The sequence below is a fragment of the Homoserinimonas flava genome (assembly GCF_054969005.1).
On record NZ_JBUEQS010000001.1, the window covers coordinates 680,817 to 796,159 of the forward strand.

97 protein-coding genes, 3 tRNA genes and 1 other RNA gene (2 of these 101 cut by a window edge) are annotated in these 115,343 nt (G+C 64.6%); 69 read left to right on the top strand and 32 right to left on the bottom strand.

Annotated elements, in window-relative coordinates:
- Positions 1-1,667: the 3' portion of a 2-isopropylmalate synthase gene (gene leuA / locus ACY48M_RS03255; RefSeq protein ID WP_462818801.1), read on the top strand. It extends 103 nt beyond the left edge of the window; only the last 1,667 of its 1,770 coding nucleotides appear in the window; its start codon lies off the left edge, out of view; it ends in the stop codon at positions 1,665-1,667.
- A 9-nt stretch (positions 1,668-1,676) separates the two neighbouring features.
- Here leuA and ACY48M_RS03260 read toward each other — a convergent pair whose 3' ends face one another.
- Complete coding sequence (locus ACY48M_RS03260) at positions 1,677-2,390, bottom strand: trimeric intracellular cation channel family protein (protein ID WP_462818802.1); 714 nt, start codon at positions 2,388-2,390, stop codon at positions 1,677-1,679.
- A gap of 62 nt (positions 2,391-2,452) precedes the next feature.
- Between ACY48M_RS03260 and recO the strand changes: the two genes are divergently transcribed.
- The 15 genes from recO to ACY48M_RS03335 all read left to right on the top strand — a co-directional run bounded on the left by recO (position 2,453) and on the right by ACY48M_RS03335 (position 20,393).
- Positions 2,453-3,211 carry a DNA repair protein RecO gene (gene recO, locus ACY48M_RS03265; protein WP_462818803.1) on the top strand — a complete coding sequence of 253 codons (759 nt, stop codon included), beginning with the start codon at positions 2,453-2,455 and terminating at the stop codon, positions 3,209-3,211.
- Complete coding sequence (locus ACY48M_RS03270) at positions 3,208-4,011, top strand: isoprenyl transferase (RefSeq protein WP_462818804.1); 804 nt, start codon at positions 3,208-3,210, stop codon at positions 4,009-4,011. Before recO ends, ACY48M_RS03270 begins: the two co-directional genes overlap by 4 nt.
- 81 nt (positions 4,012-4,092) lie before the next feature.
- Positions 4,093-4,797, top strand: coding sequence for an NUDIX hydrolase (locus ACY48M_RS03275; protein WP_462818805.1), 705 nt, complete (start codon positions 4,093-4,095; stop codon positions 4,795-4,797).
- A gap of 63 nt (positions 4,798-4,860) precedes the next feature.
- Positions 4,861-6,156 carry a quinolinate synthase NadA gene (gene nadA / locus ACY48M_RS03280; protein ID WP_462818806.1) on the top strand — a complete coding sequence of 432 codons (1,296 nt, stop codon included), beginning with the start codon at positions 4,861-4,863 and terminating at the stop codon, positions 6,154-6,156.
- Between the two features lie 2 nt (positions 6,157-6,158).
- Complete coding sequence (gene nadB, locus ACY48M_RS03285; RefSeq protein WP_462818807.1) at positions 6,159-7,733, top strand: L-aspartate oxidase; 1,575 nt, start codon at positions 6,159-6,161, stop codon at positions 7,731-7,733.
- The gene (nadC, locus tag ACY48M_RS03290; protein WP_462818808.1) at positions 7,727-8,578 is read left to right on the top strand and encodes a carboxylating nicotinate-nucleotide diphosphorylase; all 852 of its coding nucleotides are present in this window, start codon (positions 7,727-7,729) and stop codon (positions 8,576-8,578) included. The genes nadB and nadC overlap by 7 nt, the downstream gene beginning before the upstream one ends.
- 2 nt (positions 8,579-8,580) lie before the next feature.
- The gene (locus ACY48M_RS03295) at positions 8,581-9,777 is read left to right on the top strand and encodes a cysteine desulfurase family protein (protein ID WP_462818809.1); all 1,197 of its coding nucleotides are present in this window, start codon (positions 8,581-8,583) and stop codon (positions 9,775-9,777) included.
- A 47-nt stretch (positions 9,778-9,824) separates the two neighbouring features.
- On the top strand, positions 9,825-10,910 hold the full coding sequence (locus ACY48M_RS03300) for an aminotransferase class V-fold PLP-dependent enzyme (RefSeq protein ID WP_462818810.1): 1,086 nt from the start codon (positions 9,825-9,827) through the stop codon (positions 10,908-10,910).
- 74 nt (positions 10,911-10,984) lie between these two features.
- A complete protein-coding gene (locus ACY48M_RS03305; RefSeq protein ID WP_462818811.1) occupies positions 10,985-12,370 on the top strand; it encodes a glycine--tRNA ligase in 1,386 nt (461 codons plus the stop codon).
- Positions 12,371-12,834: 464 nt separating this feature from the next.
- The gene (locus ACY48M_RS03310; RefSeq protein WP_462818812.1) at positions 12,835-13,626 is read left to right on the top strand and encodes a hypothetical protein; all 792 of its coding nucleotides are present in this window, start codon (positions 12,835-12,837) and stop codon (positions 13,624-13,626) included.
- 199 nt (positions 13,627-13,825) lie between these two features.
- Positions 13,826-15,133: a glycosyltransferase gene (locus tag ACY48M_RS03315; RefSeq protein WP_462818813.1), complete on the top strand. Its 1,308-nt coding sequence runs from the start codon at positions 13,826-13,828 to the stop codon at positions 15,131-15,133.
- Positions 15,134-15,147: 14 nt separating this feature from the next.
- Complete coding sequence (locus ACY48M_RS03320; protein ID WP_462818814.1) at positions 15,148-16,962, top strand: right-handed parallel beta-helix repeat-containing protein; 1,815 nt, start codon at positions 15,148-15,150, stop codon at positions 16,960-16,962.
- A complete protein-coding gene (locus ACY48M_RS03325) occupies positions 16,959-18,083 on the top strand; it encodes a right-handed parallel beta-helix repeat-containing protein (protein ID WP_462818815.1) in 1,125 nt (374 codons plus the stop codon). Before ACY48M_RS03320 ends, ACY48M_RS03325 begins: the two co-directional genes overlap by 4 nt.
- A gap of 144 nt (positions 18,084-18,227) precedes the next feature.
- Positions 18,228-19,649 (top strand): UDP-glucose dehydrogenase family protein, encoded by a 1,422-nt coding sequence (locus ACY48M_RS03330; protein WP_462818816.1) that lies wholly within the window; start codon positions 18,228-18,230, stop codon positions 19,647-19,649.
- 93 nt (positions 19,650-19,742) lie between these two features.
- Positions 19,743-20,393 (top strand): DsbA family oxidoreductase, encoded by a 651-nt coding sequence (locus tag ACY48M_RS03335; protein ID WP_462818817.1) that lies wholly within the window; start codon positions 19,743-19,745, stop codon positions 20,391-20,393.
- A gap of 172 nt (positions 20,394-20,565) precedes the next feature.
- Here ACY48M_RS03335 and ACY48M_RS03340 read toward each other — a convergent pair whose 3' ends face one another.
- Positions 20,566-22,122 (bottom strand): amino acid permease, encoded by a 1,557-nt coding sequence (locus ACY48M_RS03340; protein WP_462818818.1) that lies wholly within the window; start codon positions 22,120-22,122, stop codon positions 20,566-20,568.
- A gap of 245 nt (positions 22,123-22,367) precedes the next feature.
- Between ACY48M_RS03340 and ACY48M_RS03345 the strand changes: the two genes are divergently transcribed.
- From ACY48M_RS03345 to ACY48M_RS03365, 5 genes are read left to right on the top strand one after another with little or no spacing between them, the layout of a single operon-like run.
- Positions 22,368-23,735, top strand: a complete 1,368-nt coding sequence (locus tag ACY48M_RS03345) for a glutamine synthetase family protein (protein ID WP_462818819.1) — start codon at positions 22,368-22,370, stop codon at positions 23,733-23,735.
- Positions 23,716-24,507 (top strand): gamma-glutamyl-gamma-aminobutyrate hydrolase family protein, encoded by a 792-nt coding sequence (locus ACY48M_RS03350; protein ID WP_462818820.1) that lies wholly within the window; start codon positions 23,716-23,718, stop codon positions 24,505-24,507. Before ACY48M_RS03345 ends, ACY48M_RS03350 begins: the two co-directional genes overlap by 20 nt.
- Entirely contained in the window at positions 24,507-25,862 is a 1,356-nt protein-coding gene (locus ACY48M_RS03355; protein ID WP_462818821.1) for an aldehyde dehydrogenase family protein, read from the top strand. The genes ACY48M_RS03350 and ACY48M_RS03355 overlap by 1 nt, the downstream gene beginning before the upstream one ends.
- A 10-nt stretch (positions 25,863-25,872) precedes the next feature.
- A complete protein-coding gene (locus ACY48M_RS03360; RefSeq protein ID WP_462818822.1) occupies positions 25,873-26,664 on the top strand; it encodes a 3-oxoacyl-ACP reductase in 792 nt (263 codons plus the stop codon).
- Between the two features lie 14 nt (positions 26,665-26,678).
- Complete coding sequence (locus ACY48M_RS03365; protein WP_462818823.1) at positions 26,679-27,449, top strand: FadR/GntR family transcriptional regulator; 771 nt, start codon at positions 26,679-26,681, stop codon at positions 27,447-27,449.
- A gap of 57 nt (positions 27,450-27,506) precedes the next feature.
- On the opposite strand, the gene ACY48M_RS03370 is transcribed toward ACY48M_RS03365, so the two are convergent.
- A complete protein-coding gene (locus ACY48M_RS03370) occupies positions 27,507-27,986 on the bottom strand; it encodes an aminoacyl-tRNA deacylase (RefSeq protein ID WP_462818824.1) in 480 nt (159 codons plus the stop codon).
- Positions 27,987-28,024: 38 nt separating this feature from the next.
- Here ACY48M_RS03370 and dusB point away from each other — a divergent pair, with 38 nt between their 5' ends.
- The 9 genes from dusB (at position 28,025) to ACY48M_RS03415 (ending at position 36,534) form a co-directional block, all read left to right on the top strand.
- Positions 28,025-29,206 (top strand): tRNA dihydrouridine synthase DusB, encoded by a 1,182-nt coding sequence (gene dusB, locus ACY48M_RS03375; protein ID WP_462819249.1) that lies wholly within the window; start codon positions 28,025-28,027, stop codon positions 29,204-29,206.
- Positions 29,196-30,467 carry a deoxyguanosinetriphosphate triphosphohydrolase gene (locus ACY48M_RS03380; protein WP_462818825.1) on the top strand — a complete coding sequence of 424 codons (1,272 nt, stop codon included), beginning with the start codon at positions 29,196-29,198 and terminating at the stop codon, positions 30,465-30,467. The genes dusB and ACY48M_RS03380 overlap by 11 nt, the downstream gene beginning before the upstream one ends.
- 26 nt (positions 30,468-30,493) lie before the next feature.
- On the top strand, positions 30,494-32,416 hold the full coding sequence (gene dnaG / locus ACY48M_RS03385; protein WP_462818826.1) for a DNA primase: 1,923 nt from the start codon (positions 30,494-30,496) through the stop codon (positions 32,414-32,416).
- Between the two features lie 36 nt (positions 32,417-32,452).
- Complete coding sequence (locus ACY48M_RS03390; RefSeq protein WP_462818827.1) at positions 32,453-33,292, top strand: ATP-binding cassette domain-containing protein; 840 nt, start codon at positions 32,453-32,455, stop codon at positions 33,290-33,292.
- Positions 33,276-34,403, top strand: coding sequence for a lactonase family protein (locus tag ACY48M_RS03395; protein WP_462818828.1), 1,128 nt, complete (start codon positions 33,276-33,278; stop codon positions 34,401-34,403). The genes ACY48M_RS03390 and ACY48M_RS03395 overlap by 17 nt, the downstream gene beginning before the upstream one ends.
- A 17-nt stretch (positions 34,404-34,420) precedes the next feature.
- Positions 34,421-34,496, top strand: a tRNA-Asn gene (locus tag ACY48M_RS03400).
- A gap of 124 nt (positions 34,497-34,620) precedes the next feature.
- Positions 34,621-35,538: a sensor histidine kinase gene (locus ACY48M_RS03405; protein WP_462818829.1), complete on the top strand. Its 918-nt coding sequence runs from the start codon at positions 34,621-34,623 to the stop codon at positions 35,536-35,538.
- 1 nt (position 35,539) lies between these two features.
- Complete coding sequence (locus ACY48M_RS03410; RefSeq protein ID WP_462818830.1) at positions 35,540-36,226, top strand: AzlC family ABC transporter permease; 687 nt, start codon at positions 35,540-35,542, stop codon at positions 36,224-36,226.
- The gene (locus ACY48M_RS03415; protein WP_462818831.1) at positions 36,223-36,534 is read left to right on the top strand and encodes an AzlD domain-containing protein; all 312 of its coding nucleotides are present in this window, start codon (positions 36,223-36,225) and stop codon (positions 36,532-36,534) included. The genes ACY48M_RS03410 and ACY48M_RS03415 overlap by 4 nt, the downstream gene beginning before the upstream one ends.
- A gap of 22 nt (positions 36,535-36,556) precedes the next feature.
- Here the strand turns inward: ACY48M_RS03415 and def are convergent, their stop codons facing one another.
- Positions 36,557-37,123: a peptide deformylase gene (gene def, locus ACY48M_RS03420; RefSeq protein ID WP_462818832.1), complete on the bottom strand. Its 567-nt coding sequence runs from the start codon at positions 37,121-37,123 to the stop codon at positions 36,557-36,559.
- Positions 37,124-37,163: 40 nt separating this feature from the next.
- On the opposite strand from def, the gene ACY48M_RS03425 reads away from it, so the two are divergent.
- The 3 genes from ACY48M_RS03425 to ACY48M_RS03435 all read left to right on the top strand — a co-directional run bounded on the left by ACY48M_RS03425 (position 37,164) and on the right by ACY48M_RS03435 (position 39,553).
- Positions 37,164-38,114, top strand: a complete 951-nt coding sequence (locus ACY48M_RS03425; protein ID WP_462818833.1) for a DMT family transporter — start codon at positions 37,164-37,166, stop codon at positions 38,112-38,114.
- A 101-nt stretch (positions 38,115-38,215) separates the two neighbouring features.
- Entirely contained in the window at positions 38,216-39,463 is a 1,248-nt protein-coding gene (locus ACY48M_RS03430; RefSeq protein WP_462818834.1) for a glycosyltransferase, read from the top strand.
- 16 nt (positions 39,464-39,479) lie between these two features.
- A tRNA-Ile gene (locus tag ACY48M_RS03435) sits at positions 39,480-39,553 on the top strand.
- A gap of 70 nt (positions 39,554-39,623) precedes the next feature.
- On the opposite strand, the gene ACY48M_RS03440 is transcribed toward ACY48M_RS03435, so the two are convergent.
- Complete coding sequence (locus ACY48M_RS03440) at positions 39,624-40,277, bottom strand: class I SAM-dependent methyltransferase (RefSeq protein WP_462818835.1); 654 nt, start codon at positions 40,275-40,277, stop codon at positions 39,624-39,626.
- A gap of 240 nt (positions 40,278-40,517) precedes the next feature.
- On the opposite strand from ACY48M_RS03440, the gene ACY48M_RS03445 reads away from it, so the two are divergent.
- The 7 genes from ACY48M_RS03445 (at position 40,518) to ACY48M_RS03475 (ending at position 47,882) form a co-directional block, all read left to right on the top strand.
- Positions 40,518-41,336, top strand: a complete 819-nt coding sequence (locus tag ACY48M_RS03445) for an SGNH/GDSL hydrolase family protein (RefSeq protein ID WP_462818836.1) — start codon at positions 40,518-40,520, stop codon at positions 41,334-41,336.
- A 43-nt stretch (positions 41,337-41,379) separates the two neighbouring features.
- Positions 41,380-42,714 carry an NAD(P)/FAD-dependent oxidoreductase gene (locus ACY48M_RS03450; protein WP_462818837.1) on the top strand — a complete coding sequence of 445 codons (1,335 nt, stop codon included), beginning with the start codon at positions 41,380-41,382 and terminating at the stop codon, positions 42,712-42,714.
- 197 nt (positions 42,715-42,911) lie between these two features.
- Positions 42,912-44,123 (top strand): MFS transporter, encoded by a 1,212-nt coding sequence (locus ACY48M_RS03455; RefSeq protein WP_462818838.1) that lies wholly within the window; start codon positions 42,912-42,914, stop codon positions 44,121-44,123.
- Positions 44,124-44,323: 200 nt separating this feature from the next.
- Positions 44,324-44,527, top strand: coding sequence for a cold-shock protein (locus ACY48M_RS03460; RefSeq protein ID WP_462818839.1), 204 nt, complete (start codon positions 44,324-44,326; stop codon positions 44,525-44,527).
- Positions 44,528-44,629: 102 nt separating this feature from the next.
- Complete coding sequence (locus tag ACY48M_RS03465; protein ID WP_462818840.1) at positions 44,630-45,448, top strand: DUF1684 domain-containing protein; 819 nt, start codon at positions 44,630-44,632, stop codon at positions 45,446-45,448.
- A 100-nt stretch (positions 45,449-45,548) separates the two neighbouring features.
- On the top strand, positions 45,549-47,210 hold the full coding sequence (locus tag ACY48M_RS03470; RefSeq protein WP_462818841.1) for a bifunctional 3'-5' exonuclease/DNA polymerase: 1,662 nt from the start codon (positions 45,549-45,551) through the stop codon (positions 47,208-47,210).
- Positions 47,211-47,378: 168 nt separating this feature from the next.
- Entirely contained in the window at positions 47,379-47,882 is a 504-nt protein-coding gene (locus ACY48M_RS03475; RefSeq protein WP_462818842.1) for a DUF3145 domain-containing protein, read from the top strand.
- A 30-nt stretch (positions 47,883-47,912) separates the two neighbouring features.
- Here the strand turns inward: ACY48M_RS03475 and ACY48M_RS03480 are convergent, their stop codons facing one another.
- From ACY48M_RS03480 to aceE, 7 genes are all read right to left on the bottom strand, one after another.
- Entirely contained in the window at positions 47,913-49,097 is a 1,185-nt protein-coding gene (locus tag ACY48M_RS03480; protein WP_462818843.1) for a glycosyltransferase family 4 protein, read from the bottom strand.
- Between the two features lie 10 nt (positions 49,098-49,107).
- Positions 49,108-50,343 carry a beta-ketoacyl-[acyl-carrier-protein] synthase family protein gene (locus ACY48M_RS03485; RefSeq protein WP_462818844.1) on the bottom strand — a complete coding sequence of 412 codons (1,236 nt, stop codon included), beginning with the start codon at positions 50,341-50,343 and terminating at the stop codon, positions 49,108-49,110.
- Between the two features lie 87 nt (positions 50,344-50,430).
- Positions 50,431-50,679 (bottom strand): acyl carrier protein, encoded by a 249-nt coding sequence (locus ACY48M_RS03490; protein ID WP_147721361.1) that lies wholly within the window; start codon positions 50,677-50,679, stop codon positions 50,431-50,433.
- Positions 50,680-50,720: 41 nt separating this feature from the next.
- Positions 50,721-51,725: a beta-ketoacyl-ACP synthase III gene (locus tag ACY48M_RS03495; protein ID WP_462818845.1), complete on the bottom strand. Its 1,005-nt coding sequence runs from the start codon at positions 51,723-51,725 to the stop codon at positions 50,721-50,723.
- Positions 51,722-52,642: an ACP S-malonyltransferase gene (locus ACY48M_RS03500; RefSeq protein ID WP_462818846.1), complete on the bottom strand. Its 921-nt coding sequence runs from the start codon at positions 52,640-52,642 to the stop codon at positions 51,722-51,724. Before ACY48M_RS03500 ends, ACY48M_RS03495 begins: the two co-directional genes overlap by 4 nt.
- Before the next feature lie 96 nt (positions 52,643-52,738).
- On the bottom strand, positions 52,739-53,947 hold the full coding sequence (locus ACY48M_RS03505) for a PucR family transcriptional regulator (RefSeq protein WP_462818847.1): 1,209 nt from the start codon (positions 53,945-53,947) through the stop codon (positions 52,739-52,741).
- A 15-nt stretch (positions 53,948-53,962) separates the two neighbouring features.
- Positions 53,963-56,689, bottom strand: coding sequence for a pyruvate dehydrogenase (acetyl-transferring), homodimeric type (gene aceE, locus ACY48M_RS03510; RefSeq protein WP_462818848.1), 2,727 nt, complete (start codon positions 56,687-56,689; stop codon positions 53,963-53,965).
- 195 nt (positions 56,690-56,884) lie between these two features.
- On the opposite strand from aceE, the gene ACY48M_RS03515 reads away from it, so the two are divergent.
- From ACY48M_RS03515 to rnpB, 6 genes are all read left to right on the top strand, one after another.
- Positions 56,885-57,346 carry a peroxiredoxin gene (locus ACY48M_RS03515; protein WP_462818849.1) on the top strand — a complete coding sequence of 154 codons (462 nt, stop codon included), beginning with the start codon at positions 56,885-56,887 and terminating at the stop codon, positions 57,344-57,346.
- Between the two features lie 52 nt (positions 57,347-57,398).
- Positions 57,399-57,471 (top strand) — tRNA-Val (locus tag ACY48M_RS03520).
- Between the two features lie 106 nt (positions 57,472-57,577).
- Positions 57,578-60,526: a purine-cytosine permease family protein gene (locus ACY48M_RS03525; protein ID WP_462818850.1), complete on the top strand. Its 2,949-nt coding sequence runs from the start codon at positions 57,578-57,580 to the stop codon at positions 60,524-60,526.
- Between the two features lie 51 nt (positions 60,527-60,577).
- On the top strand, positions 60,578-61,396 hold the full coding sequence (locus ACY48M_RS03530; protein ID WP_462818851.1) for a Nif3-like dinuclear metal center hexameric protein: 819 nt from the start codon (positions 60,578-60,580) through the stop codon (positions 61,394-61,396).
- A gap of 45 nt (positions 61,397-61,441) precedes the next feature.
- Positions 61,442-62,182, top strand: a complete 741-nt coding sequence (locus ACY48M_RS03535) for a zinc ribbon domain-containing protein (protein WP_462818852.1) — start codon at positions 61,442-61,444, stop codon at positions 62,180-62,182.
- A gap of 67 nt (positions 62,183-62,249) precedes the next feature.
- Positions 62,250-62,627: RNase P RNA component class A (rnpB, locus tag ACY48M_RS03540), an RNA gene on the top strand.
- A gap of 26 nt (positions 62,628-62,653) precedes the next feature.
- Here the strand turns inward: rnpB and ppgK are convergent.
- Complete coding sequence (ppgK, locus tag ACY48M_RS03545) at positions 62,654-63,415, bottom strand: polyphosphate--glucose phosphotransferase (RefSeq protein WP_462818853.1); 762 nt, start codon at positions 63,413-63,415, stop codon at positions 62,654-62,656.
- 14 nt (positions 63,416-63,429) lie between these two features.
- Entirely contained in the window at positions 63,430-64,296 is an 867-nt protein-coding gene (gene map / locus ACY48M_RS03550; protein ID WP_462818854.1) for a type I methionyl aminopeptidase, read from the bottom strand.
- Positions 64,297-64,329: 33 nt separating this feature from the next.
- Between map and ACY48M_RS03555 the strand changes: the two genes are divergently transcribed.
- Positions 64,330-64,503, top strand: coding sequence for an SPOR domain-containing protein (locus tag ACY48M_RS03555; RefSeq protein ID WP_462818855.1), 174 nt, complete (start codon positions 64,330-64,332; stop codon positions 64,501-64,503).
- A gap of 41 nt (positions 64,504-64,544) precedes the next feature.
- Here the strand turns inward: ACY48M_RS03555 and gdhA are convergent, their stop codons facing one another.
- Genes gdhA through ACY48M_RS03570 form a run of 3 tightly spaced genes read right to left on the bottom strand, consistent with a single transcriptional unit; the run spans position 64,545 to position 68,535 of the window.
- Positions 64,545-65,894, bottom strand: coding sequence for an NADP-specific glutamate dehydrogenase (gene gdhA, locus ACY48M_RS03560; RefSeq protein WP_462818856.1), 1,350 nt, complete (start codon positions 65,892-65,894; stop codon positions 64,545-64,547).
- Between the two features lie 45 nt (positions 65,895-65,939).
- Positions 65,940-66,773 (bottom strand): 3-methyl-2-oxobutanoate hydroxymethyltransferase, encoded by an 834-nt coding sequence (panB, locus tag ACY48M_RS03565; RefSeq protein ID WP_462818857.1) that lies wholly within the window; start codon positions 66,771-66,773, stop codon positions 65,940-65,942.
- A gap of 25 nt (positions 66,774-66,798) precedes the next feature.
- A complete protein-coding gene (locus tag ACY48M_RS03570) occupies positions 66,799-68,535 on the bottom strand; it encodes an NAD+ synthase (protein ID WP_462818858.1) in 1,737 nt (578 codons plus the stop codon).
- Positions 68,536-68,605: 70 nt separating this feature from the next.
- Here ACY48M_RS03570 and glnA (ACY48M_RS03575) point away from each other — a divergent pair, with 70 nt between their 5' ends.
- Positions 68,606-69,943: a type I glutamate--ammonia ligase gene (gene glnA / locus ACY48M_RS03575; RefSeq protein WP_462818859.1), complete on the top strand. Its 1,338-nt coding sequence runs from the start codon at positions 68,606-68,608 to the stop codon at positions 69,941-69,943.
- An 8-nt stretch (positions 69,944-69,951) separates the two neighbouring features.
- Positions 69,952-72,900 carry a bifunctional [glutamine synthetase] adenylyltransferase/[glutamine synthetase]-adenylyl-L-tyrosine phosphorylase gene (locus ACY48M_RS03580; RefSeq protein WP_462818860.1) on the top strand — a complete coding sequence of 983 codons (2,949 nt, stop codon included), beginning with the start codon at positions 69,952-69,954 and terminating at the stop codon, positions 72,898-72,900.
- Positions 72,901-73,008: 108 nt separating this feature from the next.
- Here the strand turns inward: ACY48M_RS03580 and glnA (ACY48M_RS03585) are convergent, their stop codons facing one another.
- Positions 73,009-74,433 carry a type I glutamate--ammonia ligase gene (glnA, locus tag ACY48M_RS03585; protein WP_462818861.1) on the bottom strand — a complete coding sequence of 475 codons (1,425 nt, stop codon included), beginning with the start codon at positions 74,431-74,433 and terminating at the stop codon, positions 73,009-73,011.
- A 140-nt stretch (positions 74,434-74,573) separates the two neighbouring features.
- On the opposite strand from glnA (ACY48M_RS03585), the gene ACY48M_RS03590 reads away from it, so the two are divergent.
- Positions 74,574-74,987, top strand: coding sequence for an RDD family protein (locus ACY48M_RS03590; RefSeq protein ID WP_462818862.1), 414 nt, complete (start codon positions 74,574-74,576; stop codon positions 74,985-74,987).
- An 18-nt stretch (positions 74,988-75,005) separates the two neighbouring features.
- Here ACY48M_RS03590 and ACY48M_RS03595 read toward each other — a convergent pair whose 3' ends face one another.
- Positions 75,006-75,731: a DUF4191 domain-containing protein gene (locus ACY48M_RS03595; RefSeq protein WP_462818863.1), complete on the bottom strand. Its 726-nt coding sequence runs from the start codon at positions 75,729-75,731 to the stop codon at positions 75,006-75,008.
- A gap of 126 nt (positions 75,732-75,857) precedes the next feature.
- Here ACY48M_RS03595 and ACY48M_RS03600 point away from each other — a divergent pair, with 126 nt between their 5' ends.
- A complete protein-coding gene (locus tag ACY48M_RS03600; protein ID WP_462819250.1) occupies positions 75,858-77,381 on the top strand; it encodes a protein kinase domain-containing protein in 1,524 nt (507 codons plus the stop codon).
- Here the strand turns inward: ACY48M_RS03600 and sucB are convergent.
- The 3 genes from sucB to ACY48M_RS03615 form a co-directional block, all read right to left on the bottom strand.
- Entirely contained in the window at positions 77,378-79,252 is a 1,875-nt protein-coding gene (gene sucB / locus ACY48M_RS03605; protein ID WP_462818864.1) for a 2-oxoglutarate dehydrogenase, E2 component, dihydrolipoamide succinyltransferase, read from the bottom strand. The genes ACY48M_RS03600 and sucB overlap by 4 nt on opposite strands.
- 52 nt (positions 79,253-79,304) lie before the next feature.
- A complete protein-coding gene (lpdA, locus tag ACY48M_RS03610) occupies positions 79,305-80,678 on the bottom strand; it encodes a dihydrolipoyl dehydrogenase (RefSeq protein WP_462818865.1) in 1,374 nt (457 codons plus the stop codon).
- 90 nt (positions 80,679-80,768) lie between these two features.
- Positions 80,769-82,256 (bottom strand): leucyl aminopeptidase, encoded by a 1,488-nt coding sequence (locus ACY48M_RS03615; protein ID WP_462818866.1) that lies wholly within the window; start codon positions 82,254-82,256, stop codon positions 80,769-80,771.
- 89 nt (positions 82,257-82,345) lie between these two features.
- Between ACY48M_RS03615 and ACY48M_RS03620 the strand changes: the two genes are divergently transcribed.
- From ACY48M_RS03620 to alr, 7 genes are all read left to right on the top strand, one after another.
- A complete protein-coding gene (locus tag ACY48M_RS03620; RefSeq protein ID WP_462818867.1) occupies positions 82,346-83,269 on the top strand; it encodes a proteasome assembly chaperone family protein in 924 nt (307 codons plus the stop codon).
- A 39-nt stretch (positions 83,270-83,308) separates the two neighbouring features.
- Entirely contained in the window at positions 83,309-84,622 is a 1,314-nt protein-coding gene (locus ACY48M_RS03625; protein WP_462818868.1) for an MFS transporter, read from the top strand.
- A gap of 185 nt (positions 84,623-84,807) precedes the next feature.
- Entirely contained in the window at positions 84,808-86,130 is a 1,323-nt protein-coding gene (locus tag ACY48M_RS03630) for an RNA polymerase sigma factor (RefSeq protein ID WP_462818869.1), read from the top strand.
- Between the two features lie 157 nt (positions 86,131-86,287).
- Complete coding sequence (locus ACY48M_RS03635; RefSeq protein ID WP_462818870.1) at positions 86,288-87,448, top strand: MurT ligase domain-containing protein; 1,161 nt, start codon at positions 86,288-86,290, stop codon at positions 87,446-87,448.
- Complete coding sequence (locus tag ACY48M_RS03640; protein ID WP_462818871.1) at positions 87,445-88,194, top strand: type 1 glutamine amidotransferase; 750 nt, start codon at positions 87,445-87,447, stop codon at positions 88,192-88,194. The genes ACY48M_RS03635 and ACY48M_RS03640 overlap by 4 nt, the downstream gene beginning before the upstream one ends.
- A gap of 9 nt (positions 88,195-88,203) precedes the next feature.
- Positions 88,204-89,283, top strand: coding sequence for an alanine racemase (locus ACY48M_RS03645; RefSeq protein ID WP_462818872.1), 1,080 nt, complete (start codon positions 88,204-88,206; stop codon positions 89,281-89,283).
- On the top strand, positions 89,280-90,356 hold the full coding sequence (gene alr, locus ACY48M_RS03650) for an alanine racemase (RefSeq protein ID WP_462818873.1): 1,077 nt from the start codon (positions 89,280-89,282) through the stop codon (positions 90,354-90,356). Before ACY48M_RS03645 ends, alr begins: the two co-directional genes overlap by 4 nt.
- Before the next feature lie 39 nt (positions 90,357-90,395).
- Here alr and ACY48M_RS03655 read toward each other — a convergent pair whose 3' ends face one another.
- The gene (locus tag ACY48M_RS03655; protein ID WP_462818874.1) at positions 90,396-90,620 is read right to left on the bottom strand and encodes a DUF7455 domain-containing protein; all 225 of its coding nucleotides are present in this window, start codon (positions 90,618-90,620) and stop codon (positions 90,396-90,398) included.
- A gap of 223 nt (positions 90,621-90,843) precedes the next feature.
- Between ACY48M_RS03655 and ACY48M_RS03660 the strand changes: the two genes are divergently transcribed.
- On the top strand, positions 90,844-92,931 hold the full coding sequence (locus ACY48M_RS03660) for a DNA gyrase/topoisomerase IV subunit B (protein WP_462818875.1): 2,088 nt from the start codon (positions 90,844-90,846) through the stop codon (positions 92,929-92,931).
- Positions 92,932-92,965: 34 nt separating this feature from the next.
- Here ACY48M_RS03660 and ACY48M_RS03665 read toward each other — a convergent pair whose 3' ends face one another.
- Positions 92,966-95,425 (bottom strand): DNA gyrase/topoisomerase IV subunit A, encoded by a 2,460-nt coding sequence (locus ACY48M_RS03665; RefSeq protein WP_462818876.1) that lies wholly within the window; start codon positions 95,423-95,425, stop codon positions 92,966-92,968.
- 57 nt (positions 95,426-95,482) lie between these two features.
- On the opposite strand from ACY48M_RS03665, the gene ACY48M_RS03670 reads away from it, so the two are divergent.
- The gene (locus ACY48M_RS03670) at positions 95,483-96,574 is read left to right on the top strand and encodes an alkaline phosphatase family protein (RefSeq protein WP_462818877.1); all 1,092 of its coding nucleotides are present in this window, start codon (positions 95,483-95,485) and stop codon (positions 96,572-96,574) included.
- On the opposite strand, the gene sepH is transcribed toward ACY48M_RS03670, so the two are convergent.
- Positions 96,571-97,626 carry a septation protein SepH gene (sepH, locus tag ACY48M_RS03675; RefSeq protein WP_462818878.1) on the bottom strand — a complete coding sequence of 352 codons (1,056 nt, stop codon included), beginning with the start codon at positions 97,624-97,626 and terminating at the stop codon, positions 96,571-96,573. The two genes, ACY48M_RS03670 and sepH, sit on opposite strands and share 4 nt — an antisense overlap.
- Before the next feature lie 199 nt (positions 97,627-97,825).
- On the opposite strand from sepH, the gene ACY48M_RS03680 reads away from it, so the two are divergent.
- Positions 97,826-98,119 (top strand): DUF4193 domain-containing protein, encoded by a 294-nt coding sequence (locus ACY48M_RS03680; RefSeq protein WP_462819251.1) that lies wholly within the window; start codon positions 97,826-97,828, stop codon positions 98,117-98,119.
- Here ACY48M_RS03680 and ACY48M_RS03685 read toward each other — a convergent pair.
- Complete coding sequence (locus ACY48M_RS03685; RefSeq protein WP_462818879.1) at positions 98,094-98,549, bottom strand: DUF3093 domain-containing protein; 456 nt, start codon at positions 98,547-98,549, stop codon at positions 98,094-98,096. The two genes, ACY48M_RS03680 and ACY48M_RS03685, sit on opposite strands and share 26 nt — an antisense overlap.
- 56 nt (positions 98,550-98,605) lie before the next feature.
- On the opposite strand from ACY48M_RS03685, the gene dut reads away from it, so the two are divergent.
- The 5 genes from dut (at position 98,606) to dxs (ending at position 105,412) form a co-directional block, all read left to right on the top strand.
- Positions 98,606-99,064 (top strand): dUTP diphosphatase, encoded by a 459-nt coding sequence (gene dut / locus ACY48M_RS03690; RefSeq protein WP_462818880.1) that lies wholly within the window; start codon positions 98,606-98,608, stop codon positions 99,062-99,064.
- On the top strand, positions 99,061-99,699 hold the full coding sequence (locus tag ACY48M_RS03695; RefSeq protein ID WP_462818881.1) for a DUF3710 domain-containing protein: 639 nt from the start codon (positions 99,061-99,063) through the stop codon (positions 99,697-99,699). Before dut ends, ACY48M_RS03695 begins: the two co-directional genes overlap by 4 nt.
- Complete coding sequence (locus ACY48M_RS03700) at positions 99,696-100,490, top strand: DUF3159 domain-containing protein (protein ID WP_462818882.1); 795 nt, start codon at positions 99,696-99,698, stop codon at positions 100,488-100,490. The genes ACY48M_RS03695 and ACY48M_RS03700 overlap by 4 nt, the downstream gene beginning before the upstream one ends.
- Before the next feature lie 164 nt (positions 100,491-100,654).
- Positions 100,655-103,471, top strand: coding sequence for an aconitate hydratase AcnA (acnA, locus tag ACY48M_RS03705; protein WP_462819252.1), 2,817 nt, complete (start codon positions 100,655-100,657; stop codon positions 103,469-103,471).
- 9 nt (positions 103,472-103,480) lie between these two features.
- Positions 103,481-105,412 (top strand): 1-deoxy-D-xylulose-5-phosphate synthase, encoded by a 1,932-nt coding sequence (gene dxs / locus ACY48M_RS03710; protein WP_462818883.1) that lies wholly within the window; start codon positions 103,481-103,483, stop codon positions 105,410-105,412.
- A gap of 83 nt (positions 105,413-105,495) precedes the next feature.
- Here dxs and ACY48M_RS03715 read toward each other — a convergent pair whose 3' ends face one another.
- From ACY48M_RS03715 to ACY48M_RS03730, 4 genes are all read right to left on the bottom strand, one after another.
- Positions 105,496-107,625: a 3-hydroxyacyl-CoA dehydrogenase NAD-binding domain-containing protein gene (locus ACY48M_RS03715; protein ID WP_462819253.1), complete on the bottom strand. Its 2,130-nt coding sequence runs from the start codon at positions 107,623-107,625 to the stop codon at positions 105,496-105,498.
- Positions 107,625-108,821 (bottom strand): thiolase family protein, encoded by a 1,197-nt coding sequence (locus ACY48M_RS03720; protein WP_462819254.1) that lies wholly within the window; start codon positions 108,819-108,821, stop codon positions 107,625-107,627. Before ACY48M_RS03720 ends, ACY48M_RS03715 begins: the two co-directional genes overlap by 1 nt.
- 84 nt (positions 108,822-108,905) lie before the next feature.
- The gene (locus tag ACY48M_RS03725; protein WP_462818884.1) at positions 108,906-110,138 is read right to left on the bottom strand and encodes a ribonuclease D; all 1,233 of its coding nucleotides are present in this window, start codon (positions 110,136-110,138) and stop codon (positions 108,906-108,908) included.
- A 15-nt stretch (positions 110,139-110,153) separates the two neighbouring features.
- Positions 110,154-110,747 (bottom strand): DUF3000 domain-containing protein, encoded by a 594-nt coding sequence (locus ACY48M_RS03730; RefSeq protein WP_462818885.1) that lies wholly within the window; start codon positions 110,745-110,747, stop codon positions 110,154-110,156.
- Between the two features lie 22 nt (positions 110,748-110,769).
- Here ACY48M_RS03730 and ACY48M_RS03735 point away from each other — a divergent pair, with 22 nt between their 5' ends.
- On the top strand, positions 110,770-111,945 hold the full coding sequence (locus ACY48M_RS03735; protein ID WP_462818886.1) for an alpha/beta hydrolase family protein: 1,176 nt from the start codon (positions 110,770-110,772) through the stop codon (positions 111,943-111,945).
- A gap of 9 nt (positions 111,946-111,954) precedes the next feature.
- Here ACY48M_RS03735 and ACY48M_RS03740 read toward each other — a convergent pair whose 3' ends face one another.
- Both ACY48M_RS03740 and ACY48M_RS03745 read right to left on the bottom strand, forming a co-directional pair.
- The gene (locus tag ACY48M_RS03740) at positions 111,955-112,395 is read right to left on the bottom strand and encodes a SufE family protein (protein WP_462818887.1); all 441 of its coding nucleotides are present in this window, start codon (positions 112,393-112,395) and stop codon (positions 111,955-111,957) included.
- 31 nt (positions 112,396-112,426) lie between these two features.
- The gene (locus ACY48M_RS03745) at positions 112,427-113,326 is read right to left on the bottom strand and encodes a sulfurtransferase (protein WP_462818888.1); all 900 of its coding nucleotides are present in this window, start codon (positions 113,324-113,326) and stop codon (positions 112,427-112,429) included.
- Between the two features lie 202 nt (positions 113,327-113,528).
- On the opposite strand from ACY48M_RS03745, the gene zapE reads away from it, so the two are divergent.
- On the top strand, positions 113,529-114,530 hold the full coding sequence (zapE, locus tag ACY48M_RS03750) for a cell division protein ZapE (RefSeq protein WP_462819255.1): 1,002 nt from the start codon (positions 113,529-113,531) through the stop codon (positions 114,528-114,530).
- Positions 114,531-114,742: 212 nt separating this feature from the next.
- Positions 114,743-115,343 carry the 5' portion of an ammonium transporter gene (locus tag ACY48M_RS03755; RefSeq protein WP_462818889.1) on the top strand. 605 nt of this gene lie beyond the right edge of the window, so 601 of the gene's 1,206 nt are visible here — the first part of the coding sequence; its start codon is at positions 114,743-114,745; its stop codon lies off the right edge, out of view.

Below are 115,343 nucleotides of genomic sequence, written 5' to 3' on the forward strand. Positions count from 1 at the left end.
GAATCACTGAGGCTCCGCGCTGGTGCGCTGTCGACCTTCGCGATGGCAACCAGGCGCTTATCGACCCGATGAGCCCCGAGCGCAAGCGCATCATGTTCGAACTGCTCGTGCGCATGGGCTACAAAGAGATCGAGGTTGGCTTTCCTTCTGCGAGCCAGACCGATTTCGATTTTGTGCGCACACTCGTCGATGAAAATCTCATCCCCGATGACGTCACCATCCAGGTGCTCACGCAGGCCCGTGAGTCGCTCATCAACCGCACGTACGAGTCGATCAAGGGCGCGAAGCGCGCGATCGTGCACCTTTACAACTCGACGAGCATCCTGCAGCGGGATGTCGTCTTCCGCACCGACCGACAGGGCATCATCGACATCGCGCTCGAGGGTGCACGGCTCTGCCGCGCCGCCGAGTCGATCGCGGCCGGCACCGAGGTGTTCTACGAGTACTCGCCCGAAAGCTTCACGGGCACCGAGCTCGAGTTCGCGGTTGACGTCTGCAATCAGGTGCTCGAAGTGCTCGAGCCGACCCCTGATCGCAAGGTCATCATCAATCTCCCGGCGACGGTCGAGATGGCGAGCCCAAACGTCTATGCCGATTCGATCGAATGGATGTCGCGGCATCTCGCCCATCGCGAGAACGTGATCCTCAGCCTGCACCCGCACAACGATCGCGGCACTGCGGTCGCGGCGGCCGAGCTCGGGTATATGGCCGGTGCCGACCGCATCGAGGGGTGCCTCTTTGGAAATGGCGAGCGCACCGGCAATGTGGATCTTGTCGCGCTCGGCATCAACCTCTTCACGCAGGGGATCGACCCGCAGATTGACTTCAGCAATCTCGATGAGATCAAGCGCACGGCCGAATACTGCAATCAACTGCCGGTGCCTGAGCGCAGCCCCTGGGCCGGCGACCTCGTCTACACGGCGTTCAGCGGTTCGCATCAGGACGCCATCAAGAAGGGCTTCGAAGCCATGGCGGCCGAGGCTGAGACGAAGGGTGTCTCGGTCGATGAGCTCCAGTGGGCTGTGCCATACCTGCCGGTCGATCCCAAAGATCTCGGGCGCACGTATGAGGCCGTGATTCGCGTGAATTCGCAGTCTGGCAAGGGTGGCGTTGCCTACCTGCTCAAGGCCGACCACGCCCTCGATTTGCCGCGCAAACTGCAGATCGAGTTCTCGGGGGTGGTTCAGGCGAAGACCGACGCCGAGGGTGGCGAGGTGACGAGTGACGCCATCTGGGCGATTTTCCACGACGAGTACCTGCCCGCGTCTGAGCGCGAGCACAAGTGGGGCCGGTTCGAGATAACACAGACCCGCACGTCGAGCGATCTTGATGGTGAGGTGTCACTCCAGGTCAAGCTGCGCGTCGGCGACACTGTCGCGGATGTTCAGTCGACGGGCAACGGACCCATCGCAGCGTTCCTCAACGTGCTGCGCGACCGCGGCGGGCTCGATGTCGCGCTCTTCGACTATCAGGAGCATGCGATGAGCGCCGGTGGCGACGCCCTCGCGGCGTCGTATGTCGAGCTCAGCGTCAACGGTCGCACCCTCTGGGGCGTCGGCATCGACGCCGACATTTCGACGGCGTCGCTCAAGGCGATTGTCTCAGCGGTGAACCGAGCCGTTCGCGCCGATCCCGTGCACCAGGATGCGGCGCTCGCGAACGCATAGACCGGGCAGTTAGCTTTCGCTTCGACCTCCTGGCCGTCGTGTCACGCGTCTCCACGCGGGGCGCGACGGTCGGGGGAGTCGCGGCAGCTGGGTGAGCCTCCGCTGCTCTGGCAAGCTCCATTTGAAGAGCACGGCGAGAATGCGCATGCCGAACGTCACGGCGACTCCGGCGACCGACGCGGCTGCGGGGGCCACGCCGAGCGCTTCGAGGGCGACGATCAATCCGGCACCCGAGAATGCGGCGATCGCATAGAACGAGCCGACCTGCATAATCGCGATGGGGGTCGCGAGCAGCATGTCGCGGAGCACGCCGCCGCCCACCGCGGCGAGCACGCCGACGAAGATTGCGGGGATCTCGGGCAGGCCGGAGGCGAGCGCCTTTGTTGTGCCGATCGCCCCGAAGAGTCCGAGCGTGAGGGCGTCGAGCCCCGTGAGGATGTGCCGCACGCGGTGGAGGACACGCTCGAGCAGCATCCCGAGCAGCGCTGCGCCAGTGGCGACCGGCAGGTACCAGTTGCTGTGGAGCGGTGCGAGCGGCACATTGAGCAGCAGGTCACGCAGCAGACCGCCACCCATGCCGGTCGCGACGCCGATGATGGCGACCCCGAGCAGGTCGAGCCGCCGGTCTCTGAAGCCGGCCGCATACATGGCGCCCATCACCGAGCCGATACCGACGGCGAGAAGGTCCGCCCACAGCGGGATGGTGAAGAGAACTGGCTCCATGGAGCCAGTTCTAGCATGCGGCGGTCACCGGTTCGGGAGGCTCGGCGGGGGATACTTGGGGGATGCCGCTCTACCGTGACGAGGTCGTCGTCCTCCGCACCCACAAGCTGGGCGAGGCCGACCGTATCGTGACGATGTTGAGCCGCCAGCACGGCAAGATCCGTGCCGTCGCGAAGGGTGTGCGTCGCACGGCATCGAAGTTCGGCGCCCGTCTCGAACCGTTCATGGTGGCCGACGCGCAGTTCTTCGAGGGCCGCACGCTCGATGTCATCACGCAGGCCGTTTCGATCGGGTCATACGGTTCGGCGATCACGGCTGACTATGGCGCGTACACGGCCGCGAGCGTCATGGTCGAGACGGCGGACAAGCTCACAGAAGATGATGGAAGCCTGCAGCAGTACCTGCTCCTTGTCGGCGCGCTCCGCTCGCTCGCCCGTGGCGAACACGGTGCGAGCCTCACGCTCGACTCCTACCTGCTTCGCGCGCTCTCGATCGCAGGCTGGTCGCCGAGCTTCAACGACTGCGCCATGACCGGTGCTCCAGGCCCACACTCCGCCTTCGTCGTGCAGCTCGGTGGCGTTGTGAGTGACGCGGTCGCCCCTCCCGGCGCCCCGCGGCTCGATGCCGCGACGCTGGGCCTGCTCGGCGCGCTCCTCTCCGGCGATTGGGATGCGGCGGAGCTCGCCGACGAGCGCACGCGGTCGCAGGCGAGCGGCGTCGTCGCGGCGTACGCCCAGTTCCACATCGAGCGGCGGTTGCGTTCACTCGAACATGTCGATCGCACTGTGAGGCGACCATCCGCCGAGGAGGCGACGATATGACCCCCGTCAAGAAGACCCACCGCGACGCAGTCGAGTTCAAGCCCATCGACTGGACGGGGCAGCATCCGCCGGTCTTCGCGCGAGGGTCGGTGCCCGAGCATGTGGCGATCGTGATGGACGGCAACGGGCGATGGGCGAACGCCCGTGGGCTCACGCGGGTCGAGGGGCACCGCGCGGGGGAGGCCGCTTTGCTCGATGTCGTGGCTGGCGCCATCCAGGCGGGGGTCAAGCACCTCAGCGTGTATGCGTTCTCGACCGAGAACTGGAAGCGGTCGCCAGACGAGGTGCGCTTTCTCATGGGCTTCAACCGGGAGGTGCTGCACCGCCGCAGAGACCAGCTCAATGAGTGGGGGGTGCGGGTGCGGTGGGCTGGCCGTCGCCCGCGGCTGTGGGCATCCGTCATCAAGGAGTTGCAGTTCGCCGAGCGTCTGACGGCACAGAACACCACCCTCACCCTCACAATGTGCGTCAACTATGGCGGGCGGAACGAGATCACGGATGCCGTGCGCGCGATCGCCGCGGAGGTCTCCGCTGGCAGGCTCAGCCCTGGCGGGATCAGCGAGAAGACGATCGCGAAGCACCTCTACACCCCCGAGATGCCGGATGTTGACCTCTTCGTGCGCTCATCGGGGGAGCAGCGCACGAGCAACTTTCTTCTGTGGCAGAGCGCCTATGCCGAGATGGTGTTTCTCGACACGCTCTGGCCGGACTTCTCCCGCACCGACCTCTGGGGTGCGATCGAGCAGTATGCCTCGCGCAATCGCCGCTTCGGTGGCGCCGTCGACGCACCGACCGCCTGAACCCTCCGAGTTTGGGTAGTAACGACCCTAAGTGCTAGACTCTGTTCAGGTCACAACGACCTTTACAGGTGGGATGCCGCGATGACCGAGCCAGGGGTGCACGACGAGTCGATCGACCTCGCCGTGTCGACCGTCATCTTCGCCCTCCGCCCAGCACCGGACGGGGGAGCACCGACACTGTGGATTCCGCTCGTGCGCCGCATCCGTCAGCCGTTTGAACGCCGGTGGGCGCTGCCTGGCGGGCCGCTGCTCAGCGTCGAATCGCTTGCCGAGGCTGCCGCCCGGAACCTCAAGGCGACGATCGACCTTGAACCGAAATATCTCGAACAGCTCTACGCCTTTGGAGCGCCCGACCGATCCCCAGGGGAGCGGGTCGTGTCGATCGTCTACTGGGCACTCGTGCACGCCGAACAGGCCGACCGCGTCGCCGAGGGCGCCAACGTGCGCTGGTTCGTCGCCGATGACCTGCCGGAGCTTGCGTTCGACCACAACGCCATCGTCGACTACGCACTCTGGCGACTCAGGAACAAGGTCGAGTACAGCCGCATCGCGCATGCCCTGCTCGGCGACACCTTCACCATCAGCCAACTGCGGAGCGTGCACGAGGCGGTGCTGCGCAAACCGCTCGATCCGGCGAACTTCCGGCGCCAGATGGAGGCGAGCGGTGGCCTCGAACCCACCGCCGCCGTCGTCACCGGCGGACGACACCGGCCACCGCGGCTCTACCGCTACAACGATGCCGTCGACATGGCCGACCACGGTCCGCTCGGCCCACGGGGCAGCTAAGCACCCGCCACCGCACCCACCCCAGACCTTCAGCACTGCACTTCACCGCACCAGGAGCATCCCGTGACCTCAGTCGACACGACCATTCAACGCATCCGCCTCACGAGCCGTGACGCCGCAGGCGCCGCTCAGGCTGGCACCGTTTGCAGCCCCGACCTCGCCTCCGCCCCGTGGAACTTCGACCAGGTGCCGGGCTACGGCCCCGGCTCCTCGATGGGCGACGTGATCCCCGCCGGCGCACCACGCCAGGGAAGCCTGCCCGAGGAGTACCGCACGGCGAGCGCCCTCGAACTCGACGCCCGCATCCGCGCGGCGAAGCAGACGCTCGGCGACCGCCTCGTCATCCTCGGCCACCACTATCAGCGCGACGAGATCATCGAATACGCCGACTTCGTTGGTGACTCGTTCCAGCTCGCGAACGCCGCGCAGTCGAAACCCAACGCCGAGCACATCGTGTTCTGCGGCGTGCACTTCATGGCCGAAACCGCCGACATCCTCGCCCAGCCGGGGCAATCGGTCATCCTGCCTAACCTCGCCGCCGGATGCTCCATGGCCGACATGGCCGACATCGACTCGGTCACTGAATGCTGGGAACAGCTCGAAGCCCTCTACGGCACCGAGCCGGATGCCGACGGCCGCGTGCCCGTCATCCCCGTCACCTACATGAACTCCTCGGCAGCGCTCAAGGGGTTCTGCGGCGAACGCGGCGGCATCGTCTGCACCTCGTCGAACGCCGAGACGGTGCTCGAGTGGGCCTTTGAGCGGGGCCAGCGGGTGCTCTTCTTTCCAGACCAGCACCTTGGCCGCAACACCGCGAAGGCCATGGGCGTGCCGCTTGAGCGGATGCCCATGTGGAACCCCCGCAAGCCCCTCGGCGGCAACACCGCCGCCGAACTCACCGACGCGCAGGTGCTGCTGTGGCACGGCTTCTGCTCGGTGCACAAGCGCTTCACGGTCGACCAGATCAACGCCGCTCGCGTGAGCCACCCCGGGGTGCGGGTCATCGTGCACCCCGAATGCCCCATGCCCGTCGTCGACGCAGCCGATGAGGCAGGGTCGACCGACTACATCCAGAAAGCCGTCGCGGCGACGAGCGAACCGAGCACCTTCGCGATCGGCACCGAAATCAACATGGTGTCGCGGCTTGCGGCGGAGCATCCGCAGCACGAAATCTTCTGCCTCGACCCCGTGATCTGCCCGTGCTCGACCATGTACCGCATCCACCCCGGCTACCTGGCGTGGGTGCTTGATGCCCTCGTGCGCGGTGAGGTGCTCAACCAGATCAGCGTCGAGCCTGGGGTCGCTGCCCCGGCTCGGATCGCCCTCGAGCGGATGCTCGCCGCCAGGCCAAAAGGCTGATCATGCCAAATCGGGTCATCGTTATCGGATCAGGCGCCGCGGGGCTCACGGCCGCCCTCGTCGCCGCGCGCGACAGCCGCAACGAGGTCACCCTGCTCACGAAGGCATCGCTCGGCGAGAGTGCGAGCCTCAAGGCGCAGGGTGGTGTCGCCGTCGCGCTCTTCGACGACGACAGCGTCGAAGCGCACATCGCCGACACCCTCGCCGCGGGTGCCGGTCTCAGTGACGCGGCAGCCGCGACCATCCTGTGCTCTGAGGGACCCGACCGCATCCGCGACCTCATCGATCTCGGCATCGATTTTGACCGGGCTGCCGACGGAGTCACGCTCGCCCGTGGGCTCGAGGCAGCCCATTCGAGCGCTCGGGTGCTCCATGCTGGCGGCGACGCGACAGGGCGGGCGATCATCGCCACCCTCACGGGCGCAATGCGGCGGGCTCCTGTGACGGTCATCGAGCACGCCTTTGTGCGCGACCTCGTCGTTCGGGAGGGGGCCGTCACCGGCGTCGTCGTGCTCCGCGACGGGGTGACAGACGGGATCGCGACAGACACGATCGCGACAGACACGATCGCGACAGACACGATCGCGACAGACACGATCGCTGCAGACGCGGTCATCATCGCGACGGGCGGCATCGGCCAGCTCTACCGCCACACGACCAATCCCGACGGGGCGACCGGTGACGGTGTGGCGGCGGCGATGCGCGCTGGTGCACGCGTCGTTGACGCGGAGTTTGTGCAGTTCCACCCGACGGCTCTCGCGGTCGAAGGCACCCCTCTCGTCACCGAAGCCATCAGGGGAGAGGGAGCGACACTGCTCTCGAGCCACGGCGAGCGATTCATGGTCGGCGTGCATCCGGATGCCGAACTCGCCCCGCGTGACGTTGTCGCCAGGGCCATCGCCCGCCAGATGGAGCTCCAGGGTGGTGCCCCGGTCCGCCTCGATGCGACCGGGATATCCCGAGACGTGCTGCAGCGGCGATTCCCAGGGTTCTTGGCCCTCTGCGAGCGACACGGCCTCGATCCGGCGATGACGTCGGTGCCCGTCACACCGGCGGCTCACTACTGGATGGGTGGCATCGAGGTCGACCTGCACGCGCGCACGAGCATCCGCGGGCTGTTCGCGGTCGGTGAGGCCGCCTGCACCGGGGCGCACGGCGCGAACCGGCTCGCCTCGAACTCACTGCTCGAAACCCTCGTGACCGCCCATCGCGCAGCCGAGGCGTTGTTCGCGCCGTGGACGGATGCCGCTCGCCAGCCCCGCCGCGTGCACACGGTCACGTCGACGGTTGCGCCGACGGTGGAGCTGTCGCGCACAGAACTCCAGAACTTCATGTGGAATCACGCGGGCCTGCACCGCGACACGGCCGGCCTCGGCGAGCTCGGTGCGGTGCTCGCCGCTGCGACCGTCACCGGCGACACCGTCGCCGACCACGAAACACGCAATCTGCTCACGATCGCGCGAGCGGTCGTCTCCGCGGCCGCAGCACGGACGGCATCGGTCGGAGCACACCATCGCGGCGACTCGGCGCCCGACGTCGCGATACCACGCACACGAGAGGTACAGACCACATGCTGACCAACACGGCAATCGACTCCATCGTGGCGTTGGCTCTGGCCGAGGATGCCCCGTGGGGTGACATCACGAGTGAGAGCCTGCTTCCGCAGGGTGCACGCGCCAGGGCGGTGCTTGCCGCGCGCGAGCCCGGCGTTCTTGCCGGAATTGAGGTATTCTCGGCCGCGATGATCGCGTGCGACTCCGAGGCGGAGATTGTCACCGAGCTCGACGACGGCAAACGATTCGCGGCGGGTGACGTTCTCGCGACCGTCGTCGCCGACGCGCGTGCCGTCCTGCGAGCCGAACGGGTCGCGCTCAACCTCATTCAACGACTCAGCGGCATCGCCACCGAAACCGCACGCTACGTCGAGGCCGTCAGCACCACACAGGCGCGCATTGTCGACACGCGCAAGACGACGCCCGGCCTACGCGCGCTCGAGCGTCACGCGGTGCGCTGCGGTGGCGGTCACAACCACCGGTTCTCGCTCTCCGACGCCGTGCTCGCAAAAGACAACCACCTCGCGGTGCTCACCGCCGACGGGCGCGACCTCACCGAGGCCCTGCTCGATGCCCGCGCACGCATCGGACACACCGTGCATTTCGAAGTCGAGGTCGACCGCATCGACCAAATCGAGGCCGTCATCGCGGCAGGAGTCGACACAATCCTGCTCGACAACTTCTCTCCCGACGAACTCCGCGAAGGAGTGCGCATGGTTGCCGGGCGCGCGATGGTCGACGCCAGCGGCGGCGTGACACTCGCGAGCGTCGCCGAGATCGCAGACACCGGCGTCGATCTCATCTCCGTCGGTGCCCTCACCCACAGCGTGCGATCGCTCGACCTCGGGCTCGACGTCGTCGTCGGCTGACCATGGAGATCTACCTCGACCACGCGGCCACGGCACCCGTGCGCCGCGAAGTGCTCGAGGCAATGACGCCCTACCTCACCAACGAATACGGCAACCCCTCGAGCCATCATCGGGTGGGGGAGCGTGCGGCTGCCGCCCTGCAGTGGGCCAGGGAGTCGATTGCAGGCGAGCTCGCGTGTCGAGCATCCGAGATCATCTTCACGAGCGGCGGCACCGAGTCCAACAATCTCGCGATCAAGGGCATCGCCCTCGCGACCCCGCGCGGCCGGCACATCGTGACGACGCCGGTCGAGCATCCGTCGGTGCTCGAGTCGTGCGCCTATCTCGAACGCTTTCACGGCTTCACGGTCGATCGACTCCCCGTCGACAGCACCGGCCGGGTTGCGGCGAGCGACCTCGAGCGGATGGTTCGGCCAGACACGACACTCGTGAGCGTCATGTTCGCGAACAACGAGATCGGCACGGTGCAGCCCCTGCACGCGCTCGGGGCAGTGACGGCGGCGCGCGGCATCCCGCTGCACACCGACGCCGTGCAGGCGGCTGGCTGGCTCGAGCTCGCGGTTGGCCCCGCTGCCACCGGGCTCCCCGTCGACGCCCTCACGCTGGCCGGGCACAAGATCGGCGCGCCAAAAGGGGTCGGAGCGCTCTTCGTCCGCGGTCGGGTGCCGCTCGAACCCCTGCTTCACGGCGGCGGTCAGGAGCGCGGACGCCGCTCCGGCACCGAGAACGTCGCGGGGGCCGTCGGTCTCGCCGTCGCCCTCGCTCTCGCGGAGCGGGACCGGGTCGCCAACGCCGCCGCGATTGCCGCGGCGAGGGACGAGTTCATCGCGGCCATTCTCGCGACCGTGCAGGGGGCCTCGCTCACGGGGCATCCGAGCGAACGCCTCGCGGGCAGCGCATCGTTCTGTTTCGAGGGAACGAGTGGCGAATCGGTGCTGCTCGAGCTTGAGCGCCGCGGCATTGTCAGCTCGAGCGGCTCGGCCTGCGCCGCCGGGAGCGACGAGCCCTCCGAGGTGCTCACCGCGATCGGCATCGGCCCGGAGCTGGCCCAGACCGCGGTGCGATTCACCTTCCCCTCAACCGTGACGGCGACGGGGACGGGGGAGACGCTGCGCCTCGTCGCGCACTCCGTCGCAGAAGCGGTCACGGCAGTGCAGGCACTCGGACGCCGCGAATTCGGCGAAACCGTGCGGGAATAGCGCCCATACGCACCCTTTGTGCGCCACATGCGCGGCAGGATGATGTCATGGCAGCCATCCCCGAGCCCAGTGCGGCCCTTGCTGCGGCGATCGCCCGCTTCGATTCCGATGGCGCACGGGGGTACCTCGCGGCCGCATCAATGGGGCTCCCGAGCGACGAGACCGTTGCGGCCGTTCGGGCGGATCTCGACCTATGGCGTTCCGCCCATCGAGACCCCATGGGATACGAACTCAACGTCGAATCAACGCGCGAGCACTACGCCCGCCTCGTTGGCACGACCGCCGACAGGGTCGCGATCGGGTCGCAGACCTCGGTGATGGCGAGCGTGCTCGCCGCGGCGGTGCCGGCCGGTGCTGAGGTGCTCTGTGTCGAGGGGGACTTCACGTCCATCGTGTACCCGTTCCTTCAGCGACACGACATCGTCGTGCGCTCCGTGCCGCTCGCCGACCTCGCCAACACAATCTCAGACGCCACGTGGCTCGTCGCATTCTCGCTCGTACAGTCGGCGACAGGAGCAGTCGCCGACACGACCGCGATCATCAGAGCAGCACGCACCAGCGGCACCCGCACACTGTGCGACCTCACGCAGGCGGCGGGCGTGCATCCGGTCGACGCCACCGACTACGACGCGACCGTGTGTCACGCCTACAAGTGGCTCTGCTCCCCGCGAGGCGTCGCGTTCCTCACCGTGTCAGAGACGTTCGCCCGAGAGCTCACCCCGATCCAGGCTGGCTGGTACGCGGGCGAGCGCATCTGGGAGTCCATCTACGGGCCGACCATGGCGTTGGCATCCGATGCCCGACGCTTCGACGTGTCACCCGCCTGGCAAGCGTGGGTCGGCGCCGAACCGGTCATCCGCATGTTCTCCGAGCTCGACATCGCCGAGGTGTGGCAGCGGGCATCCGCACTCGGTGACCTTCTCTGCGATGCCGTGGGCATCCCGCAACAGCACCAGGCCATCGTCACCTGGCCGGATGTCGAGGGCGACGCCATCGCCCGACTCACGGATGCCGGCATCAGGGCTTCGGCGCGCGCAGGGCGACTCAGGGCCGCATTCCACCTGTGGAACGATGAGCGCGACGTCGAAGCGGTTGCCAGAGCACTGGGCCGGTCACCGCGACAGGGCAAGTAGGCTTGATCCGCGCTTCGCGCACCGCACCACACCCTCGACCGTGCCGCCAGCACGGCTGACCTTTGGAGTTCTTCGTGGCCAACGCCTCAGCCCTCGACCCCGTCATCAACCTTGCCAAGCGGCGCGGTTTCGTCTTTCAGGCGGGTGACATCTACGGCGGCTCACGGTCGGCGTGGGATTACGGGCCACTCGGGGTCGCGCTCAAAGAGAACATCAAGAGGCAGTGGTGGCAGACCATGGTGAACGGGCGCGACGATGTCGTCGGCCTCGATTCATCCGTCATCCTGCCCAAGAAGGTGTGGGAGGCATCCGGCCATGTCGAGGTCTTCAGTGATCCGCTCGTCGAGTGCCTGAGCTGCCACAAGCGGTTCCGAGCCGACCATCTCGAAGAAGAGTTCGAAGAGAAGAAGGGTCGCGCGCCCGAGAATGGTCTCGCCGATATCGCCTGTGGCAATTGCGGCACGAGGGGGCAGTGGACCGAGCCGCGAGCGTTCTCGGGGCTGCTCAAGACCTACCTCGGCCCCGTCGATGACGAGGCCGGCATGCACTACCTGCGCCCTGAGACGGCGCAGGGCATTTTCGTGAACTTCGCCAACGTGCTCAACGTCTCGCGCCAGAAGCCGCCGTTCGGCATTGGCCAGATCGGCAAGAGCTTTCGCAACGAGATTACGCCGGGCAACTTCATCTTCCGCACCCGCGAGTTCGAGCAGATGGAGATGGAGTTCTTCGTCGAGCCAGGTACCGACGAAGAGTGGCACCAGTACTGGATCGACGCGCGACTGCAGTGGTACATCGACCTCGGCATCAAGCCCGAGAACCTCCGGCTCTTCGAACACCCGAAGGAGAAGCTGTCGCACTACTCGAAGCGCACGGTCGACATCGAATACCGCTTCGGGTTTCAGGGCAGCGAGTTCGGCGAGCTTGAGGGCGTCGCGAACCGCACCGACTTCGACCTCTCGACGCACTCCAAGCATTCGGGCACAGACCTTTCCTACTTCGATCAGGCCAAGAACGAGCGTTGGACTCCGTATGTGATCGAACCAGCGGCTGGGCTTACCCGTTCGCTCATGGCCTTCCTCGTCGACGCCTATTTTGAAGACGAGGCCCCGAACACCAAGGGGGGCGTTGACAAGCGCACCGTCTTGCGACTCGACCGTCGACTCGCCCCCGTCAAGGCGGCCGTTCTGCCGCTCTCGCGCAACGAGCAGCTCTCACCCGTCGCACGCGAACTCGCCGCGGACCTCCGCAAGTACTGGAACATCGACTTCGATGATGCCGGCGCAATCGGTCGTCGCTACCGTCGCCAGGATGAGATCGGCACGCCGTTCTGCATCACGGTCGACTTCGACACGCTTGACGACAAGGCCGTGACGGTGCGCGAGCGCGACAGCATGCAGCAGGAGCGCGTCTCGCTCGACCGGCTTCACGCGTACCTCGCGGAGCGCCTCCTCGGCGCCTGACGCCGCGCCTCGCCGCCCACCCACCGCGCCGCCCTTCGGTTCGGAAATTCAGGAGATCTGCACCAACACGCTGGTGGAAACGCTGGCCCAGCCGCTCTGGGGCCGTCATCTCCTGAATTTCCGAAACTGTGTGCAGCACGCCGCTACTCCACAGACCGGGGGTGCGGGAGAACTACACCGGTCCGCCGAGCGGGGCGACATCGTGCGCGCCTGGCCCGCAGGATCGCAGCATGTCGATCATCGCGCAGTGGGTGGAGTCTCTCGGTGGGTTCGCGCAGAAGCAGCAACTCGTGCGTCTTGGCGCGACCGACCATTCGCTGACAGACGCGGTTCGTGGAGGGGCGGTTCTCCGGGCGCGACAGGGCTGGTATGCGACAATTCCGGCCAATGATCCCCGGTTCCGCGCCGTTCGATGCGGTGGTCGGCTCACCGGTCTGTCGGCGATCCGGGCCCTCGGGGGTTGGGTGCTCGAGCGCGAAGGGGTGCTGCATGTCTCGCTGCCTCCGAACGCGTCTCGCCTTCGCTCTCCTGGCAACCGGCGCGCCCGTCTCGTTCCGGCACGGCATGCTGTTCAGCCGCACTGGGACGACGCGGAACTTCTTTCCAGAGGCGATTCATGTCTCGTCGGCCTTCTCGACGCGCTCATGCGCACTGTGCTCGACGAGGACCTCGAGACCGCCGTTGCGGCGCTCGACTGGGCTCTGCATACAGCTCGCATCGACACGTTCGACTTCCAGAGGCTGACTCGAGCACTGCCGGAACGTCTCCGCTCCATTGAACATTGGGTGGATCCCACGTGCGAGAGCCTGCCGGAGAGTCTGACCCGCACGCGGCTGCAGATGCTGGGGCACAGTGTCGTCTCGCAGGTTCCGATTGCGGGCCGCCAGCGCATTGACCTGGTTGTCGACGGGATTGTGGGGCTCGAGACCGATGGTGAGGAATTTCACGCACTTCGGTTCCTTAAGGATCGGCAGAAGGACATCGACATCACCCTGGCTGGCTTCGTTCCTCTTCGGCTCCCGGCGCAGGTGGTGTTCGCGGACTGGCGGCGGGCGGTGGCGGCGGTTCGCGCCGCGATCGAATCTCGTCGCCACGGCAATTCAGGAGATTCTCGTGCAGGACCCCGGCGCGCTCGGGACGAAGCCGCGATGACGTCGTCGCGGGCGGCTCGTGGCCACGAATTCCTGAATCTCCGACAGAGCGGCAGCGTTGCGGCGCTCGGACACAGCGGACTTGGGAGTGTTTCCAACGGGTGAACAGCACGCGACGGTACATCCCCGAGCATTGACCCTCGTATTGGGGGCCGCCTAGCGTGTGAGCATCCGCCAGGGGCAGCACGAGTCGACCCGAACTCACTCGCGAACCCACTGTTCCAGATCGACGGGGATCCGTGTCGCCGGGAGGCGTTGCGAACGGCGCGCCTACCCACCCGCGAGCAAAAGGAACCCGATCCCGATGCATCAGATCACCATGCCGTCGCGCCCAGAAGTTGCCGGGGCCGTCGATTCCAACTCTCCCGAGCTTCAGTTCAGCTGGGAGTATCTCGCGGACCTCTTCACGACTCTGCAGCCGTACTTCCCGCTCGCCGTCGCCGGCACGATCGTGTGGTCGCTCTGGCTCTACCGGGTGATCCTCTCGCGCCGTGCCCGGCCAATTGAGAGCGACTTCCGAGCTACCACCTCGGTGATCGTGCCGTCGTATCACGAGGACCCGGACATTCTGATGCAGTGCCTCGAGTCGTGGCGATCGCAGAACCCGAGCGAGATCATCATCGTGCTCGATGTCGCAGACCTCGAAGCCTTCGACCGGATCACCGAGCTCGGCGACGCGAGGGTGAAGCCGCTCCTCTTCCACCACGCGGGAAAACGGTCGGCACTCGGAGAGGGAATCAGGCACGCACGCTTCGAACTGCTCGTGCTCACGGATTCGGACACATCGTGGCGCCCCGGCCTGCTCGAGAACGTGCAGAAGCCGTTCGTCGATGCGCTCGTTGGCGGGGTCAGTACCCGCCAGAACGTGTACCAGCGCACGACGAGCGTGTGGCGGCGCATCGCTGACTGGCTCGTGAATCTGCGCTACAACGACTACGTGCCCGCCATGGGAATGGCCGGTGCGGTGCCGTGCATCTCGGGGCGCACGGGTGTCTACCGCCGGAGCGCGGTCTTGCCGGTGCTCGAGCACCTCGAGAATGAGTTCTTTCTCGGCAAGCGCTGTGTCGCCGGTGATGACGGTCGCCTCACCTGGCTCGTGCTCGCATCCGGCTACAAGACGGTGCACCAGTCCTCGGCGAAGGCACTCTCGATGTTCCCGTCGAGCTTCTCGGCGTTTGTGAAGCAGCGGGTGCGCTGGAGCCGCAATTCGTACCGCTGCTACCTCACGGCAATCGCGAAGGGGTGGCTCTGGCGTGTGCCGTTCGTGACGAAGATCACCGTGCTTCAGATCCTGCTCACACCGGTGACTATGGGCCTGACAATCGGGTACGTCATCTTCAGCAGACTCGAGCTCACCACAATCGGGATCGCCGCTGTCGCGGGGTGGCTGCTCCTCGGCCGTGGCATCCGCGGGTACTCGCACCTAAAGCGGCATCCGCAAGAGATCTTGTTGCTGCCGCTTGTCGCCCTCACGGTGATCTTCATCGCCCTGCCGATCAAGGTCTACGCCTTCATCACCATGAATAAGCAGGGGTGGCTGACTCGACACGCCGACTCGATTGGTGGCGACGGCCAGACGGCCCGCACCCTCACGGCAGAGGCCGCAGCATGAGGATCTTGGTCGCCATGGTCTTGGCCGTGGTCTGCACTCTCGGCGCTGTGCTGCTGTTTCCCGATCTCATCCCTGGCCGCAGCGATACGAGCGACAGCGCGACGCAGCAAGCGAATGCTGTCACTTCGACATATGTCGGCGATGCGGATGCCGAGGCCGCCCTCGTGGAGATTGAGGAGCGGCGGGTGATCGATGTGCGTTCGATCGCCAATGCGACAGATTGGACCGGGGCCGCGAACGGGCTTCCGTATCGCCTTGTCACGGGGTCGACGTTCACGCTCGTGTTGGTCGAGCGGGCGGCGCCGTACACGCTCACGGATGTGGTGGATCTCGGTGCGCTCGTGCTGCAGCCCGACGGCGCATACCTGCTGCGGGAGCACATCGTCGTGGAGGAGGGGGCGACGCTCGACCTTTCGGGAGAAGGAATTGAGATCAGGCTCGCCTCGTCGAGTGAATCGTTCGTGTCGATTGTCACGCTCGGCGGCGGGTTGACGATCAAGGGCACCGCGTCGCGCCCGGTCGATGTCGTCGCGTGGGACACCGATCTCGCTCAGCCAGACCTCTCAACGGAGGATGGCCGGTCGTATGTGCGTGTCGTCGGCGGGCATGCCGACCTCTCCGACGTGAGGTTCGAGAATCTCGGATTCTGGAGCGGACGCACCGGTGGGGTTTCGTTGACCGGCACGGAGATTCCGGATGCTGAAGCCGAAACCGACGTGTCGAATCCGATTATCAACGGCCAAGAGATCATCCCCGAGGGTCAGGAGTTGGACACACTCGCGCTTGACGGTGACATCAGCGGCTACGGCACGGTGTCGGCGCTCGTGCGCAACGTCTCGTTCACCGGCAACGCCTTCGGGCTGTTCGTGTCGAGCGCTGACGGCGTCATGGTGCAGAACTCGACCGTGCTCGGCAGCCTCGTCGACGGCATCGTCTTTCATCGCGACGTGCGCAACAGTGAGATCCAGTCGACCGAGTCGAGTGCGAACGCGGGCGATGGCGTTGTGGTCACGCGGGCGACCACGGGGAATGTGCTCACCCGTGTAACCGCGACGGGAAATGGCAAGAGCGGCATCATCCTCGAGGGTGGTGCGTTGGCTGATGGCCCGAGCGCAACCGGCACGCCGATCGACGTCTACGGCGACAATCAGGTGAACGACAGCGTCGCGAGCGACAACGCGCGCTACGGCATCCAGATTGACGGCGGCACGAGCATCCGTGTCGATGGCAACATCGTTGCCGGCAATGAGATGGGCATCGTCGTGTCAGGGGATGCCGCGGCGGTCACGGTCTCAAACAACGAGGTGCTTTCGTCGTCGCGTCAGGGCATCGCGTTGCGAGAGGCCGCCACCGATCTGGTGGTGACAGACAATGTCGTGCGCGGTGGTGAAATCGGCATCTATGCGCGCAACGCGGGTGGTGTCTTTGAACGAAATGATGTGAGCGAGGTGACGAACCACGCGATCACGCTGGTGGGCGAGACCGGCAACTCAACGATCGCCGCGAACACGGTGGCGGGAATTGGTTCGAGTGCGATCGACACCGCGCGCACGGACCAGGTCGTGGTGTCCGACAACGATGCGGAGTTGTGGACCAGCACGAAGCCGCTCGACGTGGTGATCCGCAACTTCTTGCAGCCTCTCACGGTGCTGTGGTTGTGCCTCGGCCTCCTTGTGGTGGTGTCCGCTGTGTCGGGAGTGAAGCGTCGGGAGACGGGCATCCGCCATCCGTACGCGAACCTCGCCCCCATGGAGACGTTCACGCGCGGGGTGGTCTCGCGTGATGAGGTCGTGGCGGCCCGCGAGAGCGCGTTGGAGCGGGTCACATGATGGAGCTCATCCGCCAGCATCCGGTCATGGCCACCGTGAGCGGTTTCGTGCTCGGCGCTGTCGTCGTGTTGACGACGTGGGGCATCGTGTCGGCCGCAACCGCACCACGGGATGTGTCAGCGCAGCCAGAGGAGGTGGTGCCGAGCTCGAGCGCCGAGCCGTCGGCGTCTCCGTCACCGTCACCGTCTCCGACGGAAGCGCCGGCAGCGTCGAGCGGGTCGTCGTCGCTTGATTCGGTGTGCGCCGACCCGACCATCACGGTTGCCGACGCGGATGGGCTCGCGGACGCTCTTGCGTCGGCCGCTCCCGGCGACACGATCGAACTCTCGCCGGGCCGCTACGAGGGCGGCATCGTCGCGACCACTTCGGGGACCGCGGAGGAGCTCATCACTCTCTGCGGCCCGGAGTCTGCCGTGATCGATGGCGGCGGCACCAGCAAGGGCTATGTCGTGCATCTCGATGGCGCGAGCTACTGGCGCCTGGTGGGGTTCACCGTGACGAACGGTCAGAAGGGCGTGATGGCCGACTCGACCGTCGGTTCGGTGATCGGAAACCTTCGGGTGCATACGATCGGCGACGAAGCCATCCACCTTCGCGCCTTCAGCACCGACAACCTCGTCATCGGCAACACCATCAGCAACACGGGCAACCGCAAACCCAAGTTCGGTGAGGGCGTCTACATCGGCACCGCAGAGAGCAACTGGTGCGACATCAGCAACTGCCAGCCGGATGCTTCAGACCGCAACACGATCGAGGGCAATACGATCTCGGGCACGACGGCGGAGTCGATCGATCTCAAGGAGGGTTCGAGCGGTGGAGTCGTGCGCGGCAACACGTTTGACGGTTCCGCCATTACGGGTGCCGATTCGTGGGTGGACGCGAAGGGCAACGGCTATCTCATCGAGTCGAACTCGGGCGTGAACTCGCCGATGGATGGGTTCCAAACCCACGAGATTCTCGATGGCTGGGGCACCGGCAATATCTTCCGCGGCAACACGGCGGCCGTGAATGGGCCCGGTTTCGGCTACTCCCTCACGCCCGTGCGCGGCAATGTCGTGGAGTGCGACAACACCGCGAGCGGTGCCGGCGAGGGCTTCAGCAACGTCGAATGCTCCGCCTGAAGGCAACACGAGCCTACATCCCAGCCGAACTGAACCTGCGTTGCCGAACTGAACCTGCGTTGCCGAACTGAACCTGCGTTGCCGAACTGAACTGCATATCCGAACCCCCGCACATCCAACTCAACTGCACGCCAAGGAGGAACCATGTCACACCCGAAGCACCTGGCGCCTGGCGCCGCTCGCCCCCGCATCACCGTCATCGGCACCGGATACCTCGGGGCCACCCATGCGATCTGCATGACCTCGCTTGGTTTCGACGTGCTCGGCGTCGATGTCGATGAGTCGAAGGTGCAGGCACTCTCGGCCGGCATCGTGCCGTTCTTCGAGCCGGGACTGCCTGAGCTGCTCGCGGAGTCTCTTGCGACGGGCCGGCTCGAGTTCACGACGAGTTTTGATCGTGCGGCGGAGTTCGGTGACATCCACTTCGTGTGTGTCGGCACCCCGCAGGCGCCAGGGTCGTATGCGGCGGATCTCCGATTTGTCGACAGCGCGTTCACGGAGCTCGCCAAGCGCATTACCCGCAAGGCGCTGCTGGTGGGCAAATCGACTGTGCCGATCGGCACGGCCAGCCGGCTCACAGAGCTCGTGCAGTCGATTTCCCCGCTCGGGTCTGAGCTCGAGCTTGCTTGGAACCCCGAATTTCTCCGCGAGGGGTTTGCGGTCGAGGACACGCTACATCCGGATCGCTTGGTTTTTGGAGTGGGCTCCGCATGGGCGGAGGAGCAGTTGCGGCTCGCGTTCGAGCCCGTGATCGACGAGGGCACGCCGGTCGTCGTGAGCGACCTTCCGACGGCAGAGTTGGTCAAAGTGGCGGCGAACTCGTTCCTCGCGACGAAGATCTCGTACATCAATGCGATGGCAGAGGTGTGTGAGGCGACGGGGGCCGACGTCAACGTGCTCGCACGTGCGTTGAGCTATGACAGCCGTATCGGCGGCCGGTTCCTCAAGCCGGGGCTCGGTTTCGGAGGCGGCTGTCTGCCCAAGGACATCCGCGCGTTCAAGTTCCGCGCGGAGGAGCTCGGCGTCGGGCAGGCCGTGAGCTTTCTCGGCGAAGTCGACGCAATCAACATCCGGCGTCGCATTCGCACGGTCGATCTCATCCGCGAGCTCGCTGGAGGCTCGCTGAGGGGCGTGAGGATTGCTGCACTCGGCGCGGCATTCAAGCCGAACTCCGATGATGTGCGGGATGCTCCGGCGCTCGATGTCGCCAGAATGCTCTACCTTGAGGGCGCCAGGGTCACGGTCTACGATCCTGAGGCGAACGCGAACGCTCACCGGGCCTACCCGGATCTCGAGTTTGCTGCGTCGTTCGCGGAGGCGATTTCGGGCGCCGAGGTGGTCGCGCTTCTCACGGAATGGGAAGAGTTCTGTTCCGCTGACCCGATGGTCATGCGTTCGCTCGTTGCGGTTCCTCGCATCGTCGATGGCAGGCATGCGCTCGACCCCGCAGCATTCAGGGCCGCTGGCTGGGAGTATCGTGCTCTCGGCACGCCGGCGGCACCCACGATGTCTCTGGCAGAGGAAGCAGGGCGGGCACAGTCCTGGAGCCTCACCTCCGCGAGTTGACAGAGGAGTCTGTCGGGTCTGCGCGGTTCGGGCGGGCAGACCCGGCAGGCGCTGCGTGGGAATGCAGCACGCGGTGCACGAGTTGACCTCAGCATGAGCAACCCGATCAAGGTCGACATTTGGTCCGACATTCAGTGCCCGTGGTGTTACATCGGCAAGCGCAAGTTTGAGGCCGGGGTTGAGAGTTTCGGCGGCGAGGTGGAAATCGAATACCACTCGTTTGAGTTGGCGCCAGACACTCCCGTCGATTTTGCGGGGACCCCGGCGGAGTACTTGAGCGATCGCAAGGGTCTTCCGCTGCCCGAGGTGGAGAAGATGCTCGCGCGGATGACGGGAATTGCGGCCTCGGTCGGGCTCGACTACGACTTCGATTCAATGCAGCAAACGAACACCATCAAGGCGCACGAGCTGCTTCACTATGCGAAGGCGCATGGCCGGCAGCTGGAGATGAAGGAGCGCCTGCTGAAGGCGTTTTTCGTCGAGGGGAGCCACGTCGGCAAGATTGCGGAGCTTGCCGCACTCGCCTCGGAGGTTGGGCTTGACCGCGATGACGTGGCACGGGCACTCGAGTCTGGCGAGTACACGGCTGCGGTGAAGGCAGATCAGGCCCAGGCGGCCGCCTACGGCATCCAGGGTGTTCCGTTTTTTGTGATCGACGGCAAGTACGGCATCTCGGGCGCGCAGGAGGCATCGGCGTTCGCGCAGGCGCTCCAGCAGGTTCGCGCCGACCGCGAGTCCGAGTGAGCATGGATGCTGCGCGACCCGCGCTCACCCTGTTGGGCGACCCGAACGCGGTCGCCTGCGAGGGCGACACGTGTGCTTTCGTGATGACCGAGTCTTCAGGGCCGGCTGCTGATCCGATTTCTGCCACAAATCCGATCACTGCCGTGCCCGAGAGCGACTGAGGCCACCGGCTCTACGCGGTGTTGTCTCTCCCGTCTCGGGCGAGCAACTCGTCTTCGACGGCGCCACCGTAGCCTTCTTTTTGCGGGTCTCCGTGGAGTCCACCCGAGACTGCGTACTCCTCTTCTGGTGAGAGCACGAGGTGGTGTCGACCCCAGACCGCGAACGCGATGAGCATAACGATGTAGACGATGGCGATGGCGATCACGGCCGGCTGGAAGTCGGGGTTGAGCAAGAACCCGATGAAGATCGCCCCCGAGAGGACCGCCGCGATGACGGCACCCGGCACACCCCAGGCACTGCGGTAGGGACGCTTGATGTCTGGGTAGCGTCGGCGCAAGATCACGAACGCGATCATCTGCAGGAGGTAGGCGAGCACGGCGCCCCATACGGCGATGTTGAGCACGATGGCTCCTGCGACCGCTCCAGCGCCCTCTTCGTCGACCCGGCCGAGCAGATCGACGACCACGAGCGCAATGAACCCGATGATGGCTCCCGCGAGCAGCGCGACCCACGGGGTCTGGCGCTTGCCGGTGAGGGAGAGGAAGCGCGGGTAATAGCCTGCGCGCGAGAGCGAGTACATGTTGCGCCCGTAGGCGAACATGATGCCCTGCAGCGAGGCGAACAACCCGATGAGGGCAAAGAGGGCGAGCACGGCGGCGAGCTGGTCGCCGACGATGACGCGGAAGCCGTCGAGGAGGGGCTCGCCCGCGGCCCCCGTGGCCTCGGCACCAAGCACGCCCGTGTTGAGGAACAGCACGAGCAAGCCGGTGACGATGAGCGTGCCGCGGGCCCAGAACCCGGCCTTCGGGATGTCGCGGACCGGGTTGTGCGATTCTTCGGCAGCAAGCGGCAACTCTTCGATTCCGAGGAAGAACCACATGGCGAAGGGGAGGGCAAAGAGGATGGGGAGCACACCGTGGGGGAGGAACGCGGTCTGGCCGGCATCCGGCGTGATGTCGAAAAGGTTGTCCCACGAGAAGTGACCCGAGAAGGCGGCCATGAGCGAGAAGACGACGAGGATGCCGATTGAGATGATCGACACGATGATCGCAAATCGGAACGAGATCGCAGCGCCGGCGGTGTTGAGCGCGATGAAGAGGGCGTAGAGGATGATCCACCACACCCACGGTTGCAGAGAGAATCCGAGCAGTTCTTGCGTGATGCTGTCCGCGTACGACGCCGAGAAGAAGACGATGACGGCGGTCGTGGCGACGTATTCGATGGTCTCCGCGAGCCCAGTGACGAAGCCGCCCCATGGGCCCATCGCCGCTCGGGAGAAGGAGTAGGCGCCACCCGTGTGCGGCATTGCGGCGGCCATTTCGCCGATCGAGAAGATCATGCCGTAGTACATGAGCACGAGGAGCGCGAAGGCGATGAGCATGCCGCCGAAGCCCGCGTAGGCGATGCCGAAGTTCCAGCCGGAGAAGTCGCCCGAGATGACGGCGGCGACCGCGAGGCCCCACAGGCCCCAGACGCCGGCGGATCGCTTGAGTTGTCGCTTCTCGAAATACCCGGTGCCGGCCGAGGTGTATTTCACTCCCGAGACTCGCAGGGTGTCCTTGTTCATCCCTCATCCTTTGGGTCGGTGCTCACGCCCCGCGATCTTCCGGGCATCAAGCGGCCTGAATGTCGTTGGGGTGACTATAGGGCTTCCATTGGTATATGGGAACCACCTTTGTCACCTTGGTGGGGCGCTGTGCCAGAGGGTCGCTGTGGTGTAATGGTCTGTAGGCCGCCCATTGAGGCGGATGCCGGCGCCGTCACTGCTGGCATGTCACCGATTGCAGTGTCACGTCGAACAGGGAGTCGCGCATGAGCCAGAAGCCCTCACCTCTCGCCCTCGATGAACTCGAACGTCTCGTTGGGGCCGATGAGATCGACACGGTCATTGTGGCCTTCACCGACATGCAGGGCAGGCTCGTCGGCAAACGGATCTCTGCCCGCCTCTTCGTCGAGGAGGTCGCCAGCCACGGGGCCGAATGCTGCAACTATCTGCTGGCGGTCGATGTCGAGAACACCACGATCGACGGCTATGCGATCTCCGGTTGGGAGCGTGGTTACGGCGACATGGCGATGATCCCCGACCTGGCAACGCTGCGGCTCACCCCATGGCTCCCCGCGACCGCAATGGTGACGGCAGACGTGCAGTGGCTCGACGGAACGCCAGTCGAAGAGTCGCCTCGCCGCATCCTCGGCGCGCAAATCGCACGGCTCTCCGCGATGGGGCTGGCATCGTTCGCCGCCACCGAGCTGGAGTTCATCGTCTTCGACGACACCTACCGAGACGCGTGGGCGAAGGGATACCGCGAGCTTACGCCGGCGAGTGACTACAACATCGACTACGCCATGCTCGCGTCGACGCGCATGGAACCGCTGCTCCGTGACATCCGCCGCTCCATGGAGGCTGCAGGAATGTACTGCGAGGGCGTCAAGGGGGAGTGCAATCTCGGCCAGCAGGAGATCGGCTTTCGCTACGCCGACGCACTCACCACATGCGACAACCACTCGATCTACAAGAACGGTGCCAAGGAGATCGCGGATGCTCGGGGCAAGTCGATCACGTTCATGGCGAAGTTCAATGAGCGCGAGGGCAGCAGCTGCCACATCCACGTCTCGTTGCGCCGGGACGACGGCACGGCAATCTTTTATGACGAGGCCGAGGAGTTCGGCATGTCGAAGGTGTTCCGTCACTTTGTCGCCGGCCAGCTTGCGGCCATGCGGGAGTTGACGCTGTTCTTCGCGCCGAACATCAACTCCTACAAGCGCTTTGTCGATGGCAGTTTTGCGCCAACCGCGGTTGCGTGGGGTCTCGACAACCGCAGCTGTGCCCTCCGTGTGGTCGGCGGGCCGGCAGCGATGCGGGTCGAGAACCGTGTGCCGGGCGCCGATGTCAACCAGTACCTCGCAGTGTCGGCACTGCTCGCGGCTGGCCTGCACGGCATTGAGCACGAGCTCGAACTGGAGCCACCAACGACGGGCAATGCGTATACGGGCGATGCGCCGAGGGTGCCGACGACGCTCCGCGAGGCGGCCGACCTGTTCGAGGCTTCGGCGATTGCTCGCGCGGCGTTCGGGGATGCTGTCGTCGACCACTATGTGCACAACGCGCGTGTTGAGGTCCGCGCGTTCGATTCCGCCGTCACCGATTGGGAGCGCATTCGTGGCTTCGAGCGTCTCTGAACCTGCCGAGCCGGCCCTTGCGTCTCCCGTCATCGGCATCACCAGCTACCTGGAGCGGGCACAAACGGGCGTGTGGGATGTGCGGGCTGTCTTTCTCCCCAAGGTCTACCTCGATGGGGTCACCGAGGCCGGCGGGGTTGCTGTCGTCCTCCCGCCGCAGCCGGCGACGCCCGAGATTGCCCGCGCCGTGCTCGCGAGCCTCGATGGTCTCATCGTGTCTGGCGGGGCCGATGTCAATCCGGCGCTCTACGGGCAAGAACCACACGAGCGCACCGGCCTTCCGCGCGACGATCGAGATGCGTGGGAGGGCGCCCTCCTTGCCGAGGCGGTGTCATCCGGCGTTCCGTTCCTCGGGATCTGTCGCGGTGTGCAGATGCTGAATGTCTCGCTCGGCGGAACACTTCACCAGCACGTTCCCGACGTCGTCGGGAGTGAGGACTATCAGCCGGCGCCGGGCCGGTTCGGGCGCAAGGATGTTGACATCGAGCCAGAGTCAGCGTTGGGCCGCCTGCTCCGCCAGGGGGAGGAGCCGCTCTCAGTGCACGTGTATCACCACCAGGCGATCGACGAGGTTGCGCAGGGGCTCACCGTCACCGCGCGGAGTGAAGACGGGGTCATTGAGGCGGTTGAGCTCGAGGGTGATCGCTTCGGCATTGGGGTGCAGTGGCATCCGGAGGAGAACGTCGAAGATCGCCGGCTGTTCGCGGGCCTCGTCGAGGCGGCACGCGACTACAGCGAGAAGCACAAACCACAGCGCCAGGGGAGCGAGTGATGAACTACACCGTGATCAATCCGGCCGATGAGTCGGTCGTCGAGACCGTTGAGCATCGTGACGTCGCCCAGGTCGACGAGGCGATCGCTGCCGCGGCCGTTGCGCAGCGAGCCTGGGCCGCGGTCGCGCCAGCTGACCGGGCGCGAGCGCTGCGCCGTTTCGCGGATGCCGTCGACGGCGACCTCGAACATCTCGCGCTCACCGAGGTGCGCAATTCTGGGCATCCGATCGGTCAGGCCCGCTGGGAGGCCGGTCATGTGCGCGATGTGCTCGAGTACTACTCGGCGGCGCCTGAGCGCATGCTCGGCCAGCAGATCCCCGTCGCGGGCGGCATCGATCTGACCTTCCACGAGCCGCTTGGCGTCGTCGGCGTCATCACGCCGTGGAACTTTCCCATGACGATCGCCGCCTGGGGGTTCGCGCCGGCCCTCGCCGCCGGCAATGCGGTCGTGCTGAAGCCTGCCGAGTGGACGCCGCTCACGAGCATCCGTCTCAGGCAGCTTGCCCTCGAATCGGGCCTGCCGGAGGGGCTGTTCCAGGTGCTCCCGGGTCGCGGCTCGGTCGTCGGCGAGCGCTTCGTCACGAATCCGACCGTGCGCAAGGTGGTCTTCACCGGATCGACAGCGGTCGGCAAGCGGATCATGGCCGGATGCTCCGAGCAGGTGAAGCGGGTCACGCTCGAGCTCGGCGGCAAAAGTGCGAACATCGTGTTCGCCGATTCGGACCTCGAGCAGGCCGCGGCGAGCGCCCCCTATGGCGTGTTCGAGAATGCGGGCCAGGACTGCTGCGCCCGCAGCCGCATCCTGGTCGAGCGGAGCGTATACGAGCGTTTTATGGAGTTGCTCGAGCCGGCGGTGGCCGGGGTCGCGGTCGGCGATCCCATGCTCGAGTCGACGGAGATGGGCCCGCTCGTGTCGCGTGGTCATTTCGATTCGGTGCGCGACTACCTGACTGATGATGCCCCCGTCGCGTTCCGAGGCACCGCGCCGGAGGGTCCTGGCTTCTGGCTCGCTCCCACGGTGCTCACGCCGGGGCGCGAGCACCGCACGGTGCGCGAAGAGATCTTCGGCCCCGTCGTCACGGTGCTCCCGTTTGACGATGAGGCCGACGCGATCGGCCTGGCGAACGACACCGAGTATGGGCTGTCTGGCTCGATTTGGACCCGCGACGTCGGCCGCGCCATCCGAGTCTCCCGCGGGGTCGAGGCGGGCAACCTCTCGGTGAACTCGCATTCTTCGGTCCGCTACAGCACGCCGTTCGGGGGGTTCAAGCAGTCGGGGCTCGGCCGAGAACTTGGGCCGGATGCCCCACTGCACTTCACCGAGACGAAGAACGTCTTCATTGCCGTCGACTAGAGGGGACACCATGACCGAAATCACGAGGATCGACCTCACACAGCGACTCGCCGGCCGCGTCGCCGTGATCACGGGTGGGGCGAGCGGCATCGGGCTCGCGACAGCACGCCGCTTCGCGGCCGAGGGGGCGACGGTCGTCATCGGCGACATGGATGACGAGCGTGGCGCAGCGGCGGCGGAGTCGGTCGGCGGCCTCTATGTGCGGGCGGATGTCACGGACGAGGCCCAGGTGAATGCCCTGTTCGACACCGCCGCGTCGACCTACGGTTCGGTTGACATCGCCTTCAACAACGCGGGCATCTCGCCGCCGGACGACGACTCGATCGAGACGACCGAGTTGCCGGCCTGGGAACGAGTGCAGGACGTCAACCTCAAGTCGGTCTACCTGTGCTGCCGAGCGGCCCTGCGCCACATGACGAAGCAGGGCCGGGGCTCCATCATCAACACAGCGTCGTTCGTGGCGGTGCTCGGCTCGGCCACCTCGCAGATCTCCTACACGGCGTCGAAGGGCGGCGTCCTCGCCATGAGCCGTGAGCTCGGGGTGCAGTTCGCGCGCCAGGGCGTCCGGGTCAACGCGCTGTGCCCCGGCCCCGTCAATACCCCGCTCCTGCAGGAACTGTTCGCGAAGGATCCCGTGCGTGCGCAGCGTCGGCTCGTCCACATCCCGCTCGGCCGGTTCGCCGAGCCGGAGGAACTCGCGGCGGCCGTCGCGTTCCTCGCGAGCGACGACTCCTCGTTCATGACCGGGTCGACCTTCCTCGTCGACGGCGGCATCAGCTCGGCCTATGTGACGCCAGAGTGATCGAGACCGAGCCCATGACGGAGCCGATCGACGAGGCGGGGCCTGATGAGCAGCCGGAACTGCTCGCGGCGGAGTTGCTGCTGCGTCCGGCTCGCTCGGCGAACGTGTTCGAGGAGACGATGCAGCGGCTCCTGCAGTCGGTGCGGCTCGGCCTCATCGCGCCCGGCGAGCGGCTCCCGGCCGAACGCGTGCTCGCGGGCATGCTCGGGGTGAGCCGTGACACCCTGCGTGACGCGATCGCTGCCCTCACGGATGCCGGATACCTGGTCTCGCGACGCGGGCGCTACGGCGGCACCTTCGTGGTCGACGAGGTTCCAGAGCTCACGCCGGTCGTCACGGAGTCGGGCGTCGCACCGCGCCGGTCGGTGCCGAGCGACGAGCTCGACGACACGCTCGTGCTCCGCAGCATCCTCGAGTTGGGCGCTGCTCGCCAGGCGGCCATGAGCGAGCTCACGAGCGCGCAGCGGGAGAGCCTCTGGCAGGCGTTGCAGGACTGTTCGACCGCGGCGCCCACCGACTACCGCCGGCACGACTCGCGGCTGCACCTGCTCATCGCCGAGCTCGCCGGGGCGCCGAGCCTCGTACCACTCGTCGCCGACGCCCGGATGCGCATCAACGAGCTGCTCGACGGCATCCCGCTACTCGGTCCGAACATCGCGCACTCGAACGAGCAGCACGAGGAGATCGTCAAGGCGATCCTCCGCGGCAAGCCGGGCGAGGCGACGAGAGCGATGACGGAGCACATCGCGGGTTCGGAGGCGCTCCTCCGCGGCTTCCTCGCATAAGTCACTCGCTGGTTGAGTAGGCCCGCTAGGGCCGTATCGAAACCAATGGCCGAATGCTCACGCGATCGGCTCCGTGATGTCGGCGACGGTCGCGCCGAGGGCTTCGCAGAGCGCATCGGCGTCGACGAAGAAGGTCGTGTCGTGTTCGCCGGCGCCGAGTGAGACGCGGGTGCCGAGCATCCGTTCGTCGGCGTAGACGGGCCACGCAGTCGTACTGCCGAGTGGCGTGATGGTGCCGCGCTCGTAGCCGGTCGCCTCGAACGCCGTCTCGGCGTCAGGCAGGGAGAGCTTGTTGACACCGACGACGCCCCGGAGCTTGGGCCACGAGATCTGCCGGTCGCCCGGCACGAGCGCGAAGGCGAAGGTGCCGTCCTTGCGTTTCACCACGAGGCTCTTCACGACCTCCGATGGTGTGACGCCGAGGGCTGCGGCGGCCTCGGCGAGACTCGTCGCGGGCCCGCGCTCGACGAGATCGATGTCGAGGCCGAGTTCGCGTGCCGCTGCGGCGACCCGCTCCCTTCCTGTGAGTACTGTCATGCGCGCTGCTCGCTTTCTGGGAGAATTGCGGGGTGACTGTGATCGACGCTACCGCGCCCAGCTCGGCCCCCGCGCCGCTGGCCGGGCGTGCGCCGCTCCGCATCGGGCCGCACGAGCTCGATGTCCCGGTCGTGCTCGCGCCGATGGCGGGCATCACGAATACGGCGTTCCGCCGACTGTGCCGTGAGTTCGGCGCCGGTCTCTACGTGAGCGAGATGATCACGAGTCGTGCCCTGGTCGAGCGCACGCCCGCGAGCATGCGCCTCATCCAGCATCACGAGTCTGAGACGCTCCGCAGCATCCAGCTCTACGGGGTCGACCCCAAGACGGTGAGCGATGCTGTGACGATGCTGGTGTCCGAAGACCGGGCCGACCACATCGACCTCAATTTCGGATGCCCCGTGCCGAAGGTCACGCGCAAGGGCGGCGGTTCCGCGCTGCCGTGGAAGACGAGGTTGTTCCGCGAAATCGTCGAGGGCGCGGTGAAGGCGGCCGGTGATGTTCCGCTCACGATCAAGATGCGCAAGGGCATCGACGCCGACCACCTCACCTATCTCGAGGCCGGTCGCATTGCGGAGGGCGCCGGGGTTTCGGCGATCGCGCTGCACGCCCGCACGGCCTCGGAGTTCTACAGCGGCGAGGCCGACTGGTCGGCCATCACGAAGCTCAAAGAGACGGTGACGAGCGTTCCCATTCTCGGCAACGGCGATATCTGGTCGGGGGCCGACGCGGTGCGCATGGTCGAGCAGACCGGATGCGACGGGGTCGTCGTCGGCCGCGGCTGCCTTGGCCGTCCGTGGCTTTTCGGAGACCTGGTCGCTGCCTTCGCTGGGGCGACCGATGTTGCCCAGCCGGCGCTCGGCGTCGTCGCAGAGACGGTGCGCCGCCACACGGTGCTGCTCACCGAGTTTTTTGGCAGCGAGGAGTGGGCCTGCCGCGACATCCGCAAGCACATGGCCTGGTATTTCAAGGGCTACCCGGTCGGTGGTGACCTCCGGCGCCAGTTTGCGACCGTCGAGAGCCTCGCGATGCTCGATGACTTGCTCGCCGAGCTCGACTGGGACGAGCCCTACCCTGGCGTCGGGGCGGAGGGCCCGCGCGGTCGTGCCGGCAGCCCGAAGCGCACGACGCTGCCGCAGGGGTGGCTCGATAGTCATGATCTCGACGAGTCGCAGTCGTCTGAGCTCGCGGGGGCAGAACTGGATTCCAGTGGCGGTTGACGCAGAGCTCGCCGCGCAGGGCTATGGCGAGCACGACACGGCACGCTTCTTGCCCGAGGAGCACTACAGCCGGCGGAGTGATTTTGCCCGCGACCGCGCACGGCTCCTGCATTCGAGTGCCTTGCGCCGCCTCGCCGCGAAGACGCAGGTGTTGAGCCCGACGCAGGGGGCCGATTTCGCCCGCAACCGGCTGACGCACTCCCTTGAGGTGGCCCAGGTGGGCCGCGAGCTCGCGACGAGCCTTGGGCTCAATCCGGATGTTGTCGACACCGCTTGCCTCGCGCACGACCTCGGGCATCCGCCGTTCGGTCACAACGGTGAGCGCGCCCTCAACGCGTGGGCGGCCGAGGTCGGCGGCTTCGAGGGCAACGCCCAGACCCTCCGTTTGCTCACACGGCTCGAGCCGAAGGTGTTCGGTGATGACGAGCGCGCCTACGGGCTCAATCTCACGCGCGCGAGCCTCGACGCGAGCTGCAAATACCCGTGGCCAGATACGAGATCGGTCGCCGACCCGAGCGGGCGTGCCAAGTTCGGTTTCTACAAAGACGATGTCGCGGCGTTCGAGTGGCTGCGGCAGGGGGCGCCAGATGGGCGACTCTGCATCGAGGCGCAGGTCATGGACCTCTCAGACGACATCGCGTATTCGGTGCACGACTTCGAGGATGCGATCTTCAGCGACTACATCGATGTGCGCGCGCTTGGCGCTCGGGTCGACCATGACGAGCTGGTCGATTCGATGTTCGAGTGGATCGGCGGCGAGATAAGCCACGATGAACTCATCGCCGCGTTTGACCGTCTCGACAGTCTCGACGTCTGGATCGACACGTGGGACGGCAGCCGGCTCTCCCAGAGCAGGCTGAAAAATCTCACGAGTCAGCTCATCGGCCGCTTCGCTGGCGGCGCTGTGCAGGCCACTCGTGAGGCATTCGATTCCGGCAACCTCAGTCGTTTCGGTGCCGACGTCATCGTGCCGCGTGACATCCAGGCTGAGATCGCGGTGCTCAAGGGCATCGTCGCCGCATTCGTCATGTCCAAGAACACGCGTCAGCCGATCTACGCGCAGCAGCGCGAGATTCTCACGAGCATCGCCGACGTGCTGGTGGAGACCGGCGCAACGCACCTCGACCCAGGATTCGCGGCCGACTGGGATGCTGCGGCCGATGATGGCGCCCGGCGCCGGGTCATTGTCGACCAGGTTGCGAGCCTCACCGACCAGTCGGCGATGAGTTGGCACGACCGGCTCGTTGTCGGCAGCGTCTGACGAAGCAGCCTCAGTAGAATCATCGAATGGCCGGACTCATTCGACGCAGCGACATCGATGAGGTGCGGGCCAGGGTCAACATCGCTGACATCGTCGGTGACTTCGTGACCCTGAAGGGCGCTGGTGTTGGCTCGCTCAAGGGTCTGTGTCCGTTTCATGATGAGCGCAGTCCGAGCTTCCACGTGCGTCCACAGGTGGGCCGCTACCACTGTTTCGGCTGCGGTGAGGATGGCGACGTGTTCACGTTCCTACAGCGCATGGATCACGTCTCGTTCTCCGAAGCCGTCGAGCTCATGGCGCAGCGCATCGGGTTCGAGCTGCACTATGAAGACGGCGGGGCGGCGTCGCGCGACTTCGGCAACAGAGCGAGGCTTATCGCCGCGAATACGGCGGCAGCAGATTTTTTCACCGCTCAGCTCGTGACGCCCGAGGCAGATCCCGCGAGACGCTTTCTCGGTGAGCGCGGATTCGATGCCGCGGCGGCCGCACGCTTCGGGGTCGGCTTTGCCCCCAAGAGCTTTGACGCCCTCGGCTCGCACCTCAAACGGCTGGGCTTCACCGAGGCTGAGCTCGTGACATCCGGCCTGGTGAGCAAGAACGAGCGGGGCAGCACCTACGACCGCTTTCGTGGTCGGCTCGTGTGGCCGATCCGCGATGTGACCGGCCAGACCCTGGGGTTCGGTGCGCGGCGCCTACTCGACGACGACCAGGGCCCCAAATATCTCAACACCCCCGAGACCCCGATCTATCACAAGTCGCAGGTGCTCTACGGGCTCGACCTTGCGAAGCGCGACATTTCGCGCGGCAAGCAGGTGGTCGTGGTGGAGGGCTATACGGATGTCATGGCCTGCCATCTTGCTGGTGTCACGACGGCCGTCGCAACGTGTGGCACTGCGTTTGGCGTCGACCACATCAAGGTGGTGCGCCGCGTGCTCGGCGACTTCGACAATGTCGACTCGACGGGGCTCGGCGAGGTTGTCTTCACCTTCGACCCGGATGAGGCCGGCCAGAAGGCGGCGAGTCGCGCCTTCGCCGAAGAGCAGCGTTTTGCGGCGCAGACCTATGTCGCGGTGGCGCCGGAGGGGCTCGACCCCTGTGATTTGAGACTTGCCCGCGGCGATGACGCTGTGCGCGCCCTCATCGCGACCAAGAAGCCCATGTTCGAGTTCATGGTGCGGCGTCGCCTTGCCGAGCATGATCTCGATACGGTCGAGGGCCGGGTCGCCGCGCTCCGCGCCGCAGCGCCCATCGTCGGCGGCATCCGCGATCGTGCGTTGAGCGTCGGCTATGTGCGCAATCTCGCGGGGTGGCTCGGCATGGATCCGGCCGAGGTGGGCCGGGCGGTGAGCGCCGCGCAGCGCCAGACGGGGGAGTCGCGCGCGACAACACCCCGCGATTCGCGCCGTCCGGGTGACGAGTCGGGTGAGCCTGCTGCACCGCAGGCCGATGCTGGGCCGTCGATCACGCAACTCCCATCAGATCCGACGACGCGACTCGAGCGCGATGCCGTCATGGCGGTGCTGCAGGCGCCCGTCGAGGTGGGCCGTGAACTCGCGACCCGAGTGAGTCAGGCGGCGTTCGCAAACCCCTCGCTCGCGGTCGTGCGCGACGGTATCGCCGGGGCCCTCGCGCCGGCGGACGATGGAACCGATGCGTTCGCCTCGGCCGCGTGGCTCGACCGCGTGCTCGATGAGGTCCCGGCGCCGTTCCGTCGCCTCGTGACAGAACTCGCGATGGCACCGCTCCCCGAGCAGTCGGGGCGCGATCTCCGTCTCTACTCGGTCGGCATCGCGACGTCGGTCATTGATCGGGATCTTCTTCGGCAGAAGGCCGAACTGCTGGGCAGGCTCCAACGGGCGGATGCGACGGCTGAGCCAGAACGCTACGGCCAGCTTCAGCGCGCGCTCGTGAGCGTGGAGCAGGAGCGTCGCGCACTGCGAGAGGACTAGTCTCGAAGTTCAGCACCAGACGAGGGGAGTGGGCGCGTGAAGCGGCAGACGGATGATGTGGTGGTCGCCGCCCGCGATCTCTCGGTGCACTACCGCTCCCGCGATGCGCTCTCCTATCACTTGGCGGTCGACGGTGTGAGCTTCGACATCCTTCCCGGCGATGTGCTCGGCGTGGTGGGTGAGTCGGGCTCGGGCAAGTCGACGCTCGCGCTGACGGTCGCCGGGCTTGCCGACCGTCAGACACTCGAGGAGGGCTCGCCCGAGATCTGCGGCGGGCAACTTCGGGTCTACGGCACTGACATGCGCAATCTCACGCGGCGCAAGCGCGACAGGCTCACGCTCGTCACCGGCTATCTGGCCCAGGATGCAGCGGTGCGGCTCAATCCGCAGCTGACGGTGGGCGAGAATGTGGCCGAGCCAATCTTCCAGCGTGAGCGTCGCTTCAATCAGCGGGAGGCGGCGGAGGCGGTGGCGACGCTCGTCGACTCGGTGCGCCTGCCCCTCAGCATGCTTGAGCGCTATCCGTTTGAGCTGAGCAGCGGCCAGCGGCAGCGCGTGGCGCTTGCGAGGGCGCTCGTGCTCGAGCCGACGTTCCTCGTGGTCGATGAGCCGACGCGCGGCGTCGATGCCACGGTGCGCGATGGTGTTGTCGGGGTGTTGCGCGAGTTGCAGCAGCAGCGCCGCTTTGCCGCCATGGTGGTGAGCAGCGATCTTGAGGTGGTGACGGCGCTCACGGAGCGTGTCGCGGTGCTCGATCGCGGTGTGCTGATCGGCATTGGCGAGCTCGATTCGATGCTGATGGCACCGCAGCATCCGTATCTTCGATCGCTCGCCACTGTGCGAGCCGAGCTGAGGAATCATGACCGGGCTCGCTGAGCAGGCTTCTGCCGCTGATGCTGCACCCGTGCTGCTGTGGTGCGGCGGCTATTCGGCTGCCATGGGCGGCACCGCGAATGGCATCGGCCTACTGCGGTGGGATGGTGAGGCGCTCACCTTCACCGGGACGGTGGTGCCGACTCCGTCGCCCTCATTTCTCACCAGGGATGGCGAGGTGCTTGCCGCGGTCGATGAGGGCACGGGGCGCGTCCGCACCTTCGCGATCGGCGAGGCGGGCTCTCTCACTCCGCTCGGGTCGGTCGACGGGGTCGAGACGGGTGCCAACCCGTGTCATGTCGCCGCGGTCGGTGTGGGTGAGGCGAGCGTGTTTATTGCCGCCAACTATGCCGACGGCACGCTCGACATGTTCGACCGCGACGACGACGGTGCCGTTCGTGCGCGGATCGATTCGTTTGCGGGGGAGGGTTCTGGCCCCCGACCGCAGCAGGATGGGCCGCACGCGCACAGCACCCTCGCGATTGCTGCAGAGGCCGAGGGTGGCGCCGCGTCGCCGCTCCGTGCAGTGCTCAGCGCCGACCTCGGCGCTGATGTCGTGCATGTCCACGCTGTGTCGTCGTCTGGCACCGAGCGACGCTCCTCGAGGGCACTTCCGGCCGGTATCGGACCCCGAGATCTCGTGTCGCTCGACGGGCGCATCATTCTCCTCGGCGAGTTCGGCAACGCGGTCGTCGAGCTAGCGCTCACCCCGCCGACGTCGGATGGCGTGCTCAACGTCGTCAAATCCGGGAGGGTTGTGAGCGACCCGGTCGACGCAGACAAGGCCGCTGGTCTCACTGCGAGCGCAGACGGCCGCGTTCTCTACGTCGGCCTGCGTGGCTCGAACCGCGTCGGGGTGATCGATGCGTCGACGCTTGAACCGCTCGCGTCTGTCGGCTGCGGCGGCGATTGGCCGCGGCACCTCGCCGTCGTGGGTGATCTGCTCTTCGTCGCGAACCAGCGCTCAAGCACGGTCGCGGTGTTTTCGCTCGACGCCGCCACCGGCATCCCCTCCCTCCTCGCCGATACCCACGTGCCGACACCGACCGCGCTGCTCCCGGTGCCGACGGCGCGCGGAGGCGATTTGGTGCCACGCGATTCCTTGATAAAGTAGGCAAGCTGTTTCAGCAATCCTCGATAGCTCAATTGGCAGAGCAGCCGGCTGTTAACCGGCAGGTTCTTGGTTCGAGTCCAAGTCGGGGAGCCACAGTGCAGACACCATCGTGTCGGGCGCTCGGGCGACGCTAAGATGATCCACCCGCGGTCATCAGTGTTCGCCTGTGCGCCCGGTCCGTTGTTGTCTGCCCGTCAATCATCGTTGGGGGTACCGCATGCAGTCGTGGCTCGCCTGGCTCGCTGACAGCTCGGTTGTCCCCAATTTCGCCGTTGCCGCTGCTGCCCTGCTGGCGCTCGCGTTCGTCATCATTGTGGTGCTCTGGCTTGTGGCGTCGTCCTCACGTCGTCGCCTGCGAGCCGAACTCGCTGCGGCAGATGCCGATGTGCTTGACCTCGAGCAATCTCTGGCGGAGCAGGGCGCGCGGCTTCGCATGGTCGGCGAGCTGCATGAGGTCGCGATCCATTCCGTTTCAGACATCGTGCGGCAGGCCGACGGCGCTCGCTATAAGGCCGAGTCCGAGCCAGCAGCAGCGGCCCGTGCCGCTGTGTCGATCGGTGACTCCGCACGCTCCACGCTCGCCGAACTCCGGCGGGTGATGGCGATCGTGCGGCACGGCGAAGCGGATGCTACGGCACAGCCGGGCATCAAGACCGCCCGCGAACTGTTCCGTGTCATGCGTGAGGCAGGGCTCGACATCCGTTTCGAAGAGACCGGCAGCCGGTTCGAGCTCACACACGGCGCCGAGGTTGCCGTGTTCCGCATCCTCCAGGAGGCGCTCTCCAACGCGCTGAAGTATGGGGGCGACGGCACCGAGGTGCGGGTGTCGTTCCGCTGGTCTGACGATGGTCTCACGGTGCTCGTCGACGACGACGGTGTGCGGTCGACCACTCGTCGCGCGGGCAGCGACCCGAATCGCGTCGCGCGTGACGGCGGGTACACGATCGACGATGATGCCGCCGCCCTCACCGGCACGCCGATCGGTCCTGGTATCACCGAGATGCGGGAGCGCACAGCGCTGTTCGGCGGGGTGTTCAACGCCTACGCGGTTCCCGGCGTCGGGTTCTCCGTGTCTGCCGCATTCCCTCAGCTCCGTCATGCCAAGGGAGTCTCCGGCGCGACCTCAGGCAGCTGAGATGGCGGCGCAACCGGCACCCCGGCAGGAATCCGTCACCCGCATCGCGGTGGGTGTCGCGCTTGCGGTCTCTGCCTACGGAGTCTCCTTCGGCGCACTCGCGGTCGCGGCGGGCCTCGACGTCTGGCAAGCCTGCGTGTTGAGCCTCGTCATGTTCTCTGGCGGATCGCAGTTCGCCCTGGTCGGGGTCATCGCGACGGGTGGCGCAGCTGCCGGTCCGGCGGCGATCGCCGGCGCCACGCTCCTCGCAACTCGGAACGCCATCTACGGGATGCGGATGAGCACCATTATCGGCGCTGGGTCGGTGCGCCGTCTTGCTGCAGCACATTTCACGATCGATGAGAGCACCGCGGTCGCGACGGCGCAGACGGAGCTCGCAGATCAGCGACGAGGCTTCTGGCTCACCGGCATTCTCATCTTTGTGGGCTGGAATATTGCGACGCTCGCGGGCGCGCTGCTCGGCAATCTCATGGGCGACGTGAGCCGCTACGGTCTCGATGCTGCGGCCGCTGCGGCGTTTCTTGCGCTCCTGTGGCCGCGGCTCCGCGAGCGGCAAGCCATCATCGTCGCCGTCGCAGCGGCCGTGGTCGCGACCGTGCTCACACCCTGGCTGCCGGCGGGGCTCCCTGTCATCGCGGCGGCGCTCGTCGCTGTCATCGTCGGCCTTCGAAACTGGTGGGGCCGATGAGCGTCTGGGGGATCATCATCGTCGCGTCGCTCGCCGGGCTCGCGCTCAAAATCTCGGGTTATCTCGTGCCCGCCGAGTTCATGGAGCGGGAGCGGCCGGCTCGCGTTGCTGGCCTCCTCACGGTCGCGCTGCTCGCCGCGCTCGTCGCCACCCAGGGTCTCGCGAGCGGCCAGGCCATCGAACTCGACGCGCGCGTCCCGGCGCTGCTCGTCGCCGGGGTGTTGCTCTGGCTGCGGGTGCCCTTCATCGTTGTGGTCATCGCTGCCGCCGCGACCGCAGCGCTGCTGCGCGCCGTGACGGGAATCTGACCACGGCCCGACGGCGTGCGATTCAGGCGTCGAGGTCGTCGACCCCGGGCATCCAGGTGAGCCCTGGCTCGCCCCATCCAGCGCGCTTCACCGCTTTTGTCGCGCTCTTCGCATTCGCATGGTCAAGACGGTCGACATAGAGCACACCGTCGAGATGGTCATACTCGTGTTGGAAGATGCGAGCGAGCCAGCCCTCGGCCGTGATCTCGTACGGTGTGCCGTCGACATCGTGTGCGCGAAGGATCACGCGGTGTGCCCGACGAAGCGGGTAGCGCTCACCCGGCACCGAAAGGCAGCCCTCTGCCTCGGCCATGTCATGGAGGGTTGCGGTCGAGAGCGGGCTCTGCCAAAGCTCGGGATTGATTGCCACGCCGCGATGCTCGATGTCGTCATCGTCGATCCAGGCGAAGACAAAGACGCGCAGTCCAACGCCGACCTGAGGGCCGGCGAGTCCGACGCCGGGGGCGGCCTCCATCGTGTCGAACATGTCATCAACAAGTGTTGCGAGATCGTCGGTGAACTCGGTGACCGGCGCCGCCGGCGAGTGAAGTACGGGGTCGCCGGTGATGACGATTGGGAGCACGGCCATTCGCCAAGAATATCGGGGGAACAGCAGGTAGGGTCATTCCGTGCTGCCAGACCTGACTCCGCTCGCCGTGGAAACCCTCACGCCGCTGCAGATCCTTGGCATCCCGGTCGCGCTAATCGGTGCAGTGTTCCTTGCCCTGGGTGCCCAGCTTCAGCACCGTGGCGTCGGCAAGGTTGAGGCGCGAGCAACAGCGCAACGCGCGGCCACGATCGAGAACCTTCAACCGCTGGCCAAAACGGCGGGGCTCAGCCTTCACCAGATCGCGCTGCTCGCCGCCAGACCGTCCTGGCTCATCGGCACGGGGATGCTCGGGCTCGCGGTGCTTCTGCAACTCACGAGTCTCTATCTTGCGCCGCTGACGCTGGTGCAGCCGCTCGGGGCCCTGGCTCTCGTCGTTACGGCGATCGTGAACGCGCGAGTGTCGAAAGTGAAGCTCGATACTGTGAGCATCCGCGCTATTGGATTCTGTGTCGTCGGTGTTGCACTCTTCGTGGGTGTTGCCTCGTTCACGACGCGGTCCCATCCGGTCAGCGACGGCCAAGTGCTCGTGATCCTTGTGTTGCTCGGTGGTGTCACCATCACGTTCGCGTTGCTCTTCGCGTTCTACCGCGCACGATTCAAGGCGATCATGTATATCTTCGGTGCGGGTGTCCTCTACGGCTTTGTCGCGACGCTGGCAAAAGTCGTTCTCGACCGCTTCAAGGTCGGCGACTTCGAACTGCTCACCTTTGCGTGCATCGCGGCGCTCCTCGTCGCGACCGTTGTCGGCGGGTACTTCGTGCAGAACGCGTACTCGTCCGGACCGCCAGACCTCGTGATTGCGGGCCTCACGGTTGTCGACCCCATCGTGGCCGTATCGATCGGCATCGTCGTGCTCGGTGAGGCCGGTGGGGCGCACTGGAGCGCCTTCACCGTCTTCATCATCGCCGGAGCGCTCGCGGTGCGTGGCGTCTTCATGCTCGCGCGGCATCATCCACAGTCGCGCGTGTGACGCCGCCATCGAGCACCTCTGCGGTAGGTTGGTTCGAGCTTCCAGCCTGACCCCCGGTCCGCACCCTGCCACCGGCACTCATCGCAAAGGGATTCACCCGCGTGCAAGAACACACCGCTGCATCCGACGCAACCTCGCCGTCGTCAGCCGCGCCGCTCCGCGTTCTGATCGGCTGCGATACGTTTCCGCCGAATGTCAATGGGGCGGCAAACTTTGCTTCGCGCCTCGCCGCAGGCCTCACTCAGCGCGGCCACGAGGTGGTGGTGCAGGCACCGGCCTTCAACCGCAAGCACGGACGCTTTGTCGAACACCATGAGGGTGCCGAGTTCACGGTGCACCGCATCTATTCGTGGCGCTGGTATCCGCACGATTGGCTGCGCTTCGTGTTGCCGTGGCGGTCACAAGCCCATGCCGCGCGCATTCTCGACGAGGTCAAGCCAGATGTGGTGCACATCCAATCGCACATCGTGGTCGGCCGCGGCCTTGCACGCCAGGCGGCGAAGCGCGGAATCCGCATCATCGGCACGAACCACTTCATGCCCGAGAACATGATCGAGCACACGCTACTGCCGAAGTTTCTGCAGGCGCCAGTCATTCGGCGAGCCTGGGTGGATGCCTCCAAGACATTTGCTCTGTGCGAGGCGGTGACCACCCCAACCAAGAAAGCAGCGGCCTTCTTGGAGTCGGAGGCGAATGTGCAGGGGGTGCACGCCATCTCGTGCGGGATCGACGAGAGCCTCTACACGCCGAGCTTTGATGAACCCAAAGAACACCGCATCGTCTTCGTCGGGCGGGTCACGGGAGAGAAGCACATCGATGTGCTGCTTCGCGCGGTCGCGCGTCTCGACCCTTCGCTCGACGTCAAACTCGACATTGTCGGCGGGGGAGACCAGCTCTCGCAGCTCAAGCAGCTTGCTGCGTCGCTCGGCATCCGCTCCAATGTCACCTTCACCGGGTATGTGAGCGATGAGGAGCTTCGCTCGATCCTCACGTCGGCGTCGCTCTTCGCTATGCCGTCGATTGCAGAACTGCAAAGCATCGCGACGATGGAGGCGATGGCATCCGGACTGCCCATTGTGGCCGCCGACGCAATGGCGTTGCCACACCTTGTGCACGATGGGCAGAACGGCTTTCTCTTCACCCCCGGCGACGTCGATGACCTCACCGACAAGCTCACGACCATGCTCACGATGCCGTGGGAGCAGACGCTGCAGTTCAAGCGTGAGAGCCTCAGGATGATCGAACCGCACGACATCGAGCGCACGCTCCGCATCTTCGAGAGCCTGTATCGTGGAGAAGCGGTCACCGACCCGGCGACCGATATCACGCTCGACGGGCCGGCGACCTAGCCAGTCGCAGCGGCACGGGGCGGTAGCTCAGCTGGTTAGAGCAGCGGACTCATAATCCGTCGGTCACGGGTTCAAGTCCCGTCCGCCCTACTTCAAGCAGACACATTATCAACCTTGTGATTGTGCCCTATGAGTTTCGCCGGCTCGTCCTACGCGGGAGCTAGCTATTCATTCTGCTCACGCGAATCTTTTCAAGTTCGAAAAGTATGTGAGGGCAGTCATCAAGCCGATTGAAGCGAAATCTGTGACTTCGTTCAATCTTCATGTCGCACTGGACTTCTAAGAATGGCGCCCATGACTGCAATGAGAAGTAGTTGTACGGCAGGCTGATCCCGTATGGAGCGTTCCCGATGTAGTCGGATCGTCTCAGTCGCCGACGCTCACTCTCCGTCTCCCAGTAGTGGTCCTTGACAATGACCGAGCGCCGAGACACACGTGCTGCCTCGTGCAGGACTGTCTCCGGATTGTCAGTGTGGTGGAGCACGTCGATGAGGAGCACGCAGTCGAACGAGTCATCCTCGAAGGGAAGGCGGTCACCGAGGTACTGCAGAGTGGGGATGTGCACAACGGGTTGGACGTGGACGTCGCACCCCGTGAACGAAACATCGAGGCCTTGTTCTCGGAGTCGCGCACGGATTGATGCCGCAAGCGCCCCATCAGACGAACCAAGGTCGAGCACGGTGCGTGCGGCTGTCAGCCGAGGCGCTAGCAAGTCCACTAGGAAGCGCTGTCGAACGGGGAAGAATATCCGTTCATTCATCCAACGCAACACGCCTCCGATGATTCGCCCTCGCCCGCCGACTGGAAGAGTCATCGGTGCGCAGTTACGCCGCTAGGTCGGCACGAATTCGAACCGACGACGGTTGCGTGATCTGCCAAATGGCCGATGAAAGGCAGTCTGGAATATTGAAGTTGGATGACGCGACGCTTCATGTAGCTCCATTCTGTGACACGTGGCAATGTACTGCACGAGCAACTCTACCGTTGTGTGAGGGTCGGGGCACTGTGCCACCGTGAAGAACTCTACCCTCACGTAAGGGTAGAGTTGGAGCTAATGGATACAAGGAATACCGCGAATTCGCAACCGAGCCACCGTTGGAGACGCTATGTGGCACTTGGTGACTCGTTCACTGAAGGTATTGGCGACCCCGAACCACGCAGCCTGGGAGGGAATCGAGGCTGGGCTGACCGGGTAGCAGAGGTGCTCGGCGATGGCCAGCCGGGTCTCTCCTATGCGAATTTCGCGGTTCGAGGCAAGATCTTGCGTCAGATCAGTGACGAGCAGGTCGCGCCGGTGCTGGATCTGTGCCCGGATCTGATCACAATCTCTGCTGGAGGCAATGACGTCATTCGCCCGAGAGCTGATCCGGATGATATTGCCGCCCGGTGTGATGACGTCGTTGGCCGCTTGTCCAGGGATGGCGCCACCGTCGTGCTCTTCACGGGGCCCGATCTCGGTTTTTCCCCGGTGTTTCGGGGTCTGAGAGGAAGGATTGCCATCTACAACGAAAACTTGCATTCCGTTGCAGCTCGGCACGGGTGTCTCGTGGCCGATCTCTGGTCGCTAACAGAGATTCAGGATGCCAGAATGTGGGCCCCAGACCGGCTGCATCTGAACTCCGTGGGCCACCATGCGGTGGCACTCAGTGTGCTGAGCGTTCTCGGCGTAGAACACACTCTGCAGCCCTCGCAGATTGAGCCATTGAAGGCATCCTCATGGCGAAGCGCGCGATCGAGCGACGTTGCCTGGGCTCGCACCTATCTCATGCCATGGGTTCTACGCCGTGCTCGACGCCAGTCCTCAGGTGACCGCGTATTGGCGAAGCGTCCCGAGGCCGCTTTTCTAGGCAGGCCGGGAGGTAATCAACAATGACGACGCCACATCTCTACCGGACACAGTTGGAAGGACCACATCCATGACAACGCGAATAGTCATTCTCGGAGGCGGAGCCGCTGGGCTCACCACCGCCCTTGAATTGCAGAAGAAGAAGCACATCGCCCGCGGAGCGAGTATCACTCTGATTGACGAATCTCCTTACTACACCTACCAGCCGTTCCTTCCCGAAGTTGCCGGCGGCCATATACGTGCCCGCGACGTGACGGTGCCGCTGCAGAAGACACTCCGGCATTCGACCGTTGTCCAGGCATCCGTCAGCGGCTTGGACAGCGCGGGCAAGAGAGTTTCGGTCGTGACGCCCGACGGCGAACTCAGGGAGCTTCCGTACGACCACCTTGTTGTCGCGCTCGGAGCCGTCACTCGCACCTTTCCTACGCCTGGACTCGCTGAAAATGGGGTGGGGTTCAAGACAGTTGGAGAAGCACAATATGTCCGCGATCGCGTGCTTGGAAACATCGCCCGCGCGGCCAGCGTCCAGGACCCGGCGGAGCGATCGAGGCTGCTCACCACAGTGTTCGTCGGCGGCGGTTACACCGGGGTCGAAGCGGTGGCGGAACTCGCAGACGCCGCGAGGACCGCGACCCACAGCTACCGCGGAATTGCCCCTGAAGAACTGCATTTCGTTTTAGTGGAGGCGCTCGACCGTATCGCGCCTGAAGTCGGGCCTGAACTTTCGCAGTGGACTCTCGGTCAGCTTCGTGCCCGCGGCATCGACATTCGTTTGAAGACGACGATGCCATCCTGCGTCGATGGCAACGTCGTGCTCAGTGACGGAGAAACCATACCGGCCTCTGCAATCGTCTGGACAGCGGGGGTGAAGCCAAACCCCGTGCTGGCCGACCTTGGATTGCCACTCGGACCCAAAGGCCACGTCATTGTCAATGCCGCCCTTCAGGTCGAGACCAGCGAGGGGATGAAGCTCGATGGCGTTTGGGCCTTGGGTGATGGTGCACAGGTGCCCGATCTCATGTCTGCTTCACAGCCGGCCTACTATCCGCCGAACGCTCAAAACGCCGTTCGTCAAGCCCTGACTGTGTCCGCCAACATACTCGCCGATGTAGCAGGGCGACGAGTCGTGGAGTACCGGCACAAATCGCTTGGAACGCTCGCCAGCTTCGGCATCGGAAAGGGAGCGGGAATCATGAAGGGGATTAAGGTCAGAAACGCGCCAGCCTGGTTCGCTCACCGCGCTTATCACCTCTACGCAATGCCAACCATGAATCGAAGGCTCCGCATACTGGCAGGATGGGCAACCGACCTGATTGCCGGCAGAGACGCGACACCAGTAAATGGCGATACCAACCCGCGCGCGAGCTTTCTCCAGGTCACGTCTGTGGTCACCGCAAAGAAATAGGTCCGCGAGGCGTCAGCCTGGCTGGGGGGCGACAATCCGCCCTTGCTGCCGGCGCCCTTCTCGGGACCGCTGCTCGGATAGGTGACCTCTTGACCTCCCGGGAGGGCGGGTTGGTATAGGGGACTTGGGATTTCATAAATCTCCCACCTCGATTTCAGGCGCTGCGGCACCCGCCGCTTCGCAGCTAGCCTTGCTGGGTGCCCCGCGTCCCGTTCTTCAGCAGATTCAGGTCCGGGCAGGGCGAGCGGCTCGATCGTGACGTGCTCGTCCTCGGGGTGATCGCATTCTTTGTGATGCTCGGCTTCGGCGTCGTAATCCCGGTGCTCCCGGTGTTCGTGCGCACCTTCGAGGTTGGTTTCCTCGAGGTCGGGGCGGTGGTGTCGGCGTTCGCGCTGATGCGCCTTATCGCAACACCCTTTGTCGGTCGGCTCGTCGATTTCGGCGGTGAACGCACGATCCTTGCGATAGGGATTGGCATTGTGGCCGTCTCGAGCGGACTCGTTGGCGTCGCGCACAACTACCCGGAGGTGCTTCTGCTCCGCGGCGCCGGTGGCATCGGTTCGGCCATGTTCTCGGTCTCGGCAATGACCCTTCTCTTGGGCAATACGCCGCCATGCCAACGGGGGCGGGCCATGGGGTTCTACCAGGGCGGCTTTCTCATCGGCGGCATGGCAGGTCCCGGCATCGGCGGTCTCCTCGCGGTGGTCTCACTCCGTGCGCCGTTCTTCTTCTACGCGGCGACTCTTCTCGTCGCAGGTCTCATCGGCCTGCTCTTGCTGCGCCGACCGGATGCCACGGGGCGGGCGCCCGCGCTCGACCGCATCCCGCTGCGTGCGGTTGCCCGCGATCGGGGTTTCATCACGGCGTGCCTCGCCAATTTTGCCCAGGGCTGGGGCTCGATGGGGGTGCGGAGTGCGCTCATCCCGGTGCTCATCGTCGAGCTTCTCGGCGAGACCGCGGTGTGGACGGGGGTGGCGTTCGCGATTGCGGCCGTCGCCCAAACACTTGCGCTCGCTCCGGCCGGTCGATTTGTCGATCGCGTCGGTCGGCGGCCCGCGATCATCGGCGCCTTCAGCGTTGCGGCGGTGCTGCTGCTCGCGATCCCTCACGTGCGTGATCTCGCGGTGCTCATTGTGCTGTTGTGCCTCTATGGCGTGGCGGCGGCGTTCATGGGCACGGCGCCGGCCGCCGCGGTCGGCGACGCTGCCGGGCCAAAGAACGCGCGCCCGATCGCCGTGTTCTCGGCGTTCTCCGATGCCGGCGCTATCGTCGGCCCCCTTGCGGCTGGCGCGCTCCTCGACACGTTCTCCTATCCGGTCGCATTCGCTTCTGCCGCCGTGCTCATGGCGGCGACGGCGATTGTCGCGATTTGGATGCCACGACGTCACAGTCAGGTGTCAGTGCGGTGAATACCATGCAAATAGGGGGCGGTACCTGTCTTTTCGGCAAACCGTGCACTAGTGTCGGTAACGCAGTTGCAGTACCTCGCAGATCTTGATTGGTTGCCGCCCTCGGGTGGCAAGTTTCTTTCGGGAGCGGACGAAGTTCACCGCGACGAGTGATTCCGGAGGTCGGAGTCACGCGAAGAGCTCCTGAAGGAGAAGATAAAATGGCAACAGGAACCGTTAAGTGGTTTAACGCTGAAAAGGGATTTGGCTTCATCGCCCCCGAAGACGGCAGCCCCGATGTGTTCGCACACTACTCGGCGATCTCGACGAGCGGCTACCGCTCGCTCGACGAGAACCAGAAGGTCGAATTCGATCTCGCGCAGGGCCCCAAGGGTCCTCAGGCAGAGAACATTCGCCCCATCTAGTTGACCTGTTCCGTCTGGCCGTCACCGGCCTGCGGAACACGTGAGACTTCGGTCGGCCCTCACCTCACGGTGGGGGCCGACCTTTTTCGTAGGATGGGAAGCATGGATACCGCCACCACGCCCGAATCGCGCCTCGCCACCTTCCGCCGCCGTCGCGACGAATCGGTCGTGCAGCCGCAGGGCAGCCTCGCGCTCACCACAACGCAGCTGATCGACTCCGAGCAGTCGGTGTGGGGCATTCCCGGCACGTGGGCGCCGCTGCCGTCAGGCGAGTCAGGGGTCCTCCTCACGGCGACCGCCGACGATGGCATCGTGGTGGATGGCGTCATCGTCGATGGCTCGGTCACGGTCGCCGGCCGGGATTCGGGTGCGCCATCCGAGATCCGTTTCAGCGACACGGTTGTCGGCTTCATCATCGCCGTCGATGGCGGTTATGCGCTCAGGGTGTGGGATGCAAACGCCGAGGCCGTGCAGCAGTTCGAGACGATCGATGCCTTCCCCTACAACCCCGAGTGGGTCATCTCGGCGCAGTTCGTAGAGATTGAGGGTGGCACCACGCTGGGCTTCGAGCACCTGAAAGACGAGGGCGAGGCTCGTGAGATGGTGATCCCAGGGGAGATCACGTTCGAGAAGGATGGTGTGGAGTACAACCTCGCGGCCTTCAAGTCGGGCCGTGCGCTCCAGCTCGTGTTCGCCGATGCGACGAACGGCGACTCCACCTACAGTGTTGGCCGATTCCTCTTTGTCGCGCCGAACCCCGATGGCACGATCACTCTCGACTTCAACCTCGCGGTGCTGCCTCCGTGCGCGTTTTCTTACGCATTCAACTGCCCGATGCCGCCGAAGCAGAATCGCTTTGCGGTGCCGATCGAGGCGGGCGAGAAGAACGTGCTCGCCAAGGGTGGCGTGCTCCTCCACTGACGCGGCGGCCCCGTTCCGCCGGTTGAGTAGGCCCGCTAGGGCCGTATCGAAACCCACCCCGCCTACCCCAACGTCGTAGGCTCCCGCCAGACTGGACACCGTGCACATTGTTGTCGACTCAGCTCCGTCAGGGGTGAGCTTGTCGACGCTCGATGATGACGGCCACGTGCTCGACACCTCCGCCGTGCCGCGGGTCGAGTTCGCCGCTGAGGTGGCTCGACGCGAGCGTGGCCGGCCGCGCTGGGTATGGGACGACACGAATCACTGGTACCCACCGCTGCTGCGTGAGGGTGTTCGGGTTGAGCGGTGCGTCGATCTCCGGCTGTGCCGCGCCATCCTTCGGGCGTCGCCGCACAGTGAGGGGTCTCGCGTGGCGAACCTTCCCATCGACTCGTGGGATGACCCCCCGATTGACGATGTGCCGATACCGACAGCATCAGCACTCTTCGATCTCGAGGCCACACGGCAGACCGATGCCCGCGATCCGCTCGCTGAGTTCATCCTGCAGCGCGAAGCCTCGCGCGTGTCGGCCCTCGCCATGCTGCTCGCGGCAGAATCTGCCGGCGCTCTGGTTGCCGCCGAGATCAAACATGCGGGGCTTCCGTGGCGGGCCTCGATCCACGATGCCCTGCTGACGCGGATGCTCGGGCCGCGGCCCGGTCGGCAGGGAGACCGCCCGGCACGCATGGAGGTGCTCGCGCGTGACATCCGCTTGGCGCTTGATGCGCCGGATCTCAATCCTGATTCTGCCGCGACCGTGCTGAAGGCGCTCCGCCGGGCTGGCCTCATGGTGGAGTCGACGAGCAAGTGGGAGTTGCAGCGCATCGAGCATCCGGCAATCGCGCCTCTCCTCGAGTACAAGTCGCTCGCGAGGTTGTTCAGCGCCAACGGATGGCACTGGCTCGAGTCGAATGTGCGCGACGGGCGGTTCCACCCCGACTACGTGCCCGGCGGCGTCGTGACGGGTCGTTGGGCGAGCCGTGGTGGTGGCGGAGCCTTGCAACTGCCGAAGCAGGTGCGCGGCGCCGTGGTTGCCGACGAGGGATGGAAGCTGGTGGTGGCGGATGCTGCGCAGCTCGAGCCTCGCATTCTCGCTGGCTTGGCGCGCGATCGCGGCATGGTCGAGGCTGGCGCTGCCGGCGATCTCTATGCCGGCATTGTCGCGAGCGGTGCCGTCGCGACGCGCGAGCAGGCGAAGCTCGCGATGCTCGGGGCGATGTACGGGGCGACGACGGGGGAGAGTGGCCGGCTCATGCCGGCGCTCGCGCGTGCGTATCCGCAGGCGATTGCCCTCGTCGAGGCCGCGGCCCGCGCCGGTGAACGCGGTGAGCGGGTGGCGACTTTGCTCGGCCGGGGTTCGCCGTTCCCCGGCGAGGAGTGGCGCGAGGTGCAGTCATCCGCATCGAGTGAGGGTGCCCCTGCCGGGGCTGCTGACCGGGCTCGCGGAGCAGCCAGGTCGTGGGGCAGATTCACGCGCAACTTCGTCGTGCAGGGCACGGCGGCGGAGTGGGCGCTGTGCTGGATGGCGACCCTGCGGCAACGCCTTCACCTGCTCGGAGCCGGGGCTCTCACGGCATCACCCCACCTGGCCTTCTTTCTTCACGACGAGGTTGTCGTGCACACCCCGGCGGAGCACGCGGATGCCGTGGCCGACGCGATCCGCGAGTCCGCCAAAGAGGCGGGCAGGTTGTTGTTTAGCCAGCTCCCCGTGCACTTTCCCCTCACGATTGAAGTGGTCGACAGCTATGCCGACGCGAAATGATCGTCCGTCGGCACATTCACAGGCGACACGGAATGACACGCTTGTCATTCCGGCTCGCGATCAGGCATAATTCGAGGTGGCGGCAACGCCACAATCGAATAGTTCGTTGTTCAGCACTCTCGTTCCAGTGGTCGATGGGGAAGTCGTACCAAGTGGAATGGAGAGATCGTGGCTGTAGCAACTGCACGCGGGGTGCTTTTTGTGCACTCCGCTCCTCGCGCGCTTGCCCCGCACATTGAGTGGGCCGCAGGTCGTGCTCTCGACCGCGCCGTGAACTTCGACTGGGCCGATCAGACGGTGCTCAAGGGCTCCCTCCGCACCGAGTTCTACTGGGAGGGTGAGCAGGGCACCGGCGCTGCACTCGCCTCTGCGCTGCGCGGGTGGGAGCACCTGCGCTACGAGGTCACGGAGGACCCCACGCCGGGGAGTGACGGCGGGCGGTGGCTTCACACCCCCGACCTCGGCATTTTCTTCGCTCAAACCGATACTGCTGGCAACGTTGTCGTGCCGGAGGACCGCATCCGCTACGCGATGGAGGTTGCCGGCTCCGACGCTTTCGAGCTGCACCGCGAACTTCGGCTTGCGCTCGGGCAGGCCTGGGACGACGAGCTCGAGGCGTTCCGTCACGCAAGTGACGAACATCAGGTCGCTTGGCTGCACAAGGTCGGCTAGGCCGAAGGCTGTCCAGAGTGGTGCAGCGGGTCAGGCCACGTAGAAGTCCGTGATCTTCGCTACGTAATTCTTCGGATCAAAGAGCGCCCGGTCCACTCGTGCGCCGCGTGAGAGCGCGAGGATCAACTCTGGATCGCTCACGAGCGCGGTGAGGGCGTGCGCCAGCCCAGCAGCATCCGGGGTGGCGGAGCGGTATCCGGCCTGTCCGAGACCCTCGCTGAGCTTCGGGTCGCAGTAGAGCACGCCCCGCTCCCGGCTCACCGCCTCGGCAATCGTCATCGGCTGATTGTCGAAGCCGAGCGAGGTGAGCACCACCATCGCGCTGGCATCCATGAGTTCGAGCACACGCTCGTGCGGCAGATTGCCGTGGACACGGATTTCGGGGCGATCGGCGACCATAGAGCGAAGGGTTGCCAGCTCACCACCCTCGCCGACAAAGTCGACGGTGAACGAACCGGGTGCCGTGGTGAGCGCGGTGACTGCGGCTTCGGCGAAGACGAGCGGTCGCTTCACACTCTCGCAGCGCGCCACCCACAGGAATGACGGATGCTCGGCGGTGGCGTTCGACAGCGTGCGCGAGGGCAGCGACGACGTCGCAATGGGGTTCGGCAGTACTTCGATGCGTCCGGTCACGCCGGCGGCGGCAAGGTCTTTTGCTTGATGTGCCGATGGTGACACGACGATGTCGACGCGCTGTGCCATGGCGAGGGTGAGATTGCGCAGCAGGTTGTCGACGGGCCGCCGGCTGAGTGGACGTCGTGGAAACGGGGTGCCCGTGATGCGTCGGAGCAGTGTTCTCAGCAGGGGAGCGAGTGGCGCATGCCAGCCGCCGTCGCTCGCCCAGTAGAAGGTGTGGACTGTGTGGATCACGGGCAACCCGAGGTCGCGCGCAGTATCGACGGCAGCGTGTGCGAGCCCGAACTCCGTCTGCACATGGATCGCTTGGATGCCGTGGCGCTCGAACGTTTCGCGGAGCGTCGATCGGAGGGCGGCCGTGTTGGTGACGACGGGGAGGTCGAATCCGGGCAGCGTGAGCATGGGTCTCACGTGTACTCCGCCAGCGTCTTCTACCGTCGCGGCGTTCAGCCCACGTGTGGCTGCAACGAGCAATACCTCGTGACCGGCGTCGAGCAGTGCCCGCTCCTGCTGAAGCATTGACGTTTGGGCGCCGCCGACATAGTCGAGAAAGTAGTCGCTGACGATCGCGATCCGCATCGCGAACGGCCTACACGCTGCGGAACGCGATGACGGCGTTGTGGCCGCCAAATCCGAAGGAGTTGCTGATCGCGAGGAGCGGACCTTCGCCGAGCGAGCGGGGCTCGGTCACGACATCGAGGGGAATCTCGGGATCCTGCTCCGTGAGGTTGATCGTCGGGGGAGCGGTGCGCTCGTAGAGCGCGAGAATCGTGAAGATGGCCTCGAGCGCGCCCGTGCCGCCAAGTAGATGACCGGTCGATGCCTTCGTGGCCGATACCGGGATGCTCCCGACGCGGTCGCCGAAGACTGCCTTGAGAGCGTTGAACTCCGCGATGTCGCCAACTGGAGTGCTGGTGGCGTGCGCATTGATGTGCCCGACATCGTCGGGTGTCGCGCCTGCCTGCTCGAGGGCGGCGAGCACGGCGCGAGCCGCGCCCGAACCCTCGGGGTCCGGGGCCGTGATGTGATGTGCGTCGCTCGTAACGGCGCCGCCCGCAAGTTCGGCATAGATGCGGGCACCGCGCGCGAGCGCGTGCTCTTCGGTTTCGAGCACGATAGCGGCGCCGCCCTCACCGAGGACGAATCCGTCGCGGCTCACGTCGTAGGGGCGCGACGCGCCAGCCGGGTCATCGTTGCGCTTCGAAAGCGCCTGCATCGCTGCGAATGCGGCGATCGGAAGCGGGTGAATGGCGGCCTCCGAGCCTCCCGCGATGACGATGTCGGCGAGCCCAGCCTGCAAGTGATCGTAGGCATTCGCGATCGACTCAGTGCCTGAAGCGCAGGCAGACACGACGGTGCGTGCACTGCCGCGCGCAGAAAGCTCCATGCTGATGGCGGCGGCGGGGCCGTTTGGCATGAGCATGGGCACGGTCATGGGGAGGACCCGGCGCGGGCCCTTCTCGCGGAGGGTGTCCCACGCGTCAAGCAGCGTCCACACTCCGCCGATGCCGGTCGCATAGTCGACGGTGATCCGACGAGGGTCGACATCGGGTGTACCAGCGTCGGCCCATGCTTCTCGCGCGGCGATGAGGGCGAACTGGCTGCTTGGGTCGAGACGCTTCGTCTCGACGCGCGCAAGCACATCGGCCGCCGGGACTTTAGCCTGGCCGGCGAAGGTCACGGGCAGCTCATGTTTGGCCACCCACTCCTGCTCGAGCGGACGTACGCCCGACTCGCCCGCAAGGAGGGCATTCCAGGTTGACTTGGTGTCTCCGCCGAGCGGTGACGTGGTGCCCAGGCCGGTGACGACAATCTTTTTGGTCATTACGAAAACTCTCTGTCGGCGGTGACGTGCGTCGGTGCGCGATCGGCCCGGTCAAATAGACCCGGGCCGATGCGCAGACGTCGAGTGTTAGCCCTGGGCTGCGACGATGAACGTGACAGCGTCGCCGACGGTCTTGAGGTTCTTGACCTCGTCGTCGGGAATCTTCACGTCGAACTTCTCCTCGGCGTTGACCACAATGGTCATCATCGAAATCGAGTCGATGTCGAGGTCGTCGGTGAACGACTTGTCCAGCTCAACCGTGTCGGTTGCAATTCCAGTCTCGTCATTAATCAGCTCGGCGAGGCCGGCCAGAACTTCTTCGGTTGACAATGCCATGGTGTTTTCTCCTTGAGGTGTCGTTTTGACCGAGGCCAAGTTTAGGGCAGAACGATGACTTGGGCTCCGAAGACGAGCCCGGCGCCGAAACCGATCTGCAACGCGAGCCCTCCACTGAGTTCCGGATGCTCTTCGAGCAGTCGGTGGGTGGCGAGCGGAATCGAGGCGGCCGAGGTGTTGCCGGTCGTCGCGATGTCCCGGGCGACGAGCACATGCTCTGGCAGCTTGAGCTGCTTGGCGAATTCGTCGATGATGCGCATATTCGCCTGGTGGGGGATGAAGGCCGCGAGATCATCGGCAGTGATGCCGGCCGCCTCGAGGGCTTGCTTCGCCACCTTTGCCATGTCCCAGACCGCCCAACGGAAGACCGTCTGGCCCTCCTGACGGAGTGTCGGCCACACGGCGTTGCCATCCCGGTAGTCGACGAGGGTTGCGTTCATGCCGACCGCGGCTGCCTTCGACCCGTCGGAGCCCCACACCGGTGCAGCGATGCCGGGAAAGTCGCTGGGGCCGATGACGACGGCGCCGGCACCGTCGCCGAGGAGGAACGAAATGGAGCGGTCAGCCGGGTCGACGACGTCGGACAGCTTCTCGGCTCCGATCACGAGCGCGTAGTGCGCAGCGCCCGAGCGGATGAGCGCATCGGCCTGCGTGACGGCATAGCTGAACCCGGCACACGCGGCATTGGCATCGTAGGCCGCCGCCGGATTGGCGCCGACCCGGTCGGCCACGACTGCGGCGAGCGAGGGGGTCTGCTGCACGTTGCTGATGGTGGCAACGATGACGAGGTCGATGAGCTCTGGTGCAACTCCCGACTTCTCGATGGCCTCAGTCGCAGCATCCGTCGCGAGATCGACGGCGAGAATGCCGACCGAGGAGCGCGTGCGGGTCACGATGCCGGTGCGCTGCTGGATCCACTCGTCGCTGGAGTCGATCGGGCCAACGAGTTCGGAGTTGGGAACGACGCGGTCGCCGCGGGCCGCGCCATAGCTGTAGATGCGGGTGAACTCCGCTCCGGAGGACTGGGTGAGTACGGGGGAAGTCATGAGGCGGTCCCATCGAGGAGGTCGTAGGCGGCGGTGAGATCATCCGGGGTCTTGATCGCAACGGTTGGGACCCCTTTGAGCGCGCGCTTGGCGAGGCCCACCAGAGCGCCAGCCGGGGCGATCTCAATGATGCCCTCGACACCCTCTGAGGCAAAGGACTGCATCGTGAGGTCCCAGCGCACTGGGGATGAGACCTGGCCGACGAGCAGGTCGACGAAGGCCGCACCGTCGTCGATGCGGGTGCCGTCGTGGTTTGTCCAGATCGGAAGGGTCGGGTTGGCGGATTCGACCGTCGAGGCTGCAGTGCGCAGCGTATCGACCGCTGGCACCATGTGGCGGGTGTGGAACGCTCCAGCCACCTGCAGTGGGATAACACGGGCACCAGCCGGTGGCGCCTCCCGCAGCGTCGCCAGGGCATCGAGATCACCGGCAACGACGATCTGGCCGCCACCGTTGAAGTTCGCTGGCTCGAGTCCGAGCTCGGCGAGCCGCTCGAGGAGGGCCGCCTCGTCGGCACCGATGACGGCGCTCATGCCGGTGGCACTCACCGACGCGGCATCCGCCATGGCAGCACCGCGCGCAGCGACGAGACGCACGGCGTCGGTGTCTGACAGGATGCCGGCACCGGCTGCCGCAGTGAACTCACCAACCGAGTGACCAGCGATACCGCCGACCCGCTCGCGGCGCCCGTCGAGCAGGGCGCGCAGCGTGAGGAGTCCGGCGGCGACAATGAGCGGCTGTGCGATTGCGGTGTCACGGATCGTGTCGGCATCCGACACCGTGCCGTGGTGGGCGAGGTCGAGCCCCGCAGCATCCGACAGGGTGGCGAGGTGCTCGGCGAATCGGGGTTCGGCGATCCAGGGTTCGAGAAACCCTGGGGTCTGAGAGCCCTGTCCGGGGCACACGATAACGATCACTTCTCTAGTCTCCCTATCGCTCGCGGTATTGCGCTGTGGAACTCAACCAAGAAATGGCGCGATGCTTGTGCGCGCCGTCAGTCGAGACGGCCGACGTCAGTGCCCGGCCCGTCGGCGCGGGGTGTGCTCGGTCTCAGCAATCGACCCGACGATGAGTGCCGCCTGCAGGATGAGCGATTCACGGGCGCCCGTGGCATCCCACCCGATCACCTCGGAGACGCGCTTGAGTCGATAGCGCACCGTGTTGGGGTGCACGAAAAGCTCTCGTGCGGTCGCTTCGAGCGAACGCCCGTTGTCGAGATAGCACCACAGCGTGCCGAGAAGCTCGGTCGAATGCGCCTGGAGGGGCTTGTAGATGCGGTTGATAAGTGTCGATCTGGCGAGGGGGTCGCCCGCGAGTGCGCGCTCGGGAAGCAGATCGTCGGCGAGTGCCGGTCGGGGTGCATTGCGCCACGAGCGGGCGACGGCAAAGCCCGCGAGTGCCGCCTTGGCGCTTCGCGACGCCTCGACGAGCGAGGGCACCTCGTGACCGAGAATGAGGAAACCATCGCCGAACCCCGGTTCGAGCGCCTTCGCGATATCGAGGAACGATTCACGGTGCTGCGGAATCGTCTCCTCGGGTTCGCTTGAGGCTGGGGTTGCCCGCCCGATCACGAGAACAAGACGGCTGCCCTGTACCCCGATGAGCACGTCGGCCTCAAGATGGCGTGCGGTGCGTCGCAGCATGTCGACATCGAGCATCTTCGGCGCGGTGCCGACAAGCACCGAGACCTCGCCGTGACCGTGCCACCCGAGGGCCGCGATGCGGCTCGGGAGTTCGTCGTCGTACTCGCCGCTGAGGATCGAGTCGACGACGAGCGCTTCGAGGCGTGCATCCCAGAGTCCGCGTGCCTCGGCGGCGCGCGCGTAGACATCCGCCGCCGCAAAGGCGATCTCTCTCGAATAGAGGAGAATCGCCTCGGCGAGCGACGCGTCGCGGCCCTTGATTCGTTCCTCAACGACCTCCACCGTCACCTTGATGAGCTGGAGGGTCTGCGTGAGACTCACCGACCGCAGCAGCTCCCGAGGGGCCGCACCGAACACGTCGGCAGCGATCCACGGCGTCGACGTGGGGTCGTCATACCAGTGAATGAACGAGGTGATGCCGTTCTGCGCCACCATGCCAACCGCGGAGCGACGCCCAGGCGGCATGTCGCCATACCAGGGGAGCGTGTCCTCCAGTCGCTTGAGCGTCGCTGTCGCGAGCTCGCCTGACATCGTCTTCAGCCAGGCGAGCGTCTGCGCTTTCGTCCGAGGTGCTGCCATGATCGTTGTCGGCGCCTAGCTCTCGCCGCCGGCGTTGCCGGAGGTTCCGGCAGTGACGTCGTGGAGCCGGTAGCGTTCGATCGCCTGCGCAGGCAGACTCGGGTCAACGGCGCCCTGGGCGGCGAGCGACTGCAGCGTCCGGACGACGACCGATGGACCGTCGATCTTGAAGTAGCGACGTGCTGCCGCGCGCGTGTCCGAGAAGCCGAAGCCGTCGGCACCCAGTGTGGCGAAGTCGCCCGGAACAAACTGGCGGATCTGGTCTGGCACTGCGTGCATGAAGTCGGTCACCGCGATGAACGGCCCCTCAGCACCCTGCAGTTTCGCGGTCACGTACGGCACCTTCTTCTCCGTGCCGGGGTTGAGCATGTTGTGCTCGTCTGCCGCAAGGCCGTCACGACGCAGTTCGCTCCACGACGTCACCGACCACAGATCGGCCGAGACGCCCCAGTCATTCTGCAGCAGTACCTGCGCCTCGATGGCCCACGGAACGGCGACTCCCGACGCCAAGATCTGGGCCTTGGGCCCTGCAGCCTCGTTCACATTGAGGCGATGGATGCCGCGGAGCACACCATCGACGTCAACATTCTCTGGTTCGGCCGGCTGCACGAGTGGCTCGTTGTACACCGTGAGGTAGTACATGACGTTCGGGTCCGGGTGGGTCCCGCCGTACATCCGATCGATTCCCGCGCGCACGATGAGTCCGAGCTCATAGCCCCAGGCTGGGTCGTACGTCACGACCGCGGGGTTGGTGGAGGCAAGAAGTGGCGAGTGCCCGTCGGCGTGCTGCAGCCCCTCACCCGTCAGTGTTGTGCGACCGGCGGTCGCACCGATGATGAACCCTCGGGCCATCTGGTCGCCGGCCGCCCACATGGCATCGCCCGTGCGCTGGAACCCGAACATTGAGTAGAAGACGTAGACCGGGATGAGCGGCTCGCCGTGGGTCGCATACGAGGTTCCGACACCGGTGAAGGCTGCGAACGCGCCCGCCTCGTTGATGCCGGTGTGCAAGATCTGGCCCTGCACGCTCTCCTTGTAGGCGAGCAGCAGCTCGCGGTCGACCGAGGTGTAGTGCATGCCATTCGGGTTATAGATCTTCGCCGACGGGAAGTAGGCGTCCATGCCGAACGTGCGCGCCTCATCCGGGATGATCGGCACGATGCGGTGGCCGAAGTCCTTCGAGCGCAGCAGATCTTTCAGCAGCCGAGCAAACGCCATCGTGGTGGCGATCTCTTGCTTGCCAGAGCCCTTGCGCACGATGTCGTAGGTCGATGCATCCGGCAGGGAGACCTGCGTGTACTTCGAGCGACGCTCCGGCAGGTAGCCGCCGAGCGCGCGACGACGCTCGTGCATGTACTCGATTGCCTCATCGTCGTTGCCGGGGTGGTAAAACGGCGGCTTGTACGGGTCGGCTTCGAGCGCAGCATCCGTAATCGGAACTCGCATCTCGTCACGGAACTGCTTGAGGTCTGAGAGCGTGAGCTTCTTCATCTGGTGGGTCGCGTTGCGACCCTCGAACGACTTGCCGAGGCCGTAGCCCTTGATGGTGTGGGCAAGGATGACGGTCGGCTGGCCCTTGTGCTCAGAGGCAGCCTTGAATGCCGCGTACACCTTGCGGTAGTCGTGGCCGCCACGCTTGAGGCCCCAGACCTGGTCGTCGGTGTAGTCCTTGACGAGATCGAGCGTGCGCGGGTCGCGACCAAAGAAATGCTCGCGCACATAGGCGCCATCCTCAGCTTTGTAGGTCTGGTAGTCGCCGTCGGGTGTGACGTTCATGAGGTTGACGAGGGCGCCATCATCGTCGCGGGAGAGCAGCTCATCCCATTCGCGACCCCAGACGACCTTGATGACGTTCCAGCCAGCGCCGCGGAAGAAGCTCTCGAGCTCTTGGATGATCTTGCCGTTGCCGCGCACGGGGCCATCAAGGCGCTGCAGGTTGCAGTTGATAACGAAGTTGAGGTTGTCGAGACCGTCATTCGCCGCGAGCTGGAGGGCGCCGCGGCTCTCAACCTCGTCCATCTCGCCGTCACCGAGGAACGCCCAGACCTGTGAGTCGCTCGCGTCTTTGATGCCGCGATTCGTGAGGTACCGGTTCGCCTGTGCCTGGTAGATCGCGTTGATCGGACCGAGCCCCATCGAGACGGTCGGGAACTGCCAGTAGTCGGGCATGAGCCGCGGGTGCGGGTACGACGAGAGTCCGAACGGCGCGCGGGACTTCTCCTGGCGGAAACTGTCGAGCTGCTCCTCGCTGAGGCGTCCCTCGAGAAAGGACCGGGCGTACATGCCGGGGGAGGCGTGGCCCTGGTAAAAGATCTGGTCGCCACCGCCTGGGTGGTCCTGACCGCGGAAGAAGTAGTTGTGCCCGACCTCGTAGAGCGAGGCGGATGATGCGTAGGTCGAGATGTGGCCACCGACCGAGATGTCGGGGCGCTGCGCACGGTGCACTGTGATTGCGGCGTTCCATCGGATCCAGGCCCGGAACCGACGCTCGAGTTCTTCATTGCCGGGAAACTCGGGCTCGTTCTCGACCGGAATGGTGTTGATGTAGTCCGTCGTGGGCACCATTGGCACGCCGAGCTGAAGCTCTTTGGAGCGCTTGAGCAGGCTGAGCATGATGTCGCGGCCGCGACCGCGTCCTTGGGCAGCAACGACCCCGTCAAGGGATTCCTGCCACTCTGCGGTTTCCTGCGGGTCCGAGTCGATGTGGTTCACCGAATACGGGTCCTGGTCGTGAATCGTCACGGTTGCCTCAATCTTGTCTGCGGACTATTCGATCCCGCCGATTTCGTTGGTCGGGTCACGACGCAGCGTTGGGCGGGCTAGACCATCCTAGTTATCGAAAGTCGGCATCGTTTGGATGGTTTCCACACACGTCGCTAGCATTTGCCACAGTTTGCTCGACCACGAGCGCATTGACATGAGAGACGGAGCGCCGACATGGCAGCAGAGATCGGTGACCAGGCGCCAGCCTTCACGCTCGACAATCAGTTCGGTGAGTCAGTCGAGCTCTCGGGCCTTCTCGAGACGAAGCCGGTCGCGCTCGTGTTCTTTCCGTTGGCGTTCACCAATACCTGCAGGGGTGAACTGTGTGAGCTTCGCGACAACCTCGCGCTCTTCGATGACGCGGGCGTGCATCTCGTTGCGATCTCGGTGAACAACAAGGCGACGCTTCGGGAGTTCGCGGAACGCGAGGGTTACACGTTCACCCTGCTTGGTGACTTCTGGCCCCACGGCGAGGTGGCGAAACGCTACGGGGTGTTCTTAGAAGACCGCGGATTCGCCGCACGGGCGACGTTGCTTATTGGTCAAGATGGCATCATCCTCGACCGCGTCGTAAACGCTCCAGGAGAGCGACGTGACCTCGCGGTGTATCGCGATGCGATCGCCCGCGTAGCGTGAGCGGAGCGCTTCCACGCTTGTACTATGGAGTGTGCGCCGGCATCGGCGGCACGGGCCTTTAGCTCAGCTGGTAGAGCGCCACGTTTACACCGTGGATGTCGTCGGTTCGATCCCGGCAGGGCCCACATCACAGCAGGGCCCACATCACAGCAGGGCCCACATCACAGCAGGGCCCACACCACTTCTGCGTGGCCAAAGCGCTCGATGGATCGTTGTCGCTAGTATTTGGCCATGGACGACCCTGCGACCTCCGACGCCGAGCTTCTCGGCGACGACGCTGCGGGCGGATTCAGGCGGCGGTCCACCTGGCAACGCGCCGCGGGAACCGGTGCCGGCGGTTCGTCGGAGCCGACGGATGCCGCGACCGCAGGTCTCGACGACGATGCTCTCGCCGATGCACTCGCCGCGCAGGTCGCGCAGGTCACTGCGTCGATGCCGATCATTACGCCGGAGATGCTGCAGCGAGCGAGCAACTCCACCGACGAGCTCTTCCAGGCACTCATGGATGCCGAAGTCGCTCCCGACCCGGTTTCACCCGCTCTCATCGATCCCGTGCTTGAGCCTGAGCCCACTGCAGAGAAGGTCGAACTGTCATTCCCCGGCCCGAAGGCGTCTGAGCAGATCTGGGACAGCGATGTCATCATCGTGCAGCCGGAGGGCGGTTGGCACGAGTCGTTTATGCCATCCGCTCCGCCCTCCTTCGAGTCAGCGCCTGTTGCTCCCGAGGCAGCACAGTTTCCTGCCTACCTCCCATCCGAGCCTCCCCGCTATGACCCTGGACAAGATTCGTGGCTCGACCTCGCGCTGCTGCCACAGACGAGCGACGACTCTGAGCCTTACGCTCACGACGCTGGCTATGACGTCAGTTCCGCGGTCGCGCCCGATACTGACTTCAGCCGATTCGCGCCGCCGGTGTCGTCGCCACGGCCAGTGCATGACCCTGCCGCGGATACAAGACCAGAGCCATTCGAACCGTCGGCCCCGTTTGTCTCATCGCCACCGGTCACTCCTGAGGTGCCGATCCTCGGGGTGTCATTGCCCGCCGACTTTGGAGCCATGCTGCAGGCTGCTCCGCCACCGGCCCCGTCGTCGGCAGTCGTTCCTCCGCCGGGCTCCGAGCTTCCTGAGCCACCTCGGCGGCGTTCGCTCGACGACGACGCGCTCGCCAAGGTCCTCAGCAGTGAGCGCGACCGAGGTGGCGTTTCAGGCGCGCTCGCGGAGCTTGAGGTGCAGATGCAGTTTCGAGCGGATGATGCACGAGAGTTCGCGTCCTGGGAGCGATCGCTGCACGCCATCGGTTCCCCCGAAGCGCTGTTGGCGATCGAGCGCGCGAACGCGAGTCTCGGCCAGCGCTTCGCGACGGAGGTCGCGATCGACGACGCGCTGTTCTCGACAGACCGGCCAGGCCCTCCCGGGCCGGTCGACGAGGCCGCAGGTCCCGACGAGAACACTGAAGAGCCGATCGTCGGGCCTGCCACTGGGCTAGCGGAGCCTCACTACGACCCCGACGCGACGGCCGCCTACACACCATTCGACGACCCCGAACAGGATTCACGCGTGTTCGGCAGTGCGGCGGCTGCCGAACAGGACCTGCGTGCTGACGACGCTCACGTCGACGAGACCGACCGAGCCTGGCTCGCGAGCCAGGCCGATGCCGTCGAGCCGGCGGCCGCCGCCTCGCTTGCTCACACGGTTCCTCCTCCCGCGCCGGTGGAACCCGGTGTTACTCCCGTCTTCGAAGACGAATCGGTCGTTCGCCAACGAGCCTTCGCGATCGAGTCAAATGAAGGCGAGCCGACGCCGCTCGAGCGCCGAACCGGGCGTGCAGCTCGCATGTTCTGGCAGTGGTTTGCGATCAACTCTTCGGTCGTCAGCATCGCTATCGGGGCTGCGCTGCTTGCGCTTGGAATGAGCGTGCGTCAGGCACTGGTCGCGGTGCTCGTCGGTGTGGCATTCTCTCTTCTCCCGCTGGGGCTCGGCGTACTCGCTGGCAAGTGGAGCGGCCAGCCGACCATGATCGTGTCGCGCGCAGCATTCGGTGTCGTTGGCAATCTGCTCCCGGCGGTTCTCGCGGTGATCGCTCGTGTGTTCTGGGGTGCCGTCTTTCTCTGGATCATTGCGAATGGCGTCTCCGCCGCCGCGGAAGTTTCTGACATCTCCCTCCCTGCCTGGTTCCCGCTCGTGGTCGTCGCGGCAGCGCTCCTCATTGCCGCTGTCGTCGGAGTTTTCGGATACCTCCTCTTCATCCGCTTTGCGACTGTCCTCGGCATCCTGAGCGCACTGCTCATGCTCGGTGTCGTGGTGCTCACAGCGCCGAGTCTCGACCTCACGGCGGCGCTTTCGGTAGGTGACGGTCCGTGGGTGCATATTGCGACCGGCGCCGTGCTTGTCTTCAGCGTGATCGGGCTCGCGTGGGCAAACAGCGGTGCTGAGGTTGCGCGCTATCAGCGGTCTGGCGGATCCGGGGCGGCGTCGATTGCGTGGACGATCGCCGGAACCGCGGTTCCGACGCTCACACTTCTCGGCTATGGGGTGCTGCTTGCATCGGCGTCGCCAACGCTCGGTGACGCTCTGCAGAGCAACCCCATCGCTGCCCTCGGCGGGCTCTTGCCGCTGTGGTACCCGGTGCCACTCACCGCGGCACTGGTGCTCAGCCTCCTGTGCGGCGTGGTCCTCACCATATATTCCGGCGCGTTCTCCCTCCAGGCGGCCGGCGTCACGGTGCGGCGCCCTGTTGGGGTGATCGTGGTCACGCTGCTTGTCGGAATTCTCGCGGTGCTGCTGCTCGGGCTCACTGGCGATCTCCGCACGCTCTTCACCGATATTGCGACAACCATCGCGGTGCCGGTGGCAGCGTGGGCGGGCATCTTCGCGTGCGATCTCATGATTCGCAACGAGCGATTCGACGGGGCGGCGCTCATGCGCCGCGGGGCGCTCTACGGCAACGTCAACACGGTGAACGTGAGCATGCTCGTCGTGGCGAGCGCGATCGGGTTCGGATTCACGGCCGCATCGATCCCCGGCCTCGAATGGCAGGGCTACCTCTGGGTCCTGATCGGGGTCGCCCCCGATTCGGCGCTCGGGATGACCGATCTCGGTGTGCTCGCCGCGCTCGCACTGGGTCTCCTCACGCCGCTCGTCTCCGGCATTCCTCGCATCCGTCGCCAGGAACGCGCCTGATTGTCTGGCGGATGCCCGACCGACGCGGCATCCGCTCACTAGACTTGTCGCGTGCCACCAACCATCGCCGAGGTCTCCGCAGTCGTCGAAGCACTGTGGCCGACTTCGGGGGCTGAGGACTGGGATGCGGTTGGGCTCATTGTCGGTGATCCTGCCGACACGATCAACCACATCCACCTCGCTGTCGATGCGGTCGGCGACACGGTCGCAGAGGCGGTCGAGGCCGGGGCAGGCTTGCTGTTGGTGCACCACCCACTGCTGCTCCGGGGGGTCACAAGCCTTGCGGAGGACGGTTACAAGGGTGCCGTTGTCGCTCGCCTCATCCGCGGCGGATGTGCGCTCCTCGCGGCGCATACCAACGCCGATGTCGTCGAATCCGGCACATCTGCGGTCTTCGCGTCGCGGCTCGGTCTGCTCGCGAGCGAGCCGATTGCGCCGGGAGAAACACCGACCCGCGGTCTCGGCCGCGTCGGGCAGCTCGCCGAGCCGGTGAGCCTCGGTCGGCTGGCGCGGGCCATCGCCGACCTGCTGCCCCCCACGGCTGGCGGCGTGCGGGTCGCGGGTGACTACGACCAAGTTGTCGAGCGTGTCGCGCTGTGCAGCGGCGCTGGCGATTCTCTCCTCTCACACGACTCGGTGCGCACCGCTGATGTGTACATCACCTCAGACCTCCGCCACCATCCAGCTTCCGAGGCGCGCGAGGCCGCGCTGCTCGGTGGGGGCCCCGCCCTCATCGACGTGTCGCACTGGGCCTCCGAGTGGTTGTGGCTCGAGACGGCAGCGGCAGAGCTCCGCGCTCGTCTGCCCGAGGTTGAGGTGAGCGTGAGTGAGCTGCGCACCGACCCGTGGGATTTCAGCATCGTCCAGTGACCGCATCCTGCGGCACCATCGTCCCTTCGAAAGCGAGCAATATCAATGGCCCTGAAAGCCAGTCCAGAGTCCCAGGCGGCACTGTTGGAGCTCCAAGCGAGCGACACCCGTGTGCAACAGCTTGACCACCAGTCCAAGAACCTTCCAGAGATCGCACGCCTTGCTGAACTCGCGCGTGACGCCGAAACGCTTCGCCAGCGCTTGCTCACCGACACAGGTGCGGTGGAGGATGCCCGTCTTGAGCTCGCCCGCATCGAGTCCGATGTTGCGGTCGTCGAGGCCCGCATGGCACGAGACTCTGGGCGACTCGCGACGTCGTCATCGGTGAAGGATGTCGCGGGCCTCGAGCACGAGCTCGCCTCCCTCCGGCAGCGTCGCGATGACCTTGAGGAGATCCAGCTCGGTGTGATGGAGCGGGTTGAGACCCTTGAGGCGACGGCTGACGCGACGAAGGCCGAACACGACCAGCTCAAGGCGACCATTGCGAGCGTTGAGAGCGATCGGGATGCCTCGCTCGCGTCACTCGTGAATGAGCGCACTCATGCCGTCGCCCGACGTGCTGAGATTGCCGCGACCATCCCAGAGGAGCTGCTCGCGGTGTACGACCGTCAGCGGTCGAGGTACGGCATCGGTGCGTCGATGCTTCGCGGTGGCGTGTCGTCTGCGAGCGGTGTTCGGTTGAACGAGAGTGACATGGCGCGGATCAGAGCCGCCGCGCCCGATGACGTCATCATGTGCCCGGACTCCGAGGCGATCCTCGTGCGCACTTCCGAGTCGGGTCTGTGACGCAAAGGTCTGTGACGCAAGGGGCTGTGACGCAAGTGCCAGTGTCGCAATAGAATGGGCCCGCGAATGGGTCGGCAAGACGGTCGCGTCATCCGAGAGGGTGCCGAGGAACGTCCGGGCTCCGAAGAGCAGGATGGTGGGTAACACCCACCCGGGGTAACCCGCGAGAAAGTGCAACAGAAAGCAGACCGCCACGGTGGCGTCGTCTTCGGGCGACACAGCGGGGTAAGGGTGAAACGGTGGTGTAAGAGACCACCAGCGGTCCGAGTGATCGGGCCGGCTGGGTAAACCTCGTCCGGAGCAAGGTCAGACAGGAAGCGTCACGGGTTGCTCGCCCAGTTTCCGGGTAGACCGCTAGAGGGCTGCGGCAACGTAGTCCCGAGATAGATGGCCGTCCAGCACCGCAAGGTGGGGACAGAACCCGGCGTATCAGCCGGCCCATTCGCCCCGCCCCGCCCCGTCCCGGCCGCGTCAGCCGTGCGCGGCGCGGGGCACGGCCAGCGCGGCAGCACCCATGATGCCGGAGTTGTTCCTCAACCCGGCGGGCGCGATTGGGGTGCCGAGGTCGAGCAGCGGGAGAAACGCTTCGTGGTGCTTCGAGACGCCGCCGCCGACGACGAACAGTTCGGGGCTGAAATACCGCTCGAGCCGTTCATAGAAGCGCTGGAGACGCGCTGCCCAGGTCGCCCAGTCGAGTGCCTCGCGCTCGCGCGCCCCGTTCGATGCAACGGTCTCCCAGTCGATGCCGTCGATTTCGAGGTGCCCGAGTTCGACATTGGGCACGAGCACACCGTCATGGATGAACGCCGTACCGATGCCGGTGCCGAGCGTCGTCATAATTACGAGACCGTCGATGTTGTGCGCGGCGCCGTAGCGGCTCTCCGCAACCCCGGCCGCGTCGGCATCGTTGACAAAGTGGATGTCACGGCCGAGCGCATCCTCAAACCTGCGTTCAGCATCCAAGCCGATCCAGGCGTCGCTCACATTCGCGGCCGAGAGGGTCCGTCCACCGCGGACGACAGCGGGAAAGCACACGCCGACCGGGGTTGTCGGCTCCAGCCCCTCGATTGCGGCAACCATCTCGACGACCGCGTCGATCACATCGTGTGGCTCGCCGCCCTCTGGTGTTGGGGTCTTGTGCCGTTCGGTGATGAGCGTGCCGGTGGCGAGGTCGACGAGAGCGCCTTTGATGCCCGTGCCGCCGATATCGATTCCCACTGCAGTGGTGATCATGCTGGTTCCTTTGCTCATGGGAGGGTGAGTACTTCGGCGCCTCGCTCCGTCACAACGAGGGTGTGCTCAAACTGTGCGGTGATGCTCTTGTCTTTGGTGGTGACGGTCCAGTCGTCTGCCCAGATGTCCCACTCGTGCGTGCCGAGCGTGAGCATGGGCTCGATCGTGAACACCATGCCGACTTCCATGACGGTGTCGAACTTCGGCGCAGAGTCATAGTGGGGGATGATCAGGCCCGAGTGGAATGCGGTCCCGACGCCGTGACCCGTGAAGTCGCGCACGACGCCATAACCGAAGCGCTGGGCGTACGATTCGATAGCTCTGCCGATGACATTGACCTGGCGGCCGGGGGCCACCGCTTTGATGCCGCGGCGGAGGGCCTCCTCGGTGCGCGTGACGAGGTCGACGATCTCTTCACTCGCTGTACCGACGATAAACGTGCGGTTCGTATCGCCGTGAACGCCGTTCTTGAAGGCCGTGATGTCGATGTTCACGATGTCGCCGTCTTCGAGCACGGTGTCGTCGGGGATTCCGTGGCAGATGACCTCGTTGATCGAGCTGCAAATTGACTTCGGGTACCCGCGGTAGCCGAGCGCCGAGGGATATGCACCGTGCTCGATGACGAACTGGTGTGCGATGCGGTCGAGTTCTTCTGTCGTGACGCCCGGGCGGATGTGTTCGCCAACCAGGGCGATCGCATTGGCCGCGATTCGGCCTGATTCGCGAATTTGCGCGATCTGTTCGCTCGTGTAGATGTCGCCGCCGGTGAATGGCGCAGGTGTGGCCCGGCCGACATACTCGGGCCGTTGGATGTCGCGAGGGACCGGGCGTTCGGGGGAGACGGCTCCCGGAATCAGGTGTCCGCTCGAATCCTTGGGCATAGTATCGATCTTAGGTCGAGCATCGGAGGAGCCATGTCCGAGTGGTGGTACAACACGAGAACCGGTGAGGTCGAGGAGGGCATGCAGTCGCCCGCGATCGACAGGGCCGGCCCGTTTTCGACCCGCGAGGAGGCGCTGCGCGCTCCAGAGGTCATCGCGGAGCGTTCCCGCCGCTGGGCAGAGGAAGAAGGCCGGGAGGCTCGCTGAGGCGAGGAACTTACGCCCCGCTGAGCCCCCCGCACTCGCGGCTAGATGAGCCCCTGTGCGATCATCGCGTCTGCGACACGGCGGAAGCCGCTCGCGTTGGCGCCGACGACATAGTTCCCCGGCGCGCCGTAGTGTTCTGCAGCGTCGAACGCTGCACGGTGCACGTCGTGCATGATCGAGCGGAGTCGGTCTTCGCTCTTTGAGAAGTCCCAGCGCTGCCGTGAGGCATTCTGGCTCATCTCGAGCGCCGACGTCGCGACTCCGCCCGCGTTCGCCGCCTTCCCAGGGGCGAAGAGTGCGCCGGCGTCTTGCAGGAGCGCGACTGCATCCGGAGTCGTCGGCATGTTCGCGCCTTCCGACACGGCGACGATGCCATTGGCTACCAGTCGTTTCGCATCGTCGAGCAGCAACTCGTTCTGCGTCGCGCACGGGAAGGCGAGCTCGCCTGGGACATCCCACACCCGGCCATCCGACACGAATCGAGCGCTGCTGCGTCGGTCGGCATAGGCCGAGATCCGAGCGCGATCAACCTCTTTGACCTGCTTGAGCAGTGCGAGGTCGATGCCCGCCTCGTCGACGATGTAGCCGCTGGAGTCTGAGGCGGTAATGGCACGGCCGCCGAGGTGCTGGATCTTTTCGATCGCATAGATCGCAACGTTGCCGGATCCCGACACGATGGCCGACCTGCCGTCGATGCCTTCGCCGCGCGTCGCGAGCATCTCGTCCATAAAGAAGACGGCGCCGTACCCGGTGGCTTCCGTTCTCACCTGTGCCCCGCCCCAGAGCACGCCTTTGCCCGTGAACATTCCAGACTCATGACGATTGGTGAGTCGTCGGTACTGCCCAAACAAGAAGCCGATCTCGCGAGCGCCAACCCCGATGTCGCCCGCCGGGACATCCGTGTGCTCGCCGAGGTGACGGTACAGCTCGTTCATGAAGCTCTGGCAGAAGCGCATGATCTCGCCGTCAGAGCGGCCGTGCGGGTCGAAATCGGCCCCGCCCTTGGCCCCGCCGATGCCCTGGCCGGTGAGGGCGTTCTTGAAAATCTGCTCGAATCCGAGGAATTTGATGATGCTGAGATTCACGCTGGGGTGAAAACGCAGGCCACCTTTGTACGGTCCGAGCGCGGAGTTGTACTGCACGCGATAGCCACGATTGACCCGCACCACCCCGGCGTCGTCGACCCACGGTACGCGGAACATGATCTGCCGCTCCGGCTCAACAAGGAGGTCGACAACGCCGCTTTCGAGATATTCGGGGTGCCGTGCGACCACAGGCGCGATCGATTCGAGCACCTCGAGCATCGCCTGGTGGAACTCGGGTTCGCCCGCACTGCGCGCGACGGTCCGGTCATAAACGCTCGCGAGGGCAGGGGTCAACGATGAGTGCATGTGGAACTCTCCTAGTTCAGTGGTGCTGGTGTGCGTGGGCGGGCACTACTCGTAGGAGTGCTCCGGGCCCGGGTAGGTGCCGGATTCCACGTCCGACCTGAATGCGGTGACAGCGTCGCTGAGCACCGAGTGAAGATTGGCGTACTGCCGCACAAAGCGGGGGATGCGTCCATCGCTCATGCCAGCCCAGTCGCTCCAGACGAGCAGTTGACCGTCGACATCCGGGCCGGCACCAACGCCGATCGTTGGAATTCTCAGCTCTTTTGTGACGAGGGCTGCGGAGTCTGATGGGACCATCTCGAGCACGACGGCGAACGCCCCGGCATCTTCGACGGCGTGAGCGTCGGCGAGCAACTGGGCGACCTGGTCGCCACGCCCTTGAATCATGTGCCCACCGAGGCCGTGCTCACTCTGCGGGGTGAAGCCGATATGCGCCATGACGGGGATACCGGCCGACACGATGCGACGAATCTGCTCAGCACTCCGCTCACCGCCCTCAAGCTTGACGGCGTGAGCCCCGGTCTCCTTCATGAAGCGGAATGCCGTGTGCAGCGCCTCGTCCGGTCCCGTCTCGTAGGAGCCAAACGGGAGGTCTGCGACCACAAACGCCCGTTTCGCCGCGACGGCGACAGCGCGAGCGAGTGGGATCAGCTCATCAGTCGTTACCGGAAGCGTCGTGTCATACCCGAAGACCGTATTGCCCGCCGAGTCGCCCACGAGCAAGAAGTCGATGCCGGCTTGGTCGAAGATCTTTGCCGAAAGATAGTCATAGCTCGTGAGTCCGGTGATGCGGATGCCGCGTTCCTTCGCCGACTGAAAGTGGCGGGTGCGCACGCGCTTGACAGGGGGCTGGGCAGCAGCGCCGTCGGTTTCGCTCATGGTGTCACTCTAGGCCGTGGGCGAATCACTTCGCCCGGCTTGGGCGATACGTCACGGGGAGGCGCCGGTCGCGGCCGAAGGCCATTCCCGAGATCTTCGGGCCGATGGCACCCTGGCGGCGCTTCCACTCCGCACGGTCAACCAGGGTCGTGATGTGGTCGACGATCTCGGCGTCGAAGCCGAGGGCGACGACATCCGCTGCGCCGAGCTTTCGCGTGACATACGCGTCGAGAATGCCATCGAGAATCTCATACGGCGGGAGTGAATCTTCGTCGACCTGGTCGGGCCGGAGCTCGGCCGATGGCGGTTTCGTGATGGAGTTCTCCGGCACGGGCGGTGTCTCGCCACGCGACACGGCGTGTTGATTGCGCCACTCGGCCAGCTCCCACACGAGCAGCTTCGGCACGTCTTTGATGGGGGCGAACCCGCCGACAGAATCACCATAGATCGTCGAATACCCGACGGAGAGCTCACTCTTGTTGCCGGTGGTGAGTACGAGGTGGCCGTGCGTGTTCGACAGGCCCATGAGAATGACGGCACGGACCCTCGCCTGCAGATTCTCTGCCGCGAGTCCCGTGAGGTCGAGTTGCGTTTCGAACGGCGTCACGAGCTCAGCAATCGCCTGCGTTTCATAGTGCAACCCGAGGCGCTCGGCGAGGTCATCCGCGTCGGAGCGCGAGTGATCAGACGACCACCGGCTTGGCATTGAGACCCCGTGCACCCGATCGGGGCCGAGCGCATCGACGGCGATTGCCGCGCAGACGGCCGAATCGATACCACCGGAGAGGCCGAGGATGACGCTCCTGAAGCCGTTCTTGGCGACATAGTCGCGTAACCCGAGCACGAGCGCGTTCCAGAGCTGTTCGCGGTCATCGGGAAGCTCGGCGACGTCGCGACTGAGCTCGGGCTTCGGCGCGTCGCTCGTGTCGAGCTCGATGCGATGCACAGCAGGGGGGAGCGAGGCATCCGTCGCATTCTCCGCGTCGATGTCGAGCACGAGAAGGTGCTCCTCGAACTGCGGCGATCGCCCGAGGATGGCGCCCGAACCATCGACAACGACACTGTCACCATCGAACACGAGATCGTCTTGTCCACCGACAAGATTGACGTAGGCGACGACCGTGTTGGTCTCGATGGCGCGTCGCGTCACGAGCGGGAGACGCACCTCATCCTTGTCGCGTTCGAACGGCGAGCCGTTGAGCACCACGAGGATTCCGGCATCAGCCTCGAGTACGCGAGAGACCGGCCCGCCATCTCGCCACAGGTCCTCGCAGATGACAACGGCAACATCGATGCCGTTCAGTCGCACAACCAGGAGCTCTTCACCCGGAATAAAGATGCGGTACTCGTCGAAGACGGAATAGTTCGGCAGATGATGTTTGGCATACGTGGCCTTGACGTGGCCGTGATGCAGCACGCTCGCGGCATTCCGTGCGATGGCCGTCGGCGCGTTGCTCGTGCCGAGCAGGCGGGGTGAATGCGGGCCATCGGGATGGCCGACGATGACCACCAGGTCGCCGAGCCCGTCGTCTTGGAGGCGCTTCGCGAGCGTCTCAACTGCCTCGACTGCGGCCGTGAGAAAGCTCGGCCGCGAAGCGAGATCCTCGATTGGATATCCCGTGACCGCCATCTCGCCGGCCACGAGCAGCTCCGCACCCTGTTCGGCAGCCTTCCGCGCCGCCTCGAGTACCTGAGCGGTATTGCCTGCAAGGTCACCGACGACCGGATTTGTCTGCGCGAGTGCCAAGCGAAGTCGTCCCATAGCCAGTAGCCTAATAGCGCACCGTCGGCCTGATTCAGTGGTCGAAACCAGCCGAAACCATGAGGGGCAAATGGACAAGCAGCGCGACTTCGTACTTCGTACCATCGAAGAGCGGGGCATCAAGTTCATTCGACTATGGTTCACCGATGTTGTCGGCACGCTGAAGTCGGTCGCGATCGCACCGGCCGAGGTTGAAGGCGCATTTGCCGAGGGTCTCGGCTTCGACGGATCAGCGATTGAGGGCCTCACGCGCTCGTATGAGGCGGACGTGCTCGCCCACCCGGACCCGGCGACGTTCCAGATTCTCCCGTGGCGTGGGGAAATCGACCCGACCGCTCGCATGTTCTGCGACATCATGACCCCAGACGGCCAGCCGGCGATCGCCGACCCCCGCAACGTATTGAAGCGCACGCTCGCCAAGGCGGCGGATGCCGGGTTCACCTTTTACACGCATCCCGAGATCGAGTTCTACCTGCTCAAGAGCTCCAAGTTTGGAGTCGAGGGCCCGGAACCTGTCGATGGTGCGGGCTACTTCGACAATGTTCCCGGTGGCACGGCGCACGACTTCCGTCGCCGTTCGGTGAGGATGCTTGAAGACCTCGGAATCTCGGTGGAATTCAGCCATCACGAGGCTGGGCCGGGCCAGAACGAGATCGACCTTCGTTATGCCGATGCGCTCACGACGGCCGACAACATCATGACGTTCCGCACCGTGATCAAGGAGGTGGCGATCGAGCAGGGCGTGTATGCGACGTTCATGCCGAAGCCCCTCTCTGACCACCCCGGTTCCGGCATGCACACGCACATGTCGCTCTTCGAGGGCGATGCGAATGCTTTCTATGAGGCCGGTGCGAAGTACCAGCTGTCGAAGACAGGGCGACACTTCATCGCTGGTCTCCTCAAGCACGCCCCCGAGATCACCGCGGTCACGAACCAGTTCGTCAACTCCTACAAGCGGCTGTGGGGGGGCGACGAGGCGCCGAGCTTCATCACATGGGGTCACAACAACCGTTCCGCACTCGTGCGGGTGCCGCTCTACAAGCCCAACAAGGGGCAGAGCGCACGCGTCGAGTATCGGGCGATCGATTCCGCATCCAACCCCTATCTCTCGTTCTCGCTCATGCTCGCTGCGGGACTCAAGGGCATCGAGGAGGAGTACGAGCTGCAGCCGGAGGCCGAAGACAATGTCTGGCAGCTGAGCGATGCTGAACGTCGTGCGCTGGGATACAGCGCGTTGCCCGCGAGCCTCGATCATGCCGTGTCGATCATGGAAGAATCCGAGCTTGTCGCCGAGACCCTTGGCGAGCAGGTGTTCAACTTCGTGCTTCGCAACAAGCGCCAGGAGTGGCGGGAGTACCGCTCGCAAGTGACGCCATACGAGCTCAGCCGCAACCTGGAGATGCTCTAGCCGACGCCATGGCTCGCGACCAACTCTCGCTGACCGAGCTCGCTCGTCTTGGCTTCGCTCAACTTGGCGAGGCAAAAGAGTCGCTCGGTGTTCTCGGCGCGGAGCGCGCGAGTGCGCTCCTTCCGTCGTTCGTGGTTGCAGCTGATCCCGATCAGGCACTCTCCTTTGTCATCGACCTCATCGAGCGTGCGCCAGTGGAGACGGCGGCAATCCTCAACGATGCGGATGCCACGCAGCGCCTGCTTCGGGTGCTCGGAGCTTCGTCCGGGCTCGGTGAGTTTCTCTGCAGGCATCCGGCGCATCTCGACGCCGTGGCGACGCCGCTGCACGGTCCGTTGGCGCCCGAAGAGTACCGTGCGGATCTCCTCGCGGCCGTCGAGGGCGTGTCGGGTGAAGAAGCGTGGGATGCGCTTAGGGTGCGGTATCGCCGCCATGTCACCGCGCTCACTGCATACGACCTCGGTCTCGGCGATCCGCTGATGGGTGTCGCCGAGATCACTGCGGCTCTCGCAGACTTGGCGGGGGCAGCGCTCGATGCTTCACTCGCGGCGGCGCGGAGCATGGTGTCGTTTCCGGCCGAGGAGGTGGCGGCGACCCAGCTCGCCATCATCGGCATGGGCAAAGCCGGCGCACGCGAGCTGAACTATGTGAGCGACGTTGACGTGATCTTCGTCGTTGATGGTGACGACACTATTGAGATCGGCCGGGCCGTCGAGGTCGGGACCCGACTCGCGGCGATGACGATGCGCGGCATCGATGATCTCGCATCCGAGCCTGCCCTGTGGGAGGTTGACGCCAACCTCCGCCCGGAGGGCAAGGCCGGTGCGCTGGTGCGAACACTCGAATCACACCTCGCGTACTACGAACGCTGGGCGAAGAGTTGGGAGTTTCAGGCGCTCCTCAAAGCGAGGCGTTTGGCTGGCGACGATGCGCTCGGCCAACGCTACGAGGCAGCGATCCGACCCCTCGTGTGGCGGAGTTCATCGCGCGAGAACTTTGTCGACGGCGTGCAGAAAATGCGAGAGCGGGTTACAGAGCATATTCCGACTGACGAGGTCGACTACCAGCTCAAGCTCGGCCCTGGCGGCATCCGGGACATCGAGTTCACGATCCAGCTCTTGCAACTGGTCCATGGCAACGCCGACGAGTCGGTGCGCCAGCGTGGCAGCCTTGCCGCCCTTGCCGCCCTCGCCGAGCAGGGGTACATCGGCCGCGCGGAGGCGGCCGAGTTCGCGCACGACTATCAGTTCCTGCGCGTACTCGAGCATCGCTTGCAGCTCAAACGGCTCTCGCGCACGCACCTCATGCCTCGCGACCCGGAGGCACTGCGGGTTCTCGCGCGCGCTTCCGGTCTCGCGACGACAGCGGCGGGAATTGTCGAGCAGTGGTCGGCGCGCAAGGCGACCGTGCGCACCCTTCACGAGAAGCTCTTCTATCGCCCGCTGCTTTCGGCGGTCGCGGCGTTGCCAGATGACGGGCTCGCACTGAGTAGCGAGCAGGCAGCCGCCAGGCTTGCAGCGATCGGCTTCGTCGACCCGCGGGGCGCACTCTCGCACATCGCTGCCATGTCAACGGGAGTTTCGCGACGAGCGCAGATTCAGCGGAACCTGCTGCCGGTGATGCTGCAGTGGTTTGCCGAGGGCACAGACCCCGACTACGGGCTGCTTGCGTTTCGCCGGCTGAGCGATGAACTGGGGGAGTCGTACTGGTATCTGCGCATGCTGCGCGACTCCTCGGGTGCTGCGAAGCGACTCACTGCGGTGCTGAGCGGTTCACGGTACGTTGGCGGTCTTCTCGAGCGGCTGCCAGAGTCAGCAGCGTGGCTCGAAAACGATGAGGAACTGCGCCCGCGATCAAGTGCGCTGCTGCGCGAGGAGGCGTCGGCGCTGCTTCGACGACACTCCGACCCTGGCACCGCGGCCCACGCGCTACGGTCCGCTCGAAGGCGCGAAGTCCTCCGTGTCGCACTCGGCGCCATCCTCGACCTCGTCAAGGTCGAAGAGCTCGGTATCGCCCTCTCGGACATCAACACGATGCTCCTGCAGGGTGTGCTCTCTGCGGTGCGTGGACCCGACGACGATGGGATCGAGTTCGGCATCATCGCGATGGGTCGCTATGGTGGCGCGGAGCTTGGCTTCGGCTCTGACGCGGACGTGATGTATGTCTACCGGGCCACAACCGCGGACGCGGCTGCAGCTCAACGACGGGCCGACGCGATTGTGGCCGATATCGTGCGGTACACGGAAGACCTTCGGTTGCCATTCGAGCTTGATGCAAATCTTCGCCCGGAGGGTCGAAATGGGCCGATCACGCGGTCACTTGACTCCTATCGTTCGTACTATGCGCGCTGGTCGCTCACCTGGGAGGCCCAGGCGCTCCTGCGCGCGAAGGGTGTCGCGGGCGACGCCGCGCTCCTTCGCGATTTCGAATCACTTGCCGACACTGTCCGCTTTCCGACAGACATCGCTGAAAAGGATGTCCGCGAAGTCAAGCGCATCAAAGCGCGGGTCGAGTCGGAGCGTCTTCCCCAGGCTGCAGACCCTGCGCGGCACTTGAAGCTCGGCCGCGGCTCCCTGAGCGATGTCGAGTGGTTTGTTCAGCTCATTCAGCTTCAGCACGGTGCCGAGGTCGCTGGGCTCCGCACGTCATCGACGCTTGGTGCACTCACGGCGGCCGCAGAACACGGCTATGTGTCGGCAGCGGACGCGCACACACTTCGCGAAGCATGGATCATCGCTTCGCGCGTCCGGTCGGCCATCACCCTCTGGTCGGGCAAGACCTCAGACGTGCTTCCGACCGACCGGCAGCAGCTCGACGGCGTCGCGCGGCTGCTTCGGTATCCGCCCGACTCGGCGTCGCAGCTTGAAGAGGACTACTTCAGAACGACCCGGCATGCGAGATCCGTGTTCGAAAGGGGCTTCTACGGCACGTCCACGCCGTACGAGCCGACGATCTGAGCGATTCCATCCCGCCTCTTCGTTCGACCGTTGCGAGTGCCGACGTGTTCGACCGACGAAAAAGGGCCGCAGGATCTGCATCCTGCGGCCCTTCAACGATCGAAGCGATTACACGCCGTAGTACAGCTCGTACTCGATCGGCGTCGGACGCATCGCGGCGGGAAGGATCTCCTTCTCGCGCTTGTACGAGATCCAGGTCTCGATGAGGTCCTTCGTGAACACGTTGCCGTGAAGAAGGAAGTCGTGGTCGGCCTCAAGCGCGTTGAGCGCCTCGGCAAGACCCACGGGAACCTGCGGGATGTTCTTTGCTTCCTCTGGCGGGAGCTCGTACAGGTCCTTGTCGATCGGCTCGTGCGGCTCGATGCGGTTCTTGATGCCATCGAGACCGGCCATGAGCTGGGCCGCGAATGCGAGGTACGGGTTGCCTGAGGCATCCGGTGCGCGGAACTCAATGCGCTTTGCCTTCGGGTTGGTGCCCGTGATCGGGATGCGAATGGCAGCCGAGCGGTTGCCAGCCGAGTAGACGAGGTTGACGGGCGCCTCGAAGCCGGGCACGAGGCGACGGTACGAGTTGAGCGTCGGGTTCGTGAAGGCGAGCACGGAGGGAGCGTGCTTGAGGAGGCCACCGATGTACCAGCGCGCAAGGTCGCTGAGCCCGCCGTAGCCGGCCTCGTCGTAGAAGAGCGGCTTGCCGTCATTCCAGAGCGACTGGTGCGTGTGCATTCCCGAACCGTTGTCGCCGAACAGTGGCTTCGGCATGAACGTCGCCGTCTTGCCCCACTCGTTCGCCGTGTTCTTGACGATGTACTTGAACTTCAAGATGTCGTCGGCCGCGTGGACCATCGTGTCGAAGCGGTAGTTGATCTCCGCCTGGCCGCCGGTGCCGACCTCGTGGTGCGCACGTTCGAGGATAAGACCAGCGTCGATGAGCTTGAGGCTGATGTCGTCGCGAAGGTCAGCCTGCTTGTCGACCGGGCTTACGGGGAAGTAGCCGCCCTTGTACGGGGTCTTGTTGCCCAGGTTGCCACCCTCTTCGACGCGGCCCGTGTTCCAGGCGCCCTCTTCAGAGTCCACCGTGAAGAAGCTTGCGTTCTGCTTCGTTTCGTAGCGCACATCGTCAAAGATGTAGAACTCGGCCTCGGGAGCGAAGAACGCGGTGTCTGCGATGCCTGTCGAGGCGAGGTACTTTTCGGCCTTCTTGGCAACCTGACGGGGGTCGCGCCCGTAGACCTCGCCGTTGCGCGGGTTGAAGATGTCGAAGACCATAATGAGGGTCTTCTCGGCGCGGAACGGGTCGAGATACGCCGTCGTCACGTCGGGGATAAGCTGCATGTCCGACTCGTGGATCGAGGCGAAGCCGCGGATCGACGATCCGTCGAAGAGCTGGCCGTCGCGGAAGAAGTCCTCGTCAACAGTCGAGGCCGGGATGTTGAAGTGCTGCTGGACACCGGGCAGATCGGTGAAGCGAATATCAAGGAACTTGACGTCGTTTTCCTTGATGTACTTGAGCACCTCGGACGAATCGTTGAACATGCGATTGACTCCAATGGGCGAGGGGTTGATCAAAGGCGACTGCAACTGCAGCCATGAGGAGGCTAGTTGCGGGGGGTTTCTCCATGGTGTCGCTTTTGTTTCGTCAATGTTACGCGTCCGCCGATGCGTAAACTTGTGGGATGCCCGACACCATTGTGAGCCGACCGAGCAACAACGACTGGCCGGGCCATCGTCTGGGGCTGCCGGAGAGCGGGCCTCGATCAGTTGCTCGTCCGCTGCGGCGCATCGCCGCGATCGCAATCGACTTCGCGATCGCAGCGATGCTCTGGTCGCTCTTCTTTCGCGATGAACAGTGGGCATCAACGCTGATCTTCATCGGCATGCAGATACTGTTCATTCCGCTTCTGTCGGGGAGCATCGGGCACGTCGCGCTCGGGCTCCGTGTTGTGCCCGTGACCGGCGGCTGGGTTGGCGTTTGGCGACCAATTGTGCGAACGCTTCTGCTGGCATGTCTCATCCCAGCGCTCATCTGGGACGCCGATCAGCGAGGTCTCCACGACAAGTTCGCCGGGACGGTGCTTGTGCGGGTGTAGCGGTCCGCGGAGATGCGCTCAGCGTGGACGCGGCGCGCGCACCTTCAGCGGGTCGATCCCCTTCGGAATCGCGAGTCCGCTCTTGCTGCCGAGCGACGTAATGCGATTGTTCACGGCATACACTTCGGCCTTGCTGAGCTTCTTCTTGAAGGTGCCGAGTGTCTTCGCGATCTTGTGCAGCGGCACTGAATCTGCGTCAGGGCCAACATGAAGGATGTTGATTGGCACGTTGGGCAGCACGCGTGCGACTTTGCGTCGTTCATCATCGAGCATCCGGGTTGTGCGTGAGCGCGGGCCTTCGCCGATCAGTGCGACGCCTCCTCGGCCGACCGCGCGGTAGACAGCATCCTGGGTGCGAGGGCTCACCGCGACGGGCATCTCGCTGGCCGTCCAGCCGCGACGGAGCGAACTCTTGAGTACGGCTCCAACAGCACCAGGCTGGCCCTGGATCTGGCTGTAGGCAGCACGCTCGGCACGGCGACTCAGCACGATGAGGAAGACGAGGAGCCCAGCGAGAAGACCGGAGATAGTCCACAGGATCAGCCCGAAGATGCTGCCACCCGAGATCAAGACGCCTGCCACGATAATGATCACAGTTGGGGCGAGGAACCCGAGGAGCATCCACCACACCGATGCGGGGTCGTGGCGCTTGGTCATCTTGAAGACCTGATACATCTGCTTGATGCGGCCGGGCTCCTTTGGAGCCTTCGGTGCCTTCGGGGTGCTCTTGTCGCGTCGTGCCATGCCTCAAGGATAGGCCCTGTGGCGGAGCATCCCCTCCTCCAGTCGTGGGCGGATTGCGCACGCTGCACAGGCCGCGACCTCTGACGAGCCGGCGAACGTTGCCGCATCGAGGATCATGGCGTGGGAATGATCGGTGGCTACAAGCTCGTACGCAGGCTCGGCGTCGGAACGCGGGCTGAAGTGTGGTTGGGCACGCGGGAGGACGACGACATTACTCGTGCTCCTGGCAGTGTCAATGGCGTGGCAGCGTGGTCGGGACGTGCTTCGGCGCCGATGGTCGCGCTCAAGGTGTTTCAACCAGAGGCCGACCCACGCCAGGTCGACGCCGAGATTGACATGCTCTCGGCCGTCGAAAGCGAGCACGTCGTGCCAATTCTCGATACCGCCATGGAGCATGATCGTCGTCTGTGTCTCATGCTGCCGCGGCTCGACCCGGCCGGCGTCTCGCGCCACCTCTCATCGACGGTGCTGACTCCTGGAGAGTGCGTCACCCTCGTCGTGCCACTTGCCAGAGCGGTTTCTGCCATTCATTCTGCCGGGTTTGCCCACGCCGATCTCCAGCTATCGAAGGTGCTGCTCACGGAGTTCGGGGCGCCCGTGCTCCTCGGCAGTGGGCACGCGGTCAGGGTGGGCACCCCGGTCTCACGCCTCGTCCGGAGAGAGAGCGAAGCTCTCCTGGACGATCGCCGTCGCCTCGCGGCGATGGCGCTCGCCATCGCCGAGCGAACCCTTGAGCCGCCGATTGAGCTCACAGAGTATGTCCTCTGGCTCCGGGGTGAACCGTGGCGAAACCCCGATTTCACCACTGAACTCGAGGAGCGATCCTTCGGCCTTGCGCGGGCGGTTCCACTCACTGGGCAAGATTCGAACTCGACGTCAGCAGTGCTGGCTCCTGATCGAGTGGTGATCGCAAAGGAACTCAGCGATGGACCGCCCGGATCGCGAGCTCGTCGCACGAGCGGGCTTCCCGGTGTGGGCAGCAATCGTGTGATGTCACTCCCACACGTGGCTGAAATTACTCGAACGCTCCAGCGCGGTGTGGGGGCCGTTGCCGCGGTGCGCCTGCGGTTCAAGATTCTCGCCATTGTTGCAGTGGTCGTGGCGGCTGGCACCGGGGTGCTGACTGCCACAGCGTCGGAGGGGGAAGCGTCGGGGGCAGCAGCGTCGGGGGCGCAGGCAAGCGTTGATGCAAAGACAGACCCTTCCACAGGCTCGAGCGACAGCCAGGGGGCGTCCGGCACGGGCGCCGTCGCGGACGCTCTCGCGCTCGACAATGACGATGTGATCACTGTCGCGCCACTGCTGCTGGCCGCTCGGGAGGAGTGCCTCAGGATTGCATCGACAGAATGCCTCGAGAGCGCTGTTCAGCTTCACTCCGCAGCCTGGCAAGACGACGCGGTAAGTATTGCCGAACAGCGCGGTGGTTCTCGGGCCTACGTGCCGTTCTGGGTCGAGGGGAGCACCGTGTCGCTCGTCGATGCGATGGGTGATGTTGTTCTTCTGCGCATAGATCGTGGGGCTCATGCCGACGGTGACGCCGCAGGCCACCCCGAATCAATCAGTGACGATGGTGCGAAATCGACTCCGGCCTCGGTTTTGATGATCAGAACCGAGGCCGGATGGAGGATTCGTGATGTATTCGACTCCTAGATACCGAGGGAGCCGCCGAAGTCGCCGGCCTCGAGTCGCTGCTTCACCGAGACGAGGAAGCGGGAGGCATCCGCACCGTCGATGATGCGGTGATCGTATGAGAGCGCGAGGTACACCATGGATCGGATCGCAATTGCGTCGGTCCCGTTGTCGCCGACGACCACCGGACGCTTGGTCACGATGCCGGTCCCGAGGATGGCCGACTGCGGCAGGAACACCACAGGAGTGTCGAAAAGCGCTCCGCGCGAACCGGTGTTTGTGAGAGTGAAAGTTCCACCCGCAAGCTCGTCGGGCTTGAGCTTGTTTTCGCGCGTGCGCTCGGCGAGGTCGGCGATCTCCTTGGCGAGACCGGCGATATCGAGCGATCCCGCATCTCGGATAACGGGAGTCAGCAGGCCTCGCTCGGTGTCGACGGCGATGCTCATGTTCTCTTGCGGCGGGTACACGATGTTCTCACCGTCGATCGTCGCGTTGATGATCGGATAGGCGCGAAGCGCCTCCGCCGCCGCGAGTGCGAAGAATGGCAGGAACGAGAGCTTCGTGCCGGTCTTTTCGAGGAACTCGTCTTTGACCTTGGAACGGAACGCAGCGACCTTCGTGACGTCAACCTCGACCACGGTCGTGAGCTGCGCCGACGACTGCATCGAGATGACGGCCCGCTCAGCGACAACCTTGCGGAGCCGTGTCATTGGCACGGTTGTTCCGCGAAGCGGCGAAGACTCGACGCTCGCTGGTGCGGCGGCAGTCTCTTCCTTCTGCGCTGGAGCGTCCGCTGCGGGCGAGACCGCAGCAAGCACATCCTCTTTGCGGATGCGTCCACCGACGCCGGTCCCGGTGACGGTCGACAAGTCGACGCCCTGCTCGGTAGCGAGCTTGCGCACGAGAGGCGTGACGTAGCCGGCGTTGCCCGTCGATGCCGCGGGAACCGCAGCAGGAGCCGGTGGTGCGGCGGGTGCCTCGGGAGCCGCCGGCATCGATGCCTCGGTGGCCGATGCGTCCGGTGCCTCCGCTTCGGACTGCTGCTGGGGTGATGCCTCGGGGGGAGACTGCTGCTCAGTCGACGGTGCTTCGGCTGGCGCCTCATCCGCGGGCGATTCGTCGGCCTGTTCAGGCGCTGGAGCAGCAGCCTCCGGAGCGGCGGCTTCTGGGGCGGCGGCTTCTGGAGCGGATGCGGCAGAACCGATCCGGAGGAGTTCAGCACCGACCTCGATGGTTTCGTCTTCGGCGACGAAGATCTCCTGGACGACGCCAGCGATCGGCGACGGAATCTCCGTGTCGACTTTATCGGTCGAAATCTCAAGCAGGGGCTCATCAACTTCGACGCTGTCACCGACCTTCTTGAGCAGGCGCGTCACTGTGCCCTCGGTGACGCTCTCGCCGAGGGAAGGCAGGGTGACTGACTGTCCCTGCTGTCCGGCGGAGGGCTCTGGTGCCGTTTCGGCAACGGGCGCTGGCTGCTCAGTTTGAGCTTCCTGTGCGGGTGCCTCTTCGGTTGATGCTTCGGGTGCCGGTGCTTCACCCGCTGGTGCTTCAGCAACCGGTGCGGCGGCGGCTGGCGCCTCGGCCGCGGGGGCTTCGGTCGGTGCCGATTCCGTCTCAGCGGCAGGTGCCGGGCTGTTGTCGCCTCCACCGCTGCCATCGCCGATCCGCACGAGCGGAGCGCCGACCTCGACGGTCTCGTCTTCGGCGACGAGAATCTCTTCGATCACGCCGGCGATTGGCGATGGGATCTCTGTGTCGACCTTGTCGGTAGACACCTCGAGGAGAGGCTCGTCGACCTCCACTTGATCGCCGACGTTCTTCAGCCAGCGCGTTACCGTGCCCTCGGTGACACTCTCACCGAGTGCCGGGAGGTTGACGGATTGGCTCATCAGTGGTGCTCCTTAGGTGAATTCTCTGTACACAGCATAGTTTGGCGCTGACTCAAACGGCGTGAAGTGGCTTGCCGGCAAGGGCAAGGAATGCCTCTCCGAGCGCTTCGTGCTGAGTGGGATGCGCGTGCAGCAGCGGCGCGACATCTTCTGGGTGTGCATCCCAGTTGACAGCGAGTTGAGCTTCGCCGATGAGCTCTCCGACGCGAGCCCCGATCATGTGCACTCCGACGACCGGGCCATCGTTGACGCGAACAACCTTAATGAGACCGGATGTGCCGATGATGTGGCTCTTGCCGTTGCCGGCGAGGTTGTAGTCGTAGCTCGAGACCGAGTCCGCACCGTGGATCTCGCGAGCCTTCGCTTCAGTGAGTCCGACGGAGGCGACCTCTGGGTCGGAGTACGTGACCTTCGGGATGTTGGTGTCGCTGACAACGATTGGGTTCAACCCGGCGATCTCTTCGGCGACGAAGATGCCCTGCTGGAAGCCACGGTGGGCAAGCTGGAGTCCGGGCACGATGTCGCCGACGGCGTAGACACCGGGGACATTGGTGGCGAGGCGTTCATTGGTGAGAACGAATCCGCGATCCATCTCGATGCCGGCTTCTTCGAAGCCGAGACCGTCGGTTGCCGCGCCGCGACCGACGGCGACGAGAAGAAGCTCGGCCTCGATGGTGTCTCCGTTCTCGAGGGTTACAACCACACCGTCGTCGTTCTGGGTGACACCCTGGAAGCGCACCCCGATCTTGAAGTCGATTCTGCGCTTGCGGAAGGCACGCTCGAACTGCTTGCTGATGGCCTCGTCTTCGTTTGGCACGAGGTGGGGGAGCGCTTCGATGATGGTGACGTCTGCGCCCCAGGACTTCCAGACACTCGAGAACTCGACGCCGATCACGCCACCGCCGAGCACTGCGACCTTTTTCGGAACAAAGTCGAGCTCGAGCGCCTGCTCAGAGGTGATGACGCGACCGCCAATTTCGAGGCCGGGGAGCGTGCGTGAGTACGAGCCGGTCGCGAGGATTACGCTCTTGCCGGTGTACTGCGTGCCGGCGACCTCGACCGTCGTGGGCGAAACAAGCTTGCCTTCGCCCTCAACGACCGTGATGCCACGCATCTTGATGAGCCCGGTCAAACCCTTGAACTTGCTCGACACGACCTCCTGGCGGTACGCCGTGACGGCCGCGATGTCGATGCCGTCGACCGTCGCATTGACGCCGTACTTCGCCGATTCACGGGCGACGTCTGCGACCTCGGCCGAGTGCAGGAGCGCCTTGGTCGGGATGCAACCGACGTGAAGACACGTTCCCCCGAGTTTGTTCTTCTCAATGAGGACGACCGAGAAGCCGAGCTGCACTGAGCGCAGCGCCGCGGCGTATCCGCCACTCCCGCCGCCGAGGATTACTACGTCAAACGTCTGTTCGGGCACCCGTCAACTCCTTGTGGATGAGGATTGTGCGGGACCGCATCACTGATGCGGATGCGAGTCCAGCGGCAGATTCTTCGTATTCAAACCCTACTACGCCCTGCTAAATTCGATCGCCAGCTCGACGAGCGCGCGCACTCCGATCCCGGTCGGCCCCTTGCCGGTGAAGCCGAAGCCGCCACCGGAATTATTCGCCGTCCCAGCGATGTCGATGTGCGCCCAGGGAATGGACCGCTCATCACTCCCGGTGGTGCCGACGAACTCCTTGAGAAAGACACCTGCGAGCAGCATCCCGCCAGCGGAATTGCCGATGCGGGCATTCGCGATATCAGCGACGTCAGAATTCAAACCGCTTCTCAGCTCCTCGGGGAGCGGCATAGGCCAGAATCGATCGCCGACTCGGCCCGCCGCCTCGCAGACCTGCCCGACAAGCTCCTCGGATCCCATCACCGCCGTGTAGCGCGTGCCGAGTGCGACAATGGCGGCGCCCGTGAGCGTGGCGATGTCGATGATGGCGTCGGGGTGTGTCTCGCTCGCGGCGACGATCCCGTCCGCGAGCACGAGACGGCCCTCGGCATCCGTGTTCAGCACCTCAACGGTGGTGCCGCCTCGAATCGTGATGACGTCGTTTGGTCGCATCGCCTCACCAGACGGCATGTTCTCAGCGAGGCAGAGCCAACCAGAGAGGCGCACCGGCAGTCGAAGCTGAGCCGCGGCCTGGATCGCACCGAGCACACTCGCGGCCCCGGCCATGTCGTACTTCATGCCCACCATTGACGCCGCTGGCTTCAGCGATAAGCCGCCGCTATCAAAGGTGATGCCTTTGCCAACGAGAGCGAGGTGTGCTGCGGCACCGTCTGGCGCGTAGTCGAGGCGCACGAGACGAGGTCCGCGGGTTGACCCGCGACCGACACCGAGGAGACCACCAAAGCCCTCTGCCTCGAGGTCAGTCTCAGCGAGGACAGTGACGACGACGGGCAAATCCTGGAGAGCCACCTTTGCAGCGTCAGCGAAGGTCTCTGGATAGAGCTCCCCAGGGGGCATATTGACGAGGTCGCGCACGAGCCCCATTGCTGTCGAAAGGGCCTCGGCTCGGTGGATCGCGTCACTCGAGTCGAGTGATGATGCGACCACGATGCTCCGTGCTGGCAGCTTTGCCTTGTCTCGGGTTCGGCCTTTGGCTTCGACATAGGTGTACGCCCCAATCGCGGCGCCTTCGAGTACGGCAGTCAACGCGTCCTCGGAGTCAACGGGCAGGTCGAATGCGAGTGTTTCAACACCGAGCAGCGTTCGCGCGGCAGCCCCGGCAGCCGAGCGCAAGTCGTCGATTGTCGGCACGCCTTTGCCGAGTCCGACGAGGGCAATGCTTGAGGCTGCAATTCCGTCGCCAGGGAGGCGGGTGATCTCGTCTTTGGCTCCCGAAACGCCGATCGCTTGGAGGGCGTCTCCCAGGTGATCGAGTGCCGCCATCCCGGTGACGATAGTCGGGCCGTCGTCGGTGGAGGCCACGCCGACGACGAGGACGTCCGCATCGATCGATTCGGCCGGGGTGTCAACGACGGTGAGGGAAGGTGGAGTCATCCGGCAATGCTATTTGCTGTTCGCTGATGGCGTCGGTGGTCTCGGCGCTCACGGCGGTTGCTCGCGAAGGCCGCGGATAGCATTGTTCTATGAAGTCAGCCGGTGAACTGTATGTGATCGCGGATGGAATGGGCGATGTGCCCTCCGGTCTGCCGCTGGTTGCCGCGCTGACCGGATTCGCTGACGCGGGCGCTGCGGTGTCCCAGTTCACTGAGGCAATCAGAGAAGAACTCGCGGCGACTCGAGTTGCCACCTTCGAGAATGATGAGCTTCTCGACTATCGGGCGCGCCGCCCCATCATTTCGTTCGATCAGGATCATCTCTCTGACTATGTCCCGGCACGGCTTTCGCTTGACCTCCTAAGCGATGAGCTCGGCCGACCATTCCTTCTCTTGTCGGGCTATGAGCCCGACTATCAGTGGGATCGTTTCACACGGGCGGTGCGTGAACTCATCGAACGATTCGAGGTGTCGTCGACGACCTGGGTGCATTCGATCCCGATGCCGGTGCCACACACCCGTTCTATCGGTGTCACTGTGAGTGGAAACCGTGCAGACATCGCGGAGGCGATGTCGGTGTGGCGCCCTCACACGCAGGCTCCTGCGAACGCGCTGCATCTGGTCGAATTCTCCCTTTATGAGTCCGCAATCGACGTGGTCGGTTTTGTGCTGCTGATTCCCCATTACCTCTCGGACACCGAGTATCCGGATGCCGCGGTGAAGGCCCTCGAGTGCATCACCGCTGCGACCGGGCTCATTTTCCCGACCGATCGCCTTCGAGAGGAGGGGAGAGATTTCGTCGCACGCATCGACGCGCAGGTCACCGAGAATGGCGAGCTTGCCAAGCTCGTCGGAGTTCTCGAAGAGCGTCACGACGCCTATATGGAAGGGAATGCGGTGCGGTCGCCTCTCACCGATGAAGCGGGCGCACTCCCAACAGCGGATGAGATCGCAGCCGAGCTCGAAAAGTTCCTCGCAACCCGCAAGGGTGATGACGATCCACACCTGCCCTGACAATCCGTACTCGGCATTCGCCGCAGTTAGGCTCGGAGTGTGAACTCCCGCAGGTCGTGGATCGTGTGGGGCGCCGCCGTAGTGGCATACATCGTCGCCGTCATGCAGCGGTCCTCGCTCGGCGTTGCTGCCGTCGAAGCGACGGACCGTTTCGCGATCTCCGCGTCGGTGCTTTCAACGCTCGCGGTCGTGCAGCTCGTCGTGTACGCCGTGCTGCAGATTCCCGTGGGTGTTGTCCTCGACCGTGTCGGCCCGCGTGCTCTCATCGCCGCCGGTGCCGCACTCATGCTGCTCGGCCAGACTTCAGTGGCATTCGCCGACGAGTACGCGATCGCGGTCGTTGGCAGGGTGCTTGTCGGCGCTGGCGATGCCATGACGTTCATTTCGGTGCTGAGGCTGCTTCCGCAATGGTTCGCCGGTCGCATCCTTCCGCAGGTGTCGCAGTGGACGGGCAACGTTGGTCAACTGGGGCAGCTGCTCTCAGCGATTCCATTCGCATGGTTGCTGCACGATTTCGGGTGGACCTCCGCCTTTGGGGTTGCCGCCGCCGCAGCGCTGTTCTCTCTCCTGATCACCCTGGTACTGGTGAGGGACTCGCCGCGGGGGAGCCCACCAATCTCGAAGGTCGAGAGCTGGGGTCATGCGCTGCGTGAGGCGCGTCACGCACTTCGACGACCAGGAACACAGCTCGGGTTCTGGTCGCACTTCACGACGCAGTCGCCCGGCTCGATGTTTGCCCTGCTGTGGGGCTTTCCGTTCCTCGTGAGCGGACTCGGCTACACGCCGGGCCATGCCGCGGGACTGCTCAGTCTGCTTCTGCTCTCGGGGTTCATTGCGGGCCCCATTCTCGGTATTCTCACTGCCCGGCATCCGATGCGCCGATCGTCGCTTGTTCTTGCGATCGTCGCCGCGACCGCCATCACGTGGGCTGCCGTGCTCGTCAACCCAAACGAGCCAGAACTCTGGCTTGTGTGCCTGCTCATCATCGTGCTCGGGGTGAGTGGTCCCGGTTCGCTGATAGGCTTCGAATTCGCGCGCGCCTTCAACCCGATGCGTAGTCACGGTTCGGCGACGGGGATCGTCAACGTCGGGGGCTTTGTTGCGAGCTTCACGATGATGTTCCTTATTGGGGTGACCCTCGATCTTGTCTCGGATGGCTCGCAGGAGAACCTCTACTCCTGGCCCGCATTCCGCATCGCATTCTCTCTGCAGTTCGTCGTTCTTGCGATCGGTGTGTGGTTCATCCTGCGGACTCGGAAACGCACACGCCGACAGCTTCGTGACGACGAGGGAATTGAAGTTGCCCCCTTGTGGGTTGCAGTCTCTAGGGCACTTCGTCGGCGTCGGCGGTGAACGTAGGCTCCTGCAGTGGGCCGGTGGCGGGGGGCCTCAACAAACCGTGCAATAATTGGAGACTGAGACCCGTTCGATGGTCTGGACTCATTGCAGGGCGCGCAGCCTGAGGTGATCCGGACTTGACATGGGTCTTAGTGCTGCCCGCAGGGAAGGCACACCCCTTCTGACTGAAAGGTAACCACATGGCTACCCGCACCAAGACCACACCCGAGGCTGACGAGAAGACTGCAACGAAGTCTGCTGCCGCCGGTGGGGCAACGAAGCCCGCCGTCGCAACGTCAGCGCCGAAGAAGGCCCCCGCAAAGCGGGCGACGAAGAAGACGGCGCCCGAGTCACCGGATGCCACCGAGCCCGAGGTGAAGGCCCCGAGCAAGTCCGCGACGAAGCCCGCAACGAAGGCCAAGTCACGGGCTGCCGCAAAGGCCGAAGACGCCGAAGTGGGGGAGGTCGACGAGGCAGCTGTCGCCGAGACAGATGTCGACGAGGAGCCCAAGGAGGGCGCAAACGACGAGAAGCTCCCCACCGGCGCGATCGTGCTTTCTGCTGGCGATGACGACGACGAGGTTCCCGTCTACTCCGCCGCAATCACTGGGGCGACGGCGGACCCTGTCAAGGACTATCTGAAGCAGATCGGCAAGGTTGCACTCCTCAACGCTGCCGAAGAGGTTGAGCTTGCGATGCGTATCGAGGCGGGGCTGTTCGCCGAAGACAAACTTGCGAACGAGGGCGACAAGCTTTCGCCTGCTCAGCGTCGCGAATTGCAGTGGGTTGCAAAAGACGGCCAGCGGGCCAAGAGCCACCTGCTCGGTGCGAACCTCAGGCTCGTTGTTTCGCTCGCAAAGCGCTACACCGGTCGCGGCATGCAGTTTCTCGACCTCATCCAGGAGGGGAACCTGGGTCTCATCCGTGCGGTCGAGAAGTTCGACTACACCAAGGGCTTCAAGTTCTCGACGTACGCGACGTGGTGGATCCGACAGGCAATCACCCGTGCGATGGCCGACCAGGCCCGAACCATCCGCATTCCCGTGCACATGGTTGAGGTCATCAACAAGCTCGCACGAGTGCAGCGCCAAATGCTGCAGGATTTGGGCCGGGAGCCAACGCCAGAAGAACTCAGCCGTGAGCTCGATATGACGCCGGAGAAGGTCGTCGAGGTGCAGAAGTATGGGCGTGAGCCGATCTCGTTGCACACGCCACTCGGCGAAGACGGTGACAGCGAATTCGGTGACCTCATCGAGGACACCGAGGCTGTTGTCCCCGCCGATGCCGTCGGATTCACGATGTTGCAGAAGCAACTCGAGAGTCTGCTCGACTCGCTTTCGGAGCGCGAAGCCGGAGTCATCCGCATGCGCTTCGGTCTCGGCGACGGGATGCCGAAGACGCTCGACCAGATCGGCGACACGTTCGGCGTGACGCGTGAGCGCATCCGTCAGATCGAGTCGAAGACGATGGCGAAGCTGCGTCATCCTTCGCGGTCGCAGTCCCTCCGCGACTACCTTGAGTAGGACGCCACCACCGCTCGGAACGCGGCCATCGGCAGCGCGGTATCTCCTGCCGATTGCGATTGGCAAGATCGTCCGCGTTCTCGCGCGTCTGCGCGGTGGGGGCTCGGCGTTCCCGGGATATGTGACGCTCCGTCTCGCTCCGAATTTTCTCGCAGATGTGACGCGGCAGTTCCCGCACGGCAACCTCTTCGTGTTGGGGTCGAATGGCAAGTCGACGACGACACACATGCTCACCTCGATCATGCGTGGTCACGGACTCTCGGTCTTCACTAACCCTTCGGGGGGCAACCTCCCGCAGGGCATCGCTTCGTCGATCCTCGGACAGGTGAGCCTCACCGGCCGGCTTACGTCCGACATCGGGGTCATCGAAGTGGATGAGGCATTCGGCAAGGTCATCGCTGACGCCTTGGACCCGGTAGCCGCCGTCATCCTCAACCTCCAGATCGACCAGATCTATCGTTTCCACGAGCCGGAGCGAGTTGCGGGCATGTTTCGCGACATCGTTGACGGTGTCAGCGGCACTGTGGTGCTCAACCGTGATGACCACTTCCTGACCACGCTCGCCAAGCGTCTTGAGGAGGAGGGTCGTCTCGACCTCGGCTTTTTTGGACTCACGGAGTCGGCGATCGCCTCGGCCCCGCACGGGCAGGTTATCGCTCGCGACTACGAGAACGAGCAGGCGCCTCCATCGGCCGCGCGCGAAGCCTTTGCCGAAGTCACCGGCGTCGCAGGCGCGACGGCCACCATCTCCTTCGATGGAGTGCCACGCCATATCACGCTTGCCGGCAGAGGCCTCCACTATGCAGTCGACGCGGCTGCCGCTATCACGCTCGCGCACCGAGTGCTCGGCGATCAGTTCTCGCTCGATACCGCGATCGAGTCCCTCGAGTCGGCGAAGCCCGTATACGGTCGCGGCGAAGTGGTGCGTCACGATGGGCAGGACCTTGAGATCCTGCTGCTGAAAAATCTCGCGAGCTTTCAGATGAATGTCGACTACCTCGATGGTGCGCCAGACTCCGTCATGATCGCTCTCGACGAGGGCAGCAAAGACCTGTCATGGCTGTATGCCGCGGATGTCTCGAAGTTCTCACACGTCGATATTGTCTCCGGTCCGAAGGCGGCGTTCATGGCACTCAGGCTCGCGTACGCGGGAATCGAGCATGGTGTTCTCGAGACAGACCTGGAGAAGGCGCTCGATCGCATCCTCGCCTCGCCGATTCCGGCTGATGGCAAGCGGACGCTCATCCTCGATTACGACCAGATGATTCACGCGCGCAAGTATCTCGGCCATAGCGACCTCGAGCGGGGTGTCGTGTGACGACGTTGAGAATTGTCGAGCTGTTTCCGGAGCATCTCGCGGTGAACGGCGATATGGGCAATGTCATTGTGCTGCGCGAACGTCTCCGCCTTGCCGGATTCGACGTCGAGCACGTGCTGCACAACCCGGGGGATGAACTTCCCGAGACTGCAGACATCGTGACGATCGGCACGGGTCCTGTCTCCGCGCTGCGTGTGCTGGAGCCGGCGGTCGCCTCAATCGCTGCCCGTCTGCAGAGCTGGCGTGACGACGGTGTGCCGATGCTCGCGGTGACTGCCGGCCTTCAGCTTCTCGGCACGTCCGTGAGACTTCCGGGCGGCCACACTATTGAGGGTGCCGGAGTGTTCGACGTCGAAACGGATGCCACGGCTGATCGAGTGGTTACGAACTGTTTTGTCGTTGACACTCCCGACCACGGCCGTCTCATCGGAATCGAGAATCATGGTTCCCGCACGACCATGGGCCCGTCGGCCGTCGCATTCGGCGTGCCGGTGACGGGTCGCGGCAATGACGCTGGCGCGGGCGAGGGTGTTCATGCGCACAATGCGATCGGCACGCACCTCCAGGGCCCAGTGTTGGCGATGAACCCCACCGTCGCGGACCACCTCCTCTCGGCGGCTGCCACTCGACGGAGTCTCGATTACATACTCGGGTCCGGACACGCGAAGCTCGACGCCCTCGCGCTGGAGTGCCGGCGCATCCTCGCACGCGCCGCGAATGTCACCGTTCGTGGTTCGGCCGGCTGAGCGCTCTTGATGGACGGCGTCGACGTTGACTCTGTTGGCCTTCGTGTCGCACTCGTTGTGCGCGACCGAGTAACTGAGAACTTCGCCATTGTTGCTGCGGCCGCACGACTTCCCGTCTTGGCCGACCTACCTTCAGACGCCTTCGGGCATGGACTTGAGTCGGCAGCATCCACCCTCGTCGCAAGCGGTGCGCGTCAGTTCGGCGTCTCGAGGTTGTCGGATGCCGTGCGTCTGCACGAGGTCTTGTCCGGTGCAGAGATAGTGCTCTGGACTCCAGCGCCGAGCGGTGACCTCCAGCCCGCAGCCGACTTGGGTCTTGCGGTCGGTGTCGCATCGATTGCCGGGTTCGATACTGCCGTCGCCTCCGGAGTGCGCAGACTGTGGTTGTCGATTGGCGATGCGCCGGGCGTCGAGACGCTGAGCCAGGGCGAATTCGAATCGGTGCTGCGGCGCATCGCAGCGCGGCACCGCGACGGTGGCCTTCGAATCTCACTCGCGGTCTCGGGCGAGAGTCCCCAGGCGCTGGCAGCGGCGCTGGCTGCTGCCGCATCGACCGACGTCGCTCTTGAATCCGTCGGTCTCGAATTCGCATCGCACGGGCTCAGCAGCCTCTGCGCGGGGATTCCTGTCGTCGTCAGAGCTGGCGCCGAACTCTTCGGACTCAGCACCTCGCTCGAACTGCCAACCGTCGCAACACGAACTGCGCTGTCGCTTCTTGCGCCGGTCATTGCTGTGAAGCGGGTATCTGCCGGTGTCGGGGTGTCGTACGGCTATACCTATCGCACGACACGCGAGACCACGATCGCGCTCGTGCCCGTCGGGTACGGTGACGGAATCGACCGTTCCGCTGGCAACATCGCCCAGGTCTCGCTCGCTGGCATCCGGTACACCATTGCTGGAAGGGTGGCCATGGATGCCTCGGTGCTCGACATCGGCGAAGCTGACATCAGTATCGGTGACATCGTCGAAGTCATCGGTGACCCGGCCACAGGAGCGCCTGGAGCTCAGGAGTGGGCGTCATGGCTCGGTGTGCCGAGTGCCGCGATCGTCGCCGGCCTCACCGCCAGAGTAGAACGGCGATGGATATGAGCCAGAACGTGACGGAGGCCGTCATCGACCTCACCGCCTTCGGGCGCAACGTCCGTCACCTGATGTCGGTCGTGGCACCGGCCGAGCTCATGGTGGTGTTGAAGGCCAACGCGTATGGCCATGGCCTGGTCGAGATGGCATACGCCGCAGTGGATGCGGGGGCACGACGCCTCGGCGTGCTGGATGTCGACTCCGCGCTCCGCCTCCGACGATCGGGGATCTCCGACGACGTGCTCGTGATGGCGTGGCAGTACCCATCAACTCAGGACTTCGCCCAGGCCGTGGCAGAACGCGTCGATCTTGGTGTGTCGCAGCGCTCCGAACTGGGTGCGATCGTGGGGGCAGCCGCAGAGGTCCAAGCTGCGATCCACCTCAAAATCGACACCGGGCTCAATCGGAATGGGGCGACCGCTGCAGAGTGGCCGAAGCTCGTCACCGAGGCGAAGCGGGCGCGTGATCTGGGGAAGGTCCGGATCGCCGGCATCTGGTCGCACATCGCTGAAGCTTCGGAGGAAGAGGACACCCTCGCGAGAGAACGCTTTGAGCAGGCCATCACGGTCGCCGGTGACCTCGGTGTCGAATTCCCGATCCGACATCTCGCCGCGAGTTCGGCGGGCTTGCGACGTTACGACGTGCGATTCGACATGGTGAGGATGGGCGGCCATTGCTGGGGCATCCCGTCGTTCGACGGGGTCACACCTGCAGACATCGGCGTGGTTCCCGTCATGACCCTCCGCTCCGAAGTGAGCGGTGTTCGAGTCGAAGGGCGCGAGACGCGCGCGATCGTACCCCTCGGGTTCGCCGACGGCATCCCATACCGAGCTGCCGGTCGGGTTGCGGTGGCGATCGGGGGAGTTCGCGCGCGGGTGCTGCGCGTGTTCCTCGACTCGATGGAGGTCGATGCGGTGTCGACTGCGCACCCCGGAGCGTCTGTCGTCCTTTTCGGACCCGGCGCTGAAGGAGAGCAGACGGTGCGCGAGTGGGGCGATCTAACCGGCACGCTCGGCGACGAGATCACGACCAGGATCAGTGTCGCGATCCCGCGCCGCTACGTCGTGTCCGCGGCGCAGTAGCGCGGCGGCGCTCCGGCTGCCGAAGCTGCTGAGGCGGAGTTACGCCTTCGCGTCCTCAAGGAGTCTTGCGGACTCGTCGAGCCATTCGGTCGCAACCGCTTCGAGCTTCTCCTGATGGCGACGCCCGTGGTGCGCGCAGAACAACAGCTCACTGCCGCCGATCGCGACGCGAATGTAGGCCTGGGCCCCGCAGCTGTCGCACCGGTCTGCGCCGGTGAGTTGGTAGGAGTCGCGCTCGGTCGTCTCGGGTGAGATCTGAGACATGGGTTCCTCCTCCGTAGGTCGAACCGGCGCTCGGTGAGCGCCGTACGTCAATACAAGCATGCCGCGCCTGAATCTCCGGTATCAGTCGCAAGTATTTCGCTCACCGCGTACCACCCAGTGCAGGGGGGTGTCGGTTTCTCGTCTGTGTCGCATCGCTCAGTAGGCTTGCCCGAGATGCTCGGACTCAGTCCGGGCATCAGCGTTTTCAATGAAGGAGTCACCCGTGTCGAGTTCCGACTACTCTGCTCGCCACCTCTCGGTGCTCGAGGGGCTGGAAGCCGTGCGCAAGCGGCCAGGAATGTACATCGGGTCGACGGATTCCCGCGGTCTCATGCATTGCCTCTGGGAGATCATCGACAACTCGGTCGATGAAGCCCTCGGCGGTCACGGCGACTCCATCGGAATCGTGCTTCATGCTGACGGGAGTGTCGAAGTCCGAGATCGTGCGCGCGGCATCCCGGTCGACATCGAGCCAAAGACCGGGCTCTCCGGAGTCGAGGTGGTGTTCACCAAGCTCCACGCTGGCGGCAAGTTCGGCAGCGGATCGTATGCATCGTCCGGTGGCCTGCACGGCGTCGGTGCCTCGGTCGTCAACGCCCTGTCAGAACGCCTCGACGTCGAGGTCGATCGCAATGGCAAGACCTGGGCGATGTCGTTCCACCGTGGCGAGCCTGGAATCTTTGCCGACTCCGATCCCCGAGACCCACGGCCGGATGCACCGTTCACTCCGTTCGAGAAGCGCAGCGAACTCCGCGTCATCGGCAAGACGGCGAAGGGCGTCACCGGCACTCGCGTGCGGTACTGGGCAGATCCCCAGATCTTCACGAAGGGCGCGACCTTCCAGACCGACGAGCTCATGTCCCGGGCTCGCCAGACCGCCTTCCTTGTCGGTGGGCTGACGCTCGACGTCGCTGACCATCGTGGCGAAGAGCCGACGGCGGAGACGTTTCGCTTTGACGGTGGAATCTCTGAGTTCGTTGACTACATGGCACCCGACACCGCACTCACGAGCACGTGGCGAATGCACGGCTCCGGAACCTTCAAAGAAACGGTGCCGGTGCTCGATGATCGCGGGCACATGGTCGCGACGGAGCTGGAGCGTCAGTGCGAGGTCGACATCGCTCTGCGCTGGGGCACCGGCTACGACACGGAGTTCAAAAGCTTCGTCAACATCATCGCGACCCCGAAGGGCGGAACGCATCAAACCGGGTTTGAGCAGGGAATGATGAAGTTCCTGCGGTCCCAGGTCGAGCAGAATGCACGCCGGCTCAAGGTTGGCAACGACAAGCTCGAGAAGGATGACATCCTCGCCGGGCTGACCGCGGTGCTCACCGTGCGGCTTCCGGAGCCACAGTTCGAGGGGCAGACGAAGGAAATCCTCGGCACGCCCGCCGTTCGCGCGATCGTTGCAAGCGTCATCGCGAAACAGATGACAGAACGCTTCAGCTCGTCGAAGCGGGACGATAAGGCCCAGAGTGCCCTCGTGCTCGAAAAGATCGTGGCAGAGATGAAATCTCGGGTCTCTGCACGCGCGCACAAGGAGACCCAGCGTCGCAAGAACGCTCTCGAGAATTCGACACTCCCCGCAAAGCTGGTTGACTGCCGCAGCAGCGACGTCGGCAATAGCGAGCTATTCATCGTCGAGGGTGACTCTGCGCTCGGGACGGCGAAGCTCGCTCGCGACAGCGAGTATCAGGCGCTCCTGCCCATCCGAGGCAAGATTCTCAACGTGCAGAAGGCCTCGGTTTCCGACATGCTCTCGAACGCGGAGTGCGCCTCAATCATCCAGGTCATCGGTGCCGGCTCGGGGCGAAGCTTCGATCTCTCAACGGCCCGATACGGCAAGGTCATCATCATGAGCGATGCGGATGTCGATGGCGCGCACATTCGCACGCTCCTCCTCACGCTGTTCTTTCGCTATATGCCGGACGTGATCCGCGACGGGCGTGTTTACGCGGCCGTCCCGCCGCTGCACCGGGTAGTCATCATGAACCCGGGCGCAAAGCCGAACGAGACGGTCTACACCTACTCCGAAGCCGAGCTCACAGGCGTGCTCGCGCAACTCAAGAAGTCCGGGCGCCGCTATCAGGACCCGATTCAGCGGTACAAGGGGCTCGGGGAGATGGATGCCGACCAGCTTGCGACGACCACGATGGATCGATTGCATCGCACCCTTCGACGGGTCAACATCTCGGATGCAGTCGCCGCCGAGCGGGTGTTTGAACTGCTCATGGGGAATGACGTCGCGCCACGCAAGGAGTTCATCATCGAGGGGTCGAATGCTCTGAGCCGCGAGCGTATCGACGTCTGACCCGTTCTGAGTGGTGGCGAATCCGGGCAGAGGTTCAGAGCCCGAGCGCTCGCCCAATGCTGCCGACGACATTCTCAAGCGGCGTGCCTGACGCATCGCGCTTCGCGCCAGCGTCTGGCAGCGTGCGAGCGGAACCATCCGGCCCGACCGCAAACGCCGGTGCTGGCCCGGCCCACGCCACCGTCAGCATGTCCTCTCCCTTCAGGAGGGAGTGGGCGCGAACCCCGCCAGTGCCGCGGCCCTTTGCCGGAAACTCCGAGAGAGCCGACACTTTTGCGCGACCGGCGTCTGTGCCCGGAATTGTCGCGCTCGACCCGGAAAGTGTCGCGACGATCGCGGCCGACGCGTCATCGATCACGCTGAAGGCCAGCACCGATGCGTTGGCACCGAGTCGGATGCCGCTCATGCCGCCGGCCGGCCTGCCCTGCGGGCGCACCGCATCCGCACCGAACCGCAGAAGTTGCGCATCGCTGGTGACGAAGACGAGCTCTGCCGTGTCGCTCGCAGGAGCAGCGGCCACGACCGTGTCGCCTGGCTTGAGCGAGATGATCTCGAAGTCCGGCCTATTCGGCAGATCGCCCGGTATGACCCGTTTCACAATGCCCTGCCGCGTACCCAATGCGAGGGGAGTGGTATCGGAGAGCGAGACAAGGGTGAGGACTCGTTCGCGCTTCGTGTCGAGACCCATGTATTCCGAGATCTTGCGGCCCGCCGAAAGCTGCACCGAGTTCTCGGGGACGACAGGGAGGTCGACGGGGGAGAGACGGATGATGCGTCCAAGGTTCGTGACCGCCCCGATCTCGCTCCGGCTCGTCGTGGTGACCTCGGCGAGTACGGCGTCGTGCTTGGAGCGCCGGGCGGGACGTGCGAGAGGTTGGACTCCCTCAGGTGAGTCCACGCGCACGATGCGCCCGGTCGTAGAGAGAATCACTCGGCACGGCACGTCGGCAAGCTCAAGTACCGGCGCAACCTTTGAGCGACCCGCCGTGGCAACGCTCGCACGCGCTTCGGTGAGGAGGGTGCGTCGCGGTGTGCCGAAGCGTTCGGCGACGTCGTCGAGTTCGCGGCTCACGAGGTCACGGAGCAGTGTGGGGCTTGCGAGCAGGCGTTCGAGGTCGGCGATCTCCGCCATGAGTTGATCACGTTCGGCTTCGAGCTCGATGCGTGAGAACTTGGTGAGGCGGCGAAGCCGCAGCTCGAGGATGTACTCGGCCTGCACTTCGCTGAGGTCGAAGACCTCGCGAAGGCGGGTGCGCGCCTGTTCGGAATCATCCGAGGTGCGGATGACCTGGATAACCTCATCGATGTCGAGAATCGCGATGAGCAGGCCCTCGACAAGGTGCAGCCGCTCGCGGCGTCGGTCGAGTCGGTACCGACTGCGACGCGTCGTGACGGAAAGTCGGTGATCGAGGTAGACGCGGAGGAGCTCCCGGAGTCCGAGCGTGCGGGGTCCGCCGTCAACGAGCGCAACGTTATTGATGTTGAACTGGTCTTCGAGCGGTGTGTGCTTGTAGAGCTGCTCGAGCACCGCCTCGGGGTTAAACCCCGTCTTGATGCCGATCACAAGTCGAAGTCCACGTTTGCGGTCGGTGAGGTCTGCGACATCCGAGATGCCACTGAGCTTCTTTGAGCTCACGCCGTCTTTGATCTTCTCGATGATCTTTTCGGTGCCGACCATGTATGGCAACTCGGTGACGACGAGGCCGGTCTTGCGCGCGGTGATGGACTCGATCGAAACCCGGGCCCGCGTCTTGAAGCTGCCTCGACCAATCTCGTACGCATCCCGGATGCCGGCGAGACCGACGATCGTGCCACCACTTGGCAGGTCGGGACCGGGGACAAATGCCATGAGGTCATCGAGCGTCGCATCCGGATTTTCGAGCAGGTGTCGCGCAGCGCCGACCACCTCAACGAGGTTGTGAGGTGCCATATTGGTCGCCATGCCGACCGCGATGCCGGTCGCACCGTTGACGAGCAGGTTTGGGAACGCCGATGGCAACACCTCGGGCTGCATGAGCTGGTTGTCGTAGTTCGGCACGAAATCGACGACGTCCTCGTCAAGATCCGCCGTCAGCGCCAACGCCGCAGCGGTGAGCCGGGCCTCCGTGTAGCGCGGCGCTGCTGGCCCGTCATCGAGCGATCCAAAGTTCCCGTGCCCGTCAATGAGCGGTACGCGCATGATGAATGACTGGTTCAGTCGCACCATCGCGTCGTAGATCGACGCGTCACCGTGGGGATGGAGCTTGCCCATGACGTCGCCGACGACCCGCGCTGACTTGACGTGTCCGCGATCTGGTCGAAGCCCCATCTCTGTCATCTGAAAGAGAATGCGCCGCTGTACAGGCTTGAGACCGTCACGCGCGTCTGGGAGGGCGCGCGAATAGATCACGGAGTACGCGTACTCGAGAAAAGAGCCTTCCATCTCGGTCGCGAGATCGACGTCGTCGATCCGTTCCTGGGGCTCGTCTGCGGTGCGATTGGCGGGAGTAGTCATAAGATTGACGCCATGTTACCGGCGCCGTTCTCGCAACGGTTGAGCCTCGCCGATGTCATGCCGAGTTTGCTTTCGTCAGTGCTGGGGGAGCCGAACAGTCTCGCTCTCCCGCGTGTCAAGCGGGCCATTGTGGTGCTCGTCGATGGCCTCGGAGCCCACATGCTGAAGGCGCGTGTTGGCCACGCGCGCACGCTTGCCTCTGCGACATCGTCGGTGCTTGCATCTGGGTTCCCTACGACGACGGCCGCTGCGCTGACGACGCTGTCGACGGGAACCCTTCCTGGGATCCACGGCATGGTTGGCTACACCTCCCTCGACCCGGCGACCGGCAGCGTTGTCAACCTCCTCAGCGGGTGGGACGACATCGACACCGCGGCGACCTGGCAGCGATCGGAAACGATATTCGAGCGTGCCGCCAATATGGGTATTCCATCGTTCGCGGTGGGCGCCGCGAGGTATGAAACATCGGGATTCACAAGCGCGGTGCTCAGCGGTGCCGAGTACCTGGTCGCAAGCGATCTTCGGGATCGGCTGGAATCCGCTCGCACTCATCTTTCGGCCGTCGGCGAGGGAATCGCCTACGTCTACGTGCCCGAACTCGACCAGATCGCCCATCGGCATGGCTGGTCTTCTGATCGGTGGATCACAGCGCTTGAGGATCTCGATGCTGCGCTGAGGGCGTTCACGTCATCGGGTCCTGCTGGCGAGGGTCTGCTGTTGACGGCAGATCACGGGATGGTGGATGTCCAACAACACCAGCACATCCACTACGACACGGCCGAGGGATTGCTCGAGGGTGTGACGGCGGTCGCCGGTGAACCTCGATGCCTCCAGGTGCATTTGGATCCCGGTCTTTCGAGTGCGGGCCATGCGGCAGCGCTGGAGCGGTGGCGCACCGCCGAGGGTGGTCGCTCGTGGGTTGTGTCCCGTGCGGAAGCAGTCGCTGCGGGATGGTTCGGCGAGACGGTCGACTCGGTCGTGTTGCCGCGCATTGGCGACATCCTGATTGCGGCTCGGAAGGCCGTCGCCTACTACGACTCACGGTCCGCGTCGGCCTCCGCACTCGCCATGGTCGGCCAGCATGGCTCGCTCACTCCGGAGGAGTCACGCGTGCCCCTTCTCCGCTTTGGTGCGTTCGCCGAGAACTAATCGTCGTCGGACTTGGCGCCGAACACGATGTCGTCCCAGCTCGGCATTGATGCGCGCCCCTTTTTTGCCGGCTTCGACGAAATCGACTGCATGGGAACAGTGCGGTCGGGAGGTGTGCGGTCGTGCACCGCGGGCGTCTCGTCGTCGTCGAAGTCGTCAAGGGGAATGTCGATGACACGGACGCTGCCCGTCGCGGGATGGGCAGCGCGAGGGCCCTCATCTTCGAGAGGTGCTGACTCGCGCACACCGCGGCGGCGACGAAGCGCTTCGAGAAGGTCGGCCGTGTGGCCGCTCTCGGCGGCACCCTCAGAAGCATCGCGATTGATCGCCTCGGGCGACACCGCCTGGGGGCCGCGAGTAAACGGGATGGCCGCAGCGTATGGCGCGGTGTCGCGTGAGAGTTGGTCGTCTGAGAACGCTCCGCTATCGAAGCGGGTGGTGTCGGGTGCGCGTTCGTCTCCTGGCACCGCGCGCAGCCTGGGAATGAGCGAGCCGGTGATTTCGCCCTGCTGGCTCAATCGGGTTGCGTCTCCGTTGATTGGCGCAAGGGTTGCTCGTTTGGGGTCGAACTGCCAGCGCGCGTCGTGTTCCACATCGTCAGCAGCGAACTCGAGCTTGACGATCCAGCCGGTTTCAACATCCTTCCAGCTCGCCCACGTCACATCCCGTGCGTCGATCTCGAGTAGACGCTCTGCCATGACGGTGCCGAAGGTGGCCCCGTTGAGCGGATCGGAGTCGGTCGCGGTGTTCACGGGCACGGCAAGCGCGGCGCTGACGATGAACTGCCGCTCCGCAAGGACGGGACCCTCAAACTTCCCGATGTAGTCGATCGAAGCACCCGTGAGATCGGCGACGTCCTGTGCAGACAGGCCGGCTCGAATGTGAGCCTGCACTTCCCGTGGGGCAACTCGGCGTTCCCCGTGCCCCACGGGCGACCGTCGCCGCAGCAGCGACTGCGTTTCTTCGTCGATGGGAATGCGGTACCGGGTGCCATCATCCGCACTCGCGAGGAGTGCGCCATTCTCCACTCCGTTGACTCTCAGGTCTTGCATGCTGATCGCCTTTCAGGCCGTCACGGTTCGGCTCTAGATTCTCACGGGATCGCTCAAATCGCGGGAATACGCAGGGCGTGCCGCGAGTTGTCCACCCCGTGAACTCGGGCCTCCTGCCCGCGTTTGCTATTCACATTCGAATGAGGCAAACTGTCGCCGCCGATCGAGAACGATCGGCACGTACCAAGACTGGATGGGCATGGCAACCGACTACGACGCACCTCGTAAGACCGACGATGACTCCGAGAGCATCGAGGCCCTCAAGGAGCGTGTCCCAGACAAGATGTCCGGTGTCGTCGACTCCGATGATGCCGACAACCCCGGTGGCTTCGAGCTTCCCGGCGCTGATCTTTCCGACATGGATCTCGACGTCGTGGTCCTGCCACCGCAGGCCGACGAGTTCACGTGCGTCAGTTGCTTCCTCGTGAAGCACCGCTCGCAGATCGACCACCAGGAGAAGCTCGGGTCTATTTGCCTCGAGTGTGCAGCCTAACCTTCTCGATCGCGGCGACCAGGCCCTCTGGGTCTCTACTCGCAATGAGCCAGTAGGGCGTCGGATCGGCGTTGTCTTCAACCTCGACCTTCACGGCTGAGGACACTCCACCGCGGATGACGAGCCAGGCCCTGGCATCAAGTCGGATTCCGCGTTCGGCTGTCGCCTCGACGCCCCGGAAGGCGTGGGCTTCGCCAATCGCCTCGACGGGCAGTGTGGCTGGGCCAGCCTTGATTCCGCTGGAGTCGACGGTGATCGTTGGGGATCTCAACACGAGCACGCCTGCGAGCCCGATGTAGAGAACGATGGCGACGATAACCCCGACGGATGCTTCAACCGGGAGGAACACGAGCATCGTCGCGGGAATGATCAAGAGCAGTGCCACCAGAAGTCCGGGTGCGGGCCAGAGGCGTTCTCGGTACGTCGTCATGTGCTCTATTCGATCAGACTTTCTGCTCCGTAGTCGCACTGCACTACCCTCGTCTCGTGACTCATTCCATCGATGTCCCAATCGTCGGCGGCTACCTCCCGGCGTATGCCCACCCTGGCGACGCTGGCGCTGACCTCCGTTCATCCGAATCCGTCACCATTGGCCCGGGTGAGCGAGCCACTGTCGGCACCGGCGTGGCGGTAGCACTTCCAGGCGGACACGTGGGGTTTGTCGTGCCACGGAGCGGCCTGGCGGCACGTCACGGAATTACGATCGTGAACAGCCCTGGCACGGTCGATGCCGGTTATCGTGGAGAGCTTCGAGTGACACTGCTCAACACAGATCGTCAAGCGTCGTTCGCTGTAGAAGTGGGTGACCGCATCGCACAACTGGTGGTTGTGCCCATCGTTTCGGCGAAGTTCGTACCAGTCGAGCAGCATGACGAGACAGAACGCGGCGCCCAAGGCTTCGGCTCGACCGGCATCCGCGCAACGAAAGAAGGAGTCACGGAGTGACCGACACCAGTTCAGAGACAGACGATGGGCTCGTGCAGTCCAAGTCTGCGCCTGCTGACCGCGCAACGAATGGCCCGTTCGACGAGAGTGAAGCCAATGCGGTTCGACCGTATGTCGATCTCGGCGGCGTGAAGATTCTTCCGAGGGAGGGCTTGCAGTTGCGGCTTGAGATCGAAGAGGGCAGCAAGCGCGTTGTCGCCATCGGGCTCGACTACGCCGGGTCGAGCCTTCAAGTGCAGCCATTTGCCGCTCCCCGCTCAGCAGGGCTTTGGCATGAGATCCGGCAGCAGATCGCCGAGCAGATTGGCAAGCAAGGGGGAACGACCAAGCTCACTACCGGAACGTTCGGCCCCGAGCTCCTTGCCGAGATCCCCGCGACCGCGTCTGGGCAGCCTGGCTCGAAGCGGCTCGCCCGCTTTATTGGCGTCGATGGCCCCCGTTGGTTTCTCCGCGGCGTGATCGCGGGGGAGGGACTCGTCGATCAGGATGCCGCGGCGAAGATCGAAGATCTCTTCAGGAGCATCGTCGTGGTCAGAGGCTCCACCCCAATGCCGCCGCGCGACCTCATCCCGCTCCAGATGCCACGTCAGGGCGCAACGAATGCGCCGGTGCTGCCCGCAACTCCAAGCTCGTGACGATCGACCGCGAACCGGAGCCAGCGGCCGAGGCACGGGGGTCCGCGACACCTGAAGCCGATGGTGACGCCGCGTCGCTGAGCACTCGAGAAGAGCTGCGAATCGCACTCGGTGCGGCCGCCAGGAATGCCGGCTTTGCCACGGTCGCACCTGGTGAGGTTCCCACCGCGTCGTCACTCCTCCGCGCCGTTGGTGGGATCAGGGGGCTCGTCGAGTCGATTCTCCCCGGCCTCGGGTTCCTCATTGTGTACACGATCACGCAAGATGTCGTGCCATCGGTGCTCGCGCCGCTCGGGGTCGCTCTCGCGTTCGTCGCAGCGCGCGCGCTGAGCCGGTCGATGATCACTCCAGCGCTCGCGGGTCTCGTTGGCATCGGTGTCTCGGCGGCACTCGCACTGCTGACCGGTCGCGCAGAGGACAACTTTGTGCCAGGACTGATCATTAATGCGATCTCGGTCGTCGTGCTCCTCGTGTCTCTCGCGATTCGTTGGCCCATCGTCGGAGTCATCGTCGGCCTCTTGACGAATGAACTCAGCGAATGGCGTGATGATCGTACAAAGCGGCGCGTTCTCACCGTGGCAACGTGGCTTTGGGTCGGCCTCTTTTCGGGCAGGCTGCTCGTCCAGGCGCCGCTGTACTTCGCGGAGCAGACGGAAGCCCTTGCGGCGACGAAGCTCGTCATGGGGGTTCCCCTCTATGCGGCGATGTTGTGGGTGACCTGGCTCCTGGTCAGGGCGGTCTACGGCAACGCCAGGCCGGTCGATGAGCGCGTGTCGAGTGACCCAGCGTGATATATTTATCTTGACATCAAGATAAATATCCGTAGACATTTCTCGTTCGCTTGGCATCACCGACTTAGGCTTACCTTGCTGGTGACGATCACCGATCACGGCGAGGATTGCCTACGAAAATGCGGCGTGTTCTGCGCGCCGGCCAGAGCAAGGGAGTCGACGCCATGTCGTCAGTCAACAGTTTCGGTTCACGGGACACTCTCACGGTCGGTTCGACCGACTACGAGGTGTTCCGACTCGACAAGGTCGCCGGGTACGAGAAGCTTCCATTCAGCCTGAAGGTCCTCCTTGAGAACCTCCTTCGCACCGAAGACGGTGCGAACGTCACCAAGGAGCAGATCGAGGCTCTCGGATCCTGGAATCCCGGTGCAGAACCAGACACCGAGATCCAGTTCACCCCTGCCCGCGTCATCATGCAGGACTTCACCGGCGTGCCCTGCATCGTCGACCTCGCCACCATGCGCGAGGCCGTTGCAGAGCTCGGTGGCGACGCGAACAAGATTAACCCCCTCGCACCGGCCGAGCTCGTGATCGACCACTCGGTCATCGCAGACCTCTTTGGCAGCGAAAATGCCCTCGAGCGCAACGTCGAGATTGAGTACGAGCGCAACGGCGAGCGCTACCAGTTCTTGCGGTGGGGCCAGACGGCATTCGACGACTTCAAGGTCGTGCCGCCCGGCACGGGCATTGTCCACCAGGTCAACATCGAGTACCTGGCGCGCGTCACGTTCACGCGTGAGGTCGGCGGTGTGCTCCGCGCCTACCCCGACACCTGCGTCGGAACCGACTCCCACACGACAATGGTGAACGGTCTCGGTGTGCTGGGCTGGGGCGTCGGCGGCATTGAGGCAGAGGCCGCGATGCTCGGCCAGCCCGTGTCGATGCTTATTCCCAAGGTCGTCGGGTTCAAGCTCAAGGGCTCGATCCCCACCGGTGTCACGGCCACCGACGTGGTGCTCACCATCACGCAGATGCTGCGCAAGCACGGCGTTGTTGGCAAGTTCGTCGAGTTCTACGGCGACGGCGTTGCCGAAGTTCCGCTTGCCAACCGCGCCACGATCGGCAACATGAGCCCCGAGTTCGGCTCCACTGCCGCGATGTTCCCGATCGATGGCGTCACACTCGACTACCTCCGCCTCACGGGCCGCAGCGAAGACCAGGTGAACCTCGTCGAGGCGTACTCCAAGCTTCAGGGATTGTGGCACGACCCGTCTGTCGAGCCTGTCTTCAGCGAATACCTCGAGCTTGATCTCGCGACGGTTGTCCCGTCGATTGCCGGCCCGAAGCGTCCCCAGGACCGCGTCGAGCTCAGCGCTGCAAAATCGCAGTTCGAGATCGATCTCCAGGATTACGCGGCCAACGACCACTCGAAGGTTGACGCCGCGGTCGAGGGCACCTTCCCGGCGTCTGACCCGATCGGCTTCACCGCCGAGGATTCCGACTCGGCGCACGAGCACTCTCACAGCCACGTCAGCCACGCCCCGCTGGAGCTGTCGAAGCCCGTCAAGGTGAGCACGCAGGATGGGCGCAAGTACACCCTCGACCACGGCGCCGTCGCCGTCGCGGCGATCACGTCATGCACAAACACCTCCAACCCGAGCGTCATGCTCGCCGCCGGACTTCTCGCACGCAACGCGGTGAAGAAGGGCCTCACGTCGAAGCCGTGGGTAAAGACGACGCTCGCGCCGGGTTCCAAGGTCGTGACCGACTACTACGCGAAGGCCGGACTCACCGACGACCTGGAGGCGCTGGGCTTCTACACCGTCGGGTATGGCTGCACCGTTTGTATCGGCAACACGGGCCCGCTCATCGAAGAGGTCTCCGCCGCGATCAACGACAACGACCTTGCCGTCACCGCGGTGCTCTCTGGCAACCGCAACTTCGAGGGTCGCATCAGCCCGGACGTGAAGATGAACTATCTCGCGAGCCCGCCCCTCGTAATTGCTTACGCACTCGCCGGCTCGATGAACTTTGACTTCGAGACTGATGCGCTCGGCAACGACACCGAGGGCAACCCGGTCTTCCTGAAGGACATCTGGCCAGACTCCGCGGAGGTGCAGTCGACGATCGACAGCTCCATCGACACCGCCATGTTCACGAAGGAGTACGGCGAGGTCTTTGAGGGTGACGAGCGGTGGCGTTCCCTGCCGACACCCGACAGCGAGGTGTTCGAGTGGGATTCAGAGTCGACCTACGTGCGCAAGCCCCCGTACTTCGACGGCATGACCATCGAGACCTCGCCCGTGGTCGACATCACTTCGGCCCGTGTGCTCGCGAAGCTCGGTGACTCGGTCACGACCGACCACATCAGCCCGGCCGGAAACATCAAGGCCGACAGCCCTGCTGGGAGCTACCTGCAGGAGCACGGGGTCGATCGCAAAGACTTCAACTCCTACGGCTCGCGCCGTGGCAACCACGAGGTCATGATCAGGGGTACCTTCGCCAACATCCGCCTCCGGAACCAGCTGCTCGACGGAGTCGAGGGTGGCTACACCCGCGACTTCACCCAGCCGGATGCTCCGCAGTCGTTCATCTACGACGCATCGCAGAACTACCAGGCTGAGGGCACACCGCTTGTCATTCTCGGTGGCAAGGAATACGGCTCGGGCTCGTCGCGCGACTGGGCCGCCAAGGGCACCAGCCTTCTCGGGGTCAAGGCGGTCATCACTGAGTCGTTCGAGCGAATTCACCGCTCGAACCTCATCGGTATGGGCGTCGTGCCGCTGCAGTTCCCGGCGGGGGAGAGCGTCGATTCGCTCGGCCTCGATGGAACCGAGTCGATCAGCATCGTCGGGCTCACCGAGCTCAATGAGGGCCGCACTCCGAAGACCGTGAAGGTCATCGCAGAGCCGACCGCGCATTCTCCCGAGGGCAAGACCACGATTGAGTTCGATGCGGTCGTGCGCATCGACACTCCCGGCGAAGCGGATTACTACCGCAACGGCGGCATCCTGCAGTACGTGCTCAGGAGCCTCGTCTAAGCTTCGGGAATGAGTATTCTCGAGACCATCAGCGGTCCTCGTGATCTCGACGTGCTCTCCTCTGCTCAGCTCTCACAGTTGGCAGAGGAGGTCCGTCGGTTTCTTGTCACGGAGGTGTCGAAGACCGGCGGTCATCTTGGTCCGAATCTTGGTGTCGTTGAGCTGACGATCGCCCTGCACCGCGTGTTCCACTCGCCGCAGGACCCGATCATCTTCGACACCGGACACCAGTCCTACGTGCACAAGTTGCTCACGGGGCGCCAGGACTTCAGCCGTCTTCGCCTTCGTGGCGGCCTCGCAGGGTATCCTCAGCGCTCGGAGTCAGTGCATGACGTCGTCGAGAGCTCCCATGCGTCTAGTTCGCTGTCGTGGGCGGACGGTGTTTCCCGCGCATTTGAGATGTCAGGACAGGACGATCGGCACGTCGCCGTCGTGGTCGGCGATGGTGCGCTCACTGGCGGGATGACCTGGGAGGCCCTCAACAACATCAGCGACGACAACACGCGAAACCTCGTCATCGTTGTCAATGACAACGGACGTTCCTACGCGCCGACAATCGGCGGCATGGCGCGGTTTCTCAATGGCGTCCGTACCCGGCGCACCTACCGCAATCTGCACCTCGGCAGTCGCAAGCTGTTCGACAGGCTCGGCGCCCCAGCACGCGCGCTCTACCGCGGTGTGCGAGGCGGTCTGCACGGCTTCCTCAGCCGCTTCACAAACAACGAGGCACTCTACTCAAACCTCGACATCAAGTATCTCGGCCCCATCGACGGGCATGATCTGCACGCGCTCGAAGAGGCACTGCGCCAGGCGAAGACGTATGCGGCACCCGTGATCGTTCACGTCATCACGCAAAAGGGCCGAGGTTACAAGCCTGCCCTTGCCGACGAAGCCGATCAGTTCCACGCGGTCGGGCAGATCGATCCAGAGACCGGTGAGTCAGTGAGCGGGCCCGGTTCGCCGTCGTGGACGTCAGTGTTCGCCGACGAGATCGTCGAAATCGCCGCAGAGAATCCGCGCATTGTCGGCATTACCGCCGCAATGCTCCGTCCGGTCGGCCTGCACAAGCTGGCTGCCAGGTTCCCTGACCGCGTGCTCGATGTCGGCATCGCGGAGCAGCACGCTGTGACATCCGCTGCTGGGCTCGCGTTTGGCGGCCTCCACCCGGTCGTTGCGGTGTACGCAACGTTTATCAACCGTGCCTTCGATCAAGTGCTGATGGATGTCGCGCTGCACAGGGCTGGCGTCACGTTCGTGCTCGATCGTGCTGGCGTAACAGGCCCGGATGGTCCGAGCCATCACGGAATGTGGGACCTCGCGATCCTCCAGGTCGTGCCCGGCATCCGACTCAGCGCGCCGCGCGACGCGTCACGCCTGCGCGAGCAACTGCGTGAGGCGGTCGCCATCGAAGATGCGCCCACCGTCATCCGCTTCTCGAAGGGCAGCGTGGGAGGCGAGGTCGAGGCCGTGCGTCGCACCTCGGACGGCGTGGATGTGCTCCACGAGTCTGCCCAAAAGGATGTGCTCATCATGACGATCGGCCCCATGGCCGACATGGGTCTCGAGGTCGCGGCACGGCTCGAGCAGCAGGGCATCGGCGCGACGGTCGTCGACCCTCGGTGGGTCGTGCCGATCCCCAAGAGTGTTATCGAGCTTGCAGCCGAACATCGAATTGTGATCTCGATCGAAGATGGTGTGCGCGTCGGCGGAGTCGGCACACGACTGCGCCAGGATATGCGCGCTGCCGGCGTCGACACTGCCGTGACCGAGCTCGGCCTTCCGGACAGGTTCCTTGATCACGCGACGCGCGCCGAAATTCTCGAAGAGGTCGGTCTCACCCCGCAGCAGATCGCGCGAGACGTCGTTGCCCAGGTGCTCGGCAGCAAGATTCCTGTCGCCCGCTCTGAGCCACGGAATGAGCGCGTCGACGCCGAGGGCTGATACTTCGGCTCTGAGAGGCGAGTTCAAACGGAGAATGGCCCGGACTGCGAACTCCGGGCCATTCTCCTTTCTTTCGTGCTGGTCTAACGGTGATCGACACCGCGGATTGTCGGTGTGTGGAATGTGCCCCCGAAGGCACGTTCGGAGGCGCCAACACGGTCGAGGTATGGCGTCGCTCCACCCATCTGGAACGGCCATCCTGCACCGAGGATGAGGCAGAGATCAATGTCCTCGGCCGCCGCGACGACCCCCTCGTGGAGCATGCGCTTGATCTCGTCCGCGAGTCCGTCCTCGAGCCGGCGGAGGATCTCCTCACGGGTCATCGGCGTCGTGCCACCAGAGACGATCTTCACGGCCTTCTTGTCGAAGCCCTTGATCTTGCCCTTGCCGTCGCGCTCGAAAATCTGACCATACTCGGCGAGGCGGTGGAGGTTCTCGCTCTCGAAGAATCGCTCGGGGAACGCCGCGTGATGTGTGTCGAGCACGTGCGCACCGACCTTGAGCCCGACCAGCTCGAGCAGCTCGAACGGCGTCATCGGCAGTCCCAGTGGCGCATTCGCCGTGTTCACGACCTCGAACGGTGTGCCGGTGTCGACGGCGTGCATCGCCTCGCCGAGAAGCTTCGCGAGGATGCGGTTCACGACGAAGCCGGGAGTGTCGGCCGTGATGACCGCCGTCTTGTACAGCTTTGCAGCCGTCACCATGGCGGTGCTCAGCGTGGCCTCATCCGTCTGCGGAGTGTTCACGACCTCGATGAGCGGCATGACCGCGACGGGGTTGAAGAAGTGGAACCCGACGAGCCGCTCCGGGTGTGCGAGCTTGGCGCCGATCTGTTCAACCGAGAGCGATGAGGTGTTTGTCGCGAGCACCGCGGTCTCTGAAACGTGCTTCTCGATCTCGGCGAGAACATCCTGCTTCGCCTCGAGATTCTCGTAGATCGCCTCGATAACCCAATCTGCATCGGCAAAGTCCGTCTTGTCGGTCGTGCCGGTGACGAGCGCCTTGAGGCGGTTAGCGTCGTCGTGCGAGAGCTTTCCCTTCGAAAGAAGCTTGTCGATCTCGCCGTGGATGTATCCGAGGCCCTTATCAATCTGCTCTTGCGAGATGTCGGTGATGATGACCGGGACCTTGAGACGTCGCACGAAGAGCAGCGCGAACTGCTGTGCCATGAGGCCAGCCCCGACGACCCCGATCTTGGTAACCGGCTTCGCGAGCTTCTTGTCGGGCGCGCCGGCCGGTCGCTTTCCACGCTTTTGCACGAGGTTGAAGGCGTAGATGCTCGCGGCGAACTGGTCGCCGGCGATGAGCTCGGCGAGCTTCTCGTCCTCGGCAGCAAACCCTGTGCGACGATCGGTGTTCTTTGCCGCCTTGAGGAGTTCGAGTGCGGCATACGGGGATTTCGCGACCGTGCCGATGCGGCTTTCAAGCATCTTGTGCGCGATGCCGATCGCGACGTCCCACTTGACCGCCCGCTCGATCTTGCCCGGTTCATTCGGGCGCTTGACCTTCGTCGCACCGGCAATGACGCCGTCGGCCCAGCGGATCGATTCCTCGAGGAAGTTTGCGGGGTCGAAGATTGCATCCGCGATACCCATGTCGAACGCCTGCTGCGGCTTCAACATGGTGTTGTTCTTTAGGGGGTTCTCAATGACGACCTTGAGCGCATTCTCGATGCCGATGAGGTTGGGAAGCAACCAGGCGCCGCCCCATCCGGGAATAATGCCGAGGAACACCTCGGGGAGCGCGATTCCGGCGCCCGAACGATCGACAGTGCGGTAGTTCGCATTGAGGGCGACCTCGAGGCCACCGCCGAGCGCGAGCCCGTTGATGAAGACGAACGATGGGACCCCGAGCTCATCGAGCTTGCCGAGTACGTGGTGACCGAGCTGGGCGAGCTTCTTCGCGGCATCCCTGCTCGGGATCTCACTCACCTTGCTGAGGTCGGCACCGGCAGCGAGAATGTACTGCTTTCCGGTGACAGCGACGCCAGCGATCTCGCCGCGAGCGGCACGCGCTTTCTGCTCGTCAAGCACGTCACCGAGCTCAAGGAGTCCGAGCGGCCCAAAGGTGTTTGGACGGGTGTGGTCGCGCCCGTTGTCGAGCGTGATGAGGGCGAGCATTCGCCCATCGGAGAGCGCGACATCCGTCACGTAGGAGTGGGTAACCACCTCGTCGCCGGAAAGCGCCTTGAGCTCGTCGAAATTCTGCGTCATCACTTTTTCTTCTTCTTTCCCGTGTAGTGCGGGTTCTCCCAGACGACCGAACCGCCCTGGCCCAGGCCGACGCACATAGCCGTGAGCCCATAGCGAACCTCTGGGTGCTCCTCGAATTGGCGTGCAAGCTGAATCATCAGGCGGACGCCAGATGACGCGAGTGGATGTCCCACCGCGATGGCACCGCCCCACTGGTTGACCCGCGGGTCATCGTCGGCGATGCCGTAGTGGTCGAGGAGCGAGAGCACCTGCACGGCAAACGCTTCGTTGAGCTCGAACAGGCCGATGTCGTCAATCGTGAGCCCGGCCTTCTTGAGCGCCTTCTCGGTGGACGGGATCGGGCCGATGCCCATGATCTCGGGCTCAACGCCGGCGTAGGCATAGCTCACGAGTCGCATTTTCGGCTGGAGGCCGAGCTCCTTCGCCGCTGCACCACTTGCGAGCAGACCGACCGTCGCGCCGTCATTCAGGCCGGATGCATTGCCGGCAGTGACCCGACCGTGCGGCCGGAAGGGGGTCTTGAGATCCGCGAGCCCTTCCATCGTCGTCTCGGGTCGGGGCGCCTCGTCGCGTGTGGCAAGGCCCCAGCCCGCGGCAGTCTTGATGGCGATCGGCACGAGATCCGGATCGATCTTGCCAGCGGCGACGGCGGCTGCGAACTTCTGCTGGCTCGCGAGAGCAAAGCGGTCGGCGCGCTCCTTCGTCAGCTCCGGGAACCGATCATGGATCCTCTCCGCCGTGTTACCCATGTTGAGTGCTTCGGCGTTGACGAGTTTCTCCGCGACGAATCGGGGGTTAGGGTCGACGCCCTCACCCATGGGGTGGTGGCCCATGTGCTCGACGCCACCGGCGAGCACGATGTCGTACGCACCCATCGCGATGCCGCCTGCGAGGGTCGTCACCGACGTCATCGCGCCAGCGCACATGCGGTCGATCGCATACCCGGGAACGGAGTGGGGAAGGCCTGCCAAGATGGCCGCGCTTCGGCCGAGCGTGAGCCCCTGGTCGCCGGTCTGGGTTGTCGCAGCGATCGCAACCTCATCGATCCGGTCTTTTGGCACAGCGGGGTTGCGCTCGAGGAGGGCGATCATCGCCTTCACCACGAGATCGTCGGCCCGGGTGCTCCAATACATTCCCTTTTCGCCGGCTCGACCGAATGGGGTCCTCACCCCATCGATGAACACGACTTCTTGCATCTCGGCCACAGTGCCTCCTTGTTGTCAGGTACTGAACCTGATCCTAGGCTTGGCATTTTTGGGGCACGAACCCTTTGCACGAACCTACGAAGCGTCTTCCTCGCCCTCCGGGGCCTCTTGGACCGCATCTACAAAGGCTTGGTGGATGATCTGTACGGTTGCTTCAATCTGCCAGGGACGAGCACCGAGTTTGGCGAGGGTCGCAGCGAGGGCGTCGGCACCCAGCGGCTCCGGAGGATTCCAGGCCACGCGGCGCAGCGTATCGGGCGTCAGTAGGTTCTCAAGGGGTACGGCCATCGACTCAGCGAGCTCGGCGATGCGAGGTCGTACGACTTTCAGCCGCTGATCGGCCTCCGGGTTGCGATCAGCCCAGGCCTTGGGCGGCGGGATCGTGTCAGCGCCGGGGACGCGCAGCGTGAGTACTTCGGTCGAGGCGAGCCCCTCTTCGATCGCTGACCACCACCGCGCGAGCTCTGACCGGCTTGCTCGACCGCTGAACTCACGCAGTGCCGCGAGGTCGCGCTTGCTTGAGGGGAGCGTCTTCGCTGCCGCGACGAGGCTCGAATCGGGCACCAGACGCCCGGGAGCAATGTCGGTCTCCCGCGCATATGCATCCCTGGCCTCCCAGAGTGCCTTTGCGACGGCGAGGTTGCGTGACCCCCGCACGGAGTGCACTCCCGAGAGGCGTCGCCAGCCTTCGCCGCGCGAACTTGGGCGTGCTGTGCGGCTGAGCACATCGGCGAACTCCTGCCGTGCCATCTCTGTCTTTCCCTGCTCGTCGAGGAGTGACGCGATAGCATCGCGAAGGTCAACGAGCAGCTCGACGTCGAGGGCGGCATAGACAAGCCAAGATTCCGGCAGCGGCCGTGTGGACCAGTCGGCCGCGGAATGCTCTTTGGCGAGGTGGATGCCGAGCAGCGACTCGACTACCGTCCCGAGACCAACGCGGGGGAGCCCAGCAATTCGGGCACCGAGCTCAGTGTCGAAGATCTCGACAGGGTCGAGGCCGACTTCTCGCAGACATTCGAGATCCTGGCTTGCCGCGTGAAATACCCAGACCACCTGGGAGATTGTTGCGTTCAGTTCAGAGAAGTCGCCGATGGCTGGTGGGTCAAAAAGAAAGGTGCCCGCTCCGCGACGAAAGACCTGGATCAGGTAGGCGCGCTGTGAGTAGCGATATCCGGATGCTCGCTCCGCATCGACCGCGACGGGGCCTTCGCCCGCGCCGATACGCTCGACGGCCGCGAGATACTCATCCCGCGTCGTGATCACGTGATGGCTGTCGGCCGCCACCTCATCGCTTGGTTCAGAAGTCACATCATCCCTCTCGGCTCACGCTTCGCGGGCGGCTCTGCGTGTCGCCAAGGATCTCACGCCCTCGGCCGGAGGGAGGCCAGCGAGCATGCCAAGGAGTTCACCCCAGCCTTCGACGTGGCTCGTGACATCCGCGTCGCTCGGTGTCCACGAGGCCCTGAGTTCGATCTGCGCGCCGTCGCCCTGGTCGGCGAGTTCGCCATAGCCGGTTGAGAGAATCTTCGTCGCGGTGCCGGACGGGTTGGTATAACGGGCGCCTCGTGCATCGAGGGCGTCGATGAGCCACGACCACGCAACATCCGCGAGAAATGGATCGACGCCAATGTCGGTCTCCAACGGCGCCTGCACGAAGCACACGACACGGAACACCCCACCCCAGGCATCTGGAGCTTCAGGGTCGTACAGCAACACGAAGCGGCCGGTTCCGAGATCAGAATCCTCATCGTGGCGAGCCGGTGTGACATCCGCAGCGAGCGCGATCGAGTGAGGCGATAGCGACGACGGCGACGGGATGTCATGCACGCTGACCTCAGATCGGAACGTCGCGCGACGAATCGCAGCAACGGCATCGCTGAACGGGGTTGGAATTGCCCCAGTATCTGAGTTCGCCACATGTGAAGACTAAAGTTCAAGCGTGACGCACGCACGCAGGCACGCCGCACGGCAGGCGCAGTGGTGGCTTCCCGCCGTCTTCGTCGCCGCTGCAGGTGTCGGAACTGTCGCAGCAGCGACCATCGCGGGCACGCTGCTCGTCGCTCGTCGGGTCGTCACGCCTCCGCGCCGGGCAGTGCACGACATCCGTATTGTGGCCCTTGATCTCGAAGCCGAGACCATCGTGCTGACGGCGCACCCCGAGTCGCTGGTCGATGGCCACTATGGCCTCTGGTTTGACCGCGATTCTGGCTACGCGAAGGTCGGGCCGATCCTGGATCGTAGCCCGAACACGGTGACTCGTCGCCTCATTCGAGTTGAGGAGGGCATGCCCCGTGCGGGAGCCCGGTGTCGAATCTCTGGCTGGTATTACCGTGACCCCGAAGAGCTCGCTCTGCCCTTTAGCGAGGTCGAAGTGGAGACGACCCTCGGCCCGGCCCCTGCCTGGAGGATCGACCCCGAGACACCGTCGACCCGCTGGGTTATCCAAGTCCACGGACGCGCCGTAGATCGACGAGAGACGATCCGGGCTGTGCCGGTGTTCCGCGATGCTGGCTACACCTCTCTCCTCATTTCATATCGAAATGACGGTCTTGCCCCGCAAAGCGCCGATGGACTCTATGCGCTCGGAGACATCGAATGGCTCGATGTCGAGAGTGCGATGCGCTACGCGCTTGATCATGGTGCGAAGAGCATCGTGCTCATGGGATGGTCGATGGGTGGGGCAACCGTCTTGCAGGCGGTGTCGCGTTCACACCTTGCGGCCGTCGTGGACGGCGTCATCCTTGAGTCGCCCGTCGTCGACTGGGTAACGGCGCTTGATCACCAGGCGGGCATGCTAAGAATTCCCCGCTTTGTCACGTTCGCCGTGTACCGCGTGCTCACTCGGCCGTGGGGGAGAGTCGTCACCGGCCAGGCCGCACCCATCGATCTTCGCCGGCTCGATTTCGTATCTCGCGCTGTGGAGCTTCGAGTGCCGATCCTGCTTTTGCACAGTTCAGGAGATCGCTTTGTTCCCAACACTGCGTCTCGTGCACTCGCTGAGGCGCGACCAGACATCGTGACGTTTCCTGAGATATCCGAGGCCGGGCACACCAGGATTTGGAATCACGATCCGAAGCGGTTTACCAAGATTGTCAGTGCATGGCTGGATCGATGACGCGCTGCCCTACGCCGCCGACTTTGCCGTGACTTGACGTTTGATTCTTGAGAGCAAGGCACTCATGCCGCGAAGGCGCAGAGGGCTGATGGCCTCGGCGAGACCGATCGTGCCCGCAAAGTCCTCAGAAACGCCGAGTACCTCCGCCGCGGGGAGGCCGTCGAGGCCCTGCACCAGAATTGATGCGAAGCCGCGAGTGGTCGGTGCCTCGCGCGGCGCCGTCACGAAGAGGTGGACCACCTCATCCTCATCGACCTCAACAAAGAGGTACACGGGAGCTTGGCATTCTTCAACACGCTCGAGAAGGTCGGGGTGGTCCGCGTAGCGTTCAGGAAGCTCCGGCAGCTCGTTGGCGAACTCGAGGAGCAGCGTGAGGCGCTCGCGTTGGCCGACGGCGAGGAACTCCTCCCGAATATCGGCGAGCGCCGCGGGGAGATCGTGTGCGTTCATCGCTCCGAGTATCGCATCATGGTCGCCTCCGTCACCGGGAACGCAGTACTCCAGGCTCTGAGCCGGTCACAATCGGAACTCGGACTGCAGATCCCCACTCCGTCCACGAGCCGTCGTAGTTGCGCACCTTCTCGAGCCCGAGGAGATGGGTCAGCACGAACCAGGTGTGGCTCGATCGCTCTCCGATACGGCAGTATGCGACCACGTCGTCATCTGGGCGGATGCCGGCCTCGTCGAAGTAGAGCGCCTCGAGCTCAGCTCGACTTCGGAAAGTGCCATCATCTGCCGCAGCTTTGCCCCATGGCACATTCTGCGCCGTCGGTATGTGGCCAGCCCGGAGGGCTGATTCATCCGGATATGCGGGGGCAGTCGTCCGTTCGCCTGAAAATTCTTCTGGTGAACGCACATCGATGAGTGGCTTGCCGAGGTGGAGGAGGACATCGTCTTTGAACGCCCTGATTTGTGAGTCGTCGCGCTCGACGACCGGATACGAAGTTGGCGTCGGTGCGGAATCTTCTGTCGAATAGGCACGACCTTCTGCCTCCCACTTGGCTCGACCGCCATCGAGAAGGCGCACGTCCTCGTGGCCGAAGAGGGTGAAGACCCAGAGAGCGTAGGCGGCCCACCAGTTGCTCTTATCGCCATAGATGATGACAGTGCTGTCGCGGGCGATGCCCTTCGAGCTCATGAGGCGGGAGAATGCCGCTCCGTCGATGTAATCGCGTTCGACAGGATCGTTGAGATCGAGATGCCAGTCAATCTTCACCGCACCTGGAATGTGGCCGGTTTCGTAAAGGAGAACATCCTCATCGGATTCGACGACGACGATCCGCGGCGTGTCGAGGTGAGCGGCGAGCCACTCGGTGCTCACAAGTCGCTCAGGATGCGCAAATTCGGAGAAGCGCGCCGCGATGTCGGACGGGATTGTCATGAGTGCCTCCGTGGTGCTCGGCGCCGCGGCATCCCGCCGTCGGCAATCGGGTTAACATGGGGTTCTCCCTCTATGACTGTAGGCGCTGTGCCGTGCCTGATGCTGCGGGGAACGTAAGACTTCGACACGCCTACGGCGCACCATTTTCAACGGACGGGTTCCCGTGACCACACAGCAGCAGGGTCAACCGACCGCCTCCCCGATGAGTCTGCTTCAGCGCGACGATCGGCTCGGGGGAGAGGAGATGGTTGCCCATCTCGTGCCACCGCGTCAGTTCTTGTCAGCGTCGCTCGATACCTATCGTCCCGATCGCGACTTTCCTTCTCAAGGTGCTGCCGTCGCGGCGATTCGCAACTTTGCCTCCGGCGCGACCGGGCGGGGCGGCGGCTTCTTCTCGCGCCGTAAGGCTGCTGACGACACCCGACCGGGGATCTATCTTGACGGTGGATTCGGCGTCGGCAAGACCCATTTGCTCGCCTCGCTGTGGCATCTCGCCGGCGGCCGCAAGTATTTCGGCACCTTCATCGAGTACACCGCGCTTGTCGGAGCACTCGGGTATGCCGAGACGGTTGCCGCGCTGAAGGGTGCATCTCTCATTTGTATCGATGAGTTTGAGCTCGACGATCCGGGGGACACCCGACTCATGGCGCGCCTACTCGGCGAGCTCGTCGCCTCGGGCACTCGCATCGCAGCGACGTCGAACACGCCGCCAAACGCGCTCGGCGAGGGGCGCTTTGCTGCGCAGGACTTTCTCCGTGAGATCGACGCCCTCGCAGGTCAGTTCAACACGCTCAGAGTCGACGGCGTTGACTATCGCCATCGAGAAAACTCCGGCCATGCTGTCGCGGTCGCTACAGAAGAGATCGAGCCTCGACTCGCTGAGCGCGCCGGGCCGACCACGATTGATGATTTCGGCTCGGTACTTGAGTTTCTCGGCCAGGTGCATCCATCGCGCTACGTCAAGATCGTCGATGGGCTTGCCGCGGTCGGTCTTCGTGATGTTCGGCCCTTCACGAGCCAGACGGATGCACTGAGATTTGTCGCGTTTGTCGACCGTCTCTACGACGGCCAGGTCGCGGTGATCGCGAGTGGAACTCCGCTCGACGCCGTATTTCCGGAGGAGATGCTCGCGGGTGGCTATCGCAAGAAGTATCTGAGGGCGGTATCGCGACTCATCGCCCTGACCTCGGGTCAGCCTGAATAACGACTACTCGAACGATTCGTTCGTGATGCCCAGCCAATGGGTGGTCGCGTGAAACACGCTGTTTACCAAACGGGATTTCGCGTAACACTCGCGAAACACGGCAACAGCCCCGCCGAAACTTTCTCACAAGAAACTGGGCGACGTACCGAAGCAGTGGAGGGCAATCCTCCAGGGCTCGGGCCACCCTTCGCGAACTGAGAGAGGTTATCCCTATGGACACCGGCGAACTTGCTTGGGCCATCACGGCCACTGCCCTAGTGCTGTTCATGACACCAGGCGTTGCGCTCTTCTATGGCGGCTTGGTGAAGGCCAAGAGCGTCATCAGCATGATGATGATGAGCTTCGGCTCGCTTGCCCTCATCGGAGTGCTCTGGATCTTGTACGGCTTCAATATGTCTGCGGTCGGCGGCGTCTGGGACTTCGCGGGCAACCCGTTCTCCAACCTGGGCCTTGCTGGAGCAGACAACGAGACACTCGTTGGTGCAGCCTTCGGTGGAACCTTCGCCATCATCACGGTGGCCCTCATCTCCGGCGCGATCGCAGACCGTGCGAAGTTCGGTGCCTGGATGATCTTCGCGGGAATCTGGGCGACTCTCGTCTACTTCCCCGTCGCAGCGTGGGTCTGGGGCGGTGGCTGGATCCTCAACCTCGGTGAGACCATGGGACTCCCCGGCGTCATCGACTACGCCGGCGGCACCGCAGTGCACATCAACGCGGGCGCAGCAGCCCTCGCATTGGCACTGGTGCTCGGCAAGCGCGTCGTATTCCAGAAGGGCGCACACAAGCCGCACAACGTGCCCCTCGTGCTCCTCG

Excerpts from the sequence above, each read along its gene's own strand:
- sepH (WP_462818878.1), bottom strand. The coding sequence starts at position 97,626 with ATGCAAGACCTGAGAGTCAACGGAGTGGAGAATGGCGCACTCCTCGCG.
- acnA (WP_462819252.1), top strand. The coding sequence starts at position 100,655 with ATGTCGTCAGTCAACAGTTTCGGTTCACGGGACACTCTCACGGTCGGT.
- ACY48M_RS03320 (WP_462818814.1), top strand. The coding sequence starts at position 15,148 with ATGGTCTTGGCCGTGGTCTGCACTCTCGGCGCTGTGCTGCTGTTTCCC.
- ACY48M_RS03555 (WP_462818855.1), top strand. The coding sequence starts at position 64,330 with ATGTCCGAGTGGTGGTACAACACGAGAACCGGTGAGGTCGAGGAGGGC.
- ACY48M_RS03715 (WP_462819253.1), bottom strand. The coding sequence starts at position 107,625 with ATGACGCAGAATTTCGACGAGCTCAAGGCGCTTTCCGGCGACGAGGTG.
- ACY48M_RS03480 (WP_462818843.1), bottom strand. The coding sequence starts at position 49,097 with ATGCGGATCGCGATCGTCAGCGACTACTTTCTCGACTATGTCGGCGGC.
- glnA (WP_462818859.1), top strand. The coding sequence starts at position 68,606 with ATGGACAAGCAGCGCGACTTCGTACTTCGTACCATCGAAGAGCGGGGC.
- ACY48M_RS03515 (WP_462818849.1), top strand. The coding sequence starts at position 56,885 with ATGGCAGCAGAGATCGGTGACCAGGCGCCAGCCTTCACGCTCGACAAT.
- ACY48M_RS03415 (WP_462818831.1), top strand. The coding sequence starts at position 36,223 with ATGAGCGTCTGGGGGATCATCATCGTCGCGTCGCTCGCCGGGCTCGCG.
- ACY48M_RS03670 (WP_462818877.1), top strand. The coding sequence starts at position 95,483 with ATGCCGAGTTTGCTTTCGTCAGTGCTGGGGGAGCCGAACAGTCTCGCT.
- recO (WP_462818803.1), top strand. The coding sequence starts at position 2,453 with ATGCCGCTCTACCGTGACGAGGTCGTCGTCCTCCGCACCCACAAGCTG.
- ACY48M_RS03445 (WP_462818836.1), top strand. The coding sequence starts at position 40,518 with ATGGATACAAGGAATACCGCGAATTCGCAACCGAGCCACCGTTGGAGA.
- ACY48M_RS03615 (WP_462818866.1), bottom strand. The coding sequence starts at position 82,256 with ATGACTCCACCTTCCCTCACCGTCGTTGACACCCCGGCCGAATCGATC.
- ACY48M_RS03325 (WP_462818815.1), top strand. The coding sequence starts at position 16,959 with ATGATGGAGCTCATCCGCCAGCATCCGGTCATGGCCACCGTGAGCGGT.
- ACY48M_RS03355 (WP_462818821.1), top strand. The coding sequence starts at position 24,507 with ATGAACTACACCGTGATCAATCCGGCCGATGAGTCGGTCGTCGAGACC.
- ACY48M_RS03460 (WP_462818839.1), top strand. The coding sequence starts at position 44,324 with ATGGCAACAGGAACCGTTAAGTGGTTTAACGCTGAAAAGGGATTTGGC.
- ACY48M_RS03330 (WP_462818816.1), top strand. The coding sequence starts at position 18,228 with ATGTCACACCCGAAGCACCTGGCGCCTGGCGCCGCTCGCCCCCGCATC.
- ACY48M_RS03655 (WP_462818874.1), bottom strand. The coding sequence starts at position 90,620 with ATGTCTCAGATCTCACCCGAGACGACCGAGCGCGACTCCTACCAACTC.
- sucB (WP_462818864.1), bottom strand. The coding sequence starts at position 79,252 with ATGAGCCAATCCGTCAACCTCCCGGCACTCGGTGAGAGTGTCACCGAG.
- ACY48M_RS03345 (WP_462818819.1), top strand. The coding sequence starts at position 22,368 with ATGAGCCAGAAGCCCTCACCTCTCGCCCTCGATGAACTCGAACGTCTC.
- ACY48M_RS03410 (WP_462818830.1), top strand. The coding sequence starts at position 35,540 with ATGGCGGCGCAACCGGCACCCCGGCAGGAATCCGTCACCCGCATCGCG.
- dxs (WP_462818883.1), top strand. The coding sequence starts at position 103,481 with ATGAGTATTCTCGAGACCATCAGCGGTCCTCGTGATCTCGACGTGCTC.
- ACY48M_RS03595 (WP_462818863.1), bottom strand. The coding sequence starts at position 75,731 with ATGGCACGACGCGACAAGAGCACCCCGAAGGCACCGAAGGCTCCAAAG.
- dnaG (WP_462818826.1), top strand. The coding sequence starts at position 30,494 with ATGGCCGGACTCATTCGACGCAGCGACATCGATGAGGTGCGGGCCAGG.
- nadC (WP_462818808.1), top strand. The coding sequence starts at position 7,727 with ATGCTGACCAACACGGCAATCGACTCCATCGTGGCGTTGGCTCTGGCC.
- ACY48M_RS03525 (WP_462818850.1), top strand. The coding sequence starts at position 57,578 with ATGGACGACCCTGCGACCTCCGACGCCGAGCTTCTCGGCGACGACGCT.
- ACY48M_RS03340 (WP_462818818.1), bottom strand. The coding sequence starts at position 22,122 with ATGAACAAGGACACCCTGCGAGTCTCGGGAGTGAAATACACCTCGGCC.
- ACY48M_RS03360 (WP_462818822.1), top strand. The coding sequence starts at position 25,873 with ATGACCGAAATCACGAGGATCGACCTCACACAGCGACTCGCCGGCCGC.
- ACY48M_RS03680 (WP_462819251.1), top strand. The coding sequence starts at position 97,826 with ATGGCAACCGACTACGACGCACCTCGTAAGACCGACGATGACTCCGAG.
- ACY48M_RS03685 (WP_462818879.1), bottom strand. The coding sequence starts at position 98,549 with ATGACGACGTACCGAGAACGCCTCTGGCCCGCACCCGGACTTCTGGTG.
- zapE (WP_462819255.1), top strand. The coding sequence starts at position 113,529 with ATGAGTCTGCTTCAGCGCGACGATCGGCTCGGGGGAGAGGAGATGGTT.
- ACY48M_RS03275 (WP_462818805.1), top strand. The coding sequence starts at position 4,093 with ATGACCGAGCCAGGGGTGCACGACGAGTCGATCGACCTCGCCGTGTCG.
- ACY48M_RS03440 (WP_462818835.1), bottom strand. The coding sequence starts at position 40,277 with ATGACTCTTCCAGTCGGCGGGCGAGGGCGAATCATCGGAGGCGTGTTG.
- ACY48M_RS03620 (WP_462818867.1), top strand. The coding sequence starts at position 82,346 with ATGAAGTCAGCCGGTGAACTGTATGTGATCGCGGATGGAATGGGCGAT.
- def (WP_462818832.1), bottom strand. The coding sequence starts at position 37,123 with ATGGCCGTGCTCCCAATCGTCATCACCGGCGACCCCGTACTTCACTCG.
- panB (WP_462818857.1), bottom strand. The coding sequence starts at position 66,773 with ATGAGCGAAACCGACGGCGCTGCTGCCCAGCCCCCTGTCAAGCGCGTG.
- ACY48M_RS03505 (WP_462818847.1), bottom strand. The coding sequence starts at position 53,947 with ATGGCAGCACCTCGGACGAAAGCGCAGACGCTCGCCTGGCTGAAGACG.
- ACY48M_RS03485 (WP_462818844.1), bottom strand. The coding sequence starts at position 50,343 with ATGACCAAAAAGATTGTCGTCACCGGCCTGGGCACCACGTCACCGCTC.
- gdhA (WP_462818856.1), bottom strand. The coding sequence starts at position 65,894 with ATGCACTCATCGTTGACCCCTGCCCTCGCGAGCGTTTATGACCGGACC.
- nadB (WP_462818807.1), top strand. The coding sequence starts at position 6,159 with ATGCCAAATCGGGTCATCGTTATCGGATCAGGCGCCGCGGGGCTCACG.
- ACY48M_RS03720 (WP_462819254.1), bottom strand. The coding sequence starts at position 108,821 with ATGCAAGAAGTCGTGTTCATCGATGGGGTGAGGACCCCATTCGGTCGA.
- ACY48M_RS03490 (WP_147721361.1), bottom strand. The coding sequence starts at position 50,679 with ATGGCATTGTCAACCGAAGAAGTTCTGGCCGGCCTCGCCGAGCTGATT.
- alr (WP_462818873.1), top strand. The coding sequence starts at position 89,280 with ATGAGCCAGAACGTGACGGAGGCCGTCATCGACCTCACCGCCTTCGGG.
- ACY48M_RS03450 (WP_462818837.1), top strand. The coding sequence starts at position 41,380 with ATGACAACGCGAATAGTCATTCTCGGAGGCGGAGCCGCTGGGCTCACC.
- ACY48M_RS03495 (WP_462818845.1), bottom strand. The coding sequence starts at position 51,725 with ATGACTTCCCCCGTACTCACCCAGTCCTCCGGAGCGGAGTTCACCCGC.
- ACY48M_RS03630 (WP_462818869.1), top strand. The coding sequence starts at position 84,808 with ATGGCTACCCGCACCAAGACCACACCCGAGGCTGACGAGAAGACTGCA.
- ACY48M_RS03300 (WP_462818810.1), top strand. The coding sequence starts at position 9,825 with ATGGCAGCCATCCCCGAGCCCAGTGCGGCCCTTGCTGCGGCGATCGCC.
- ACY48M_RS03365 (WP_462818823.1), top strand. The coding sequence starts at position 26,679 with ATGACGGAGCCGATCGACGAGGCGGGGCCTGATGAGCAGCCGGAACTG.
- ACY48M_RS03335 (WP_462818817.1), top strand. The coding sequence starts at position 19,743 with ATGAGCAACCCGATCAAGGTCGACATTTGGTCCGACATTCAGTGCCCG.
- ACY48M_RS03745 (WP_462818888.1), bottom strand. The coding sequence starts at position 113,326 with ATGACAATCCCGTCCGACATCGCGGCGCGCTTCTCCGAATTTGCGCAT.
- ACY48M_RS03405 (WP_462818829.1), top strand. The coding sequence starts at position 34,621 with ATGCAGTCGTGGCTCGCCTGGCTCGCTGACAGCTCGGTTGTCCCCAAT.
- ACY48M_RS03590 (WP_462818862.1), top strand. The coding sequence starts at position 74,574 with ATGCCCGACACCATTGTGAGCCGACCGAGCAACAACGACTGGCCGGGC.
- ACY48M_RS03465 (WP_462818840.1), top strand. The coding sequence starts at position 44,630 with ATGGATACCGCCACCACGCCCGAATCGCGCCTCGCCACCTTCCGCCGC.
- ACY48M_RS03270 (WP_462818804.1), top strand. The coding sequence starts at position 3,208 with ATGACCCCCGTCAAGAAGACCCACCGCGACGCAGTCGAGTTCAAGCCC.
- ppgK (WP_462818853.1), bottom strand. The coding sequence starts at position 63,415 with ATGATCACCACTGCAGTGGGAATCGATATCGGCGGCACGGGCATCAAA.
- ACY48M_RS03370 (WP_462818824.1), bottom strand. The coding sequence starts at position 27,986 with ATGACAGTACTCACAGGAAGGGAGCGGGTCGCCGCAGCGGCACGCGAA.
- map (WP_462818854.1), bottom strand. The coding sequence starts at position 64,296 with ATGCCCAAGGATTCGAGCGGACACCTGATTCCGGGAGCCGTCTCCCCC.
- ACY48M_RS03315 (WP_462818813.1), top strand. The coding sequence starts at position 13,826 with ATGCATCAGATCACCATGCCGTCGCGCCCAGAAGTTGCCGGGGCCGTC.
- ACY48M_RS03580 (WP_462818860.1), top strand. The coding sequence starts at position 69,952 with ATGGCTCGCGACCAACTCTCGCTGACCGAGCTCGCTCGTCTTGGCTTC.
- ACY48M_RS03295 (WP_462818809.1), top strand. The coding sequence starts at position 8,581 with ATGGAGATCTACCTCGACCACGCGGCCACGGCACCCGTGCGCCGCGAA.
- ACY48M_RS03570 (WP_462818858.1), bottom strand. The coding sequence starts at position 68,535 with ATGGGACGACTTCGCTTGGCACTCGCGCAGACAAATCCGGTCGTCGGT.
- ACY48M_RS03535 (WP_462818852.1), top strand. The coding sequence starts at position 61,442 with ATGGCCCTGAAAGCCAGTCCAGAGTCCCAGGCGGCACTGTTGGAGCTC.
- ACY48M_RS03395 (WP_462818828.1), top strand. The coding sequence starts at position 33,276 with ATGACCGGGCTCGCTGAGCAGGCTTCTGCCGCTGATGCTGCACCCGTG.
- ACY48M_RS03260 (WP_462818802.1), bottom strand. The coding sequence starts at position 2,390 with ATGGAGCCAGTTCTCTTCACCATCCCGCTGTGGGCGGACCTTCTCGCC.
- ACY48M_RS03645 (WP_462818872.1), top strand. The coding sequence starts at position 88,204 with ATGGACGGCGTCGACGTTGACTCTGTTGGCCTTCGTGTCGCACTCGTT.
- ACY48M_RS03665 (WP_462818876.1), bottom strand. The coding sequence starts at position 95,425 with ATGACTACTCCCGCCAATCGCACCGCAGACGAGCCCCAGGAACGGATC.
- ACY48M_RS03740 (WP_462818887.1), bottom strand. The coding sequence starts at position 112,395 with ATGAACGCACACGATCTCCCCGCGGCGCTCGCCGATATTCGGGAGGAG.
- ACY48M_RS03600 (WP_462819250.1), top strand. The coding sequence starts at position 75,858 with ATGATCGGTGGCTACAAGCTCGTACGCAGGCTCGGCGTCGGAACGCGG.
- glnA (WP_462818861.1), bottom strand. The coding sequence starts at position 74,433 with ATGTTCAACGATTCGTCCGAGGTGCTCAAGTACATCAAGGAAAACGAC.